100 protein-coding genes and 1 pseudogene (2 of these 101 only partly in view) are annotated in these 114123 nt (G+C 61.4%); 47 read left to right on the top strand and 54 right to left on the bottom strand.

The genetic code is table 11. The features are described 5' to 3' along the window. From ACNAZA_RS00990 to ACNAZA_RS00980, 3 genes are all read left to right on the top strand, one after another. Positions 1 to 941 carry the 3' portion of a short-chain fatty acid transporter gene (locus tag ACNAZA_RS00990; protein ID WP_415794537.1) on the top strand. Its footprint begins 400 nt before the window's first position, so only the last 941 of its 1341 coding nucleotides appear in the window; its start codon lies off the left edge, out of view; the stop codon is at positions 939 to 941. Positions 942 to 988: 47 nt separating this feature from the next. Continuing rightward, positions 989 to 1273, top strand: coding sequence for a muconolactone Delta-isomerase (catC, locus tag ACNAZA_RS00985; protein ID WP_415794536.1), 285 nt, complete (start codon positions 989 to 991; stop codon positions 1271 to 1273). 164 nt (positions 1274 to 1437) lie between these two features. Continuing rightward, positions 1438 to 2439: a Bug family tripartite tricarboxylate transporter substrate binding protein gene (locus ACNAZA_RS00980; RefSeq protein WP_415794535.1), complete on the top strand. Its 1002-nt coding sequence runs from the start codon at positions 1438 to 1440 to the stop codon at positions 2437 to 2439. Between the two features lie 147 nt (positions 2440 to 2586). On the opposite strand, the gene ACNAZA_RS00975 is transcribed toward ACNAZA_RS00980, so the two are convergent. The 10 genes from ACNAZA_RS00975 to ACNAZA_RS00930 all read right to left on the bottom strand — a co-directional run bounded on the left by ACNAZA_RS00975 (position 2587) and on the right by ACNAZA_RS00930 (position 12397). Continuing rightward, positions 2587 to 3534, bottom strand: coding sequence for a class I SAM-dependent methyltransferase (locus tag ACNAZA_RS00975; protein ID WP_415794534.1), 948 nt, complete (start codon positions 3532 to 3534; stop codon positions 2587 to 2589). Then, positions 3534 to 4154 carry a DUF1415 domain-containing protein gene (locus ACNAZA_RS00970; RefSeq protein ID WP_120966320.1) on the bottom strand — a complete coding sequence of 207 codons (621 nt, stop codon included), beginning with the start codon at positions 4152 to 4154 and terminating at the stop codon, positions 3534 to 3536. The genes ACNAZA_RS00975 and ACNAZA_RS00970 overlap by 1 nt, the downstream gene beginning before the upstream one ends. Positions 4155 to 4306: 152 nt before the next feature. Further along, positions 4307 to 5482, bottom strand: coding sequence for a deoxyguanosinetriphosphate triphosphohydrolase (locus tag ACNAZA_RS00965; protein WP_415794533.1), 1176 nt, complete (start codon positions 5480 to 5482; stop codon positions 4307 to 4309). 80 nt (positions 5483 to 5562) lie between these two features. Continuing rightward, a complete protein-coding gene (gene aroB / locus ACNAZA_RS00960; protein ID WP_415794906.1) occupies positions 5563 to 6660 on the bottom strand; it encodes a 3-dehydroquinate synthase in 1098 nt (365 codons plus the stop codon). A gap of 73 nt (positions 6661 to 6733) precedes the next feature. Beyond that, a complete protein-coding gene (locus ACNAZA_RS00955; protein WP_415794532.1) occupies positions 6734 to 7270 on the bottom strand; it encodes a shikimate kinase in 537 nt (178 codons plus the stop codon). Between the two features lie 124 nt (positions 7271 to 7394). After that, positions 7395 to 9494, bottom strand: coding sequence for a type IV pilus secretin PilQ (pilQ, locus tag ACNAZA_RS00950; RefSeq protein ID WP_415794531.1), 2100 nt, complete (start codon positions 9492 to 9494; stop codon positions 7395 to 7397). Further along, entirely contained in the window at positions 9491 to 10030 is a 540-nt protein-coding gene (locus ACNAZA_RS00945) for a pilus assembly protein PilP (RefSeq protein ID WP_415794530.1), read from the bottom strand. The genes pilQ and ACNAZA_RS00945 overlap by 4 nt, the downstream gene beginning before the upstream one ends. Continuing rightward, positions 10027 to 10707, bottom strand: a complete 681-nt coding sequence (locus tag ACNAZA_RS00940; RefSeq protein WP_415794528.1) for a type IV pilus inner membrane component PilO — start codon at positions 10705 to 10707, stop codon at positions 10027 to 10029. The genes ACNAZA_RS00945 and ACNAZA_RS00940 overlap by 4 nt, the downstream gene beginning before the upstream one ends. Then, complete coding sequence (locus ACNAZA_RS00935) at positions 10707 to 11318, bottom strand: PilN domain-containing protein (protein WP_415794527.1); 612 nt, start codon at positions 11316 to 11318, stop codon at positions 10707 to 10709. The genes ACNAZA_RS00940 and ACNAZA_RS00935 overlap by 1 nt, the downstream gene beginning before the upstream one ends. Further along, positions 11315 to 12397, bottom strand: coding sequence for a pilus assembly protein PilM (locus ACNAZA_RS00930; RefSeq protein ID WP_415794526.1), 1083 nt, complete (start codon positions 12395 to 12397; stop codon positions 11315 to 11317). The genes ACNAZA_RS00935 and ACNAZA_RS00930 overlap by 4 nt, the downstream gene beginning before the upstream one ends. Positions 12398 to 12756: 359 nt before the next feature. Between ACNAZA_RS00930 and ACNAZA_RS00925 the strand changes: the two genes are divergently transcribed. After that, complete coding sequence (locus ACNAZA_RS00925; RefSeq protein WP_415794524.1) at positions 12757 to 15087, top strand: penicillin-binding protein 1A; 2331 nt, start codon at positions 12757 to 12759, stop codon at positions 15085 to 15087. A gap of 402 nt (positions 15088 to 15489) precedes the next feature. Here the strand turns inward: ACNAZA_RS00925 and groL are convergent, their stop codons facing one another. Then, a complete protein-coding gene (gene groL, locus ACNAZA_RS00920) occupies positions 15490 to 17133 on the bottom strand; it encodes a chaperonin GroEL (RefSeq protein ID WP_120966311.1) in 1644 nt (547 codons plus the stop codon). 94 nt (positions 17134 to 17227) lie between these two features. After that, positions 17228 to 17518, bottom strand: a complete 291-nt coding sequence (gene groES, locus ACNAZA_RS00915; RefSeq protein WP_120966310.1) for a co-chaperone GroES — start codon at positions 17516 to 17518, stop codon at positions 17228 to 17230. Positions 17519 to 17921: 403 nt separating this feature from the next. Here groES and ACNAZA_RS00910 point away from each other — a divergent pair, with 403 nt between their 5' ends. Further along, positions 17922 to 18854, top strand: a complete 933-nt coding sequence (locus tag ACNAZA_RS00910; RefSeq protein WP_415794523.1) for a peptidylprolyl isomerase — start codon at positions 17922 to 17924, stop codon at positions 18852 to 18854. A gap of 90 nt (positions 18855 to 18944) precedes the next feature. Here the strand turns inward: ACNAZA_RS00910 and ACNAZA_RS00905 are convergent, their stop codons facing one another. Further along, complete coding sequence (locus tag ACNAZA_RS00905; protein ID WP_415794521.1) at positions 18945 to 19700, bottom strand: SapC family protein; 756 nt, start codon at positions 19698 to 19700, stop codon at positions 18945 to 18947. Between the two features lie 557 nt (positions 19701 to 20257). On the opposite strand from ACNAZA_RS00905, the gene ACNAZA_RS00900 reads away from it, so the two are divergent. After that, on the top strand, positions 20258 to 22837 hold the full coding sequence (locus ACNAZA_RS00900; protein ID WP_415794520.1) for a chemotaxis protein CheW: 2580 nt from the start codon (positions 20258 to 20260) through the stop codon (positions 22835 to 22837). A 52-nt stretch (positions 22838 to 22889) separates the two neighbouring features. On the opposite strand, the gene ACNAZA_RS00895 is transcribed toward ACNAZA_RS00900, so the two are convergent. From ACNAZA_RS00895 to ACNAZA_RS00870, 6 genes are all read right to left on the bottom strand, one after another. After that, entirely contained in the window at positions 22890 to 23177 is a 288-nt protein-coding gene (locus tag ACNAZA_RS00895; RefSeq protein ID WP_415794519.1) for an H-NS histone family protein, read from the bottom strand. Positions 23178 to 23351: 174 nt separating this feature from the next. Then, on the bottom strand, positions 23352 to 23852 hold the full coding sequence (locus ACNAZA_RS00890) for a GNAT family N-acetyltransferase (RefSeq protein WP_415794518.1): 501 nt from the start codon (positions 23850 to 23852) through the stop codon (positions 23352 to 23354). A 65-nt stretch (positions 23853 to 23917) separates the two neighbouring features. Further along, positions 23918 to 25081 carry a bifunctional nicotinamide-nucleotide adenylyltransferase/Nudix hydroxylase gene (locus tag ACNAZA_RS00885; protein ID WP_415794517.1) on the bottom strand — a complete coding sequence of 388 codons (1164 nt, stop codon included), beginning with the start codon at positions 25079 to 25081 and terminating at the stop codon, positions 23918 to 23920. A 171-nt stretch (positions 25082 to 25252) separates the two neighbouring features. Further along, the gene (locus ACNAZA_RS00880) at positions 25253 to 26956 is read right to left on the bottom strand and encodes an NAD+ synthase (protein WP_415794516.1); all 1704 of its coding nucleotides are present in this window, start codon (positions 26954 to 26956) and stop codon (positions 25253 to 25255) included. Positions 26957 to 26973: 17 nt separating this feature from the next. Then, on the bottom strand, positions 26974 to 28212 hold the full coding sequence (pncB, locus tag ACNAZA_RS00875; protein WP_415794515.1) for a nicotinate phosphoribosyltransferase: 1239 nt from the start codon (positions 28210 to 28212) through the stop codon (positions 26974 to 26976). A 66-nt stretch (positions 28213 to 28278) separates the two neighbouring features. Then, the gene (locus ACNAZA_RS00870; RefSeq protein WP_415794514.1) at positions 28279 to 29133 is read right to left on the bottom strand and encodes a cysteine hydrolase family protein; all 855 of its coding nucleotides are present in this window, start codon (positions 29131 to 29133) and stop codon (positions 28279 to 28281) included. A 123-nt stretch (positions 29134 to 29256) separates the two neighbouring features. Here ACNAZA_RS00870 and ACNAZA_RS00865 point away from each other — a divergent pair, with 123 nt between their 5' ends. After that, the gene (locus ACNAZA_RS00865) at positions 29257 to 29940 is read left to right on the top strand and encodes an NUDIX hydrolase (protein ID WP_415794513.1); all 684 of its coding nucleotides are present in this window, start codon (positions 29257 to 29259) and stop codon (positions 29938 to 29940) included. A gap of 48 nt (positions 29941 to 29988) precedes the next feature. On the opposite strand, the gene ACNAZA_RS00860 is transcribed toward ACNAZA_RS00865, so the two are convergent. Beyond that, positions 29989 to 30162 carry a DUF1328 family protein gene (locus ACNAZA_RS00860; RefSeq protein WP_120966299.1) on the bottom strand — a complete coding sequence of 58 codons (174 nt, stop codon included), beginning with the start codon at positions 30160 to 30162 and terminating at the stop codon, positions 29989 to 29991. A 184-nt stretch (positions 30163 to 30346) separates the two neighbouring features. Then, positions 30347 to 31534, bottom strand: coding sequence for a methionine adenosyltransferase (gene metK, locus ACNAZA_RS00855; protein WP_120966298.1), 1188 nt, complete (start codon positions 31532 to 31534; stop codon positions 30347 to 30349). Between the two features lie 126 nt (positions 31535 to 31660). Here metK and ACNAZA_RS00850 point away from each other — a divergent pair, with 126 nt between their 5' ends. Together ACNAZA_RS00850 and ACNAZA_RS00845 are read left to right on the top strand one after the other, a co-directional pair. Further along, positions 31661 to 32518 carry a lysophospholipid acyltransferase family protein gene (locus ACNAZA_RS00850; RefSeq protein ID WP_415794512.1) on the top strand — a complete coding sequence of 286 codons (858 nt, stop codon included), beginning with the start codon at positions 31661 to 31663 and terminating at the stop codon, positions 32516 to 32518. Further along, positions 32515 to 33393, top strand: coding sequence for a lysophospholipid acyltransferase family protein (locus tag ACNAZA_RS00845; RefSeq protein WP_415794511.1), 879 nt, complete (start codon positions 32515 to 32517; stop codon positions 33391 to 33393). The genes ACNAZA_RS00850 and ACNAZA_RS00845 overlap by 4 nt, the downstream gene beginning before the upstream one ends. 44 nt (positions 33394 to 33437) lie before the next feature. On the opposite strand, the gene ACNAZA_RS00840 is transcribed toward ACNAZA_RS00845, so the two are convergent. Both ACNAZA_RS00840 and yihA read right to left on the bottom strand, forming a co-directional pair. Next, a complete protein-coding gene (locus tag ACNAZA_RS00840) occupies positions 33438 to 34355 on the bottom strand; it encodes an alpha/beta fold hydrolase (protein ID WP_415794510.1) in 918 nt (305 codons plus the stop codon). 50 nt (positions 34356 to 34405) lie between these two features. Beyond that, a complete protein-coding gene (gene yihA, locus ACNAZA_RS00835) occupies positions 34406 to 35152 on the bottom strand; it encodes a ribosome biogenesis GTP-binding protein YihA/YsxC (protein WP_162989480.1) in 747 nt (248 codons plus the stop codon). 77 nt (positions 35153 to 35229) lie between these two features. On the opposite strand from yihA, the gene ACNAZA_RS00830 reads away from it, so the two are divergent. From ACNAZA_RS00830 to ACNAZA_RS00810, 5 genes are all read left to right on the top strand, one after another. Continuing rightward, positions 35230 to 35859, top strand: coding sequence for a c-type cytochrome (locus ACNAZA_RS00830; protein WP_415794509.1), 630 nt, complete (start codon positions 35230 to 35232; stop codon positions 35857 to 35859). A 135-nt stretch (positions 35860 to 35994) separates the two neighbouring features. Further along, a complete protein-coding gene (locus ACNAZA_RS00825) occupies positions 35995 to 38169 on the top strand; it encodes a cytochrome c biogenesis protein ResB (RefSeq protein ID WP_415794508.1) in 2175 nt (724 codons plus the stop codon). Beyond that, positions 38166 to 39500, top strand: a complete 1335-nt coding sequence (gene ccsB, locus ACNAZA_RS00820; protein ID WP_415794507.1) for a c-type cytochrome biogenesis protein CcsB — start codon at positions 38166 to 38168, stop codon at positions 39498 to 39500. Before ACNAZA_RS00825 ends, ccsB begins: the two co-directional genes overlap by 4 nt. A gap of 211 nt (positions 39501 to 39711) precedes the next feature. Continuing rightward, complete coding sequence (gene msrP, locus ACNAZA_RS00815) at positions 39712 to 40707, top strand: protein-methionine-sulfoxide reductase catalytic subunit MsrP (protein ID WP_415794506.1); 996 nt, start codon at positions 39712 to 39714, stop codon at positions 40705 to 40707. A gap of 80 nt (positions 40708 to 40787) precedes the next feature. Then, positions 40788 to 41384 (top strand): protein-methionine-sulfoxide reductase heme-binding subunit MsrQ, encoded by a 597-nt coding sequence (locus ACNAZA_RS00810; RefSeq protein ID WP_415794905.1) that lies wholly within the window; start codon positions 40788 to 40790, stop codon positions 41382 to 41384. A gap of 6 nt (positions 41385 to 41390) precedes the next feature. Here ACNAZA_RS00810 and ACNAZA_RS00805 read toward each other — a convergent pair whose 3' ends face one another. Together ACNAZA_RS00805 and lptM are read right to left on the bottom strand one after the other, a co-directional pair. Beyond that, the gene (locus tag ACNAZA_RS00805) at positions 41391 to 42221 is read right to left on the bottom strand and encodes an oxygen-binding di-iron domain-containing protein (RefSeq protein WP_415794904.1); all 831 of its coding nucleotides are present in this window, start codon (positions 42219 to 42221) and stop codon (positions 41391 to 41393) included. A 68-nt stretch (positions 42222 to 42289) separates the two neighbouring features. Then, on the bottom strand, positions 42290 to 42568 hold the full coding sequence (gene lptM / locus ACNAZA_RS00800) for an LPS translocon maturation chaperone LptM (RefSeq protein ID WP_415794505.1): 279 nt from the start codon (positions 42566 to 42568) through the stop codon (positions 42290 to 42292). Between the two features lie 12 nt (positions 42569 to 42580). Here lptM and cyaY point away from each other — a divergent pair, with 12 nt between their 5' ends. Continuing rightward, positions 42581 to 42919, top strand: a complete 339-nt coding sequence (gene cyaY, locus ACNAZA_RS00795; protein ID WP_415794504.1) for an iron donor protein CyaY — start codon at positions 42581 to 42583, stop codon at positions 42917 to 42919. A 22-nt stretch (positions 42920 to 42941) separates the two neighbouring features. Here cyaY and pgi read toward each other — a convergent pair whose 3' ends face one another. Further along, positions 42942 to 44549, bottom strand: a complete 1608-nt coding sequence (pgi, locus tag ACNAZA_RS00790) for a glucose-6-phosphate isomerase (RefSeq protein WP_415794503.1) — start codon at positions 44547 to 44549, stop codon at positions 42942 to 42944. An 11-nt stretch (positions 44550 to 44560) separates the two neighbouring features. Next, positions 44561 to 45529, bottom strand: a complete 969-nt coding sequence (tal, locus tag ACNAZA_RS00785) for a transaldolase (protein WP_415794502.1) — start codon at positions 45527 to 45529, stop codon at positions 44561 to 44563. A gap of 278 nt (positions 45530 to 45807) precedes the next feature. On the opposite strand from tal, the gene ACNAZA_RS00780 reads away from it, so the two are divergent. After that, a complete protein-coding gene (locus tag ACNAZA_RS00780) occupies positions 45808 to 46653 on the top strand; it encodes a MurR/RpiR family transcriptional regulator (RefSeq protein WP_415794501.1) in 846 nt (281 codons plus the stop codon). A 53-nt stretch (positions 46654 to 46706) separates the two neighbouring features. Here the strand turns inward: ACNAZA_RS00780 and ACNAZA_RS00775 are convergent, their stop codons facing one another. Next, positions 46707 to 47858, bottom strand: a complete 1152-nt coding sequence (locus tag ACNAZA_RS00775) for a porin (protein ID WP_415794500.1) — start codon at positions 47856 to 47858, stop codon at positions 46707 to 46709. Positions 47859 to 48079: 221 nt separating this feature from the next. Next, entirely contained in the window at positions 48080 to 49135 is a 1056-nt protein-coding gene (locus tag ACNAZA_RS00770) for a porin (protein WP_415794499.1), read from the bottom strand. Positions 49136 to 49478: 343 nt separating this feature from the next. Between ACNAZA_RS00770 and coq7 the strand changes: the two genes are divergently transcribed. Next, positions 49479 to 50096 (top strand): 2-polyprenyl-3-methyl-6-methoxy-1,4-benzoquinone monooxygenase, encoded by a 618-nt coding sequence (coq7, locus tag ACNAZA_RS00765; protein ID WP_415794498.1) that lies wholly within the window; start codon positions 49479 to 49481, stop codon positions 50094 to 50096. Between the two features lie 67 nt (positions 50097 to 50163). Here the strand turns inward: coq7 and ACNAZA_RS00760 are convergent, their stop codons facing one another. Beyond that, positions 50164 to 50616, bottom strand: a complete 453-nt coding sequence (locus ACNAZA_RS00760; protein ID WP_415794497.1) for an OsmC family protein — start codon at positions 50614 to 50616, stop codon at positions 50164 to 50166. A 378-nt stretch (positions 50617 to 50994) separates the two neighbouring features. Between ACNAZA_RS00760 and ilvA the strand changes: the two genes are divergently transcribed. From ilvA to ACNAZA_RS00745, 3 genes are read left to right on the top strand one after another with little or no spacing between them, the layout of a single operon-like run. Continuing rightward, complete coding sequence (gene ilvA, locus ACNAZA_RS00755) at positions 50995 to 52548, top strand: threonine ammonia-lyase, biosynthetic (protein WP_415794496.1); 1554 nt, start codon at positions 50995 to 50997, stop codon at positions 52546 to 52548. Between the two features lie 55 nt (positions 52549 to 52603). After that, complete coding sequence (locus tag ACNAZA_RS00750; RefSeq protein ID WP_415794495.1) at positions 52604 to 53431, top strand: adenosylcobinamide-GDP ribazoletransferase; 828 nt, start codon at positions 52604 to 52606, stop codon at positions 53429 to 53431. Beyond that, on the top strand, positions 53428 to 53988 hold the full coding sequence (locus ACNAZA_RS00745; protein ID WP_415794493.1) for a histidine phosphatase family protein: 561 nt from the start codon (positions 53428 to 53430) through the stop codon (positions 53986 to 53988). Before ACNAZA_RS00750 ends, ACNAZA_RS00745 begins: the two co-directional genes overlap by 4 nt. A 7-nt stretch (positions 53989 to 53995) precedes the next feature. Here ACNAZA_RS00745 and ACNAZA_RS00740 read toward each other — a convergent pair whose 3' ends face one another. After that, entirely contained in the window at positions 53996 to 54469 is a 474-nt protein-coding gene (locus ACNAZA_RS00740) for a type II secretion system protein N (RefSeq protein WP_415794491.1), read from the bottom strand. Between the two features lie 46 nt (positions 54470 to 54515). On the opposite strand from ACNAZA_RS00740, the gene gspG reads away from it, so the two are divergent. From gspG to ACNAZA_RS00690, 10 genes are all read left to right on the top strand, one after another. Beyond that, positions 54516 to 54968 carry a type II secretion system major pseudopilin GspG gene (gspG, locus tag ACNAZA_RS00735; RefSeq protein WP_120966280.1) on the top strand — a complete coding sequence of 151 codons (453 nt, stop codon included), beginning with the start codon at positions 54516 to 54518 and terminating at the stop codon, positions 54966 to 54968. A gap of 205 nt (positions 54969 to 55173) precedes the next feature. Next, positions 55174 to 55602 (top strand): GspH/FimT family pseudopilin, encoded by a 429-nt coding sequence (locus ACNAZA_RS00730; protein ID WP_415794490.1) that lies wholly within the window; start codon positions 55174 to 55176, stop codon positions 55600 to 55602. Continuing rightward, positions 55599 to 55982 (top strand): type II secretion system minor pseudopilin GspI, encoded by a 384-nt coding sequence (gene gspI, locus ACNAZA_RS00725; protein ID WP_415794488.1) that lies wholly within the window; start codon positions 55599 to 55601, stop codon positions 55980 to 55982. The genes ACNAZA_RS00730 and gspI overlap by 4 nt, the downstream gene beginning before the upstream one ends. Then, complete coding sequence (locus ACNAZA_RS00720; RefSeq protein ID WP_415794487.1) at positions 55983 to 56675, top strand: PulJ/GspJ family protein; 693 nt, start codon at positions 55983 to 55985, stop codon at positions 56673 to 56675. After that, a complete protein-coding gene (gspK, locus tag ACNAZA_RS00715; RefSeq protein ID WP_415794902.1) occupies positions 56675 to 57676 on the top strand; it encodes a type II secretion system minor pseudopilin GspK in 1002 nt (333 codons plus the stop codon). Before ACNAZA_RS00720 ends, gspK begins: the two co-directional genes overlap by 1 nt. 43 nt (positions 57677 to 57719) lie before the next feature. After that, positions 57720 to 58949: a type II secretion system protein GspL gene (gene gspL / locus ACNAZA_RS00710; protein ID WP_415794485.1), complete on the top strand. Its 1230-nt coding sequence runs from the start codon at positions 57720 to 57722 to the stop codon at positions 58947 to 58949. Next, positions 58946 to 59491, top strand: coding sequence for a type II secretion system protein GspM (gene gspM, locus ACNAZA_RS00705; protein WP_415794484.1), 546 nt, complete (start codon positions 58946 to 58948; stop codon positions 59489 to 59491). The genes gspL and gspM overlap by 4 nt, the downstream gene beginning before the upstream one ends. Before the next feature lie 15 nt (positions 59492 to 59506). Beyond that, positions 59507 to 60331 carry a type II secretion system protein N gene (gene gspN / locus ACNAZA_RS00700; protein ID WP_415794483.1) on the top strand — a complete coding sequence of 275 codons (825 nt, stop codon included), beginning with the start codon at positions 59507 to 59509 and terminating at the stop codon, positions 60329 to 60331. A gap of 3 nt (positions 60332 to 60334) precedes the next feature. Continuing rightward, positions 60335 to 62683: a type II secretion system secretin GspD gene (gspD, locus tag ACNAZA_RS00695; protein WP_415794482.1), complete on the top strand. Its 2349-nt coding sequence runs from the start codon at positions 60335 to 60337 to the stop codon at positions 62681 to 62683. Positions 62684 to 62695: 12 nt separating this feature from the next. Continuing rightward, entirely contained in the window at positions 62696 to 64057 is a 1362-nt protein-coding gene (locus tag ACNAZA_RS00690; protein ID WP_415794481.1) for a GspE/PulE family protein, read from the top strand. Here the strand turns inward: ACNAZA_RS00690 and ACNAZA_RS00685 are convergent. Further along, a complete protein-coding gene (locus tag ACNAZA_RS00685) occupies positions 64044 to 64610 on the bottom strand; it encodes a helix-turn-helix transcriptional regulator (protein WP_415794480.1) in 567 nt (188 codons plus the stop codon). The two genes, ACNAZA_RS00690 and ACNAZA_RS00685, sit on opposite strands and share 14 nt — an antisense overlap. Continuing rightward, positions 64594 to 65253 carry a hypothetical protein gene (locus ACNAZA_RS00680; protein WP_415794479.1) on the bottom strand — a complete coding sequence of 220 codons (660 nt, stop codon included), beginning with the start codon at positions 65251 to 65253 and terminating at the stop codon, positions 64594 to 64596. Before ACNAZA_RS00680 ends, ACNAZA_RS00685 begins: the two co-directional genes overlap by 17 nt. A gap of 206 nt (positions 65254 to 65459) precedes the next feature. Here ACNAZA_RS00680 and ACNAZA_RS00675 point away from each other — a divergent pair, with 206 nt between their 5' ends. From ACNAZA_RS00675 to ACNAZA_RS00635, 9 genes are all read left to right on the top strand, one after another. Continuing rightward, positions 65460 to 67448: a hypothetical protein gene (locus ACNAZA_RS00675; protein WP_415794478.1), complete on the top strand. Its 1989-nt coding sequence runs from the start codon at positions 65460 to 65462 to the stop codon at positions 67446 to 67448. Between the two features lie 103 nt (positions 67449 to 67551). Then, a complete protein-coding gene (locus ACNAZA_RS00670; protein ID WP_415794477.1) occupies positions 67552 to 67836 on the top strand; it encodes a hypothetical protein in 285 nt (94 codons plus the stop codon). A gap of 45 nt (positions 67837 to 67881) precedes the next feature. After that, entirely contained in the window at positions 67882 to 68880 is a 999-nt protein-coding gene (locus tag ACNAZA_RS00665) for an LLM class flavin-dependent oxidoreductase (RefSeq protein ID WP_415794476.1), read from the top strand. 10 nt (positions 68881 to 68890) lie between these two features. Next, positions 68891 to 69580 (top strand): helix-turn-helix transcriptional regulator, encoded by a 690-nt coding sequence (locus ACNAZA_RS00660; protein ID WP_415794475.1) that lies wholly within the window; start codon positions 68891 to 68893, stop codon positions 69578 to 69580. Positions 69581 to 69667: 87 nt separating this feature from the next. Continuing rightward, on the top strand, positions 69668 to 70309 hold the full coding sequence (locus tag ACNAZA_RS00655) for a glutathione S-transferase family protein (protein WP_415794474.1): 642 nt from the start codon (positions 69668 to 69670) through the stop codon (positions 70307 to 70309). Between the two features lie 67 nt (positions 70310 to 70376). Beyond that, positions 70377 to 71597, top strand: a complete 1221-nt coding sequence (gene gspF, locus ACNAZA_RS00650) for a type II secretion system inner membrane protein GspF (protein WP_415794472.1) — start codon at positions 70377 to 70379, stop codon at positions 71595 to 71597. Between the two features lie 138 nt (positions 71598 to 71735). After that, positions 71736 to 72938 carry an ammonium transporter gene (locus ACNAZA_RS00645; RefSeq protein WP_120966265.1) on the top strand — a complete coding sequence of 401 codons (1203 nt, stop codon included), beginning with the start codon at positions 71736 to 71738 and terminating at the stop codon, positions 72936 to 72938. Positions 72939 to 73008: 70 nt separating this feature from the next. Then, a complete protein-coding gene (locus tag ACNAZA_RS00640) occupies positions 73009 to 73914 on the top strand; it encodes a 5'-nucleotidase (protein ID WP_415794471.1) in 906 nt (301 codons plus the stop codon). A 118-nt stretch (positions 73915 to 74032) separates the two neighbouring features. Next, a complete protein-coding gene (locus tag ACNAZA_RS00635; protein ID WP_415794470.1) occupies positions 74033 to 74542 on the top strand; it encodes an EF-hand domain-containing protein in 510 nt (169 codons plus the stop codon). 70 nt (positions 74543 to 74612) lie between these two features. Here the strand turns inward: ACNAZA_RS00635 and ACNAZA_RS00630 are convergent, their stop codons facing one another. From ACNAZA_RS00630 to ACNAZA_RS00620, 3 genes are all read right to left on the bottom strand, one after another. Next, positions 74613 to 75053, bottom strand: coding sequence for a hypothetical protein (locus ACNAZA_RS00630; RefSeq protein WP_415794469.1), 441 nt, complete (start codon positions 75051 to 75053; stop codon positions 74613 to 74615). 216 nt (positions 75054 to 75269) lie between these two features. Further along, the gene (locus ACNAZA_RS00625) at positions 75270 to 75761 is read right to left on the bottom strand and encodes a cyanophycin metabolism-associated DUF1854 family protein (RefSeq protein ID WP_415794468.1); all 492 of its coding nucleotides are present in this window, start codon (positions 75759 to 75761) and stop codon (positions 75270 to 75272) included. Positions 75762 to 75764: 3 nt separating this feature from the next. Further along, positions 75765 to 78068 (bottom strand): cyanophycin metabolism-associated ABC transporter, encoded by a 2304-nt coding sequence (locus ACNAZA_RS00620; protein ID WP_415794467.1) that lies wholly within the window; start codon positions 78066 to 78068, stop codon positions 75765 to 75767. Positions 78069 to 78289: 221 nt separating this feature from the next. Here ACNAZA_RS00620 and ACNAZA_RS00615 point away from each other — a divergent pair, with 221 nt between their 5' ends. Continuing rightward, entirely contained in the window at positions 78290 to 80470 is a 2181-nt protein-coding gene (locus ACNAZA_RS00615; RefSeq protein WP_415794466.1) for a cyanophycin synthetase, read from the top strand. An 81-nt stretch (positions 80471 to 80551) separates the two neighbouring features. Further along, positions 80552 to 83137 carry a cyanophycin synthetase gene (gene cphA / locus ACNAZA_RS00610; RefSeq protein ID WP_415794465.1) on the top strand — a complete coding sequence of 862 codons (2586 nt, stop codon included), beginning with the start codon at positions 80552 to 80554 and terminating at the stop codon, positions 83135 to 83137. Positions 83138 to 83254: 117 nt separating this feature from the next. On the opposite strand, the gene ACNAZA_RS00605 is transcribed toward cphA, so the two are convergent. Continuing rightward, positions 83255 to 84463 carry an MFS transporter gene (locus ACNAZA_RS00605; RefSeq protein ID WP_415794464.1) on the bottom strand — a complete coding sequence of 403 codons (1209 nt, stop codon included), beginning with the start codon at positions 84461 to 84463 and terminating at the stop codon, positions 83255 to 83257. A gap of 356 nt (positions 84464 to 84819) precedes the next feature. Here ACNAZA_RS00605 and ACNAZA_RS00600 point away from each other — a divergent pair, with 356 nt between their 5' ends. Continuing rightward, positions 84820 to 85311 (top strand): CreA family protein, encoded by a 492-nt coding sequence (locus tag ACNAZA_RS00600; protein WP_462936549.1) that lies wholly within the window; start codon positions 84820 to 84822, stop codon positions 85309 to 85311. Positions 85312 to 85412: 101 nt separating this feature from the next. Here the strand turns inward: ACNAZA_RS00600 and ACNAZA_RS00595 are convergent, their stop codons facing one another. Both ACNAZA_RS00595 and ACNAZA_RS00590 read right to left on the bottom strand, forming a co-directional pair. Beyond that, positions 85413 to 85634: a hypothetical protein gene (locus tag ACNAZA_RS00595; protein ID WP_415794463.1), complete on the bottom strand. Its 222-nt coding sequence runs from the start codon at positions 85632 to 85634 to the stop codon at positions 85413 to 85415. Positions 85635 to 85792: 158 nt separating this feature from the next. Next, positions 85793 to 86707 carry a LysR family transcriptional regulator gene (locus tag ACNAZA_RS00590; protein ID WP_415794462.1) on the bottom strand — a complete coding sequence of 305 codons (915 nt, stop codon included), beginning with the start codon at positions 86705 to 86707 and terminating at the stop codon, positions 85793 to 85795. Between the two features lie 237 nt (positions 86708 to 86944). On the opposite strand from ACNAZA_RS00590, the gene ACNAZA_RS00585 reads away from it, so the two are divergent. The 3 genes from ACNAZA_RS00585 to ACNAZA_RS00575 all read left to right on the top strand — a co-directional run bounded on the left by ACNAZA_RS00585 (position 86945) and on the right by ACNAZA_RS00575 (position 90683). Next, positions 86945 to 88036: a YeiH family protein gene (locus ACNAZA_RS00585; protein WP_415794461.1), complete on the top strand. Its 1092-nt coding sequence runs from the start codon at positions 86945 to 86947 to the stop codon at positions 88034 to 88036. A gap of 158 nt (positions 88037 to 88194) precedes the next feature. After that, entirely contained in the window at positions 88195 to 88692 is a 498-nt protein-coding gene (locus tag ACNAZA_RS00580; RefSeq protein WP_415794460.1) for a MarR family winged helix-turn-helix transcriptional regulator, read from the top strand. Beyond that, the gene (locus ACNAZA_RS00575) at positions 88689 to 90683 is read left to right on the top strand and encodes an FUSC family protein (RefSeq protein WP_415794458.1); all 1995 of its coding nucleotides are present in this window, start codon (positions 88689 to 88691) and stop codon (positions 90681 to 90683) included. The genes ACNAZA_RS00580 and ACNAZA_RS00575 overlap by 4 nt, the downstream gene beginning before the upstream one ends. Positions 90684 to 90862: 179 nt before the next feature. On the opposite strand, the gene ACNAZA_RS00570 is transcribed toward ACNAZA_RS00575, so the two are convergent. The 9 genes and pseudogenes from ACNAZA_RS00570 to ACNAZA_RS00530 form a co-directional block, all read right to left on the bottom strand. Then, positions 90863 to 92305, bottom strand: coding sequence for an NAD-dependent succinate-semialdehyde dehydrogenase (locus ACNAZA_RS00570; RefSeq protein ID WP_415794456.1), 1443 nt, complete (start codon positions 92303 to 92305; stop codon positions 90863 to 90865). A 258-nt stretch (positions 92306 to 92563) separates the two neighbouring features. Next, positions 92564 to 93037 (bottom strand): annotated as a pseudogene (locus ACNAZA_RS00565) (uroporphyrinogen-III C-methyltransferase); the annotation flags it as partial. A gap of 23 nt (positions 93038 to 93060) precedes the next feature. Beyond that, the gene (locus tag ACNAZA_RS00560) at positions 93061 to 95898 is read right to left on the bottom strand and encodes a nitrate reductase (RefSeq protein ID WP_415794455.1); all 2838 of its coding nucleotides are present in this window, start codon (positions 95896 to 95898) and stop codon (positions 93061 to 93063) included. Positions 95899 to 95977: 79 nt separating this feature from the next. Next, entirely contained in the window at positions 95978 to 96376 is a 399-nt protein-coding gene (gene nirD, locus ACNAZA_RS00555) for a nitrite reductase small subunit NirD (RefSeq protein ID WP_120966248.1), read from the bottom strand. A gap of 22 nt (positions 96377 to 96398) precedes the next feature. Continuing rightward, entirely contained in the window at positions 96399 to 98873 is a 2475-nt protein-coding gene (gene nirB, locus ACNAZA_RS00550; protein ID WP_415794454.1) for a nitrite reductase large subunit NirB, read from the bottom strand. A 348-nt stretch (positions 98874 to 99221) separates the two neighbouring features. Then, the gene (locus ACNAZA_RS00545; RefSeq protein WP_415794453.1) at positions 99222 to 100046 is read right to left on the bottom strand and encodes an ABC transporter ATP-binding protein; all 825 of its coding nucleotides are present in this window, start codon (positions 100044 to 100046) and stop codon (positions 99222 to 99224) included. Continuing rightward, a complete protein-coding gene (ntrB, locus tag ACNAZA_RS00540; protein WP_415794452.1) occupies positions 100043 to 100999 on the bottom strand; it encodes a nitrate ABC transporter permease in 957 nt (318 codons plus the stop codon). The genes ACNAZA_RS00545 and ntrB overlap by 4 nt, the downstream gene beginning before the upstream one ends. A gap of 32 nt (positions 101000 to 101031) precedes the next feature. Next, positions 101032 to 102315 carry a CmpA/NrtA family ABC transporter substrate-binding protein gene (locus tag ACNAZA_RS00535; protein WP_415794450.1) on the bottom strand — a complete coding sequence of 428 codons (1284 nt, stop codon included), beginning with the start codon at positions 102313 to 102315 and terminating at the stop codon, positions 101032 to 101034. Positions 102316 to 102585: 270 nt separating this feature from the next. Continuing rightward, positions 102586 to 103878, bottom strand: a complete 1293-nt coding sequence (locus ACNAZA_RS00530) for a nitrate- and nitrite sensing domain-containing protein (RefSeq protein ID WP_415794449.1) — start codon at positions 103876 to 103878, stop codon at positions 102586 to 102588. A gap of 205 nt (positions 103879 to 104083) precedes the next feature. On the opposite strand from ACNAZA_RS00530, the gene ACNAZA_RS00525 reads away from it, so the two are divergent. Next, on the top strand, positions 104084 to 104701 hold the full coding sequence (locus tag ACNAZA_RS00525; protein WP_415794448.1) for a glutathione S-transferase family protein: 618 nt from the start codon (positions 104084 to 104086) through the stop codon (positions 104699 to 104701). A 164-nt stretch (positions 104702 to 104865) separates the two neighbouring features. Here ACNAZA_RS00525 and ACNAZA_RS00520 read toward each other — a convergent pair whose 3' ends face one another. The 6 genes from ACNAZA_RS00520 to ACNAZA_RS00495 form a co-directional block, all read right to left on the bottom strand. Then, positions 104866 to 105243, bottom strand: coding sequence for a PH domain-containing protein (locus ACNAZA_RS00520; protein WP_415794447.1), 378 nt, complete (start codon positions 105241 to 105243; stop codon positions 104866 to 104868). Positions 105244 to 105330: 87 nt separating this feature from the next. Next, positions 105331 to 105744, bottom strand: a complete 414-nt coding sequence (locus ACNAZA_RS00515) for a ribosomal maturation YjgA family protein (RefSeq protein WP_415794445.1) — start codon at positions 105742 to 105744, stop codon at positions 105331 to 105333. A 37-nt stretch (positions 105745 to 105781) separates the two neighbouring features. After that, positions 105782 to 106363 carry a hypothetical protein gene (locus ACNAZA_RS00510; RefSeq protein ID WP_415794443.1) on the bottom strand — a complete coding sequence of 194 codons (582 nt, stop codon included), beginning with the start codon at positions 106361 to 106363 and terminating at the stop codon, positions 105782 to 105784. 50 nt (positions 106364 to 106413) lie between these two features. Then, positions 106414 to 109281 (bottom strand): Hsp70 family protein, encoded by a 2868-nt coding sequence (locus ACNAZA_RS00505; RefSeq protein ID WP_415794442.1) that lies wholly within the window; start codon positions 109279 to 109281, stop codon positions 106414 to 106416. An 868-nt stretch (positions 109282 to 110149) separates the two neighbouring features. After that, positions 110150 to 112132 carry an Hsp70 family protein gene (locus tag ACNAZA_RS00500; protein ID WP_415794441.1) on the bottom strand — a complete coding sequence of 661 codons (1983 nt, stop codon included), beginning with the start codon at positions 112130 to 112132 and terminating at the stop codon, positions 110150 to 110152. A 2-nt stretch (positions 112133 to 112134) separates the two neighbouring features. Continuing rightward, on the bottom strand, positions 112135 to 112800 hold the full coding sequence (locus tag ACNAZA_RS00495) for a DUF2760 domain-containing protein (protein ID WP_415794440.1): 666 nt from the start codon (positions 112798 to 112800) through the stop codon (positions 112135 to 112137). A 474-nt stretch (positions 112801 to 113274) separates the two neighbouring features. Between ACNAZA_RS00495 and ACNAZA_RS00490 the strand changes: the two genes are divergently transcribed. Next, a protein-coding gene (locus ACNAZA_RS00490) for a transporter substrate-binding domain-containing protein (RefSeq protein WP_415794439.1) crosses the window boundary here: on the top strand, positions 113275 to 114123 show its 5' portion. The gene runs 54 nt beyond the window's last position; only the first 849 of its 903 coding nucleotides appear in the window; the start codon lies at positions 113275 to 113277; its stop codon lies beyond the right edge, outside the window.

Here is a 114123-nt window from a genome sequence, read left to right as displayed (position 1 = left end):
ACTACCCCTTGATCATCGCCTCGGCCTATACCGGCTTCACGATGTACAGCCTGGGTTTCTCGGCCACCATCCCGGTGTTGATTTCCACCAAGGGCCATGCCTTCGAGAGCAGCATGGGGCTGATTCCCCTGACGCAAACCATCTTCTCGGCCCCCATCCTGATCACCAGCCTGGTGGTGTTGATTGCCCTGCCTTTGCTCAATGCGGCCATGCACCCCAAGCAAGGTGAAAAAGTAGTGGAACTGGACCCCGTGGTGGTGGCACAAGACAGCAAGCCTGCGGCAGGTGCCGGTGAGCTGCTGGGTGACGAAAAAACCCTGGCCTCGCGCCTGAACAACAGCCGTGCGCTGAGCCTGCTGATTGGTTTGTGCGGCATGGGCTATGTGGGTCTGCACTTTTACAAGGGCGGCAACCTGGATCTGAACATGATCAACTTCTTCATCCTGTTCCTGGGTGTGCTGCTGCTCAAGACGCCCATGGCGTATGTGGAAAAGGTCAACGAAGGCGTCAAGACCATAGGCGGCATCATTTTGCAGTTCCCGTTCTACGCCGGCATCATGGCCATCATGCATGGCTCCGGTCTGGTGGAGTCCATCGCCCATGTTTTCGTCAGCATCTCCAGCGCGGACACCTTGCCGCTGTGGGGTCTGGTCAGCTCCTTCGTCATCAACTTCTTCGCCCCGTCCGGTGGCGGCCACTGGGTGCTGCAAGGCCCGTTCATGATCGATGCGGCCATCAAGCTGGGCGCATCGCAGGCGCAAACCGCCATGTCCGTCATGTTGGGCAACGGCTGGAACGACCTGGTCCAGCCCTTCTGGATCCTGCCTGCTCTGGCGCTGTCCAAGCTCAAGCTCAAAGACATCATGGGCTACACCGTGGTCTCCATGCTGCTGGTCGGCGCCATCTACGCCAGCACCATGCTCATCTGGCCCCATCTTTGAAGCCCGGCTTTCTCTGCCTCATCTTTTCCCCACAGGAGTAACAAAACATGTTGTACATGGTTGAAATGATTGTCCAGATTCCCCAGTCGCTGGACCCCGAACTGGCAGCAAAAATCAAGCTGGACGAAAAAGAGTATTCGCAAAAGCTGCAGCGCCAAGGCCAATGGCGCCACCTGTGGCGCGTAGTCGGCGAGTACGCCAACGTCAGCATCTTCGACGCCTCCAGCAACGACGAGCTGCACACCCTGCTCAGCGGCCTGCCTCTGTTTCCCTATATGCAGATCAAGGTCACGCCGCTGGCCAATCACCCTTCTTCCATCGTTCAGGAATAAGTGGTTCCTGCCCGCCAGCAGTCACTGATTGTCGGCGGACAGATCCCGGATAGACCTGTACGCCTTGTGGATGAGCACGCCATGCATGCCTGCTCACCCAAGACCCGGGGCTCACGGCCGCAAGCCTTGCCCCTTTCGCGCAACGTATTACTCAGGAGACATTGATGTTCAAGCCTTCCCAAATCATTTCCCGCCGTGCCGGCCTGAAGTCCCTGGCCGCTGCCGCTCTGCTGGGCGCCGTCGGCATGGCCCCCGTAGCAGCTCAGGATGTATTCCCCAGCAAGCCTCTGACCATCGTCGTGCCCTTTGCCGCCGGTGGAACGACCGACATCCTGGCCCGCATCGTCAGTCAGGCTCTGCAGCAAGAGCTGGGCCAGACCGTGATCGTTGACAACAAGCCCGGCGCGGGCGGCAACATCGGTGCCGCAGCGGCAGCACGCGCTGCGGCCGATGGCTACACGCTGTTCATGGGAACCGTGGGAACGCACGCCATCAATGCCTCGCTCTACCAAAAACCCGGCTTCGATCCCATCAAGGACTTTGCGCCGCTGACACGCGTGGCCACCGTGCCCAATTTGCTGGTCGCCAACCCCAAGCAGCCTTTCAAGACGGTCAAGGAAATGATCGCCTACGCCAAGGCCAACCCCGGCAAGCTCAACTACGGTTCCTCGGGCAGCGGCAGCTCGATTCACCTGTCTGGCGAGCTGTTTCGCTCGATGACGGGCCTGGATATGGTGCATGTGCCTTACAAGGGCAGCGCCCCGGCCATCACCGACTTGCTGGGCAACCAGATCGCCGTGATGTTCGACAACATGCCTTCGGCCATCCAGCATGTGCGCTCCGGCAAGCTGCGCCCGATTGTCGTGACCACGGCCAAGCGCTCGCCCGAACTGCCTGACGTGCCCACCGTCGCCGAAGCCGGCGTACCCGGCTACGAAGCCACGTCGTGGTTCGGCCTGTGGACCCAAGCCAAAACTCCAGCGCCCGTGCAGCAACGCCTGCATGCCGCGATTGCCAAGGTGCTCAAGGACCCGGCCGTGATCAAGAAGATCAATGACCAGGGCGGCGACATCGTGATCGATACGCCAGCCGAATTTGCCGCCTACATCAAGGCCGAATCAGCCAAGTGGGGCAAGGTGGTCAAGGATTCCGGCGCTCAGGTGTAAACACTGTTTTGGTAGCATTCAGCGCTGACTATTAAACAACTTCAAGTGGTTTAATGCCAAACAAAAAAGGAGCTACCAGCGCTGGCAGCTCCTTTTTTCATATCAACCTGCTACGCCTGGCCTTTCAGAGCGCGCGCCGGTTTTACCTCACGCTTCCAGTACGGCGGCTTCAGCGCCTTGCTCGGTGGACGGCGTTTCAGCAGGCAGATGTGGATAACGCAAGGCGGCTAGACCCGAGAGACCAAATTCCGCCAGCAACTGGCGCAGACGCTCTGCCGAGGCACGTTTTTTGTGACCGGTATAACGGGCCACGATCAGCTCGTTCTTCATGCTGTGCTCCCAGCCCACCAGCTCCGTCACCGTGACCTGGTAGCCGCAGGCTTCCAGATACAGGCAGCGCAGCACATTGGTGATCTGGCTGCCCATTTCGCGGGTATGAATGGGGTGGCGCCACAGCTCGGCCAGAGGCGTGCGCGTCAGCGACAAGGCCTTGGTCTGGCGCAGGCAGGCTGCCACTTCGGCCTGGCAGCAGGGCACCAGCACCATGGCCTTGGCCTTCTTTTCAATACCGAAGGCAATCGCGTCATCGGTTGCCGTGTCGCAGGCATGCAAGGCCGTGACCACATCGAAGCGCTCGGGCATGAAGTCGGCACGGGTGGACTCGGCCACCGACATGTTGAGAAACTCCATGCGGTCGAAGTGGAGCTCGGCGGCCAGCTTCTGCGAAGTCTCGACCAGGGGCGCACGCGTCTCGATACCGTAGATCTTGCCGCGACCCAGGGCCTTGAAATACAGGTCGTAGAGGATGAAGCCCAGATAGGACTTGCCCGCGCCGTGATCGGCCAGCGTGACGGCCTGCTCGTTCTTGGACAGCTCGCCCAGCAGCGGCTCTATGAACTGATAGAGGTGGTAGACCTGCTTGAGCTTGCGGCGCGAGTCCTGATTGAGCTTGCCTTCGCGCGTGAGTATGTGCAGCGCCTTGAGCAGCTCAATGCTTTGGCCGGGCTTGAGCTCCAGCTGTGCCGCCACATCCTGCGCTGCAGGCTTTTTGTTCGCTGGCTTGCCTTCCTGGGGCTTTTTATCCATCTTGGCCATTATTCGTCTGCCTTCGCTGCGCCATGACCGGTGACAGGGCAACGTGCGCCCACACCCATGTCCAGCCAGCCTTCAAGGCCGATTTTCTCCAGCGTTTCCATATTGCGTTCGTAAATCGACTCGGCCTCGGGGAAGACTTCCACGGCCTTGTCTATGCTGTCTTCGCGCAGCAGATGCAGGATGGGATAAGGCGCGCGGTTGGTGCAGTTGGTCACGTCATCCACTTCCGTGCCTTCGAACTGGAATTGGGGGTGGAAGGAAGCCACCTGCAAAATGCCGCCCAGATCCAGCTCGTCGACCATGGAGTCGGCCACTTCGAGGAAATCGTTGAAGTCCAGAAAATCCTGCAGCGCCAGCGGCAGGATCAGCAGCGTGGTGTCGCGCTTTTCTGCATTGGCCTCCGCCAGGGCCTCCAGCTCCAGGTACAGATCCCCGGCAACGCCCTCTGCATCGGTGGCATTGCTGACCACGTAGTGAATCTGGCCCTTGACATGCACACCCTTGGCAAACGGGCAGAGGTTCAGGCCGATGACGGCTTTTTCCAGCCAGCGCACCGTGTCCTCGATCACGACATCGGGCGGAAAGCCCTGGTCAGCAGCAGTCATCACGGGTTCAGTCATGGCAAGGCCCTCCAAAATGCAAATGGGGGCTCAGCCCCCAGAGACAGCGCACTGGGCGGGAGATATTCCGGCTCTGGCACACAGGGCACGTATTTTAGCGATCCGGCAGCCGCACTGCTTGCGCCGCCAGGCTAAACCCCGAAGGCCACCAGCTACGCTCCCAGCAGTTTGAGCCCGGTAATACGTTCATGCTCGCGCGCCGCATAGCGATCCGTCATGCCGGCGATGAAGTCAGACACCACCCGGGCGCGACCGCTGAGCGAATCCTCCCCCAGCGAGCGCTGTACAAAGCGCGGCTTCATGCGCTCAGGCTCCACCATATAGGCGGCGAACAGATCGCGCACCACTTGCTGGGCACTGTCCATGGTCTGCATGACCTGGGGGTGACGGTATAGCTGGCGCAACAAAAACTGCTTGAGCTGCTGAGACTCGGCCTTCATGGCATCGCTGAAGCTGATCAGCAAGCGGCCTGCAGCCCTCACATCCTGTACCGATTGCACGCCAGACTGCGCCAGGCACAGGCGTGAGGTGTCTATGACGTCATACACCTGATCACTGAGCATGCGCCGAATGCTCTCGTACAGCAGGCGCCTATCCGCCAGAGGCAGGCCCAGCTCGGGATGCTGAGCCAGCGTCGCCTCGTGGTAGCGCCCAAACAGAGGCACGGCATCGCACAGCTGGCTCATGGTGATCAGACCGGAGCGCACGCCGTCATCCACATCATGGGCGTTGTAGGCAATGGCATCGGCCAGATTGCACAGCTGGGCCTCCAGCGAAGGCTGGGTCCCCGCCAGAAAACGCTGCGCCACACCGCCGGGCTCGCGCGCTTCGATCAGCTCGGCGTTGCTGCGCGAGCAGTGCTTCAAAATGCCTTCGCGCGTCTCGAAGCTCAGATTCAGGCCATCGAACTGCGGGTAACGCTCTTCCAGGCGATCCACCACGCGCAGGCTTTGCAGATTGTGCTCAAAGCCGCCATGCGTGCGCATGCATTCATTGAGCGCATCCTGCCCCGCATGGCCGAACGGTGTGTGTCCCAGATCGTGAGCCAGGCAGATGGCTTCCACCAGGTCTTCATCCAGCCCCAGGGAGCGGGCAATCGATCGTCCCAGCTGCGCCACCTCCAGCGAATGGGTGAGCCGCGTGCGAAACAGATCGCCCTCGTGATTCACAAACACCTGGGTCTTGTAAACCAGGCGCCTGAAAGCCGAGGAATGGACGATGCGATCGCGATCACGCTGAAAGTCGCTGCGCGTAGGCGCTGCAGGCTCTGTGAAACGGCGGCCCCGGCTTTGCGCTGGGTCGCAGGCATAAACTGCCAAGGTCTGCATGGTTCACCCCATCTTGCGATGGAGTCACTCTAGCAGCTTGCGTTGAACTTCAGCGAAACCGGGCCGCAGCCCGCTCGCAATCAGACACAGCAGGCGTCAATCACTTCGCGCACCAGCGCATCGGGCGCCGATCGCATCACCGCCTTGCCCGGACCATCGATCAGCACAAAGCGAATCTCGCCCGCCTCGGACTTCTTGTCCACACGCATCAGCTCCAGATAGCGGCCCGCATTGTCTTGCGCATCAATCACCGCGCCGCGCACAGGCAGACCGGCTCGCTCTATCAAGCTGCGCAGACGCTGCACAAAGGCTTCGTCCACCAGGCCCAGTCGCTTGGAAAGCTCTGCCGCCATCACCATGCCTGCGGCCACGCCCTCACCATGCAGCCAGTTGCCGTAGCCCATGCCGGCTTCCATGGCATGGCCGAAGGTGTGACCGAAATTGAGAATGGCGCGCAGTCCGGATTCCTTCTCGTCCTGCCCCACCACCCAGGCCTTGATCTCCACGCTGCGCCTGACGGCATGAACCAGCGCCGCAGATTCCTGCGCGCGCAGAGCATCCACATGGCTCTCCAGCCAGCTGAAAAATTCCATATCGGCAATCGGGCCGTACTTGATGACTTCCGCCAGCCCTGCGCTCAGCTCGCGCGCAGGCAAAGTTGCCAGCGTTGCCAGGTCGCAAACCACCAGCTGCGGCTGATAGAACGCACCGATCATGTTCTTGCCCTGCGGGTGGTTGATGGCCGTCTTGCCCCCTACCGAAGAATCGACTTGCGACAGCAGCGTGGTCGGCACCTGCACAAAAGGCACGCCTCGCATATAGCTTGCCGCAGCAAAACCCGTCATATCGCCAACCACGCCACCACCCAGGGCAAACAGCACGGTCTTGCGATCGCAGCCGTTGGCAAGCAAGCCGTCAAAGATCAGGTTCAGCGTCTGCCAGTCCTTGTGCTCCTCGCCATCGGGCAATATGACTTCGTGCACCTGTGGGTACTGGGTTTGCAGCGCCGCCTTGAGCGATGCCAGGTACAGCGGGGCCACCACATCATTGGTCACGATCAAGGCCGCAGCCGCCTTGGGCAGCTTTTGCCAGGTAGCACTTTGCGGCACCACACCTTGATCAATCACGATGGAGTAGCTGCGTTCGCCCAAATCAATCTGCACGGTTTCCACTTCGATTTCCTATCTGCATTTCTTGCCGAGGCTGCGTGCCTCCGAATATTCAAGCCGGCGCCCGGGGCGCCCAAAGCGCTCAGCCGGGAGTTCCCAGCTCGACCTGCATGGCCACGCGTTGCGCCACTTGCGTTGCCGACAGGCCGCCGCCTGCCACCACGAAATCAGCCACTTCCTTGTACAAGGGGTCACGCACCGCCAGCAGGTCCATCAGCCGCTGCAGCGGGTTATCCACCTGCAACAGCGGGCGCTGGGTATCGCGCTGCAAGCGACGAGCGATTTCATGGGGCGAGGCACTCAGATACACCACCTTGGAATGCGCTTTCAGCTGCATGCGATTTTCAGGCCTCAGCACGGCACCGCCACCGGTGGCAATCACCATGGGTGCGGACCGGGACAGCAGCTGCGCCAGAACATCGCGCTCCACGTCGCGAAAGCAGGCTTCCCCCTCTTTCGCAAAGAAATCGCGAATAGAGCATTGAATCTGCTCCTCGATTGCCACATCCACATCCACAAAAGGCATGGACCAGCGCTTGGACAAATAACGGCCAATAGTGGATTTGCCACTCCCGGGCAAACCTACCAAAGCAATATGTGATGCTGTCAACAAACTCATGGAATCCGCCAGACTGTCCGTGCAATTGAGAGGAGCCCGATTGTCGCAGCGTCCAGGCTTTCGCCCATAAAAAAGGCCTGCAGTCTCGCGATGCAGGCCTTGGCACAGTAAGAAACGCCGCCCGTTACTTGTTTGAGTTACGCACCTGACTGAGCATTTTGGGAGTGATGAAGACCAGCATTTCACGCTTGGTCGAGGCCTTGGTTCTGGTCTTGAACAAATTGCCAAGCCCTGGGATATCGCCCAGCAAAGGTACTTTGGTGACCTGATTGGTTTCTTCCATCTCGAAGATGCCGCCGATCACCACCGTGCCGCCGTTCTCCACCAGCACCTGCGTCTTGATGTGCTTGGTATCGATGGCCACGCCCTGGGTCGTGGTCTCACCACGGCTGTCCTTGTTCACGTCCAGATCCAGAATGATGTCGCCTTCCGGCGTGATCTGGGGCGTGACTTCCAGCTTCAGCACCGCTTTCTTGAACGAGATGGTGGTGGCGCCATTGGGAGCCGTCACCGAATACGGGTACTCCGTACCTTGTTCGATCAAGGCCTTGTTCTGATCTGCCGTCACCAGGCGAGGGTTGGAGATGATCTTGCCATCGCCCTCGGCCTCCAGCGCGGACAGCTCCAGCGACAGAAAGCGCGACATGGAGCTGTTGAACACCGAAAACGCAATCTGCCCAACGGTGTTGATGCCCGAAATACTGGCGGGAAGGTTCACGAAATTCCCACTGGGAAAGGTCGCTGCCGTTCCGCCAGAGGTATTTGGCAAAAACTGGGAGGACGTCATGGCTGCATTGCTGCCCACGGCTCCGCCACCAAATCTCACGCCCAAAGAGCGCCCAAAGGTGTCACGGGCCTCCACGATGCGCGCTTCGATCATGACTTGCCGCACCGGCACATCCAGAGTAGCCAAAAGCGTTTTGAACTCTTCCAGCTTGGAAGGGGTATCGGTAACAAACAGCTGATTGGTGCGAGGCTCAGAGATTGCCGAACCACGGATCGACAGAAAGCGCGTGCTTTGACCAACGCCACCACCACCGCCTGTAGACGTCGTGATCTGCTGCAAGATATCGGCAGCCTTGGCGTAATTGAGCTGGAAGCCCTGAGTGCGCAACGGCTCTAGCTTCTGGATTTCCATCGCCGCTTCATAGTCGCGCTTGGTGCGGGCATCGATTTCGTCCTTGGGCGCAATCCACAGCACCGAGCCGGACTTGCGCATGCCAAGACCCTTGGCATCCATGATGATCTGCAAAGCCTGATCCCAGGGAACATCCTTGAGCCGCAAGGTCAGAGCGCCCGTGACCGTGTCCGAAGTGACGATGTTGAAGTTGGTGAAATCAGCGATCACCTGCAGCAGCGAGCGCACTTCGATATTCTGGAAATTCAACGACAGCTTTTCGCCGCTGTAACCCGGACCCTGGGTCAGCTTGCTGGTATCTATCTTCTTCTGGCGAATCTCCAGCACAAACTGGTTGTCACTTTGGTAGGCGCTGTGCTCCCATTCGCCCAAGGCATCCACACGCATGCGCACCCGATCGCCCTGTGCCACCGTCGAAATGGTTTGCACCGGCGTACCAAAATCACCCACATCCAGCTTGCGGCGCAAATTCTCCGGCAAGGAAGTACGCAGGAAGTCAATGACCAGACCCTTGCCCTCCTGACGCAAATCCACACCCACCTGGTTGCTGCCCAAGCCCACCACAATGCGGCCGGAGCCATCGGGGCCACGGCGGAAATCCACATCGCGAATCGGGGGCACATCGCTGACAGCCGTCTTGTTCTCGAACACACGCGATACGGCAGGCGCTGCAGCTTGCGCAGCGCTGGCGGGATCGAGCACGATCAGCAAAGCCTTGCCCTGGCGTTGCAGCTTGTAGGTGGTCGCAGCCTTCAGATTCAGCACCAGACGAGAGCGTCCGGAAGCCTCCACGATATTGGCTGAGCGCAAATTGCCTTGATTGAAATCCACCAGAGACTTGCCTGTGGCGTTGGTGACACCAGGGAAATCCAGGGCAATGCGCGCGGGCGACTGGATCACAAAGCCTGTGGGATCAGCCGTCAATGGCTCGGACAGTTCCACACGAATCACTTCCGTGCCGGATTGCAATACGCCTGTGACCGATTCAATACGTGCCTGAGCCCATGCCAAGGAGCTGACCAACAATCCGCCGAGAGTCAATCCCCAACGGGCTTTTGCCAAAACGCTGTGGTGCTTGCCCATCATTTTCTCCCCTCCTGCAACTCCAAAGTACTCGTCTTCTCAATCCAGTCCCCGCCACCGTCTTGGACGATTTCACGCAGTTGAATGGAGTTCTCCGTTATTTGGGTAATTTTTCCGTAGTTCTGGCCCAGGTAGTTTCCGACCCGCACTTGGTACAACAGGCTGCCCACCTTGACCAAGGCCGTAGGCACGTTTTTCTTGTCCAGGCTGCCTACCATGGTCATGGTGTCCAGCGGCTCCGACTCCAACGGTTCCTTGCGGCGATTGAGCTCTGGCGCAATCAGGCTGGCGTTGGCATTGGACTGTGCCGATTCCCGGCGCAGCACCTGAATCAGCTTCATGGGATTGAATGGCTCCATGCCCTGCCCAGCGTCATAGGCCTGGGGTTTAAACGGTTTGGGCTCTTCCAGTGGTGTGATTCTGGGCTTGGCATTCGCCCTCTCCTGCGCCATCCACTCGCGCAACTGGTCCTCATCCGAGGACATGCAGCCCGAAAGTGCAAGCGCCAAGACAAATATGCCGGCTATGGCCTTGTTCATTTCTTCCCCTTGGATGCATCGCGCTGAGCCTTGACTTCTTCCGAATCGAGATAGCGGAAGGTACGGGCTGTCGCATCCATGATCAATATGTCCGAGCCCTTATCCGGACTCGCAGGCGCAATGGACAGGTTGTTCAAGGTCACGATGCGGGACAGAAATGCAATATCGGAAGCAAAAGAGCCTATGTCATGGTAGCGACCCGCCACCTTCAAGCTAATGGGCAGCTCTGCGTAGTACTCCTTGGTCACCATCGCGCCGGGTCTGAACATTTCAAACTCCAGGCTTCGACCCAGGCCTGCCTGATTGATATCCGAGAGCAAGGCCGCCATTTCGGCTTTGCTGGGCAACTGCTTTTCCAGTTGCGTCACATACTGCTCCACCTGTTCGCGCTGCTTTTTCAAGGCATCCAGGCTCACAGCCTTGCTGAGCTTGCTCTGGTAATCCTGACGCAAGGTCTGCTCGGTCGTGCGTTCCTGCTCCAGTTCCGCCTCGTAGTCCTTGAGCAGCACAAACCACAGCAAAGCGGTGACAGCGACCGCGACCGCCGCATACAGCAGGGCTTTTGGCAGTACCGGCCACACCGAAGGGTCGTTGGGATCCAGATTGCGAAACTGGCGCTGAACCCTGTCCTGCAGCGCCGCAAAATCGATGTCCAGCGACTTTTTCTTCTTGGCCATCACTTTGCCCCCACCGGTTGATTGGCCGCCGCCATGCTTTTTTCTGCATCGCTCACACGCGTCAGATTGAAGCGCAACGTGAATGCAGCGGCCCGGCGCTTCTCCTTGGGAGTCACATCCACCGTCTTGGCCACGATTTCCTGCAGTTCAGGCTTGGAGAACCAGGGTGTTCCCTCGGACAAATTGCGCAGCATCTCCGAAATGCGTTCATTGGACTGGGCCGTCCCCTGCATGGTGACCATCAGCCCTTCTTGCTTGATACTGGTGATGTACACACCGTCCGGCAGTTGCCTGACCAGTTCATTGAGCATGTGCACGGGCAAATTTCGGTCCGACTGCAGATCTTCCACCGCCTTCTGGCGCGCACGCAAAGCGGTAATTTCACCCTCCAGGCCGGCAATCTCCTTGATCTGAGCCTCAAGCATCGTGATCTCCGAGCGCAGCAGATTGTTCTTGTTCTGCTGATTCTCGATCATCGCCTGGAAGGCCCAGTAGATAAGCCCTGCGACCAGCAAGCCCGCCAGTGCAGCCAGCACCATATTGACCTGAAAAGCCTCTTTGCGACGCTTTTTGGCCGCCTCTCGATGCGGCAGTAAATTGATCAAGATCACGCGACAAACCTCCGCAAGGCCAGACCGCAGGAGGTGAGATATGAGGGAGCCTCTCTGGCCATACGTTTGAGACGCACACCGCTGCCAATCTCCATGCCGTCAAAAGGATTGACCAAACCACAGGCAAAGCCGGTCTGCTGACTTACCGCCTCGGCAAGACCTGGCAGCGAAGCTGAACCGCCGGCCAACAAGATGTGATCTACGCGGTTGTAGGGCGTGCTGGTAAAGAAGAACTGCAAGGCACGCGCCACCTCTTGCGTCAGGCTTTGCACAAAAGGCTTGAGCACCGCAGTGTTGTAGTCGTCGGGCAGATCACCGCTGCGTTTTTTCGCTTCGGCCTCTTCGGGGGAAAAACCATACTGGCGCGCAATCAGCTGGGTCAGCTGGGCGCCGCCAAACGCCTGATCGCGCTCATACAGCACGTCCTCATCACGCAGCACCTGCATGCTGGTGGTCATGGCACCGACTTCAAACAGTGCCACCACCGCTCCGCTGCCTTCATTGGGCAAGAGGGACATCAAGCGCGCTGCCGCCATGCGGGCCGCGTTAGATTCGATATCGATGATCACGGGTTTGAGCCCGGCGGCTTCTGCCAGACCTTGGCGATCCTGCACTTTTTCCTTGCGCGAAGCGGCGATCAGCACGTCCACGTCCCCATGCGATACGGCAGACGGCCCCATCACACAAAAGTCCAGGCTCACCTCATCCAGAGAAAAAGGGATGTACTGGTTGGCTTCAGACTCTACCTGCAGCTCCAGTTCCTGCTCGCTCATGCCGGCAGGAAGCGTGATTTTCTTGGTAATGACGGCAGAGGCGGGCAAGGCCATGGCCACATTCTTGGTCCGCGTGCCACTTTTCTTGACCAGACGACGCAGGGCATCTGCAACTTCTTCGAATTTTTCGATGTTGCCGTCCGTGATCCAGCCCTTTTCCAGCGGCTCGATGGCGCAGCGCTCCAGCTGCAACTCACCCGACTTGCTTTGGGACAACTCCACCAGCTTCACACTGGATGAGCTGATATCAATGCCAAGCAGAGGTGCAGGCTGACGACTGAATAAGGAACTCAGAGCAATCAACATGTCCCCTTTAATATGTAATAACCGAAACAAATGCCCAGACTAATGCTGGATGCTATCAGCATGCGAGCAGCGGCAAGCGCTACTCATACAAGGTTCTCCCTTATATCGTGGCCAAAAAAATACATTTTTGTGCCCCATCAAATGCAACAGCACAATCTCCACGCAAACACTACGCTCAGGCAGCTGGCATAGGATGCTTGTTTGCCTGACGGCCAAACGCCTCGCTTTCCCAAGAGCGTCAAGCCGACAGAGGGCATTTCTATAATGCCTCGATCCATTGGACATACAGCGAAATGCCGCCATCAGATAACTCTGCTTCACAGACTCCCCGGTCTGCTCCCAACTCTCCCAAGCGCCGCATGCACTGGCTCCCCCGTTCCATCCTCTGGCTGTTTGGCCTAGCGGTGGCTGGCGTACTGGCCGCAGCCCTGGCCGTCGCCGTCGCGTTGGCCATGGCCTACCCGAACCTGCCCGACGTCTCTGAACTAGCAGACTATCGTCCCAAGCTGCCGCTGCGCGTGTATTCCAGCGAAGGCGCCTTGCTGGGCGAATTCGGTGAGGAACGCCGCACCCTGACGCCCATCCAGGAGATTCCCAAAGTCATGACCAACGCAGTGCTGGCCATTGAAGACACCCGTTTCTTCGAGCACGGCGGCGTGGACTACAAAGGCATGTTGCGCGCAGCGCTGGCCAACCTGGGCAAGGTCAAGAGCCAGGGTGCATCCACCATCACCATGCAGGTGGCGCGCAATGTCTATCTTTCTTCCGAGAAGACCTTTACCCGCAAGATCTACGAAATCCTGCTCACCTTCAAGCTTGAGCATCTGCTGACCAAAAACCAGATCCTCGAGATCTACATGAACCAGATTTATCTGGGCAACCGCGCTTACGGCTTTGCAGCTGCCAGCGAGGCTTATTTCGGCAAGCCGCTCAAGGACATCACCGTCGCAGAGGCTGCCATGCTTGCGGGCCTGCCCAAGGCACCTTCGGCTTACAACCCCATCAGCAACCCCAAGCGCGCCAAGATCCGCCAGCAGTACATCATTGACCGCATGGAGGAAAACGGTTTCATCACTGCCGACCAGGCCAAAGAGGCCCGCGAAGAGCAGCTCAAGATCCGCACGGCCAGCAACTCCACCCGTGTTCATGCCGAATATGTGGCGGAAATGGCCAGACAGCTCATCTTTGCCCAATACGGCAGCGAAGCCTATACCCGCGGCCTCAATGTCTACACCACGCTGAATGCTGGCGAGCAGGAAGCGGCTTACAAGGCGCTGCGTGAAGGCATCATGAACTACGAGCGCCGCCAGAAATACCGCGGCCCGGAGAAGTTCATCGCCATGCCCGGCAACGCCCAGGAACTGGAAGATGCCATTGACGACGCCCTGGCCAACCACCCCGACAACGGCGACGTGATTGCTGCCGTGGTACTGGAAGCCGGGCCGCGCAAGATTGTGGCTGCCCGCGCAGACGGCGAGCACTTCGAGATCACCGGCGACGGCTTGAAGCCCGTGGAATCGGGATTGAGCCCCAAGGCACCACCCAATATCAAGATTCGTCCCGGCGCCGTGATTCGTGCCGTCAAGACACCCAAGGGCAGTTGGGAAGCCACGCAACTGCCCGAGGTGGAAGGCGCTTTTGTCGCAGTGGTGCCCCAGACGGGTGCCATCCGCGCCCTGGTCGGCGGTTTTGACTTCGAAAAGAACAAGTTCAACCATGTGACGCAGGCCTGGCGCCAGCCTGGCTCCAGCTTCAAGCCGGTGATCTACTCGGCAGCGCTGGAGAAAGGCTTCTCGCCTGCCACCATGATCAACGATGCGCCGATTTTCTTTGGCTCCTCCGTCACCGGCGGCCAGCCCTGGGAACCCAAGAACTACGATGGCCGCTACGATGGCCCCATGACCATGCGCACGGGCTTGAACAAGTCCAAGAACATGATTTCCATCCGCCTGCTGCAGGCCGTGGGCCCCAAGCAAGGCCAGGAATGGGCGACCCGTTTTGGCTTCGAAGCCGCCAAGCAACCCGCGTATTTGACACTGGCCCTGGGTGCAGGCTCGGTGACGCCTTTGCAGATGGCTGCGGCCTACTCGGTCTTTGCCAACGGCGGCCACCGCGCCAACCCCTGGCTGATTGCCAAAGTGACGGATCACAAGGGCCGCGTACTGTCCGAGTTCACGCCGCCTCCGGTCACTGATCTGCCCCAGGCCATTCCCGCCCGCAACGCCTTTGTCATGAGCACCATGCTCAACGACGTGGCTCGCGTGGGTACGGCAGCCCGGGCCCAGGCCACGCTCAAGCGCCCTGACCTGTATGGCAAGACCGGCACCACCAATGACTCGGTCGATGCCTGGTTTACCGGCTTTCAGCCCACCATGGCAGCGGTCTCGTGGATTGGCTATGACACGCCACGCAATCTGGGCTCGCGCGAAACCGGTGGCGGTCTGAGCCTGCCCATCTGGATCAGCTTCATGCAGCACGCGCTCAAGGGCGTACCTGTGGCCGAAATGCCCGTGCCTCCAGGCGTGGTCAACATGGGTGGCGACTGGTACTACGAAGAGAACGTCCGTGGCGGCGGCGTGAGCAACCTGGGCATGGACGGCAGCGATGCCAACACCGGCTCGGCTGGCGGCTCCACGCCTGCGCCTGCAACCGAAGAGCGCAGCCGCATTCTGGACTTGTTCCGCAACTGATCAGAATCAAGCCAGGCATCAGCGAATGACGTTCATTCGCTGAAAGCCAAGGCCACAACCCAAACGCCCGGCGCGCAAGCTCCGGGCGTTTTTTATGGCGGTCGGCCATTGCTCACATTACTCATCTACGCGGTGGGGCCGCATGCCGGCAGATGTGCAGCAAATTTCAGCTTGGCGCACCACGGAATCAGGAACTGCAATGCTCCCAGGCACAAGCCTCCTGCACGAGACCGGGTAATGCCGCTCGCATCGAGAATTTAAAAACATGAGCAACTAGCGCAATAAGGCAAAGGGCTAGATGCTAGTTTGATTCATAAAAGGCAATAAAAAAGGCCGCAATGAATGCGGCCTTTTCGGAGCTGGTTGAATGGCCTTGCGGCCATTCGGTCAGCAGCTTGGCAATTACATGCCCATGCCGCCCATGCCACCCATGCCACCCATGTCGGGCATGGCAGGGCCGCCGTCAGCCTTGGGGGCTTCAGCGATCATGCACTCGGTGGTCAGCAGCAGCGAAGCCACGGAAGCAGCGTTTTGCAGTGCAGTGCGAGTCACCTTGGTGGGATCCAGAATACCCATTTCCAGCATGTCGCCATAGGTGTCGTTGGCAGCGTTGAAGCCGAAGTTGCCTTGGCCCTTCAACACAGCGTCCACCACCACCGAAGGCTCGCCACCGGCGTTGGCCACGATTTCGCGCAGAGGAGCTTCCACCGCCTTGAGCACCAGCTTGATACCGGCGTCTTGCTCGGCATTGCCAGTGGACAGAGTGCCCACAGCTTGCTTGGCGCGCAGCAGAGCCACGCCGCCGCCGGCCACGATGCCTTCTTCCACAGCAGCGCGGGTAGCGTGCAGGGCGTCTTCAACGCGGGCCTTCTTTTCCTTCATTTCGACTTCGGTGGCAGCGCCAACCTTGATCACGGCAACACCGCCGGCCAGCTTGGCCACGCGCTCTTGCAGCTTTTCACGGTCGTAGTCGCTGGACGCTTCTTCGATCTGAGCGCGGATTTGCTTGACGCGGGCTTCGATTTCAACAGCTTGGCCAGCACCGTCGATGATGGTGGTGTTTTCCTTGCCGATTTCGACACGCTGAGCTTGGCCCAGGTCTTCCAGAGTCACCTTGTCCAGGGTCAGGCCCACTTCTTCAGCGATAACCTTGCCGCCAGTCAGGATGGCAATGTCTTCCAGCATGGCCTTGCGGCGGTCGCCGAAGCCAGGAGCCTTCACAGCCACAACCTTCAGGATGCCGCGGATGGTGTTCACCACCAGAGTTGCCAGGGCTTCGCCTTCGACATCTTCAGCAATGATCAGCAGGGGACGGCCAGCCTTGGCAACTTGCTCCAGTGTGGGCAGCAGGTCGCGGATGTTGCTGATCTTCTTGTCGAACAGCAGCACGAAGGGGTTGTCCAGAATCGCGGCTTGCTTTTCGGGGTTGTTGATGAAGTAGGGCGACAGGTAGCCACGGTCGAATTGCATGCCTTCCACGACATCCAGTTCGTTGGCCAGGCTCTTGCCTTCTTCAACGGTGATCACGCCTTCCTTGCCAACCTTGTCCATGGCTTCAGCAATGATGCTGCCCACGGATTCGTCGGAGTTGGCGGAGATGGAACCGACTTGAGCGATTTCCTTGGAAGTGGTCGTGGCCTTGGATTGCTTCTTCAGCTCTTCCACCAGGGCGATCACAGCCTTGTCGATACCGCGCTTCAGGTCCATGGGGTTCAGACCAGCGGCCACGTACTTGGAGCCTTCACGCACGATGGCTTGGGCCAGCACGGTAGCAGTCGTGGTGCCGTCACCGGCGATGTCGTTGGTCTTGGAGGCCACTTCCTTCACGAGCTGAGCGCCCATGTTTTGCAGCTTGTCCTTGAGTTCGATTTCCTTGGCCACGGACACACCGTCCTTGGTCACGGTGGGGGCGCCGAACGAGCGCTCCAGCACCACATTGCGGCCCTTGGGGCCCAGGGTCACTTTGACTGCGTTAGCCAGAATGTTCACGCCTTCAACCATGCGTGCACGTGCTTCACCGCCGAAAACTACGTCTTTTGCTGCCATTTTTGGCTCCTACAAAATTTGGATCAATTTGGCTGTCAACGCTTATCAATGAAGCGCCAACAGCTATGAATTTATGAGTTTCTTGGAGAAGAACTTACTTCTCGACGACTGCGAACAGGTCGTCTTCCTTCATCACCAGCAGCTCGTCGCCGTCGACCTTCACGGTCTGGCCCGAGTACTTGCCGAACAGAACGCGGTCACCGACCTTGACGTTCAGGGCCACTTGTTCGCCCTTGTCGTTGCGCTTGCCGGGACCCACTGCCAGCACTTCACCTTGGTCAGGCTTCTCGGCGGCGTTGTCGGGGATAAAGATGCCCGAAGCCGTCTTGGTTTCGTTTTCGAGGCGCTTGACGATCACGCGATCGTGCAGGGGACGCAGGTTCATACCAACTCCTAAATACATCAACAAAGTTGAAACAAGACTTGCTGGCAACAACTGCCAGCATTCGGAAAAGTGTGAGGTCCAGAGCTTATTAGCACTCGACCCCATTGAGTGCTAATAATAAGGCAATTTTTCTGAGTTTCAAGAGCTTGTACAAATCTGCACTCAGTCATAGGCCCACTCGCAGCAAATCCACTGCGCCATCCGCAAACCGAACTGCACTACTTGGTACAGCGCCCCAGCGCGGCCTTTGGCTACGGCCAGATGTTTTTCGCAGACATTCATCTGAGCATGACCGGCCTCCGGTAGAGTTTGAGACGCTACATTCCGTGAGGCTTGCTGCCAGCCAGGAAAAGCTGGCCGATTCCGTCGGCGCTTTCAGCGCGCAATAAGAAAGTGATAGTCAATGAAATTTCTGTCCCGCCACAACGTACCTAGTGCAATGAGCTTGGCTCTGATCGTTCTCATGAGCAGCAGCGCCATGGCGCAGACCCCGACGAAGACATCAGACGCTGCGGTTGCCAAGCTGGGCACCATCCACATCTCTTCAGCGGAAGTCCAGCAGCTATTGCGCGCCATGCCCGACAACGAGCGTGCCAAAGTCAAAAGCGACCGCGCAGGTCTGGATAACTGGCTGCGCCAACGTTTGGCGAGCGAAGCCCTGCTGCGCGAAGCCCAGCAAAAAAAGTGGGCAGAACGCCCGGAGGTCAAGGCCCGCATCGATACCGCCATCAAGGACGTCACGGCCCGTATCGTCAGCAGCAGCTACCTGGAGTCAATTGCGCGCTTGCCGGCTGACTTCCCAAGCGATGCCGACGTCAATGCCGCCTACGAGCGAGCCAAGCCCCAACTCCATATTGCGGCAACCTATCGGGTCGCACAGATATTCCTGCCCGTTGCCGCCGATGCGGATGCCGCAACGATTGCCGCCGTACGCAAAAAGGCCGACGAGTTGGCCAAGCAATCACGCGAAGGGGACTTTGCAGCGCTGGCCAAAGCCCACTCGCAAGACACGCCCAGTGCGGCAAAAGGCGGAGAAGTCGGAAATTTACCTCTGGCACAGTTATTGCCAGAGACCCGTGATGTCGTCGCCAGCATGCAACTCAACCAAGTCAGTGAACCCGTGCGGTCCGCTTCTGGCTTCCATGTGCTCAAGCTGCTGGCAACTCAACCATCGCGCCTCGCCACTCTGGAAGAGGTCAAGCCCGCACTGCAAACCGCTTTGCGAGAGCAACGTCAGCGGGAGCTTGCCAATGAGTACCTAAGCAAGCTCGCACCGCCTGCTGACGTGAAAATCGACAACGCGGCCCTGGAAGCCGCGCTGCAAAAAATCAACTGATAGCCCAGAGGTGGAGAAGAAAAACCTCAATGCTTCACCTCTCCACCACTTCAGTGCAAGGCAAACAGCGCAAAGCTGCTGTGACAGAGCTTACGCTTCGGCTGTTTCGGCTTCTGCCACAGCGGATTCTTGCACTTGGTTGATCAAGCTAGGCCAGGTATTGATCGACAACAAGTGGCAATAGACCAAGGCCAGCCAACCATTCGCGCGCCAGCGCAGGAATTCATCGTCCGGCAGTTTGTTGAAGCGCGCTTCGTCGATCACCTTGAAGCCAGACATCGCCAGGCGCTGGCCATTGGCCAAAGTGATATCGGCACGGTTCTCGACCAGCAAATCGGCCTCGACCACTGCCCGCGCAAACTCCATCGTGTAGGAGTGCTGATTTTGGTAATCGCGGCAGAACGCCAGCGCGCTGCGCGCCAGGTCCGTAGGCTCACCCGCTTCATCAAAAAGCGGATTGTCACGACCATCCACTACCGAAGCAGCCTTCTCGTCGATACAAAGTGTGAACTGGCTGCGCTCGTCATTTTCCATGAAGATGAAGGGATAGCGGCGCACATAGGCCGGCACATAGGTGTCGGCACGCCATTGGCCGTCGGCATCGACGAACAGGTTTTCCTCGCCACGCACACCCAGTACAGCAACCGGCGCGGGCTCATCGCCTGAAAAGACGATAGGGAAATAGCGGCATGCGGTTGGCAGCTCAGTTGCCACCAGCGGCACGGCGTTGGTCTTGGCCGCGTAGGCATAGTCCGTGTTACCGGTGAACGACAGGTTCGCGTGCTCACCAGAAGACAGCGGGCGAGGTTGCTCGTAAAACAAAGGAAACAAAGTCTGTGAAGTCATGGTGTCGAAGCAGAGTGTGCGAGTTGAGGTATCTGTCTCTGATGGCAGGTCGTTAGAAGACCGGATGTTTTCTGTCGTGAAAGATTAGGATTGCGTAACGCTTTCGTCATAAGGCAGGTTCAACAACAAGCCACTGGAAGCCATATTCAGCACCTGCGGCACGGCGTAAGTTCCAAGTACGTCAGGACCAAAGCCTTCTGCTCGAACCGTACCACGGAAGAGGGAATCGGCGGCCGGGGTTATGGGGATTACTGCGGCGGCACCACAACAGATATCAGGCGGCTGGCACTCCCTGTCGCCCCCACGGAGTTTCGTTCAGGTGCGTTAGCGGGGCTGGACTGCTGGGAGCTGCTCATCGTCCACGCCTACCTGCTGCTAAGCACTGATTCATGCAGCAACGCCCCTCGAAAGGGGGCCGCTTTCTGAACGAAACTTCAATGAGGCAGTCCGGGTAAGCACTTATGCCAGCCGATAAGCTGACGTCGGCACAGAAGCAAAGTTCAACTATTGCTTACAAGTAGGCCTGACTCTTGCAGTGCATGCGCATGCACCCTGAGATGACAACGCCCCCGGACGCGAGCCGTGACCACTCGCTGCAGATCAACGCTTTCATTCCCTATATGCGCCATGTCACCCAGTGCGAAAGCTCGCTGCGTGAACTGAACCTGATGTGGCGGCTAATTGAAGCCAGCGCCAAGATGAACTGCCCGCAGGAGGCCCGTGCCCTGCTGCCCATGATGGCCGCCACGCGGCAGGGCTTCGAAAAGCTGGAGCTCGATCTTGTGCAGTCCATGGTGGATCAATCGGTCGCAGGCGTCATGGCCGGCCTGGCCACGCGCGCTCGCCATGTAATTGATACGCTGGTGCGCAATCTCTACGAGCGCACCGCAGATGTGGGCTTTCTGGCCACCGATGAAGAGTTGTGCCACTTTGTGGCCGGGCTCTCCGGTCCGGATGCAGATTCTGTACGCGCAAGACTGCAGGCCTATCGCAGCAAATACACGGTGTATAACGCAATTTTTCTACTCGACCCGCAGGGCCTGGTGCTGGCGCAAACCGATGAGGACAGCCCCGTCACCCACAGCCGCAACCCGCTCATTGCCCGCACGCTGCAACGCAAATCTCATGTGGAAAGCTTTGGGATCACCGACCTGCGCCCCGGCCATGGGCAGACGTTGACCTACTCCCACCCCATGCTTCACCCGGTCACCGGTGAAGTGACCGCTGTGCTGTGCCTGGTGTTTGACTTTGAGGGCGAGATGCGAGGCATCTTCCAGCCCCGCAGCGCGCAGGCCGCCGCCCAGATTGCCTTGCTGACGAATGCTGATGGAATAGTGTTGGCCAGCAGCGATACGCACTGGATTGGCCTGGGGCAGCATTTGCCGCTGCACCAAGGTGGCGCGTTCAGCACCTTTCTTCACGCAGGACGCACCTATCTGGTGCAAACCGCAGCATCCCAAGGCTATCAGGGCTATCCGGGGCCTGAAGGCTGGCAAGCCCTTGTCATGACGCCAGTGGAGCAGGCTTTTTCCGGCCGTGATGCCTTGCAACGCCACACCTCACCGCAGGTGGCCCATGGGCTGCTGACGCACGCCCGCCGCTTCTGTCCGCCGCTGCATGCCATCGCCACAGCAGCAGACACGATTCGCCGCGTGGTATGGAATGGCCAGGTCATGACGGCGGGCAAGCAAAAAGACAGCGACCGTTTGCAAGCCGTGCTGGAGCAGATTGGCGAAACCGGCAGCCGCACCAACGAGGTATTTTCCCAATCCATCAGCACGCTGTACCACACGGTGATCGCCACGGCCTTGCATGACAACATGCTGCTGAGCCAGTTGCTGGTGGACTTGCTGGATCGTAATCTTTATGAACGCGCCAATGACTGCCGCTGGTGGGCACTGGCCCCGCAATGGCCGCAGTTGCTGGCAGCCGCCAGCAACCGTGCAGAAACAGCCCTGCAGGTGCAGCAGGCCAACCGCACGCTGACGCATATCCACCAGCTCTATACCGTTTACAGCCAGATTTTTGTGTACGACGCCTCGGGCCGCATCCTTGCCTGCAGCCAGTGGGGGGCGAATGTCGAGGAGAGCAAGCATCCATTGCTTGGCATGCAGATCGAGGCCCAAACACTGGCCCAGGTGCAGTTGCTCCCCAACCCTCAGGCTTACTACGTGACGCCCTGGGCCTGCTGCACTCAGGATCTGAACAGCGACGGCCTGCCCAGCTATGCCTATCATGCGGCCATACGCGCCCCCCAGGGGCAGGTGCTGGGCGGCATAGGCCTGGTGTTTCATGCCCAGCGCGAGCTGCACGCCATGCTTTATGGCGCGGCGCCCGTCCAGCACAGCCTGCCCACCCGCGTGCTGTACCTGAACCGTTCCGGCCGGGTCATGGCCTCCACCGATCCAGCCTATGCCGTGAACAGCCACATGGACTTGCCTCCGGAGCTTTTGAAGCTGGCCTGCGGCCAAAGCTGGGCCGGCGCCACGGAGCATGCGGGCCATTACTGCATCATGGCCGCCACTGCAGGCACGGGCTACCGGGAGTTCAAGCGCAGCGACGGCTACCGCGAAGACATTCTGGCCATCGCCATACAGTCTTTTGGGGCCGTGCAGCCAGACGCTTCGGCCGCCGTGCTGCGGCGCACTCTGACGCTGGCATCCTCAGAGCACAAGCAGGGCGCGCAGGAAATGGCCACCTTCTTTGTCGAGGCCGACCTGATGGCACTGGACGCCGCTTGCGTACTCGAAGCCCTGCCGGCCTCCACCATCGCTCCGGTTTCTGCCAATCGTCTGCCGTTTTGCGTGGGCACATTGGCGCGGCACAGCCAGGGGGCGGTAGCCGGCTATGTCTGGGTGTTCGATCTTTGCGCCCTGCTCAAAGCTCGCCCCAGCCGCATCACCGCACAAAGCCAAGTGATCGTGATGGAGCATGCCGGGCGCAAGCTGGGTTTGCTGGTCGGCGATTTGCAAGGCGTGACATGTTTTGCGCCCGAACAAATCATCGACCCGCCCGCCATGGCAGGCGCGGGCATGCTGGTAGACAAGCTGGTGAAGGCTAACCAGGGTCAGTTGCTGGTGCAGCGCCTCAACGCCGCCAACTTGCTGCAGGTTTTGCAGAAAACCGTCAGCGCCTAAAACAAAAAGGACGGGGGTCACCCGTCCTTTTTTTGCATGTACGCCACTGAAATCAAGCCGTAGCCTGGATTTCGTACTCGCTGCGGTCCTTGCCGTCTATCCACTTGGGCGCCTTGCCGCGCCCGGTCCAGACTGCACCGCTTTCAGGGTCGTAATACTTGGCCTGAACCTTTTTCTTTTCCTCAGGCTTCCAGGGAAATACCTGCTGAGCCGTGAAACCAAAGGTGTCGATCAGTTGCTTGATCGTGGCCAGGGCCTCTTTGGATTCGCTGTTGCGCGCCTGCTCGATGCGCTTGTCCAGTTCGTTCTTTTGAGCAATCAGCTCTTGATAGCTTGGCATCCGGTCTACCCTCAAGGAGTCAGTTTTGTAACAGCCACCTCGGGGTGACGGTTAATTTGTGTCAAAACTCATCATTGTGGCCCACGCAGGCCCAAGCTCCACTGTTGAAGCTGCGTATTTACATTTTGGCCGCAATGTATACAAGCAAGCACGAACCTGTCGCACCCTGCCCGGTCAGGCCGGCAGCTTTTGTGCGCCAGCGGCCAGGGCCTGCAACGCATCGCCTGTCATGCGATAGCGAATCCATTCGTTCTGCGGCAATGCACCCAGGCTGTCGTAGAACTCGATGGACGGCGTATTCCAGTCCAGCACGCTCCACTCAAAGCGCCCGCAATCCTTGTCCATGGCAATCTGCGCCAGATGTTGCAACAGCGCCTTGCCGGCCCCATGACCGCGGGCGTCCGGCGTGACATAAAGGTCTTCCAGATACAGGCCATGGCGCCCCTGCCAGGTCGAATAGTTGAAGAAGTACACGGCAAAGCCAATCGCCTTGGCATCCACCTCGCAGATCAGACCAAAGACGGCAGGGTTCGCACCAAACAGGGTATTGCGCACATGATCGGGCGTCGCCAGCACCTCATGCTCGGCTTTTTCATAAATGGCCAGCTCCCGCACAAACTGCAGGATGAGGTCTATGTCCCGCTCGGTGGCAGGGCGAATCTTCAAAGCGCTCATTATTTCAATAAAAAAGGCCTCAAGCCCATATTCATCATGCGCTTGAAGCTATGTTTTCAGGAGTTTCAGGCCACCCGTTGGGCTGGTGAATCCGTGTTCGCCAGCGTGATGGGCAGAAACTGGCACAGGATCTGGAAGTGGTCCTCGAAGAACTCGTCCTCCATCTGCGCCAGATCAGCCACCGGAACCCAGCGGGCCTGGGCGGCATCATCAGCACCCTGCACCGGCGGCAGGCTGGGCTGCATGCCTAGATTCAGGTAGTGCACATGGGTAATGGTACGCCCGCGCAGGCTGCGATCAGGATGATCAAACACTTGCACGGCTTGCAGTGCTGCCAGCAGATCGGCCTCACTCACGGTGGCACAGGTCTCCTCACGCAGCTCGCGCACGCAAGATTGCCAGAGGCTGTCGCGCTGCTCCAGAAAACCGCCGGGCAAAGCCCATAGGCCCAGGCCGGGCGCATGGCCGCGCTGAATCAGCAGTACCTGGTCCTGCCCCCTGGCATGGCAGCGCAGCAAGGCGTCCACGGTCACAAACACCGGCGCATATGGAGCCTTGGACCAGGCCTCTTTATAGGCCTGCAACATCTGCCACTCTTTTTGCATGCGTGCATACAGCGACGTGTGGGCCCAGCGGCGCAAAAAAGCCAGCGTGCTTTCGGGTATCTGGTCGGCAAGCTTGGCCAGGGCCGCGTCCATGGCCTGAGGCGATGAACCGCCCTCGCCCAGATAAATCTCGCGCAGCGGCGTGGCATCAAACTGGCCCAGGCGCGGCAGGCTGATCAGCTCCCAACCCGGAAAGCGGGCCAGATAGCTGCTGCTGGCATCCTTGAAGTGTCCCACCAGCGCCACACTGGCACCTTCGGGCACCAGCGCACCCACGGCATCACGCACGGCATGCACCCATAGCGGCTCGTTGTAATAGTCACGCACAGGCACGCAGTGCACGCGATCGGCCTGCTCTTTGGAGAGCGAAGCACGCAGCATCTGCGCGCGCTCCTGCCAGCTGAAAGGGTTCTTGGGGCTGGGGGCCTGCCAGGCACTGCCCAACACCACCACCACCTGGCGCGCACGCTCTAGCGCCGCATGCAGCAGCGCCATATGGCCGTTGTGCAGAGGCTGAAAGCGGCCAATCAGCACAGCGGTGTGCAGCGGCAGCGAGGTGGGCAACGTCTCGGGAGCTGCGGAGAGAACGCGCTTGCTGGAAATGTGAGAACTGGCTTGAGGCATGAGAGCGAAACCCGTACAGAAATCAGCGCCCGTGAGGGCATATCAGAAAGTGAGGTATTGAGTGGTGCAGAAAGCTCGGCGTAGCGATCCAGGCTAGTTGCTCAATCGCAGGCAGCCCCACAGGGACGACAAGATTGGGCCGCAACGCCAGCAGAGCTTTATCCACCACTCCTATTCGTAGTGTGCAGCAATTGGCATTTGCCGGCCCGTACCAAATGCCCTCGGCCGCACACGCAGCATGGGCGGAGCCTGACGGCGCTTGTATTCGCTGCGAAACACCATCTTTTGCACGCGTGCAATCAGTTCAGGGCCGCCGGCCTGGGTTTTGAGCTGAGCCACAAATTGCGCAGCATGTTCATATTCGCTGCTGGACAAGTGATGACCCTCGATCTGCCACTTGAGGATTTCATCCAGCACCGCATAAGGCGGCAGGCTGTCCTCGTCCTTCTGTCCCGGCGCCAGTTCGGCCGAGGGCGGCTTGTCAATGATGGCCTGCGGAATCAGCTCGCGACCCGCGCGCGCATTGATATGGCGCGAGAGCTCGAAGACCTCGGTCTTGTACAGATCTCCCAGCAAGCCCAGGCCGCCGTTGGTGTCGCCGTACAGCGTGCAATAGCCCACCGAGACTTCGGATTTGTTGCCCGTGGTCAGCAGCAAATGGCCGCAAGCATTGGAGAACTCCATCAGCGTGGTGCCGCGCGCACGCGCCTGCAGATTCTCCAGTGCCAGCCCTTTGAGCGGCTCGCCAAAACTGGCCTCGAACTGGCGCGCATAGGTATCGACCAGATCCTTGATCGGATGTTCATAAAGCTGGATGCCCAGATTGCGGCACAGCTCCACCGAGTCATCGACCGAGCCCGCCGAGGAATAGCGCGAAGGCATGGTGATGCCCACCACGTTCTCGGCCCCCAGCGCATCGACGGCCAGCGCCAGCGTGAGTGCGGAATCAATACCGCCCGAGCTGCCCACCACCACCTGCTTGAAACCGCAGCGGCGCGCGTAATCGCGCAGGCCCAGCACGATTTGCTGGCGGTAGAACTCCATGGTGGGCAGCCCCTGCACGGGCACGGCTTCCAATGGCTGGCCGCCGGCCTGCACAAAGCGGCCGTCGTCGCCTAACTCCAGCGTGCACAGATCCTCGGCAAAGCGCTTGGCCTCAAACACCACGCCACGACCGGGCTCCACCACAAACGAGGCGCCGTCGAAGACGATCTGATCCTGGCCGCCCACCTGGTTCACATAGAGGATGGAGAGCTTGTGGCGCTCGGCCGCCTGCTTGAACACCTCATGACGCTGCTCGCGCTTGCCCAGATGGCTGGGGCTGGCGTTGATGCTGACCACCATATCAGGCGCAGCATCGCCCATACGCGAGAAAGGATTGGTGGCGTAGTCCGCACCCTGGTCGTTCCAGCCATCTTCACAGACCAGAAAGCCCACCTGGCAGTTGCCCACTCGCAGCACCTTGGCCGTATCGGCACCGGGCTCGAAGTGGCGGCGTTCGTCAAAGATGTTGTAGGTGGGCAGCAGCTGCTTGTCGTAGCGCAGGCGTACCGCGCCATCCTTCAAGACCAGCAGGCTGTTGTGCAGCGGCTTGCCCGGCCCTTGCGAGCGGGTGGGCGCGCCCACCACCCAGTGCAGCTCGGGAAACTGGCGCGTGGCCGTCAGCAACTGCTGCAATCCCTCATCGAGCCGCTGCAAAAAGCTGGGTTCATCAAGCATGTCGCCGGGGTAGTAGCCGCACAACGACAGCTCGGAGAACACCAGCAGATCAGCCTGCTCCTGGGCCGCCTGCTGGGCCGCCTCGGTCATGCGCCGGATATTGCCGGCAATGTCTCCCACCATATAGTTCAGTTGGGCAAGGGTGATGCGCAGCATGGTGTGCTCCTGATCCATTAAAAGACGCCGCTGGCGGCCAGCTTGAGCGCAACCGCAGGCAGAGGTACCGGGTCGGCAATGCTGAAGACCTGGCGCAGATAGGCCAGATAGGTTTCATCCGTGCACAGCGTCTTGCCCGGAGAGTCCGAAATCTTGGCCACGGGCTGGCCGTTGGCATGGGTGAGCTTCATCACGATGTTGATGGTGGTCAGGCCCATGTCATTGGTCAGGCGCGTGCCTATGCCAAAGCCGCACTGGATACGGTCGGCAAAGCGGTGGTACAGGGCCAGGGCCATGTCCAGATCCAGCCCGTCCGAGAACACCAGGCGCTTGTTCTGCGGATCTATGCGCAGCTTGGCGTAATGAGCCAGCGCTTTTTCGCCCCACTCGAAGGGGTCACCCGAGTCGTGGCGCAGCCCGTCGAACAGCTTGGCAAAGTACATATCGAAATCGGCCAGAAAAGCATTCATGCCCACGGTATCGGTCAGGGCGATGCCCAGATCGCCCCGGTATTCCTGCACCCAGTCTTCCAGCGCCGCGATCTGGAAATCGCGCAGGCGCACGCCCAGCGCCTGATAGCTTTGCATGTACTCATGGGCCATGGTGCCAATCGGCACGATGTTGAGATCGCGTGCCAGCAGCACATTGGAAGTGCCTTTGAACCATTGCGCCGTCTCGGTGGCAAAAGCCTGCACCACCTCGCGCTGCCATGGGCCCGAGAAACGACGGCGTACGCCGAAGTCAAACAACTCGAAAGGGTTGTGCAGCTTGGCTTCCACCGCCAGGTGTTTGAGCTGATCGAGCTTGTGTGCCAAACGCTTGCGGCCTTCAACGATGGCGGCATCGGCATCAAAGCGACGGAAATACAGCTCGTTGACGATGGCCAGCACATAGATCTCGAACCCCATCACATGCACTTGCGGGCCGCGCGCCACGATATGCAGCCTGTCGCCCTCGGCCCAGGCACTGATAAAGGCGCGTTGGAACTGGAAGATGCGCAAAAAATCGATGAAATCGCTCTTCATGAAACGCAGGCCCGCCAGATAGGCCAGCTCATCGGACGCAAAACGCAGCGAGCACAAGGCATCGAGCTCGCGGTTGACCTCGGGCAGCAACTCGGCCAAAGGAAATGCCGTAGGCGTGCGGCAGACGAATTCGTACTCGGCCTCGGTCTGAGGGTGGCGGTGCAGCATGGCCTGCCACATGGTGAACTTGTACAGGTCCGTATCCAGCAGGCTGGTGATGATGGGTGTCATACCGTTATCTTTGCAAAAATGTGAGCTACTGACGCAATATCAGAAAGGGCTATCACTCAATTTATCTTATATGTTGAAGCTGGTGCTGGTTTCGCAGCGTACTCCGCTGGCACGCATGCGCTGCACAAAGTCCACATGGGCTTGCTCGAAACCGCTGACCGGGCTCATGCAGTCGGTCAGCAGCACCAGGCGCGACAAATCACCCTGCCAGTGTTCCACCAGATGCTCGGTGGTGGCACGCACGCAGTGGCTGCTGGCCTCGCCGGCAATTACCACCAACTCGCTGGCGTGCAAGCAGGCCAGCAAGCCCTCATTCACATCGGTTGCGGGGTCTTGCACATCCGGCACCTCGGCGCGGATGGCGCTGTAGTGTTCGGTCCAGGGATTCATGCCCTTGAACACCGTGCGCACCGCCCGGTGCTGCCGCTCCTGCCACTGGCGACAGGCAGCCAGTACATCGGCATGCACGCCATGACCCCAGCTGCCGATCTCGCAATGCAAGGGCCAGACCATAAGCTTGTAACGGCCCTGGGCCTCCAACGCATCCAGGTACTGCAGACAGTGCGGCAGCTGCTGCGCATCGCGGGGGGCGTACTCGCCACTGCGCAGCTGCGTCGCCGTGATCTGGGTAAAGGGTGCCACTGCTCCGCCATCGGCCTGTTGCCAGAACGCGGGGTGGGCAATGTCATAGGCCTGGTGAGAGTCCAGGGTAACGGTGATCTGCTCCAAGCTCTGCCCCTGGGCGGACATCCACAGCGCCAGCCGCTGCATGTCGGCATGGGCTCCCGGCACGGGCAGCGCCGGCGCGGTCACTGAACCATCGAGGGGCGACAACGGCCACCAATCCCTGGGCAGATCACAAAAGTCGTTTTGCGGATCAATGATGAGCAGCTGCGCGAGCGGTCTGGAGTTGCCTGTCATGTCGTTCACCTTCCATGCATTGTGCGATGGAGGCCAGTTTAGATTAGTTAAATCATTTATGCAACTAAGTGAATTTCAAAGCATATGAAATAATCAAACAAACAAAAGTCACTTGGTAAAAAAATGAATCAAAGCCATGAGTCACGAACGCCACCCATCGTCAGCGTGGATGTGGTGCTGCTCACCTTGGTGGAGCAGGTATTGCACGCCGTGCTGCTGCGCCGTGCCCAAGCGCCTTTCGCCGGGGTCTGGGCCTTGCCGGGTGGCTATATCCACACCAACGAAGATGCCGATGCACAGGCCAGCGCGGCCCGCGTGCTGCGCGAAAAAGTAGGTATCGCAGGCGCCTATCTGGAGCAGTTGGCCACCTTCAGCGGCCCGGCCCGCGACCCCCGTGGCTGGTCGGTGGCCATTGCCTATTGCGCGCTGCTGCCGGTGCAGCAATTGCCCGCAGAGCACGCGGATATCAGCGTCATCCCCGTCACCGCCCTGCCCCAGCTGCCGTTTGATCACCGCGCCATCGTGGATGCGGCACTGGAGCGCGTGCGCAACAAAAGCCTTTATTCCTCTTTACCCGTGCATCTGTGCGGCGAGCGCTTTACCCTGCCCCAGTTGCAGCAGGTGTACGAAAGCATTCTGGGCGAGCCGCTCAACAAGGTCAGTTTCAGGCGCAAGATGGATGAAATGGAGCTGCTCCAAGCCGTGCCCGGCGCCATGCACAGCGGCGGTGCCCACAGGCCGGCACAGCTGTACCGCGTCAAACCGGCATTTCGCCAGACTCTGGCCCTCGCGCCGCGCGGGCTGTAAAAAAGCCTGCAGGCACAAGCATGCAGGCTGTTGAGACTATGAAAAGCGTCAGCTGACGGCGCCAATCCCCAGCAGGGCCAGCACCACAAAAATGACGGCAATGGCGATGAAGATAAAGAAAAATATCTTGGCAATTCCTGCAGCGCCCGCAGCCACACCGGTAAAGCCGAACACCCCTGCGACCAGCGAGATGACGGCAAAAATAATGGCCCACTTGAGCATGAGAACTCCTGTTCAGTGATGGAGAGTTCAAGCCTAGCGGCCTCAATCACTAATCCAAGTGGGCACGCGCAACCTATGCAGGTAGGTCTGTACCGGCAATGCAACGCCGCCATGCCTGCGCAAAAAAACCGCCAGACCTTGCGGTTGGCGGCTTTCATGACCAGCAGGGCCAAAGCCCTGGCTTTCAGCCCTTGAGGCCAGCGGCGGCGCGCAGTTCGGCCGCCTTGTCGGTACGCTCCCAAGTGAACTCGGGCTCTTCGCGACCGAAGTGGCCATAGGCGGCAGTCTTGCTGTAAATAGGACGCAGCAGATCCAGCATCTGGATGATGCCCTTGGGGCGCAGGTCAAATTGCGCAGCCACCAGCTTGGCGATCTCGCTGTCAGGAATCACGCCGGTACCTTCGGTGTACACGGTGATGTTCATGGGACGAGCCACGCCGATGGCATAAGCCACCTGCACCTGGCACTGGCGCGCCAGACCGGCAGCCACCACGTTCTTGGCCACATAGCGGGCGGCGTAGGCTGCCGAGCGATCCACCTTGGTTGGATCCTTGCCGGAGAAAGCGCCGCCGCCATGGGGGCAAGCACCGCCATAGGTGTCCACAATGATCTTGCGGCCGGTCAGGCCGCAGTCGCCTTGCGGGCCGCCGACCACAAAGCGGCCGGTGGGGTTGATCAGGTACTTGGTGTCCTGCAGCCACTCGCTGGGCAGCACGGGCTTGATGATTTCTTCAATGATGGCTTCGGTGAACGAGGCCTTCATCTTGGTCGCCGTCTCCGACTGGTCGGGGCTGTGCTGGGTGGACAGCACCACGGTGTCGATGCTGTGGGGCTTGCCGTCCACATAGCGCAGAGTCACCTGGCTCTTTGCATCGGGACGAAGGAAAGGCAGACGGCCGTCCTTGCGCAGCTGTGCCTGACGCTCCATCAGGCGATGGGCGTAGTAGATGGGCGCGGGCATCAGCTCCGGCGTCTCATCGCAGGCGTAACCAAACATCAGGCCCTGATCGCCAGCGCCGGTGTTCAGCTCGTCATCGCTGGCCTTGTCCACGCCCTGGGCAATGTCCTGGCTTTGCTTGTCATAAGCCACGAGCACGGCACAACCTTTGTAGTCGATGCCGTAATCGGTGTTGTCGTAGCCAATGCGCTTGATGGTATCGCGGGCCACCTGGATGTAATCCACGTTGGCACCGGTGGTGATCTCGCCAGCCAATACCACCAGACCGGTGTTGGTCAGTGTCTCGGCCGCCACGCGGGAATGCGGGTCTTGGGTGAAAATAGCGTCCAGAATCGCGTCAGAGATCTGGTCAGCCACCTTGTCGGGGTGACCTTCAGAAACCGATTCCGAGGTGAACAGAAAATCGCTCGCCATTGATTTAACTCCTTCTAACTTGGGCAATTGCGTTGCACTAGCCCGGGAGCCTGGCGAACGCTTTAGCAGTTTTGTTTTAACGTCGCCCTGCAAGTTGCTCTTTAACTCAGCGACCTATCTATTCTAATGCCTTCCCTGTTTCGACTGTTTGCAGCACTGCCTTTGTGGCTATTGCATGGCGTGGGCGCAGCCATGGGTTGGCTGACCTGGGCGCTATCCCCCACCTATCGGCGGCGATTTGCAGCCAATGCGGCCCAGGCAGGTTATGACTTCGCCCAGGTGCGCGCCGCCGTGGGCCATGCCGGCCGAATGGTGTTCGAGATGCCGCGCATCTGGCTGGGCCAGTTGCCTCAATGCCGCATCGTCAACGGAGAAAGTGCCGAGAAGGCCTATGCGCAGGGCAAGGGGATTGTGTTTCTCACCCCGCATCTGGGCTGCTTTGAAATGTCGGTACAGGCCGCAGCACGCCGCTGGTCGGCTCAGCATGGCGACATCACCGTCCTTTACCGCCCGGCACGCCAGAGCTGGCTGGCCGAAATTCTGGAAACCGCCCGCAACAGACCCGGCGTACAGGCCGTACCCACCAATCTGTCGGGCGTACGCCAGATGATCAAGGCCTTGCGCAAGGGCGAGGCCGTGGGCCTGCTGCCGGATCAGGTTCCTCCCGAAGGGCAAGGCATCTGGTCGCCATTTTTCGGCCGCGATGCCTATACCATGACGCTGGCAGCCCGCCTGGTGCTGCAAACCGGCGCGGCCGTCGTCGTGGCCCGGTGCGAGCGCCTCTCCTGGGGGCGGGGCTTTGCACTGTACCTGGAGGAATTGCCCGTGCCTGCCTCTCAAAGCCTGGAAGCCACCGTGCAGCAAATCAATGCCGCCATGGAAGCCACCATCCGCCAATGTCCTCAGCAGTATCTCTGGGGCTATGGCCGCTACAAACAGCCACGCACTGAAAACATGAACCCCTCTCAGGAACACAAGGCATGAGCGCCAGCAAGATCGCCATAGGCTGCATGCATGTGCTGGCCAAGCTTCCCTTGCCCGTGTTGCGCGGCCTGGGCAAGTGCATTGGCCGAGTCCTCTATATGGTGGCCGGTCAGCGCCGCCGCATTGCACTTCGCAATCTGGAGCTATGCTTCCCCGAAGTCCCTGAAGCCCAGCGCAAAGCCTGGGCCAAGGAGACTTTTGAGGTCTTTTGCCAGACTTTTCTCGACAGAAGCTGGCTTTGGTTCGGTTCTGAAGCGTTGGTGCGCAGCCGCGTCAAGTTGGTGGGCGCCACGCATGAGCTGGAAGGCGATCAATCCACCATTGTTTTCGCGCCCCACTTCTACAGCATGGATGCCGGCGGCCTGGCCCTGCCGCTGAACACCGCGCGCGAGTTCACTTCAATTTACGCCACCAACCCCGACCCGGCACTGGACGCCTGGTTCATGGCCGGCCGCCAGCGCTTTGGCCGCGTGAAGATGCTCAACCGCGCCGATGGCGTCAAGCCCATCATCCAGTGTTTGCGCAAGGGCGGCCTGCTGTATTTGCTGCCCGATATGGATTACGGCAAGAACGACTCGGAGTTCGTGCCCTTTTTTGCGGTGCAGAACACGGCCACCATCCCCTCGCTGTCACGCTTTGCGCGCCTGGGCAAGTCCAAGGTCATCGCTCTGTACAACCGAATGACGCCCGAAGGCTATGTGGCGGAGCTGACCCCCGCCTGGGAAAACTTTCCTACCGACGACCATGTGGCCGACACGGCCCGCATGAACCGCGAACTGGAAGCCGCGATACGCACCATGGTGCCGCAGTATTACTGGGTTCACAAACGCTTCAAGACACGCCCGGATGGCGAAGCATCGCTGTACCAGAAATAACAGTGAAACATACTGCCAGCCGTCACAAATAAAGCGCTATAAGCTCACTTTTTCATAGTCTCCTGCAGAAACTCCGCCAAGTTTGAGCGTACCGCTTCGGCCGCCTCATGCAGCACCCAGTGGCTGACTCCTGGCAGTTTTTGCACCTGCAACTGAGGAACCCACGCCTGCAATCCCTCAAGCAAGGACGGTTGCAGCGCCGGGTCGCTATCTCCCCAAAGCACGCGCGTGGGCACGGAAATGTTCAGCATCTCCGCAGGCAAGCTGATGCCGCGAATATCGTGTAAATCATCGGCAGATGCGCCGGGCTTTGGCGGCGCCAGCGGACTGGCCGCATAAAACAGGCAGGCGCCGTGCACGCCCAGATTCCAGTGATCACGGTACTGCTGTTGCTTGGCCTCGGTCAGCCAGGGCGGCAACTGGCCATCGGCCTTGGCAAAAAAGCCCAACATGCGTGCCCAGTTGTTCTCGGCCAGACGCTCGGGGGCATCGGGCCGGCGCAGAAAATGCATGTATTGGCTGGCCGCCTGCTGTACGGGATTTGACTGCAGTTCACGTAAGAACGCGCCAGGATGAGGAGCGTTGAGAATCATCAAGCGCCGCATCAGATCGGAGTGCCGATTGGCCAGTCCCCAGGCCAGGGCTCCGCCCCAGTCATGGGCGATCACGCAAGCCGCTGGCTGACCCGGACTTTCCAGAACAATCAGCGCTGCCAGATCATCGACCAGCAATTTGGCGCGATAGTCGCCCACCTCGGCAGGCTGGCTGGAGCGGCCATAGCCGCGCAGATTGGGCGCCACGCAGCGATAGTGCTGGCCAAAGTGGCTCAGCAAGTCATCCCAGATGAAGTTGCCTTCGGGGAAGCCATGCAGAAACAGCAGCAGCGCCTGGCCCGGTTGGCCGCTCACGCGGCACTCCAGCTGAATGCCCTGGGGCAGCTCGTGTATGCAGGTGCTCACCATTACGCTCTCCTTTCGGTAGCTTATGGCGCTTGCAACACGGGCGCCTGTGGCTATTCTTGTTCCGAATCCGGTTCGGCAGGTGTCGCGGGCGCGGCAGACTCCACAGCGCCGGCAGCTGGCTGCAGACCTTCGGGATGGCACCAGTGCCACAGCAGCTGAGCCACATCATCCACACCCTGCTTTTTGAGGGCAGAGAACATGCGCACCTCGCCGCCACCGGCGTTGAGCTTGGTGATGGACAGCACCTTGGCCTGTTCGGCGCGGGTCAGCTTGTCAGCCTTGGTCAGCAGCACCAGGAACTTCAGACCTTGCTCCACGCGGGGGCGCAAGGCCTCCAGCAGCGCTTCGTCCAGTTCGGTCAGTCCCAGGCGTGGATCGCACAGCAAGACCACGGCCGTGAGGCTTTCGCGGCTCATCAGGTAGTTGAGCATCACGCGCTGCCAGCGCTGCTTGTCATCGCGCGAGACGGCTGCGTAGCCATAGCCTGGCAAGTCGGCCAGCACAGCATCCATCACACCCTGTCTACCCAGGGCAAACAAGTTGATGTGCTGGGTGCGGCCGGGCTTCTTGGAAGCGAAAGCCAGCTGCTTTTGCTGCGTCAGCGTATTGATGGACGTGGACTTGCCCGCATTGGAGCGGCCCACGAAGGCGATCTCGGGCACATCCACGACGGGAAGCTGGTGCAACTGGGCGGCGGTGGTAAAAAACCGCGCCGTATGCATCCAGCCCATCGCGAGCTTGCTGTCGATCAAAGAATCTGTTTTTCCGGGGGCTGTATCCGGGGAAGCATGGGTCATGACGGTCACTATTTCAAGGAGGCCCATTGTAGAATCGGCCGGATTCGCGCTCTCAACATAAGACTTAGCCCTCCGATATGAAGTTGCTTGCCTCTTTGCTGACGGCTGCCATTTTCGCAGCACCTGCCTTCCCTGTTCTTGCAGCAGGAGAAACGCCCCCAACCGCCAAGGTCGATGCAACCAAAGGACAAGCCAGCTATGGTGCTATTTGCGCATCCTGCCACGCGGCCGACGGAAACTCCACCGTGGCCCTGCAACCCAAACTGGCCGGCCAGCATCCAGAGTACCTCATCAAGCAATTGCGTGAGTTCAAGGACGGCAAGCGCAACGATCCGGTCATGAAGGGTTTTGCCGCCTCGCTCAGCGAAGGTGATATGCAAAACATCTCGGCCTGGCTGCACACGCAAAAGCCCAAGGATGGCTTTGCCAAGGAAAAAGACCTGATCGCCCTGGGTGAGCGCATTTACCGCGGCGGCATTCAGGACCGCAGCATTGCGGCCTGCGCCAGCTGCCACAGCCCCAATGGCGCCGGCATGCCGGCCCAGTACCCGCGCCTGGCAGGCCAGCATGCGGACTACACGGTGAAAACGCTGACGGCCTTCCGCGACGGCGTCCGCAGCAATAGCATTCCCATGACTCAGGTTGCTGCCAAGCTCAACGATCGTGAAATCAAGGCCGTGGCAGACTATATAGCTGGCTTGCGTTAAGCAAAAAAGCATTCCGCTGCGCCGCTCAAGGGTAATCCCCGGGAACTTTTCAGCACCGCACACCCCAAATGTCAGGCGGGCCCATCGTTATCTGGTGGTCCCGCCTTTTTTCGTCCGGGTATTTTTCCGTCATCCATGTCAGACCTTCCAACTAGCGACCGCGACTCCTCCCGCTCGACTGCCTTGCGCTCGAGCCTGGAGTTGCTGGCGTCCATGCGCTTTGCCATCTCCCTGCTGACGGTGATTTGCATTGCTTCGGTGATTGGCACAGTCCTCAAGCAGCACGAGCCCCTGGTCAACTACGTCAACCAGTTCGGCCCCTTCTGGTCCCAGCTGTTTCTGGCGCTCAAGCTCAATGCGGTCTATAGCGCCTGGTGGTTTTTGCTGATCCTGGCGTTTCTGGTCGTCAGCACCTCGCTGTGCGTGGCCCGCCATGCGCCCAAGAATCTGGCCGATATCCGCAATTTCAAGGAAAACATCCGCGAGCAAAGCCTCAAGGCCTTTGGCCACCGTGCCGAAGGCTATGTGCCAGGCTCCACCGAGGAAGCCGCCAAACGCATGGGCCAGCAACTGGTTGCGGCCGGTTGGAAAGTCAAGCTGCAGCAGCGCGATACCGCTGCCGGCCCCGGCACGGGCTGGATGCTGGCGGCCAAGGCCGGCGCCGCCAACAAGCTGGGCTATATAGCCGCCCACAGCGCCATCGTGCTGATCTGTCTGGGCGGACTGTTTGACGGCGATCTGGTGGTGCGCGCCCAGATGCTGCTGGGCGGAAAAACACCTTATACCGGAGGCGGCCTAATCTCCGAAGTGGCGCCCGAGCACAGGCTCTCGCCCAAAAATCCCACTTTCCGCGGCAATCTGATGGTGTCTGAAGGCACTCAATCGGGCACCGCCATCCTGAACCAATCGGACGGCATCCTGCTGCAAGAGCTGCCTTTTTCGGTGGAACTCAAGAAATTCATCGTGGAGTACTACTCCACCGGCATGCCCAAGCTGTTTGCCAGCGAGATCGTGATTCACGACCGTGCCACTGGCGAGAAGCTGGAAAAACGGGTGGAAGTCAACCATCCGGCCAGCTACAAAGGCATAGAGATTTACCAATCGAGCTTCGATGACGGCGGCTCCAGCGTCAAGCTGCATGCCGTGCCCATGGACGGCAGCACCCAGCCCTTCGACGTGGAAGGCGTGATCGGCAATTCCACCGAATTTGCGCGCAAGACGGCCGACGGCAAGGAAGAGAAAGTGGTGCTGGAGTACACGGCGCTGCGCACCATCAATGTGGAAAACTTCGGCGGGCAGAACAAGACTGCAGGCACCGATGTGCGCAAGGTGGACTTGAAGCAGGCCATTGACGAGCGCCTGGGTGCTGCCCACAAGACCACGGACAAAAAGGATTTGCGCAATATCGGCCCCAGCGTGGGCTACAAGCTGCGCGATGCCTCGGGCCAGGCGCGCGAGTTCCAGAACTATATGCTGCCGGTGGATACCGGTGACGGCCAGCCGGTGTTCCTGCTGGGCGTGCGCGAAAGCCAGGCCGATCAGCTGCGCTATCTGCGCGTTCCCGCCGACCCCGAAGGCTCGATGGACACCTTCATCCGCCTGCGCCAGGCCATGCAAAACTCCGTGCTGGGCGAGAAAGCTGCCCGAGCCTATGTGCAAAAAGCCGTGGATGTGTCCAAGCCCGAGCTGGCCCAACCCCTGACCCAGTCCGCCATGAAGGCGCTGGATCTGTTTGCCGGCAAGTCCGACAAGCTGGGCCCGAACGGCAAGCCTCTGGGCGGCCTGCAGGCCATCTCCGACTTCATGGACAGCAATGTGCCCGAGGCCGAGCGCGAACGCGCTGGCGAAGTGCTGGTGCGCATTTTGAACGGCGTGCTGTTCGAGCTGGCACAGCAAGTGCGCCAACAGGCCGGCCAAAAGCCGCTGGAGGCCAATGAGAAGACACAGGCCTTTATGACCCAGGCGGTTTTCTCGCTCAGCGACGCCCAGTTCTACCCGGCCCCCATGATCTTCATGCTGCAGGATTTCAAGCAGGTCCAGGCCAGCGTTTTCCAGGTCGCTAGTGCGCCAGGCAAAAAAGTGGTTTACCTGGGATGCGCCTTGTTGATCCTCGGCGTTTTTGCCATGCTCTATGTGCGTGACCGCCGCATCTGGATCTGGCTGACGCCAGGCAATGGCAGCAGCCATGCCAATATGGCCCTGTCCACCAACCGCAAGACCATGGACGGAGACCGCGAATTTGCCGTGCTGGCCCGAAAGCTGATTGCGGCCGACCCCATACAAAAGAAGACTTCCGGAGGTTCACGATGAACACCGCAACGACGACACTGAGTTTGAACGAAGGCTACTTCGCCCGCCGCAACTGGTTTGACTGGTTGTTTGCCGCCCTGGTAGTGGTCGGCCTGGGCTTTGCCCTGCAGCGCTACGCCGCCTATATGGATGTGTACGAAAAAGGCATTTTGCTGGGCACCATTCCTGCCATGATCTGGCTGGGCTGGTTCTGGCGCCCCTTGAGCGTGCTGATGCTGACCGTCGCCGCAGCCGCTCTCATGGCCATAGGCCTGTACCAGGGCGTGGATGGCGGCGATCTGGCGCGTTCCGAGACCGTCTTCGGCCTCAAATACTTTCTCTCCAGCCAGTCCGCCATCCTGTGGATGAGCATGGTGTTCTTTATCAGCACCGCGTTCTACTGGCTAGGCATGTTCGCTCGAAGCGAGCGCTCGGCCCTGTCCCTGCTGGGCTCGCGACTGGCCTGGCTGGCCGTGGCCATGGCGCTGATAGGCACCATGGTGCGCTGGTATGAAAGCTATCTGCTGGGCACGGACATCGGCCACATCCCGGTCAGCAATCTCTACGAAGTGTTCGTGATGTTCTGCTGGATGACGGCGCTGTTCTATCTGTACTACGAACAGCACTACGATACCCGCGCCCTGGGCGGCTTTGTGATGCTGGTAGTCAGCGCTGCCGTGGGTTTTTTGCTCTGGTACACCCTGGTGCGCCAGGCCCATGAGATTCAGCCTCTGGTGCCGGCCCTCAAGAGCTGGTGGATGAAGCTGCACGTGCCTGCCAACTTCATTGGCTATGGCACGTTCGCGCTCTCGGCCATGGTGGCATTTGCCTATCTGATCAAGCAGCAGGCCACCGAGACCAAGTGGTACAAGCTGGCCCCTCTGTGGCTGCTGGGCGTGGTGCTGTGCTTTGAGCCCATCGTCTTTCGCAAAGGCGCAACCGACAACGGCGGCGCTTACTGGATGGTGTACTTCGGCATCTCCGCCCTGATCGTGGCCGGCATCCTGCTGGGCCGCAAACGCATTGCCCAGCGCCTGCCCTCGTTTGAAGTGCTGGACGACGTGATGTACAAGGCGATTGCCGTGGGCTTTGCCTTCTTCACCATCGCCACCGTGCTGGGCGCCCTGTGGGCGGCCGAAGCCTGGGGCGGCTACTGGAGCTGGGACCCTAAGGAAACCTGGGCGCTGATCGTCTGGCTCAACTACGCCGCCTGGTTGCACATGCGATTGATGAAGGGCCTGCGCGGCACCGTCTCCGCCTGGTGGGCGCTGGTGGGCCTGGCCGTCACCACCTTCGCCTTTCTGGGCGTGAACATGTTCCTCTCGGGTCTGCACAGCTACGGCGAGCTGTAAAAGCGCTCACCTCAAGCGGCAGAGAACTCCTATAAAAGGAGCTCCTTGCGCATTCATCGATTGAGTCTTAGGCAAGAAATGGCCTGAGACCAAGATATGACAGGCGCAAGCAGCTCCTTTTTTCTTGTGTACAGCGCCAACCAGGAACTTCGCTGACGGCGCTCACTCTGATTACCAAGTACCTTCCAGTCAGGTTACCGGAGACACCGCCATGCTGATACGCCATTCACAACAAGGCTTTGAGCCGCCGAAAAGCAGCGAAATCACATCGCAAGCGGCCTATATGCAACGCCGTGCGCTCATGCAGACGCTGGCCGGCGGCGTCGCCGGCGCGGCCCTGGCCAGCTGGGCCGGACGCGATGCATTTGCGGCCGTGGAACGCCCGGGCAAGCTGGCCGCCCTGCCCGCCAGTCCCAGCAAGCTGGCTGGCGCCATGAGCATGGAGCGCAACACCAGCTATGCCGATGCCAGCAGCTACAACAACTTCTACGAATTCGGGCTGGAGAAAAGCGACCCGGCCCGCAACGCCCATACCTTGAAGACCCGACCCTGGACGGTACGCATCGAAGGCCTGGTGCAAAACCCGCAGACGCTGGATCTGGACAGCTTGCTCAAGATCGCCCCCATGGAGGAACGTATTTACCGCCTGCGCTGCGTGGAAGGCTGGTCCATGGTGATTCCCTGGGTGGGCTATTCCCTGGCCGAGCTGCTCAAGAAAGCCCAGCCGCTGAGCAGTGCCAAGTACGTGGAATTCATCACGCTGGCCGACAAAAAACAGATGCCCGGGCTGGACAGCCGCGTACTGGACTGGCCTTACACCGAAGGCCTGCGCCTGGACGAGGCCATGCACCCGCTGACGCTTTTGGCATTTGGCATGTATGGCGAGGTGCTGCCCAACCAGAATGGCGCGCCGCTGCGCCTGGTCGTGCCGTGGAAATACGGTTTCAAAAGCGCCAAGAGCATTGTCGCCATCCGCTTGAGCGACAAGGAGCCGGGCACGGCCTGGAACAAGGCTGCACGCAATGAGTACGGCTTTTATTCCAATGTGAACCCCGACGTTCCCCACCCGCGCTGGAGCCAGGCCAGCGAGCGGCGGATTGGCGAGGACGGTCTGTTTGCCAAGAAACGCAAGACGCTGCTGTTCAACGGCTATGCCGATCAGGTTGCCTCGCTCTACGCAGGCATGGATTTGAAGAAGTTTTACTGATGGCCAAGGCCAACGCTTCTGCGGTCACCGCCACGGCCCCGGCTGCGGCCCAGTCAGCGCCTGCCTCATGGCGCGCGGCGGTGCAGCGCAACTTGCTTCGCAGCTGGGTAAAGCCGCTGCTGTTTGCGCTGTGTCTGCTGCCGTTTGCCTGGCTGCTGTATGGCGCCATCGCCAATACCTTGGGCGCCAATCCTGCCGAAGCGCTGCTGCGCTCCACCGGCAGCTGGACGCTGCGCTTTCTGTGCATCGTGCTGGCGGTCACTCCTTTGCGCCAATCGCTGAAGCTGCCGGTTCTCGCCCGCTTCAGGCGCATGCTGGGTCTGTATGTGTTCTTCTACGCCTGCCTGCACCTGCTGTGCTACGCCTGGTTTGACATGGGGCTGGACTGGAGCGACATCGTGGCCGACATTCCAAAACGCCCCTTCATCCTCGTTGGCTTTACGAGCTGGCTGCTGCTCACCCTGCTGGCAGCCACCTCTCCCAAATTCGCACTCAAGACCCTGGGCGGCAAGCGATGGCAGTGGCTGCATCGCACAATCTATCTGATCGCCCCCCTGGTCTTGCTGCATTTTTTCTGGATGCGCGCCGGCAAGAACAATTTTGCCGATGTGGCAGTCTATGCCACCATTCTCGGTTTTCTCCTGCTGTATCGAGTGTTTAAAGCTATCAAAAAATGATGTAGCTCAGGCTCCGGCCACAGCGCGCAGCGGCGGACGCACCTGGCGGCTGACGGGATCGATCTCGGCCGTTGGCAACTGGTAGGCGCGCTGATCGAACAGATCGATACCGCACTGCAGCCCTTCCAACCAGTTGAACAGATCGCCAATCGCCTGCTTGCCCATGATGGGTGCGCCATGTTGGGGCACGATCATGTCGATTTGCAGCTGACGCGCCATCTGCACCCACAGGCGCAAGATCTTGTTGGAGACCATGTAGCGGCGGTGAAAACCCTCCATGCGCGCTATATGCGGCAGCAGATCGGTAATCGGCCGCTGCGCCTCGGCACCCGTCGTCAGCGACACCCCCAGATCACCGGTAAACAGGATCTTGCTCACCGGGTCGTAGAAGTGGAAGTTGCCTTCGGCATGCAGAAAGTGGGCCGGCAGCAGAATCAATTCGCTATTGCCCAGAGGCAGACGCCCTCCGCCATCGGGCACGCCGATCACACGGTTCTCCGTCTTGCCCACCTTGGTGAAGTGCGGTGCAAAACGTTCCCAGATGCGGGAAATGACCAGTTGGGCGCGCGTGGAGGTCATCCAGCGATCCAGCGAGGCAATGATGTCCGGATCCGCATGCGAGGCAATCAGGTAAGCCAGCTTTTGTGGCGGGAAATAACGCGACATGCCCATGAACAGCTCATTGAACGCCAGATTGCCGCCGGGATCGAGAATGGCGCCGGTGCCGCTGTCCACAATCAGGAACTGATTGGCCTGTATGGCCTGACCGTCCTCTTCGATGAGGTCTGAGAACATCAGGCAGGCGTGGTTTTTGTCGCGATAAAGCTCTATGGGCATGGCAAATTTGTCAGAAGACAAGATGCCGCCACTTTAGGCATCAAGTCATTTCGCCATGTTGATATGCATCAAGGCTGATTGGGCTTGCCGACAGGGGCTTCCATATTGTCTGTCGCTTGCGAATCCGCATCGGCGGGCTGCTTCACGGCTGGCGCCTGCGCAGCCGAGTTGCCTGCGGGGCGGCTAGAAATGCCCAGCGTCTGCGGCAAGGTGGCACGACCCTGCGCTGCCGCATCCGTAGGCAGGAACAACGGACCTCTCTGTCCGCAGGCAGCCATCGATACCAGGGACGCCGCACAAGCCACAAGGGCAATGCTCCTGACTAAAATTTGAGGTGCTTTCAACATGGGCAAATTGTAATGACTGACATTGAATATCTGGACCGCGCCGACCAACTGCTTTTGGCCGTGGAGCAATGCTGCGACCGAATCAACGACGAGACCGATGCCGATATCGACGCCCAGCGCACAGGCGGTCTGGTGACCCTGGTCTTCGCCAACCGCAGCCAGATTGTGATCAATCAGCAAAAGCCTTTGCATGAAATCTGGCTGGCTGCCAAGGCCGGCGGCTTTCACTACCGCTTTGACGAAGCCCAGAATGCCTGGATGGACACCAAGGGCGCCGGCGAGTTCTTCGCCAACCTCAGCGCCTACGCCTGTGAGCAATCGGGCCTGAAGCTGATATTCAAAGCCTTGTAAGGCCTTCTGCCTGGCACTCAGGCTAGCCCGCTGCTTGTGCCAGGCGTTGCATCAGACTGAGAGTGGAAGCATCTACCCCCTCCCAATCATTGCTTTGCTGGCGCGCATGCAACTGCGTGGCCAGCTTTTTGCCCAGCTCCACACCCCATTGATCAAAGCTGTTGATGCCCCAGACAGCGCCCGAGACAAAGATGCGATGCTCATACAGCGCGATCAAGGCACCCAACGAGGCAGGATCGAGCTGCTGCAATAGCAAAAACGTGCTGGGACGGTTTCCCGGGCAGTCTTTGGCTGCACCTTCATCGCTGCGCCCCAGCATCAAGGCCTGAGCCTGGGCAATGGCGTTGATCACCAGGCTCTGATGGTGTGCTCCCAGATACTTGCCACCATCGCTCAAGGCGATGAACTCCACCGGAATCACATCCTGGCCCTGGTGCAGCATCTGAAAAAAAGCATGCTGACCATTGGTCCCCGGCTCACCCCAGATCACGGGAGCGGTTCGCACGGCAAGCACCTGCCCATCACGGGTCACGCTTTTGCCATTGCTCTCCATCTCAAGTTGCTGCAAATAAGCCGTCAATCGCCGCAGGCCATGGCTGTAAGGTGCGATGCAGCGGCTGGAAAAATGGCAGAAATCCCGGTACCAGACATCCAGCAAACCAAGACGCATGGGCAGATTCTGTGCCGCAGGTGCTGTAAAAAAGTGAGCATCCATGGCATGTGCACCGTCGAGCATGCTACGAAACTGCGGGGCACCAATGGCTATGGCAATCGGCAAGCCAATCGCCGACCACAGCGAAAAGCGACCGCCGACCCAGTCCCAAAAGCCCAGGGTGCGCCCAATACCAAAATCCGCAGCCGCCTTCACATTGGTGGTAAGCGCCACAAAGTGCTTATCAATGGAGAGTTCATCCTGCGGATTCTCACTGCCGCCTTGCTCCAAAAACCATTGCCGCGCGGAACGTGCATTCAGCATGGTTTCTGCCGTGGTGAACGATTTCGAAGCAATCAGGAACAAGGTACTTTGCGGCCTGACCTTGCGCAGCACATGTCCCAACTCATGGCCGTCCACATTGGAGACGAAGTGGAAATTCTTTCCCGTATCTACCCAGTCTTCCAAAGCGTTGACCACCACCTCGGGACCCAGGTGCGAACCACCAATACCGATATTCACGATATCGGTGATGCCTTCGTCCTGGCGCACCTGCTCGGCCAGCTCCAACATGGCATCCAGGGTCTCATGAACCTGTGCCAGAGCCGCTCGCGTCGCCCCACTCCAGCCCTGCACGACGGGGCTCTGCTGCAATGCCCCTCCTTGCACCGGAGTTCTGAGCAGCCAATGCATGACTGCCCTGTCCTCGGTGCAATTGATGGCCTCGCCCAACAACATGGCATTGCGCTGGGCAACAACATGGGTTTGCTCGGCCAGTTCCTGCAACAAGCCCTCGGTATCGGTGCTCAGCAGATTCTTGGATAAGTCGGCAAAGACATGAGGCGCGTTGATGCTCAGCGCTTGCAGGCGGGCCGGATCAGCCTTGAAAGCCTGGCGCAAATCCATGGTGCGGATCTGCGCATCATGGTGTGCTTGCAAGGCCTGCCATGCAGGCAGTTGGTGGCACAAAGAATTCAAAATTATCCCAATCAATCAGCAGCTTGCTGCATCAGCACTTCAAGCTTGCGCGTGTCCACCGTGAAGGCTCGAATACCTTCCGCCAGCTTTTCGGTCGCCATGGCGTCCTCATTGAGCGCAAAACGAAAGCTCGCTTCATCCAGGCTCCAGCGCGTCAGCGGCATGGCCTTGGCCTTGGCCTGCTGTGCATCCAGCGCTCTGCCGAGCGGGGCAAGCGCATCGTCTGCTTCTCCCAGCTGCGCCAGCAACTCTGGAGCAATCGTCAGCAAGTCACAACCCGCCAGAGCCAGGATCTGGCCCGTGTTGCGAAAGCTGGCCCCCATCACTTCGGTGCCAATGCCAAAGTGCTTGTAATACTCATAAATCTTGCGCACTGACTGCACGCCCGGGTCATTGCTGCCGGCCATGGCAGCCTCATCCCAGCTGGCTCCAGCCTGCTTTTTGTACCAATCGTAAATGCGGCCCACAAAAGGCGAGATCAGCTGCACCTTGGCCTGACCGCAGGCTACAGCCTGACTGAACGAGAACAACAGGGTCAGATTGGTATGAATACCGCGCTGCTCCAGCCGGCGGGCGGCTTCGATGCCTTCCCAGGTAGCAGCGATCTTGATCAGCACTCTGTCAGTGTGCACACCTGCGGCCTGATACAGCTCGATCAGGCGTTCGGCACGTGTCACCGTGGCCTGGGTGTCAAACGACAGGCGCGCGTCAACCTCTGTGGAAACGCGGCCAGGAATGGTCTCCAGTATTTCACAGCCAAAACGCACCAGCATGCGATCCATGACTTCATCCAGTCCGCGCCCTTTCCACTGCGCTACCATCGCGCGCATCAACGGTGCATACTGCGGCTTTTGTACTGCCTTCAAAATCAGCGAAGGGTTGGTTGTTGCGTCCTGAGGCTGAAACTGTGCCAGTTGGTGAAAATCACCGGTATCTGCCACCACGGTTGTGAACTGTCTTAGCGCATCCAACTGATTCATACACATTCCTCAATCAAGAAACTCAGGGTAGATCATCCAAAATCTTTGCAAAGCTTCTGAGTGTATGGCGATAGCCGCTTCATAACACCAAGACTGCGCAACTCATTGCAAGCCACGTCACACAATTGGAATCACGACCGACTCGGCACATGCAAAATGCAAGCTTGAATCTGGCAGTGGCGAAACACTCCCCCAATTGCAACTGCGCAACCATCCGAGCCATCCACGCCCGATTGGCGGCTTGATTTTTACCTCACGACCTGAAACCACAGCAACACATGCTCGACCGCATTACCGCCTCACTCCCATCGCTTGCCCCCGCCGAACAACGGGTCGCGCGCCTGGTACTGGCGGATGCCAGGGCTTTTGCCCACCTCCCCGTCAGAGAGCTGGCCGCAAGAGCCCACGTCAGCAAACCAACGGTGGTGCGCTTTTGTCGCAGCATGGGCTATGACGGTCTGGCCGACTTCAAACTCAAATTGGCAGGCAGCGTCAGCGAAGGCGTGCCGTTCATTCACCGCAGCGTGGATAGCGATGACAAGACCAGCGACGTGATGGTCAAGGTCGTGGACAACGCAGTGGCAGCGTTCCTGCAATACCGCAACGCTGCCAGTACCAGCGCCATCGAACAAGCCGCCGGAGCCATTGCCGCTACTTGGCAAACCGGCAAACGCATTGAGTTCTATGGTGCGGGGAATTCGGGCATTGTGGCTCTGGATGCGCAGCACAAGTTCTTTCGGCTGGGCATCACCAGCCTCGCCACCAGCGACGGCCATATGCAGGTCATGAGTGCCACCTTGCTGGGCAAAGGCGACTGCATCGTCATCATCTCCAACTCCGGCCGTACCCGCGACTTGATGGATGCCGCAGATATCGCACGAAAAAATGGAGCCACAACGATTGCCATTACCGCCAGCGGCTCACCTCTGGCATCGGCCTGTCAAATCCATTTGGCCGCAGATCACCCAGAAGGATACGATCGCTATAGCCCTATGGTGTCTCGTCTTTTGCATTTATTGATCATTGATGTGCTGGCCACCTGTGTGGCTTTGCGCATTGGCCCAGCGCTACAACCAGCACTGGAGCAGATGAAAAACAATTTGAGAGCCAAACGCTACACTTGATATTAATATATTTACAAAAAAGCCTCCAAACGGAGGCTTTTTAAATTCAAAAATCAGAAACGATGGCGTAAGCCAATGGTAATACCGGTCCGCTTGGTTGCCCCATTGGAGTCAAGCACCACATTAGCTCCACCGCTTACCTTGGTATGATCCACGCCAAAATAGGCGTCGGTTCTCTTAGAGAAGGCATAGTCCACTACCGCCACCATAAAATCGGCCTTCCCATTAAAAGCGCCCCCTACAGATCCGGATTGCTTGGCATGGAAATAGTGCATTCCAGCATTAATTTGCGGAGTTATTTGATAACCAAATCCGATTTTATACATTTGTCGCTTATCTGCATTACCCGCCATAAATCCACCATTGGATGATCCTTGCCAATAGAGGCTGAGCAAGGTCGAGTCAACAGCAGCATTGAATGGATTGGCCGAATAAGCATCCTTGCGTTTGTTGAGCCCATATCCCACATTGAAATACAAGGGCCCTGTGCGATAAGAGCCACCCAATGTCCATGCATCAACATCCGTTCCAGCAGGCAGCGTTGTTCTCAGGAAGCCGCCGCCAACTGAAAGTCCTTTATCCGAGTAGCGCAAATAACCCCCAGCTGTTTTGGTAGCACCACCGACAGCGGTAGGAACCTGGGCTGCAGAGGTGAATGGACCTTTATTCCCTTCATCAAAAGAATACTGCAACGCGCCACGCACAGGCCCAAACTCGGCCACATACTTCAGCATATTATTGGCACGGGCCCCCATAGACATCCCGATTTCAGGCTTGTATGCCTCCATATAGGGAGAATATGGAAAGGATGAATAGGTACTCGTTACAACATCAAAAAGCATGTTGTATTGACGACCCATGGTAATTTGACCAAAACTCTTGCTGCGCAAACCTACCCAGGATTGCTGAAAAAAATTAGTACTGGCAGAAACACCAGAATCTGTCAAAAAGCGTGCTTCCAGATTGGCAATGGCTGACAATCCGCCACCCAGATCCTCTGTCACATTGATGCCCCAACGGCTTTGAGACATACCTCCACCAATCATCTCCGTGAGGCCACTTTTGTTCACACCTTGGTTGGTCGTATGACGAACAGCGGCATCCACAATACCGTAGAGTTGTACGCTGCTTTGTGCAAACGCCAAAGGAGCGGTAACACCCAAAACCGCCAATGCAACAGCCTTTTTCACGAATGAAGAATTCATTGTTTTGTCTCTCTCGTAACAATCAGTTGGTGGAAAATTCATTCTAGAAATGCTTTTCCATCGCAAGCAATCGTTTGCGCAAGTGCAACACAGGCCTTTCCCGCTCAGATTCAACCCGACCCGCAATTACCCTATAGAAACAAACCCGAGAAATAAAAAAGGCCTGTCTTTCGACAGGCCTTTGGGCTTTTAAGCAGTTACTGGCTTACACCAGCAATTGATTAGAAAGCGTGGCGGATACCAACTTGCACGCCAGCTTGGTTCAGGCCGGTAACGCCGTCAGCCTTCATGCCAACGGAAGTGCTCACACCCTTGGCATTCAGAGCCATGGCAGAACCTTCCTTGTTCTTCAGGTAAGCAACCGTGCCGTACACAGCAGTGCGCTTGGACAGGTTGTGCACATAACCCAGGGACAGTTGGTGAGCCTTGGTGTCAGCAGCCTTCTGATCGTACATAGCGTACTGCAGCTTCACTTCGCCCACGCCACCCACGGGAGCGGACACGCCCAGCAGGTAGTTGTTGAACTTTTCGTTAGGAGCGCCGTTAGGCTTGTACTTGATTTGCTGAGCGTTACCAGCAATCTTGGCCACGCCAAAGTTGTAAGAAGCGCCGATGGACATTTCGTCACGGTCACCAGCTGGGCCGTAGCTCAGAGTGCCGTAAGCAGCAGTCACGCTCAGAGGACCGTTGTCGTAGCCAACGTTACCGCCGGCGTAACGACCAGCCTTAGTACCAGCAATAGCCTTTTCGTCGAAAGCGTAGCTGATGTTAGCAGTCACGCCGCCGAAGTTAGGCGAAGAGTACGACACCATGTTGTTCTTACGAATGGTGTTGCCGTCAGCAATGCCCGAACCAGCCCAGTCAGCGTAGCCCATGTTCTGGCCGATACCGGTGGCGCCGAACAGGTCATACTTCAGACCAGCACGGAAAGTGGGAGTTGTTTCGCGACCCAGGCGAACTTCACCGAAGTTGCCGGACAGACGCACTGTGGATTCGCGCTTGAAGTCAAAGCCAGCAGAGTTGCCGACGTCGCCGAAGATTTCGCCTTCCAGCCAGAAGCCGGCCTTCAGACCACCACCCAGATCTTCAGTGCCGCGCAGGCCCAGACGGCTGGTAGCGTTGCCGCTAGTGCCCACGCCGTACTTGGCGTCCTTGCCGTCAGCGTTGTCCACGTAGGAAACGCCAGTGTCAACGATACCGAACAGGGTCACGGAAGATTGAGCCATTGCGGCGCCGGAAGCGGCCAGCACTGCCAGGGCAATCAGGGATTTTTTCATTACGAGTTACTCCAAGGTTTAGAAGGGCGCCGGTCTATGGGAGAGAGACTTGAGCCTCGAGCTCCACCGGTTTCCCGCGCCAACCTCCTGGTGGGGAAGTTGGGTCCTATTGCACCAGACCCCCGGCAGCAGCGCAAAGCAATTCACCCAAAAACGGCTGTTTTGGCCGGTTTTCGTTGCACTGCCGCAACAAAAACACTGCCCTGCAGCATGGGGTGCTCCCCTAGGGGTTGTGACCTATCTTTCAACCCCGGCATTGCCCTGGCTCAAGCCATGGCTGCAGGTCCTTGGTGTACCTTACGCGCCACTGCGCCGCTGTGTGCGCCGGACCACATTCAACGCCATGGACTCTTTTTTGACGGCTGCCGATGCAGCGCTTCGCACCTTGTTTGCCGACCCTGTTTCGGCAGAACGCTCGCCTGCCGCAGGCATACCGGAAGCAGCGATGTCGCCAGAGGAGCGCAAGCTCTCTGGCGCCTTGATGCGCGTCAACCATGTGGGCGAGGTCTGCGCCCAGGCCCTCTATAACGCTCAAGCCATGGTGACCCAGGACATGGTGTTGCGCGAGCATCTGCTGCTGGCGGCGCGTGAAGAAATGGACCACCTGGCCTGGACCCGCGAGCGCCTGCACGCCTTGGGCGATCGCCCTTCCCTGCTGAATCCGCTGTGGTTCGCCGGCGCGTTTGCCATCGGCACCGTGGCAGCCAAGTTCAGCGATGCAGTCAGCCTGGGCTTTGTGGTGGAGACGGAAAATCAGGTGGCCGCCCACCTGGAGAGCCATCTGGGACGCCTGCCCGAGCAGGATGAGGCATCCCTGGCCGTGGTTGCCCGTATGAAGGATGACGAGGAGCGCCATGCAGCAGCCGCCATTGACGAGGGTGCCATGCAGTTGCCGCCAGCGGCTCAGGGGCTGATGCGTCTGGCCGCCAAGGTGATGACGACCGTCGCACACAAGATCTGAGACTTGTGCACACTCAATGAAAAAGCGGACATCTGTCCGCTTTTTCATTGGGGAGGCTCAATCCGGCTCAGGCTTCGACGATGTCAAAGCCTGTGGTGATCTCGGCCGTCTTGCCCAGCATGATGGTGGCCGAGCAGTATTTGTCATGGCTCATGGCAATCGCCCGCTCCACAGCGCCGGCAGGCAGATTCTTGCCGCTGACGGTGAACTGCATATGAATCTTGGTGAAGACCTTGGGCTCGGTCTCTGCGCGCTCCGACGTGAGTTGCACGCTGCAGCCCTTCACGTCATGGCGACCTCGCTTGAGGATGAGCACCACGTCATAGGCGGTGCAGCCACCGGCGCCTGCCAGCAACAACTCCATGGGGCGGGGCGCCTGATTGCGCCCCCCATTGGCCGGCGTCTTCTCATCGGGAGCGCCATCCATGGTGACAACATGACCGCTGCCGGTCTCCGCCACAAAGCCCATGCCAGAGCGCGTACCCGTGGTCGCGCCAGTCCAACTTACCGTGCATTCCATTACTGCATCCTCTCAAAAGCTGTTGCAATTTTGCATCAAATACATGGAAACCCGAATTTTGTTGCATTGCAAAAAACAAAGTGGCTACAATACAACCCAAGCGTTACCTGCTGGGTTTAACCCTCAGATGGACCACAGATTGCTCTGTATCGCACCTTTTGTCTCCTCCACCTCCTCTAATGGTGGATTCAGCCCCTAGCCTTATAGCTGGGGGCTTTTTTTTGCCCATGCGATTCCTGGCTCGCAAGCCAACAGGGCTACCCTCTTGAGCGGCTACTGCAGCGCAACAAGCAAGCGCCTATGATGGCCGGATTGATCCGCGCCAGGAAAGCCATGCCACTGTGCCACGCCTGAGCGCCTCTGCTGTTGCTTCGCACAATGACCCAAGCCCTGACCCCCTTTGATTATCTGACCCGCATTCTCAACGCCCGCGTCTATGACGTGGCCGTGGAGTCAGACCTGGAACCTGCCAAGAATCTCAGCCGCCGCCTGCACAACAAAGTGCTTTTGAAGCGCGAGGACCAGCAACCCGTCTTCAGCTTCAAGCTGCGCGGTGCTTACAACAAGATGGCCAACCTGTCGGCCGAGCAGCTGCAAAAAGGCGTGATCTGCGCCAGCGCCGGCAACCACGCCCAGGGCACGGCCCTGAGCGCCAAGAAGCTGGGCTGCCGCGCCGTCATCGTGATGCCCACCACCACGCCGCAGGTGAAAGTGGATGCCGTGGCCGCTCTGGGCGGCGAAGTGGTGCTGGCCGGCGACAGCTATTCCGACGCCTACAAGCACGCCGTCAAGCTGCAAAAAACCGAAGGTCTGACCTTTGTCCACCCGTTTGACGATCCCGATGTGATTGCCGGCCAGGGCACGATTGCCATGGAGATGCTGCGCCAGCTGCAAAAACTGGGCAGTCAGCGCCTGGATGCCATCTTTGTACCGATTGGCGGCGGCGGCCTGATTGCCGGCATTGCCAACTACGTCAAGGCCGTGCGCCCCGATGTGAAGGTGATCGGTGTGCACACCAAAGACTCCAACGCCATGATGCAGTCCGTGCAAGCCGGCGAGCGCGTGGAGCTGGCCGATGTGGGCCTGTTTGCCGACGGCACGGCCGTCAAGCTGGTGGGCGAGGAAACCTTTCGCGTCACCCAGGGCCTGGTGGACGATTATGTGACCGTGGACACCGACGCCGTCTGCGCCGCCATCAAGGACATCTTTACCGATACCCGCTCCATCGTCGAACCTTCGGGCGCACTGGGCGTGGCCGCCATCAAGCAGTACGTAGCCAAGCACAAGACCAAGGGCGAGACCTACGCCGCCATCCTGAGCGGCGCCAACATGAACTTCGACCGCCTGCGCTTTGTGGCCGAGCGCGCCGAAGTGGGCGAGGAGCGCGAAGCCCTGCTGGCTGTCACCATTCCCGAAGAGCGCGGCAGCTTCAAGCATTTCTGCGAAGTGGTGGGCAAGCTGCCCGGCGGCCCGCGCAACGTGACCGAGTTCAACTACCGCATCAGCCACGAAAGCCGCGCCCATGTGTTTGTGGGCCTGACCACGCCGACCAAAGGCGAGAGCGAGAAGATCTGCAAGAACTTCCAGAAAAACGGCTTTGACGCCATTGACCTGACCTTTGACGAAATGGCCAAGGAGCATTTGCGCCATATGGTGGGTGGACATTCGCCTCTAGCCCAAGAAGAACGCTTGCTGCGCTTTGTCTTCCCCGAGCGCCCCGGCGCGCTGTTCAAGTTCCTGAGCCTGATGGCCCCCACCTGGAACATCTCGCTGTTCCACTACCGCAACCAGGGCGCGGACTACGGCCGCATTCTGGTGGGTATGCAGGTGCCGGCCAAGGACAGCAAGAAGTTCGACGCCTTCCTCAAGAACCTGGGCTACCCCTGGGTGGAGGAAACCAACAATCCGGCATACCAGCTTTTTTTGAAATAAAAAATGCCTCCAGCGCTTTGCTCATAAGCGCTAGAAGCTCACTTTTTTGATATTGATGCAAGCCCTGCGCCACTTTTTGCTGGCCCTGCAGTTCTTCAGCCGGATACCTGTGACGGGCAGACTGGCCGCCTGGATGGGCTGGAGTCCCGAAATGCAGCGCGCCAGCGCCGCGCATCTGCCGGGCGTGGGCTGGCTGGTGGGGCTGTGGGCTGCGTTGCTGCTGGGCCTGATGAGCTGGCTGCTACCCGACACCGGCTTGACGCCCTTGCTGGCCGCCATCCTCAGTACCGCTGGCACGCTATGGCTCACCGGCGGCTTTCACGAAGACGGTCTGGCCGACGTGGCCGATGGCCTGGGCGGATTTGTGCCGCCCGAGCGGGCGCTGGAGATCATGAAGGACTCGCGCATAGGCGCTTACGGCGTGATGGCGCTGGTCATGGCCTTGCTGACCAAGGTGGTGCTGATTGCCGTGCTGCTGACCGCCATGCAGCAGTTCTGGGGGCCGGTCCCCATCATGGTGCTGATCTGCTGCATTCACGTGCTTTCGCGCTTTGCGCCCCTGGTACTTATGCACACCCTGCCCCATGTGGGCCTGGCCGCCACCAGCAAGACCTTGCATGTTGCAGGCCGGCAACTGGGCTGGAAGGGCCTGCTGACCGCTGCGCTCTGGTGTCTGCCCTGCTTTGGCCTGCTGCTGTGGCTGGGCATTTACAGCTTTGTGCTTTGCCTGCTGGGTGCCATGTCGCTCACCACCTGGTTGCTGCAGCGCTGGTTTCGCCAGCGCCTGGGCGGCATGACAGGCGACTGCCTGGGTGCCTGTCAGCAGCTCAATGAGCTGGCCATGCTGCTGGCCAGCGCACTTTATCTGGGACATTTGCTGTGACAACGCTATGGCTGGTACGCCATGCGCGCCCTCTGATCGATACCGAGCGCTGCTACGGCCGCCTCGATATCCAGGCCGATGCCGAGGCCACGCAAAGCGCGGCCCTGAGACTGCAACAGGCTTTGCTGCCGCATCGTGGGCACTGTCGCATCTTTCACTCACCGCTTCAAAGATGTGAGCAACTGGCGCAAGCCTTGATTGAACTGCAGCCTGATTTCATCTCGGATGCCGACAAGCGCCTGCTGGAGGTGGACTTTGGCCACTGGGAAGGCCAGCGCTGGGATGCGATTGGCGAGGCTGCTATTTCGGCCTGGGCCCGGAATCTGGCAGAGCATGCGCCGGGCGACGGAGAAAGCCTGGTCCATATGCTGGGCCGCGTCGGCAGCGCGCTGCAAGACGCCAAAGCGCTGGATGCAGAGCATGTGGTCTGGATCAGCCACGCAGGCGTTGCGCGCTGCGCCCAGTGGCTGCTGCAACATGGTTCTCTCCTGCCGCAAAGCCACGAGTGGACGCTACCTGCCCCGGCTTACGGGCAGTTCATGCAACTGAGTCTTTGAAAACCCATTAATTGAAAGCCGCAATCGCGGGCTTTGGCAGCTCCAGCACCGCCGTGGCCGGGCCGCTCATGCTGCTGCCCAGGCGGGCTTCACGGGGGCTCAGAGACTGCAGCAGCACCCCTTCTTCCAATGCCTCCCCGACCTTGAAGGCCTTGGCCGGGTTGCTGCCCACGGCAATCACCGCAGCGCCGGCACCCGAGTCATGGCCTGCCAGCACCCCTGTCAGCACATAGCGCTGGACCACCGGAGCAGCTGCCACAGGCGCCGCAGCAGCGACCGCCCCCAGCGCCTTGGCCATGGCCTGCGCATTGGCTTGCACGGCTGCCACCGGTGCAGGCACGGGCTCCTGTCCTGCGGGTCCGCCCAGCCAGCGCAGCCACCAGAACACCACCACGCCAGCAGCCAGGGCCGACAGCAACAAGGTGGTGAGCTTTACCGACAGAGGAATACCGGGGCCGGAGTTGAAAGAAATTGTTCGCATTGAGAGATTATCATCGTGACTTTCAGTGCTATTTAAACAGGGCCTCATGACGCTTCAACGCCGCCACCCGTTTTCCGCCATCCGCCACGGTTTTGCACGTGGCTTCACGCTGATCGAATTGATGGTGGTTCTGGTCATCATTGGCGTGCTGGCCGCCCTTATCGTTCCCAATGTGCTGGACCGCGCCGATGACGCCCGAGTCACCGCCGCCAAGACCGATATTGCCAACCTCAACCAGGCTTTGAAGCTCTACCGTCTGGACAACCAGCGCTACCCCACCTCCGAGCAAGGCCTGCAGGCCCTGGTCACCAAGCCCACCTCCGGCCCCGCGCCCACCAACTGGAAGCCCTATCTGGAAAAGCTGCCCAATGACCCCTGGAGCAACCCCTACCAGTACCTGAACCCCGGCGTCAAAGGCCCCATCGACATCATGTCGTTCGGTGCCGATGGCAAGGCCGGCGGCGAAGGCAAGGATGCAGATATCGGCAGCTGGCAGTAGCAATGAGCCCCCACGCTCTCTCACTGCGTGTGGTCGCTGCCCCCCGAAGGGGCCCTGACCGGCTAGCGCCGGGGTTTGCCTTGGGGCGGCCCGGCGGCAACCCCGCATGCATCAAATGCCTGTAAAGCTGGCGCGCTCTGTCACTGGGACAGCCAACAAGGGCCGCCCCACAGCACAGGCTGTCGTCCCCCGGGAGGGAAGGAGTATGCAGGGGGGATTCACACTATTGGAGTTGCTGGTGGTGATCTCCATCATGGCGCTGGCAACGGCAGGCGTGAGCTTGGCCATGCGCGATGGCGGCGAGCAGCAGCTGGAGCGCGAAGCCCAGCGTCTGGCCACCTTGCTGGAATCGGCCCGCGCCCAGGCGCGCACCAATGGCACGCTAGTCACCTGGCAGCCCATGCCCCAGGGTTTCAGATTTGACGGACTGGCCCCGGGCGTGAAAATGCCCGGCAACTGGCTGCAAGCCGGTGTTCAGGTGCAACAACCCACCCCCATCATCCTCGGCCCCGAGCCCCTGATTCCGCGCCAGAGCATCACGCTGACCCTGCCTCAGACATCAGCTGCACCGCTGCGACTGGTGACCGACGGGCTGCGCCCTTTCAGCGTGCAAAACATCCAGACCTCGCCATGAAGCCACTGCAGCCACGGCCCCGCCCGCGCCAGCAAGCCGGCTTTACCTTGATCGAGGTGCTGGTAGCCGTCGGCATTGTGGGCGTGGCGCTGTTGGCCGGGCTGCAGGCCAGCAGTGCTCTGGCGCGCAATGCCCAACGCCAGCAGGACGTGATCCTCGCCCAGCAATGCGCGCAAAACGAGCTGGTGCGCATGCGTCTGATCAACCAGATGCCGGCCGTGGGCGACTCCACCGTGAACTGCGATCAGCTCAACCGCCAGTTGCAGGTGCGGCTGACCGTGAGCCCCACGCCCAACCCCAGCTTCAGGCGGGTCGACGCCCAGGTTTTCTCCGACAACCTACCGGTGCTGCGCGTTTCAACCATTGTGGGGCGCTACTAGATGAATAGCTTCAAGCGCAATATACGCAAGCGCTACAGCGGCTTTACACTGGTGGAACTGCTGGTCGCACTGGCTGCCATGGCCTTGCTGTCCATCATGAGCTGGCGCGGCATCGACGGCATGCTGCGCGCCCAGGAAAGCACGCGCGAACAAGGCGAGCAAGCCGCCGTGCTGCAAACCGTGCTGGCCCAGTGGAATGCCGACCTAGCCGCCCTGATGCCGCTGGAGAAAATGCAGGCCCTGGACTGGGATGGGCAGGTGCTGCGCATGACCCGCAAAAGCAGCGCACCCGTGGATCTGGGAGCCATCGTCGTGGCCTGGAGCCGCCGCAGCGTGCAAGGCCAGATGCAGTGGTTGCGCTGGCAGTCCCCACCCTTGCGCACGGCCATGGAATGGAACGAGGCCTGGACCCAGGCCAGCCTCTGGGGTCGCAACCCCTCCACCGCACAAATGGCCAGCGAAACCGTGCTGCTGCCACTGGACCAATGGCGAGTCTATTACTACCGTGGCAATGCCTGGACCAACCCCCAGTCCAGCGAGCAGAGCAATTCAGGCAATGCGGCCGCCGCCACCGGCCTGCCCGCACTGCCCGATGGCGTGCGCATAGAGCTGAGCCTGCCGCAAGGCCGCTCCATGAATGGTCGCCTCACGGTGGACTGGGTCAACCCCTTGCGCTCCAACTCCCGTTCATGATGCTGCAGCGCAATCTCTTTCCGACGAAACATCAGCGCGGCGCGGCCTTGCTGGCGGCCATGCTGACCGTCACCCTGGTCGCCAGCCTGGCGGCGGCGGCGCTGTGGCAGCAGTGGCGCGATGTGGAGATCGAAACCGCCGAGCGCAACCGCGTACAGGCCAGCTGGCTGCTGCTGGGCGCTCTGGACTGGTCGCGCGTCGTGATTCAGGAAGACTCCCGGGCCAACCGCAAATCACCGGTAGACCATCTGGGCGAGCCCTGGGCCGTGCCACTACAGGAAGCGCGTCTGTCCACTTTTCTCAATGCCAAGAACAACGTCAGCAATGTGGATGACGACCAGGCCGATGTGCAGGCGGCGTTTCTCTCGGGCGAAATCATTGACCTGCAATCGCGGCTGAACCTGCGCAGCCTGATGATCGACCCGGACAAGCCGCTGGACGCGGACAGGCTCAAGCCTTTTGTACGCCTGTTCGAGCGCCTGGGCCTGCCCAGCAGTCACGTGCTGCAGATGGCCAACGCCTTGCGCAACGCTGCCGGCACGAGCGCGGGCAAAAGCGCGACCAGCAATACCCCGCTGATGCCGCGCACCTTGCGCCAGCTGGGCTGGCTGGGTCTGGACCCGCGCCTGATCGCCCGCATGGAGCCTTTTCTCACCCTGCTGCCCGAAGTCACCAAGATCAATATCAACACCGCCAGCCCCGAGGTGATCTGGGCCGTCGAAGAGAACCTGGACTGGTCTGCCGCCAATCAGCTGGTGCAGCTGCGCTCCAGCAATCCGTTCAAGTCCACCGGCGATGCGGCCAAAGCCCTGGGCCGCAGCAATCTCTTTGCCAGCGGCTTTGGTACCACCACCGAATATTTCGAAGCGCGGGGCCGTCTGCGCATGGGTGACAACATGCTCAGCCAGCGCTCCATTCTTCAACGCAAGGACATGACGGTCACCACGCTGTGGCAGGAACGAGGTGACTGGGGTTTACCCGCAACCACCCAAGTTCCGTAAACCTGTCGTCATATTGCTTACCTAGAATGCCCCAAACTCTCTCATGAGCACCTTGCTTCTTCTCCTGCCTGCGGACCATGCCAGCGCAGCCAGTGAATACCAGTTCGTCAAAAGCAGAGATGGCCGGGAAGCCCAGAGCACCGGCCAGTCTGTGGCATCGCTTTTGCCTGCTACCAGCCGGGTAGAGCAGGTCACGGCCGTCATCAGCCACCAGCAGCTGTCCTGGCATCAAATCACACTTCCACCCGGGCTGAACCTGGGCAGCAGCCGCCAGCAGACACGGGTGCGGGCGGTGCTCGAAGGCTTGCTGGAAGAAAAGTTGCTGACCGACCCGGGCCAGACCCATCTGGCCCTGCCTGCCAAGGCGGTCTCCGGCGAAACTTGCTGGGTTGCGGTCTGCGACAAGCCCTGGCTGCAGGCCCATCTGAAAGCACTGGAGGCTGCGGGCTATGCCGTCAGCCGCATTCTTCCCGAGCTGGCCCCGTCATCGACCGCCGGACTCTGGGCCGTGGGCGAGGCCGACCGCCCCTGGCTTGTCGCCACCGGGCTGAACGACAACACCCAGCTGGCCAGTCTTCCGCTACAGGCAGACGCCAGCCTGGTGCAATCGCTGCTGGGCCGCTTGCCCGCCGATGTCCCTGTGCTGGCCGAGCCGCAACTGGCCCGCATGGCCGAGAATCTGCAGCGCCCGGTCCAGCTACAGACCCAGACCCAGCGTCTGCTCGAGGCCCATGCCGGCAGCTGGGATATGGCGCAGTTCGATCTGGACCTGGGCAGCAGCACCCGCATGCGCCGCCGTCTGCTCGATGCCTGGCAAAGCCTGGCCAAAAGCCCGCAATGGCGTGCTGCCCGCTGGGCTGCAGCCGTGGCCGTGGTGGCCCAGCTCATAGGGCTCAACGCCTGGGCTTTCAAGGAAAACCAGGCCATTGCCCAGCGCCAGCAGCAGGCCAAGCAGGTGCTGCAGACCACCTTTCCGCGCGTGCCGGTGATTGTGGATGCACCCGTGCAAATGCAGCGCGAGCTGGATTTGCTGCGCAGCCAGACCGGCGCACTCTCGTCCAGCGATATGGAAGCGCTGCTGGCGGCCAGCAGCCAGATCAAAGGCATTGAAACCGCCACCACCTTGCACTATCAAGACAAGCAATTGCGCATACAGGGGCTGAAGCTGGATGCCGAAGCTCTGAGCGATGCCCAACAAAGCCTGGCCGGCAGCAGCTACCGCCTGCAACGCGAAGGCGCTGAGTTGATACTGACGGCAGAAACACAACCATGAAGCGCAGCGTCAACACACTCCATCTGAGCCAGAGCCTGGCTCCACTGCGGCAACGCTGGCAGGGCTTGGCCGCCCGTGAACAAAACCTGCTGCTGCTGGCTGGCAGCCTGGTGCTGCTGGCTCTGGTCTGGTGGCTGGCACTGGCCCCGGCGCTGAGCAGTCTGCGCACGGCCCCCGCCCGCCATGCCCAGGCCGATCGCGAGCTGCAGCTCATGCTGCGCCTGCAGGCCCAGGCCGAGCAACTGCGCCAGCAGCCGGCCGGTGTCATGGGCGATGCGCAAGCGCTGTTGCAGCAATCGCTGACGGCCGAGCTGGGCACCACAGCCCAGCTGCAATGGCTGGGCCAGCGGGCGCAAGTCACGCTGACCGGCGCGCCCGCTCCCGCTCTGGCCCGCTGGCTGTCCAAGCTGCGTGACGACACCCGGGCCACCACTGCCGAGATGAAGCTCAGCCGCGCTCCCGCCGGCCAGAACGTCGATGCCGCCGTGCGCTGGAATGGCAGCCTGCTGCTGGACTTCCCCGACAGCCAGGGCCAGCGGTAAGCAGCGATGCCCTTGATGCGCAAGAACCGCTCCCCTGCCGCAGCACACCCGCGCCCGGCTGACGTCAACAACTGGCGTTCGCCGCGTGCCTGGGCGTTTTCCGGCGCCCTGCTGGGCCTGCTCATCAGCGCAACGGTGTTCGCGCCTGCCAGCTGGCTCGCCCGTCTGGTGTACCAGGCCAGCAACGGCCAGGTCCAGTTGCAGCAAGCCCGTGGCACGCTATGGAACGGCTCGGCCCAGCTGGTATTGACCGGCGGCTCGGACAGCCACGACGTGACCAGCCTGCCCACCCGCCTGAACTGGACGCTACGCCCTGACTGGCTGGGCGCTCAGCTGACCCTGCAAAGCGATTGCTGCACCGCCGCCCCGGTTCTGGCACGGCTGACGCTGGGCTTGAACAGCGCCAGCCTGCAGGTCAGCGACAGCCAGATCGATCTGCCGGCCAACCTGCTGAGCGGGCTGGGCACGCCGTGGAACACCGTTGCCCTGCAAGGACAGCTGCGCATGAGCACGGTCGGACTCAAGCTGCAGTACCGGGCCGGGCGTATGCTCAACCAGGGCCTCACACGGCTGGAGGCGCTTGCCGTTTCCTCGCGGCTGTCGCCGCTCAAACCGCTGGGCAGCTACCGGCTGGACATCGACGGCGGCGAAAGCACCCGCCTGAGCCTGTCCACACTTCAGGGCGATCTGCAACTCAGCGGCCAGGGCCAATGGGTAGGCTCGCGCCTGCACTTCAGTGGCGAAGCCTGGTCCAGCCCGGAGCGCGAAGCCGCTCTTTCCAATTTGCTCAATATATTGGGGCGCCGCCAAGGTGCGCGCTCCATCATCACCTTCGGTTGATCCATGACTCAGCACACGCACTCCGTCTGGCGAGATACTCTCACTTCCATAGCAGCTGCCGCAATGCTGTTGTGCGCCAGCAGCTCAATTCATGCCCAGACTGCCGGCAGCACGCCCAGTCTGCGCCCCGGCGAGCCGGTGACGCTGAACTTCACCAATGCCGATATCGAAGCCGTCTCGCGCGCCATGGCGGCCATCACCAACCGCAACGTGGTGGTGGACCCGCGCGTCAAAGGCCAGATCACGCTGCTGACCGACAAGGCCGTCTCGCCGGCCACGGCCTACCAGCAATACCTGGCCGCGCTGCGCATGCAGGGCTTTACCGTCGCCGAGTCTGCTGGTCTGTTCAAGGTCATCCCTGAAGCCGATGCCAAGCTGCAGGCCAATGAAGTGGCCGTGGGCCGGGGCGGCCAGCATGGCGGCGGTCAGGTCGTCACGCAGATCTTCAAGCTCAACTTCGAGAACGCGGCCAATATGGTGCCGGTGCTGCGTCCCTTGATCAGCCCCAACAACACCATCAACGTCAACCCGGGCAATAACTCGCTGGTCATCACCGACTATGCGGACAATCTGCAGCGCATCTCGCGCATCATCGCCAGCACCGACGTCTCCAACGCCACCGAGGTGGAAGTGATTGCGCTGCGCCACGCGCTGGCCGCCGATATGGTGGCCCTGGTCAACCGGCTGGTGGAAGGTGGCTCCGGCGGTCCGGGCGGAGCGGCGGCCATGGGCGCCGCCAATACCGCCGGCCAGGCCGACAACAGTTTCCGTAGCTCCATCCTGGCAGAACCCCGCAGCAACTCCGTGCTGGTGCGCGCAGCCAATCCGGCACGCCTGTCGCAGATTCGCTCGCTGATTGCCAGGCTGGATCAGCCCGCCATGAGCGGCGGCAGCGACGAGGGCAACATCCAGGTGGTCTACCTCAAGCATGCCGAAGCCGCCTCCCTGGCCGCCACGCTGCGCGCAGCCATCAGCGCCCAGGCCACTGCAGCCAGCAACCAGGCAGGTGTGGCAGGTGCCGTCTCCACAACGAACAGCGCCAGCGCCGGCAGCCAGCAGGCCATGATCTCCCGCGGCACGGATGGCAGCGCCACCATGGGTCTGGGTGCGGGCAATACCGGCCCCAGCTCCCGCTTCGGCACGGCGCAGCAGCCTTCGACCGGCGGCATGATTCAGGCCGACCCCAGCACCAACTCCCTGATCATCACCGCCCCGCCGCCGCTGTATCGCCAGCTGCGCGCCGTGATCGACAAGCTCGACAGCCGCCGCGCCCAGGTGATGATCGAAGCACTGATCGTGGAAGTGGCCACCGACAAGCTGGCCCAGTTCGGCGTGCAATGGAATTCCATCATCCGCGACGGGGGCCAGGTGGCCGGCGTCATAGGCAATGCCTCATCCGTGGCTGGCGGCAGCATTCTGAGTCTGATGGGGGCCTTCAATTCGCTGGCCAACGGCACCGATCTCAGCGATACCGATGCCAAGGCGGCTGCGGGCCTCAAAGGCATGAACATTGGACTGACCCAGCGCGTCAACGGCAAGACCTCGCTGGGCGTGCTGGCCAACTTCCTGCAGGGCAATGGCGACACCAATGTGCTGTCCACTCCCAATCTGATGACGCTGGACAACGAGGAAGCCAGCATCATGGTGGGCGAAAACGTTCCCTTCCCGACCACCACCACCCAGGGCAACACCATCAGCGGCCCGTTCACCACCTATGAACGCAAGGACGTGGGCACTTTGCTGCGCATACGCCCGCAGATCAATGAAAACGGCACCATCAAGCTGGCCGTCTACCAGGAAAACTCGGCAGTCAAGGTCGGCACGGGCACCAGCGCCAGCGGAGCCACCACCACCAAGCGCTCCATAGAATCCAACGTGCTGGTCGAGGACGGCGGCGTGGTGGTGCTGGGCGGTCTGATTGGCGACGAATACTCGCAAAGCGAAGAGCAGGTGCCGCTGCTGGGCGACATCCCGGTGCTGGGCAATCTGTTTCGCAACACCAATCGCACGCGCAAAAAAACCAACCTCATGGTCTTTCTGCGCCCCGTGGTGCTGCGCGATGCCAACGCCACCATGCAGTTCTCTCAGGATCGCTACGAGGCCATTCGCGCCACGCAGCAGCAAATCCAGCCGGATAGCGCTCTGATGCTGCGCAACGTCAACGGTGCAGCCCTGTTGCCCGCCAACCCTGAAGCCGCTCCTGCGCGATCGCCCCTGGTCAGCCCCGGCGCCATGGTAAACACGCCAGCCCGCCAACCCCAGCTGGTGGACTTCACCCAGACCGGCCAGCCCGCGACCGGTACCCCAGCCACGCCCACCGAGCCCCACCGTCTGTCGCCCGGCAGCATGTAAGCAGAGCCGCCCATGCGTTACCCACTGCCCTATGCTTTTGCGCGCAGCAGCCAGCTGCTGATCGAAGACGACGGCCAGACGCCCATGCTCTGGCACGGCCCCGCGCCGGACTGGTCGGCCATCAGCGAAGTCCAGCGCCTGCACGGCGTGCAGCGCTGGCAGATGCTAGACGCCACGGCGCTGTCGCATCGCATCAGCAGCGCCTATGCGCAAAGCGACTCCAGCGCGGCCATGGTGGTCAGCGAAGTCGAGTCCGACGCCGACCTCTCGCGCATGATGCAGGACCTTCCCGCCGTGGAAGACCTGCTGGAAACCGCCGACGATGCGCCCATCATCCGCATGCTCAACGCCTTGCTCACCCAGGCCGCGCGCGATGGCGCCTCCGACATTCATATCGAGCCCTATGAGCGCCACTCCAGCGTGCGCTTTCGCGTCGACGGCGATCTGCGCGAAGTGGTACAGCCCAACCGCGCCCTGCACGCGGCGTTAATCAGTCGCCTGAAGATCATGGCGGATCTGGATATTGCCGAAAAACGCCTGCCCCAGGACGGCCGCATCAGCCTGCGCCTAGGCACGCGCGCCATCGACGTGCGTGTCTCCACCCTGCCCAGTGCCCATGGCGAGCGTGCCGTGCTGCGTCTGCTGGACAAGAGCGAGAGCAAGCTCAGCCTGGAAGCCGTGGGCATGCAGGGCGAGACGCTCAGGCGCTTTACCCATATGACGGCCCAGCCCCACGGCATCGTGCTGGTCACCGGCCCCACGGGCTCGGGCAAGACCACCACGCTGTATGCGGCCCTGCAGCGCATGGACGCCAGCCACAACAACATCATGACGGTGGAAGACCCCATCGAATACGAGCTGGGCGGCGTGGGCCAGACCCAGGTCAACAGCAAGATCGATCTGACTTTTGCCAAGGCCTTGCGCGCCATACTGCGCCAGGACCCGGACGTGATCATGATTGGCGAAATCCGCGACTTCGAAACCGCACAGATCGCCATTCAGGCTTCGCTGACCGGCCACCTGGTGCTGGCCACGCTGCACACCAACGATGCGCCCAGCGCCGTTACTCGTCTGATAGACATGGGCGTGGAGCCTTTTCTGCTGTCCTCATCGCTGCTGGGCGTGCTGGCACAGCGGCTGGTCAGAAAAGTCGATAGCACGGAGCCCAGTGGTTACAAGGGCCGAACCGGTATTTTCGAGATGCTGGTGGTGGACGACACCATTCGCGCCCAGATTCACCGCGGCGCCAGCGAAGCCGAAATCCGCACCACCGCGCAGGCCGCAGGCATGCAGCTCATGCGCGATGACGGCGAACGCCTGGTGCGCGAAGGCATCACCACACCCGAGGAAGTGCTGCGCGTCACGCGTGACTGAGGGCACCCGGATCGGCTTGGTGCCCCCAGCGCATCAAGGCCGGCCCCGTGAGCAGCACGCGCACAAAATCGGCCTGCCGCCCCACACCCACCTTGCTGGCAGCCGCCTTGTACTGCGAGCGCACGGTGTGAATCGACAGCCCCTGGCGCTCGGCAAACTCCTGCAGCGTCCAGCCGTTGACCAGGGCCTGAGCCAGCTGGGCCTCGGCCAGCGTCAACCGGTACAGCCCCTGCAGCAGCGCCTGTAGCGAAGGAATGGTGAGCCCCGGATCGCTGAGCAAGACCATGGCCGCGCAGTGCACGCCATAGGGGCTGACCTGGCGCGGCAGCGGCGACACCATGACCTGCAGTTGCTGACCCGCCAGCCCTCTGAAACGGCTGGCCCGGCCCACATGCGCGGCCTTGCCCAGACCGGTGGCCACGCATTCGTGCATGGCTTTTTGCAGCCAGCGGTCATCTGCCGCATTGCTGGCGCGCAGCCCCTCGCCACCGGTGCGCATCAGCAGCTGGCTGCGCTCCATCAGCCCTGTAGCGCGCCTATTGGCATGCAGCATGCCTGGCATGCTCATCCACCAGCAACACGCCCAGCGGCAAATCCTCGAGCACGGCCAGCGAAGCATGCACCAGAGCCTGTGATTTGTAGAGACGACGGTGAATCGCAAACGCCGTCTGCAGATGCGGCATCAGCTGCTGCATCAGCTGCAGCTCCTGAGGTTCGTAAGCGCCGGCGGCACGCGGGCGCACCATGGTCACATTGAAGGAGCGCTCCTGCTGGTTCTCCACCACTGCGGCGCAGGAATAAAACAGGCCCTGGGGCTGCAGCCAGTCGCCAAACCATTCGGTGGACGTCAGTCGCTGATCGGGGAAAAGCTGGGATGAATTGACCACGCTTCCCGGGCTGTGCAAGCTGGGATCCTGCAGCCAGACATTGCACTGGCAGTAGTGCAGGGCAAAGCTCGCCAGCTCGGCCGCGCCAAACCCGCAGCTGGCGCCAAAGCTGCCGAAGCCTCCGTCCATGTCCACGGTTTTCTGGGCAAAGTCATTGGCCCAGATCAAGCTTGCGGGCGAACGCAGCGTCGTGCCCAATTTCTGCAGCACGCTATGCCACCGCACCGGCTCCAGCGCAGCCTCGTAAATCGAGGCAATCAGATCGGGTACCAGCTCTTGCAAAGCCATAGGAATATGAGCAGCAGCCATATGCGCTCCTGAGTGCTCTGTTTGATTTTGAAGGTCAACGCGTCTTGCAAGGTTACATGGAACACGGTTTGCAATGTCTGAAAAACAAGCAAATACATGGTCATGGGAAAACCCTTCACTTATTTTGGGGATGAATTCCATCCAACAAATACTTACAAACCCCAGAGAGATTCCCACACCCAAAAGCCCTGTTTTGAAAGGCTTTCATGACGCAGCGCCCTGTCCATTCATCCATGCAACCCAGCATTCCTGCTCCAGCCCCTTTTCTGCGCCCCACCCGGGCGCTGGCCACCGTCGCTCTGATGGCCGGTCTGACCGCCTGTGGCGGAGGTGGCAGTGACAGTGCCGTCCCTGCGCCACCACCGCCGCCTCCCGCCCCTGCCACCACGGCGCTGAAAACCACCGTGGTCGATGGAGCCTTGGAAAAAGCCGTGGTCTGCCTGGACAAGAATAGCAACGGCCTGTGCGATGCGGGCGAGCCCACGGCAACCACCGATGCCGCCGGCAATGCCACCCTCAACGTGCCCAATGAGGATCTGGGCAAATACGCGGTTCTGGCCATGGTGGGCACGGATGCCATCGATGCGGACACCGGCCCCGTCAAGACGGCCTTTACCCTCAAGGCTCCGGCCGATACCACAGCTCTGGTCAGCCCTCTGACCACGCTGGTCGAGACCCAGAGAGCCAACACCGGCAGCAGCACGACCGATGCTGCAGCAGCCGTGCAGGCCCAGTTGGGTCTCAGTGGTTCGCCCATGGCCGATTTCACCCAGGACAGCTCGGCCGACGGCAAGCTGGCGGCCACGCTGGCCCGCCTGATTGTGGTGACCACCCAGGTCCAGCGCAACGACACCAGCGGCGCCCTGGGCGTGGATGGCAAGCCGCTGACTACGGGCCAGATCGACAGCGTCATCAACATCCGTCTACTCCAGCAGTTGCAGACCCTGGCCACGGCGGTGCAGGACAATCCCAGCCTGGCCGACCCCAACACCTCCATGGCGGACAAACAGGCCTCCATGGAAACTACCGCACGCCAGGTGGCCGATGCCTCGGGGCTGACCGCCGCCAATGTGGGCGTGGTCGCCGCCGCGCAAGCCCAGACCACAACCCCTGAAGCCACAACCCCCACCGAAACCAGCAGCCTGCGCTGGTTCAGCTTCACCAACGCCAGCAATTTCTATATCCGCGCCTTTGAGGCCAGTGCCGCACAGAACACGCCAGATGCCAACGGCAAGCGGCACTTCACCGAGTACCGCGAGCGCGTGGTCAACGACGTGGAGTCTCCCTGGATGCGCCCTCAGGTGTACTGGACCGGCAGCGCCTGGTTCAGCTGCCCCACCGACTTTGTGCATGAGGTCAGCAATATCGGCAGCACGGGCGAAACCGAGTCCCTGTATTGCAATGCCATGCGCAGCCGCGCCAAGCAAAGCGTGCGTGATATCTCGGGCTTGAAAATGGCAGATATCGTGAGCGAAATCCGCTCCAGCCCGCTGCTGGATTCGGCAGACGGCTCGTTTGCGGACTGGGGCCCACAGCCCTCGCAACTGCCCGCCAACGCCACCTGGCCCAGCGGCTCCACCCTGGCCTACCGCACGGTGACGGATCTGGGCGGCACCGAGTACTACCTGGGCAACAACGCCAATCGCGCCACCATTCCACCCGCCAACGATCCCAACAACCCCGATGGCAATGTCTGGCACAGCGCCAGCCTGGCGGAGTTTGTGGCCTGGAATGCCGGCGACTTTGCCAGCAACGTCAGCACGGCCCAGGTTCATGGCAACAACGCCCGCGTGCTGGTCACGCGCCGTGACTATCTCAAGCCCGACGGCAGTAGTGCCTACAAGCGCTATATGGTGGGCTTTGAGCCCGGCGGCGAACTGCGGGCACGCTTTTACGAATGCGAAGGCGATACCTCGCAAAACCGCAACGCCACCTTGTTCATCAACGGCGTCTCCACCTGCAAGGTAATCCTGGTGAGCAACTACAGCATCAGCGCTGTGGGCGACGCCAAGGTGCTCCGCTTCAGCGCCGAACCCACCCAGTTGAACGTCAGCAACTTCCAGAACTACCGCCTGTTTGTGGAGCGCGGCGGCATCACCTATCTGGGCTATCGCGACAAGCAGATGGTCAGCTACCAGCAACGCCTGAACAAGGTCGCGGCTGAAGCACTGCTGGCCTCTCTGGGTCTGAACTGATACCTTTTTGTTTCGTGCGCTTGGCCCGCCTTTTGGCGGGCCTTTTTTCACATCCAAGGCCCCACCGCACCCCGGAAATGCCTGCTTTGCCACAATCATCGGCATGCTTGAAAACCTTCGTTCTTTCGCCCAACCCTATGGCGGCGACCTGATTTTGCCGCTGATCCTGCTGGCCGTCGTCAGCCTGGCGGTACTGTGGCAATTCAAGAGCCGCATGGATGTGGCCCAACTGCGACGCATGATCCGCGTCGCGGCGCTGGTGGCGCTGCTAGGCTCGGTTTTTGCCATGCAACTGGGCGCTGCCTATTACGCGCTGGCCATCGTGCTGCTGGTCTGGGGTGTGGTGGTTGGCATTGTTTTTGGCAGAGAAATAGGCCGGAAGCGCTGATCGATAAAGCGCATACCGCTATCAAAAACATTTGTCAGAGGCCCTATGAAATCACTAGACAAGATCAAGCTCTCCATGCTGGATCTGGTGGCTGTGCGCGAAGGCGGCACGGTTGCCGATGCGCTCAAGATTGCCGTACGCACTGCCCAGCAGGCGGAAAGACTGGGCTTTAGCCGCTACTGGCTGGCCGAGCACCACAACATGCCCGGCATTGCCAGCTCGGCCACGGCCGTGCTGATAGGCCATATTGCAGGCGCCACGCAAAAGATTCGTGTGGGCTCGGGCGGCATCATGCTGCCCAACCACGCACCGCTGGTGGTGGCTGAGGCTTTCGGCACGCTGGCCGAGCTCTACCCCGACCGCATCGACCTGGGCCTGGGCCGCGCGCCCGGCACGGACGGCCCCACCATGCGCGCCCTGCGCCGCGACCGCGTGGAGACCGAGGAAGACTTTCCGCGCGATGTCCAGGAACTGCAGCGCCTGTTGGGCCCTGCGCAAGAGGGCCAGCGCATCATCGCCATGCCCGGTGCCGGCACCCAGGTACCGATCTGGCTGCTGGGCTCCAGCCTGTTCTCGGCCCAGTTGGCCGCGCACATGGGTCTGCCCTACGCTTTTGCCTCGCACTTCGCGCCGCGCATGCTGCACCAGGCGCTGGCTGTCTACCGCCAGATGTTCAAGCCCTCGGCCACGCTGGCCAAGCCTTACGCCATTGTCGGCGTGCCTGTGATTGCCGCCCCCACGGATGAAGAAGCGCAGTTTCTGGCCAGCAGCACCTACCAGCGGGTCCTGGGCATTCTGACGGGCAACCGCTCGCGCCTGCAGCCTCCGGTGCCGGGCTTCTGGGAACAGCTCGATGCCCGCGCCCAGGCCGCCATCTCCGACTTTCTGGCCGTGGGCGTGGTCGGCGGACCGGACGCCGTGCATCAGGGCCTGCAAAAGCTGGCCGAGGAAACCCAGGCCGACGAGTTCATGCTGGTCAGCGACGTGTTCGATGCCGAGCTGCGCCTGCGCAGCCTGGAGATCACCGCCCAGGCCATGCAGTGACCGTTCTGCCATGAGCCGCTCGGCCCGTCTGCTGCAGCTGCTGGACAGCCTGCGCCGCGCCCGCCAGCCGCAAACCGGGCCGCAGCTGGCCCAGTCACTGGGCATCAGCCTGCGCACGCTGTACCGCGACATCGCCACCTTGCGCACCCAGGGCGCAGATATTTTGGGCGACCCCGGCATAGGTTTCGAGATGCGGCCCGGCTTTCTGCTGCCGCCCCTGATGTTCAATGCCGACGAGCTGGAAGCCCTGCTGCTGGGCGCCCGCTGGGCCAGCTTGCAGGCCGACCCGCAACTGGCACAGGCCGCCACGGCCGCCATGGACCGCATTCGCGCGGCACTGCCACTGGATCTGCGCATTGCCGTCGATACCAGCGGCCTACTGGTTCCCAATATGCAAGACGACCCTCCCGCCGAACCCTGGCAGGCCGCACTGCGCCGCGCCATCCGTGCCGAACACAAGGTCGTGCTGCACTACCGGGACCAGCATGGCGTGCTGAGTCAGCGCAAGATCTGGCCATTTGCCATGGCCTACTTCGAGCGCAGCCGTGTGGTCTCGGCCTGGTGCGAACTCCGTCAGGCCTTTCGCCACTTTCGCGCCGACCGCGTGGACTCGCTGGAGGATCTGGGAGAACGCTACCCACAGCGACGTCAGGCCTTGATACAGCGCTGGCTGGACGAAACCGGCTGCACCCTGGACTGAGTGCCGTGCTCTGCTGACAGAAACTGTCAGCTTCTCTTCCTACATTGCACCCATGGCGCGTTTGCCATGCCAACAGGAAGAACTGCAATGTCCCCAACCTCTGCCCCCAAGCTGCGCTTCTACAGCAACCCCATGTCCCGCGCTCGCATGGTGCACTGGATGCTGCAGGAGTGCGATGCCGAGTACGAAACCATCACGCTGGACTACGGCCCGCCCATGAAGTCTGCGCAGTATCTGGCCATCAACCCCATGGGCAAGGTTCCGGCGCTGCAGCATGGCGACACCGTCATCACCGAAACCGGGGCCATACTCGCCTATCTGGCCGAGCTTTATCCCGAAAAACAGCTGGCTCCGGCCATGGGAAGCCCCGAGCGCGGCAGCTATCTGCGCTGGCTGTTCTTCGTTGCCGGGCCGGTGGAGGCGGTCTCCACCGCCAAGACTGAAGGCTGGTTGAACGGGCAAACGCCCCAGCAGGCGGTGGCTGCAGGTTTTGGGCGCTTTGAAGATGTAGTCGCCACCTTGCTGCACGCCGTGCGCGGCAAGCAATATGTCTGCGGCACGCACTTCACGGCGGCAGACCTCTACCTTGCCAGCTATCTGGGCTGGAGCATGCAGCAGGGCACGCTGCCCGCGCTGCCGGAGTTCAGCGCCTATGCGCTGCCGCTGCTGGCACGCCCGGCCTCCGCCCGCGCCGATGCACTCGACGGCCCGCTGGAGCAACTGGTCTGAGTGTCACAGGCTTCGGGCACAATCATCGGCTTGTGGCCTAAGGCCGCTGTATTCACGCCATTGACTGATGCCCGCCTTCACCTTTGAAGCCCTGGATGCCCAGGGCCAGACCCGCAAGGGCACTCTGGAAGCCGACAATACCCGCGCAGCGCGCAACCAGTTGCGTACCCAGGCACTGATTCCGCTGCTGGTGGAGCCCGTGGGCTCGGGCAATGCACAAGGCCCATCGACCTCGAACTGGTTCAGCCGTCCCGTACTCAACTCCACCTCGCTGGCGGTCTGGACTCGGCAGCTCTCGGGTCTGGTCAGCTCCGGCCTGCCCATAGAGCGTGCGCTGGCGGCCTTGACGGAAGAGGCTGACGACAAGCGACTGCACCAGTTGATGGCCTCGCTGCGGGCCGAAGTCAATGCAGGCTCCACTTTTGCGCGGGCGCTGGGTCAGCATCCGCGCGAGTTCTCCGATATTTTCTGCGCCGTGATCGGCGCGGGCGAGGCCAGCGGCAGCCTGGGTACGGTACTGGAAAGCCTGGCCGACGATCTGGAATCGCGCCAGGCGCTGCAGTCCAAGCTGATCGGCGCATCGCTGTATCCGGCCATCGTCACCCTGGTGGCCATCGTCATCGTGCTGTTTCTAGTCAGCTATGTGGTACCCCAGGTGGCCAGCGTTTTCGCCGGCACCAAGCGGGCATTGCCGTTTCTCACCGTGGTCATGCTTTCCTTGAGCAGCTTTGTGCGCAGCTATGGCTGGGCCATGCTGACGCTGCTGGTGCTGGCGGGCATAGGCTTTCGCATCGCGCTCAGGAACGAGGTATTTCGCGAACGATTTGATGCCCAGTGGCTGCATATCCCGCTGATAGGCCGCCTTGCGCGCAGCTATAACGCCGCCCGCTTTGCCGGCACGCTGGCCATGCTAGCCAAGGCGGGCGTGCCGATTCTCAAGGCCTTGCAGGCCGCAGCCGAAACCCTGAACAACCGCGCCCTGCGCGCCGATGCGCTCGATGCGCTGGCCATGGTGCGCGAAGGTGCGCCCCTGGCCTCTGCTCTGGCGCAGAAAAAGCGCTTTCCCGGGCTGGTGGCCATGTTTGCACGCCTGGGCGAGCAGACCGGCCAGTTGCCGCTGATGCTGCAGCGCGCGGCCACCCAGCTCTCCACGGAAGTACAGCGCCGGGCCATGCATCTGGCCACCATACTGGAGCCCCTGCTCATCGTGGCCATGGGCCTGATCGTCATGCTCATCGTGCTGGCCGTGCTGATGCCCATCATTCAGCTCAACCAGTTTGTGAAATAAGCGCCCCAGAGTGGCGCGCGCACCATTCAGAGCTACCACTCACTTCAGCATGGCGCGATTTTTGCTTTTTTTGGTGCATTGCGTTTTTTCCACGCAATGCTGCACCAATAACTAGCAAACTTCAGCTGGAGCGTTTTCATGGAAGCACTAAAACAGGGCGCTGATGCCCTGTTCATTTTGATGGGCGCAGTCATGGTCCTGGCCATGCACGCGGGTTTCGCATTTCTGGAGCTCGGCACCGTGCGGCGCAAGAACCAGGTCAATGCACTGGTCAAGATCCTGGTGGACTTCTCGGTCTCCACCGTGGTCTATTTCATGGTCGGCTACGGCGTGGCTTATGGCACGCACTTTTTCGTGGGCGCCGAGCAGCTGGCGGCGTTCAACGGCTATGCACTGGTCAAATTCTTCTTTCTGCTGACTTTTGCCGCCGCCATACCGGCCATCATCTCGGGCGGCATTGCCGAGCGCGCCAAATTCTGGCCGCAGCTGATCGCCACCGCCGTCATCGTCGGCCTGATCTACCCCTTCTTCGAAGGCATTGTCTGGAATCAGCATTTCGGCGTACAGGCCTGGATCAAGGCGCTGACCGGTGCCGAGTTTCACGATTTCGCCGGCAGCGTGGTCGTCCATGCCGTGGGCGGCTGGATTGCCCTGGGCGCTGTGTTGCTGCTGGGCCCGCGCAGCAACCGCTACCGCCGCGATGGGGCCATTGCCGCCACCCCGCCATCGAGCATTCCGTTTCTGGCTCTGGGCGCCTGGATTCTGACCGTAGGCTGGTTCGGCTTCAACGTCATGAGCGCCCAGACCCTGGACAAGATTTCGGGCCTGGTCGCCGTCAATTCGCTGATGGCCATGGTCGGCGGCACGCTGGCGGCCTTGGCCGTGGGCAAGAACGACCCGGGCTTTGTGCACAACGGCCCGCTGGCCGGCCTGGTCGCCGTCTGCGCCGGCTCGGATCTGATGCACCCGCTGGGCGCACTGACCGTGGGCGCGGCCGCCGGCGCCATCTTCGTGATCATGTTCACGCTGACGCAAAACCGCTGGAAGATCGACGACGTGTTGGGCGTGTGGCCGCTGCACGGCCTGTGCGGCGCCTGGGGCGGCATTGCGGCCGGCATCTTCGGCAGCAAGGCCCTGGGCGGACTGGGCGGCGTGCACCTTGGCGCCCAGCTCATAGGCACGCTGATGGGCGTGGCCTGGGCCACGGCGGGCGGCTTTCTGGTTTACGGCCTGCTCAAGACCACGCTGGGCCTGCGTCTGAACCAGGAGCAGGAATTCGACGGCGCCGATCTCTCCATACACCGCATCAGCGCCACGCCGGAGCGCGAAGCCAACTGGTGAGACAGAGAAGGCGGGAGCAGGCTGCGTATCATCTGAAGCTGTCTGCCCACCTACCGGAAGCTGTACCACCATGGCCCTGACCCTGGACGAGAAGATCGTCGTCGCCATCTCCTCGCGCGCGCTGTTTGACTTCGAGGAAGAAAACCGCCTGTTCGAGAACAGCAACCCCGCCACCTATCTGAAGCTACAGCGCGAGCGCCTCGATGTGCCTGCCGCGCCCGGCGTGGCCTTCTCCCTGGTCAAGAAGCTGCTGGCATTCAACACCGAGGCCCAGCAGCGCGTGGAAGTAGTGCTGCTGTCGCGCAATGATCCCATCAGTGGCATGCGGGTGTTTCGCTCGGCCAAGGCCCACGGCCTGCAATCCATACAGCGCGGCGTCTTCACCCAGGGCCGCGACCCCTTCAGCTATCTGCGCCCGCTGGGCGCGCAGCTGTTTCTGTCGGCCAATGCCGAAGACGTGACTCAGGCCCTGCAACTGGGCTACCCCGCCGCTCATGTCTACACCGATTCCATGCGCGCCAGCGGCCGTCACCCGCAGGAGCTGCGCATCGCTTTTGACGGCGACGCCGTGCTGTTCTCGGACGAGGCCGAGCGCATCTACCAAAGCCAGGGCTTGGCAGCCTTTCAAAAACACGAGGCAGATAAAGCCAGCCAGCCTCTGCCCGAAGGCCCGTTCAAGCCCTTGCTGGCGGCTTTGCACCGGCTGCAGCAGGTGGATGAACCCGGCATGCAGATCCGCACGGCCCTGGTCACCGCCCGCAGCGCACCGGCCCATGAACGGGCGCTGAACACGCTGATGGACTGGAAAATCGATGTGGACGAGGCCATGTTTCTGGGCGGCCTGCCCAAGGGCGGATTTTTGCGCGAGTTTGAACCCGACTTCTTTTTTGACGACCAGACCGGTCATGTGCGCAACGCGGCCAGCCATGTGCCATCAGGCCATGTGCGCAGCGGCGTGGCGCATGAGAAGGCTTGAAGCACAGGCTCCGGATACATCCGTAAAGTTGCGCAAAGCCTGGCAAGCGATTGCAAAAGCCTGACCGCTGGTGCGGACTGCAGTTGAGAATCCAGCCATCGCCCCCAACTGGAGTTCCATGTCGAAAGTTTTCCCTCACTCTGCCGCCCCGATTTCCCGCACCGCTTCCACCCGTCTTGCCGCCCGCTCATCGACCATGATGAAAGCCGCCATGACGGTGCTGCTGACCAGCGCCTTTGTGCTGCTACCCACGGCGCGTGCCGATGATGCGGATGCCGACAAGGCCCAGGGCGCCCAGTTGTCCAAGGGCGAGATCAAGGCCCAGCAGCAATTCAAGATGCTGGACTTCAACCATGACGGCAAGCTCAGCCGCAAGGAAGTGGCCATCATTCCCAAGCTGGCTGCAGCCTTTGACGAGACCGACACCAACAAGGACGGTTTCGTGACCTATGAGGAAGTGCGCGCCTTTGCCGTCAAATACCGCGCTGCACGGGAAACGGCCAAGGCTGCCGAAGTGGCAAAGAGCTCGACAGCCAAGAGCGCCAAGACCCCGCCGGAGCACCAAGCTCCCGCTTCCGCACCCACTCCTGATTCGCAAGCAGACGGCGATGACACTGCAAAGAACTAAGCGGTATTGAGCTTCAAACTGCTTGAACAGCGTACGCATCACGCTCTGAAATACAGAGCAACTTTGTATTTCAGCTCTTGTCGCCGCCCGTGCGCTTGACCTTGGGCTCCGAGTAAGTCAGCGGTTCGTTGCGAGTCATCAGCTTGTTGTTCAACACATCCTCGGCCTTGCTGCTGTCCTGCGCCTGCTCCACGGCCTGGGCGCTGGCCCGCCACATGGACTGAATGAACTCGATCAGCTGCTTGGAGATGGGCTCTTTAGGCGGCTCCTCCACCTCCTGCTTTTGCTTGACCTCCTCCGCAAGCGTCCAGTCGCGGTTTTCCGCGTCTGGAGCGGAGGGTTTCTCGGGCTCGCGCAGCGTGCGGCCTTCGCCCAACTTGTCCACAGACTCGGCCGCATTCACCGCATTGACGGGCCGCACCGGCACGGCGCCGGAAGCACCGGTGGAATACAAATCGGCACCCTGAGTTCGCCACGGGGTGCTGGAGCGGTCAACAGGTGGTATTTGCATGACGAGCCTCTCTTGGGGTTGGCGGGATTGCAGGCGGAAAAACAGCTTTCTCGCCGTGTTATCGACCTATCTTGAGAAAACTAAAGAACTTTTTCATTCTTTATTTGATAGCACGTAGCGATTACCCAATAAGGGCTTGAGTCTGTTTTTATTCAAAAACCATGAAAAAAGGCCTTGCTGCGCCGCAGCAAGGCCTTTGTACTGTGTAGGGCGTGATTACAGAAAGCGCTCCAGCAGCTTGCGCGAAGCTCTGTCGAGCTGGTGGGTATCGGGAATGCGGAACTGCACGCCATCCTGGCCGGTGATCTGCAGCTTGGTGCGGCCTGCCAGCTTGCGTATGTCTTCCTCGGCCTTGAGCACCATTTGCGTGACACCACGGTCGGTCTGCAAGTCCCAGGTGCTGGGAGTGGAGAAGCTGGAGACCTTGAGAATGCGCTCGACCGTGGGCACAAATTCGCGCGCGGCCAGGTCTTCCTCGATCAGTTGACGATGGGCAGGCTGCAGATCATCCATGCGGGCCACCCACAGCGCTTCCTTGCCGTCGGCGGCGATCAGCGACAGCCCTTCGGTAGGCGCGGCAATGGGAAAGGCCCGCACGGGCACCACGGCCGTGTACACCGTGCCGTCGCCCAGCGTCAGCACCAGGCGGCCATGGGGATTGCGCACCAGCTGCATGCCGGCCAGGTCGGAGTGGGGAGTGTTGATCATCACTTATTCCTTTGTCACCAGGGCCGGGGTCTGCAGCGTCAGGCCTGCGGCTTGCGCATCTTCTTCGGCGCGGCGGGCCTGGGCTTCGTACAGACGCCAGTAAGCGCCTTTTTTCTCCATCAGCTCGTCGTGCGGGCCGACTTCCACAATCTCGCCGCGGTCCATGACCACCAGCCTATCGGCCTTGCGCAGCGTGGACAGGCGGTGGGCAATGGCAATCGTGGTGCGGCCTTGCACCAGATTGTCCAGCGCCTTCTGGATTTCCTTTTCGGTCTCGGTATCCACGGCCGAAGTGGCTTCATCCAGGATCAGGATGCGCGGATCGATCAACAGCGCGCGGGCAATCGAGATGCGCTGGCGCTCGCCGCCCGACAGGCCCTGGCCGCGCTCGCCCACCAGCGAGTCATAGCCATGGGGCAGGCGCAAGATGAACTCGTGCGCATGGGCGGCACGGGCGGCGGCCACGATTTCCTCGCGGCTGGCAGCGGGCTTGCCATAGGCAATGTTCTCGGCAATGGTGCCAAAGAACAGAAAGGGCTCCTGCAGCACCAGGCCGATGTTGCTGCGGTAATCCGACACCGACATGCGGCGCACATCCACGCCATCGAGCTGGATCGAGCCTTCGGACACGTCGTAGAAGCGGCAGATCAGGTTGACCAGCGTGCTCTTGCCCGAGCCGCTGTGGCCCACCAGACCAATCATCTCGCCGGGCTGAATCTGCAGATCCAGATTCTTGATGACAGAGCGGCTGCCATAGCGAAAGCCCAGGTTTTCCATGGTGATGGCGCCCTTGACCTTGGGCAGCTTCACGGGATTGGCAGGTTCTGGCACGTTGCTGACATGGTCCAGGATGTCGAAAATGCGCTTGGCCCCGGCCGCAGCCTTCTGGGTGACCGAGACGATGCGACTCATGGAATCCAGACGGGTGTAGAAACGGCCGATATAGGCAATGAAGGCCGTCAGCACACCGACGGTGATGGAGCCGCCAGCGACCAGATAGATACCAAAGCCCCAAACGATCAGGATCCCGATCTCGGTCAGCAGCGTAACGGTGGGCGTGAAGAGCGACCAGGTCTTGTTGACCTTGTCATTGGCTTCCAGATTGACCTGGTTGGCATCGGCAAAGCGGTCGGCTTCGCGCTTTTCCTGGGCAAAAGCCTTGACCACGCGAATGCCGGGAATGGTATCGGCCAGCACATTGGTCACTTCGGACCAGACGCGGTCGATCTTCTCGAAGCCGGTACGCAGGCGATCGCGCACGGTGTGGATCATCCAGGCGATGAAGGGCAAGGGCACCAGAGTGACCAGAGCCAGCCAGGGGTTGATGGAGAACAAGATGGCCGAAGTCATCACGATCATCAGCACATCGGTGGCGAAATCCAGGGCGTTGAGCGACAGGAACAGGTTGATGCGGTCGGTTTCGGCCCCGATACGCGCCATCAGATCGCCCGTGCGCTTGCTGCCGTAAAAATCCACCGACAGGTTCAGCAAGTGCTTGTAGGTGGTGGTGCGCAGATTGGAGCCTATGCGCTCGGACACCTTGGCCAACACAAAGGTACGCGCCCAGCCCAGGGCCCAGGCCAGCAAGGCAGAAACCAGCAAGGCGCCCAGGTAGAAGGTGACCAGGCTGGGATCGATCTTCTCGCCGTTCTGAAACGGGATCAGTATCTTGTCCATCAGCGGAATGGTCAGATACGGCGCCACCAGTTGGGCCGCCGTGGTGCCAAGCGTCAGCAGAAAGCCCAGCAGCAACTGCCCCTGATAAGGCTTGGCAAAGCGCCACAGGCGCAGCAGCACCCAGGTCGAGGTCTGCGGAGCTTGCTGACGCGCGCAGGCCGGGCATTCGTCGGTATCGGGCGGCAGAGCCGCGTGGCAGACCGGGCAGCGGGCTGCCTCCTCGTCGGTCACGGCGCTATAGCTTTCCTGGCGGGCAATGCGCTCGCGCTGGCGATCGAACTGCTGCATCAGCAGCAAGATGGCCGTCTGGTGCTTGAGGGTGATGTACCACCTGGACAGGCGCGCATCATGGTCGTGCAGCTCAAGATTCCCCACGCCGCCATGATCCTGCAGACGCAAACTTTGACCCACAGTAAGTTTCCACTCACTCCACTGCTGAGTCTTGGGATCACAGGCCAGCAGCCTGTCGGGCGTCAAGGCCAGCAGGCCGTTGCCAAACTGCAAATCTGCGCTCAGGTCAACCGGGACGATGGCCAGCACGTTTTCATGAGGAGCGAGCTTGGCTCGCAATTCGTCCCCCAAGGGTCCGGCAAAGACTGCCGAGGCGTCCACAGTATGGTGATGTTGCATCTTGAATTATTTTTCTCCGCCCCTGGCGGCTCCGATATTCGTGCGGGAAACCGCATTGGCAGGCTAAACGCGGCAGAGCCGGGCGCTCAATACCCCTCTATCAACGCGCGAACCTGCAATTAGGCTGACATCCCGCTATACGTCTATTCTGGGCGCACAATGCCAACCCATATTTGGCAGAGTTTACAAATCCTGTTCCTCCTTATTACTGCTGACAGAACATGGCGAAATTCAACGACATCCAACTCTTACGCACAACTTTTCTGCGTGGCCCCAGTGTCTGGACCTACCGCCCGGTTCTGGAGGTGTGGCTGGATTTGGGAGAGCTGGAAGACTATCCGTCCAACAAGATTCCCGGCCTCAACGAGCGTCTGACCGCCTGGTTGCCCGATCTGATCGAGCACACCTGCGGCGTGGGCGAGCGCGGCGGCTTCATCCAGCGCCTGGAAGGCGGCACCTGGATGGGCCATGTGCTGGAGCACGTGATCATCGAGCTGCTGAACCTGGCCGGCATGCCGGCCGAATTCGGCCAAACGCGCGAGATCTCCAAGCGCGGCGTGTACCGCATGGTGTTCCGCTGCCCCGAAGAGGCCGTGGCCCGCGTGGCGCTCGAGTACGGTCACCAGTTGCTGATGGCGGCCATCAACGACGAAGCGTTTGAGCTCAAGCCCGCCATTCACGCCATCAAGACGGCCATCAACGACCGCTATCTCGGTCCCTCCACCGGCTGCATCGTCGATGCCGCCGGCGAGCGCCGCATTCCCCATATCCGCCTGAATGACGGCAATCTGGTGCAGCTCGGCTATGGCGCCGCGCAACGCCGCATCTGGACGGCCGAGTCCGATCAGACCAGCGCCATTGCCGAAGGCATTGCGCAAGACAAGGATTTCACCAAGCGCCTGCTGACCGCCTGCGGCGTGCCCGTGCCCGAAGGCCAGATCGTGGCCAGCCCTGAAGAGGCCTGGGAAGTGGCGCAGGACATCGGTTTCCCCGTCACCGTCAAGCCCTCGGACGGCAACCATGCCCGCGGCGTGACGCTGGAGCTGTCCAAGGAGGCCGACATCAAGGCTGCCTTCGCCCTGGCCCAGCCCGAAGGCTCGGACGTGATCGTTGAAAAATTCATCGACGGCGTGGAGCACCGCCTGCTGGTGGTGGGCGGCAAGGTTGTCGCCGCCACCAAGGGCGAGACCGTCAGCGTGCACGGCAACGGCATCGCCACACTGGCCGAGCTGGTGGCCGTGCTCAACCAGGATCCACGCCGCGGCCCCGAGCAGGAATACCCGCTGGACTGGATCAATCTGGAAGCCGGCGCCGTCAAGCTTGAACTCAACCGCCAGCATCTGACGCCCGACAGCGTCATCCCTCAAGGACAAGCCGTGCTGCTGCAGCGCAACGGCAATATGGCCATTGATTGCACCGACGACGTGCATCCCGACGTGGCCTATTACGCCACGCTGGCTGCCAAGATCGTGGGTCTGGATATCGCCGGCATGGACATGATCCTCAAGGATGTCTCCCAGCCCTTGAAGGGCCAGGGCGCCATCCTGGAAGTCAATGCCGGCCCCGGCCTGCTGATGCACCTCAAGCCCACCAGCGGCGCGCCCCGCCCCGTGGGCATGGCGATTGCCGATCACCTCTTCCCCCGCGAAGATGGCGCCGGTGCCGGCCGCATCCCCGTGGTGGGCATTGTGGGCACGCGCAACAACGCTTTCATCGCCCGCCTGGTGGGCTGGCTGTTGCAGCTGTCCGGCAAGCTCACCGGCGTGGCCAGCAGCGAGGGCATGTTCCTGGCCAACCGCCAGACGCAAAAGACCAATACGGCCAACTGGGCTGGTGCGCACCGCCTGCTGACCAACCGCTTGGCCGAAGCGGCCGTGATTCAAACCACCTCGCGTTCGATTCTGGAAGAAGGCCTGTCCTACGACCGCTGCCTGGTCGGCGTGGTCACCGATATGGACGGCTTTGAGACCCTGGCCGACCACGACGTGCAGGAAGCGGCCAATATGCGCCGCGTCATGCGCACCCAGATCGACGTGGTGCTGGACGAAGGCGCCGGCGTGCTCAACGCCGACCTGCCCGAAGTGGCGGATCTGGCCGAGCTCTGCGATGGCGAAGTGATTCTGTACAGCGCCGATGCCGGCAATGCCGTGGTGGCTGCCCACCGCGCCGACACCGAGCAGCAGCATGAAGGCGGCCGCGCCGTGCTGATCAAGGGCAATACCGTGGTGCTGGCCACAGGCACGCAAGAGCGCGTACTGGGCACGCTGGAAGCCCTGTCCCTGCCCGGGGGCAAGCGCCCCGACACGCCGGCCCTGCTGGCAGCGATCGCCACGGCCTGGGCTCTGGATATCACGCCCGAGCTGATCGGCGCCGGTATCAAGACCTTCGAATACACCGCCTGATTTCACGCAACCAAAGAAAAAATGCAAACAGCCCGGCGGCATACAGATGCTGACCGGTCTGCCATCTGAAAGAACCCACTTATGCAGATCACCCGCATCCGAGCCTTGCGTGGCCCCAATCTCTGGACTCGCAGCACCGCCCTCGAGTCCATCGTGCAGTGCGAAGACAACGAGCAGCGCTACACCGCCATGGCCGGCTTCGAAGAAAAGCTGCGCGCGCGCTTTCCCACCATAGGCACGCTGCAACCGCATGGCGCCAACCAGCATCTGTCGCTGGCCCATGTGCTGGAAGTCGCGGCCCTGTCGCTGCAGGCCCAGGCAGGCTGCCCGGTCACCTTCAGCCGCACCCACGAAACCGTGGAAGCCGGCACCTACCAGGTCATCGTCGAATACTCCGAAGAATCCGTGGGCAAGCTGGCCATGGAACAGGCCGAAGCCCTGATCCAGGCGGCGCTCAACGACACGCCTTTTGACAGCGAAAAAGTCATTGCCCAGTTGCGTGATCTGGACGAAGACGACCGTATCGGTCCTTCGACCGGCGCCATTCTGGATGCGGCCATCGCCCGTGGCATTCCCTATCGTCGCCTGACCACCGGCTCCCTGGTGCAACTGGGCTGGGGCTCCAAGGCCCGCCGCTTTCAGGCGGCAGAGCTCGACTCCACCAGCGCCGTGGCCGAATCGATTGCCCAGGACAAGGACCTGACCAAACGCCTGCTGCATGCCGCCGGCGTGCCCGTGCCGCTGGGCCGCCCCGTGGCGGACGTGGAAGACGCCTGGGTTGTAGCCCAGGAAGTGGGCCTGCCCGTGGTGGTCAAGCCCCAGGACGGCAACCAGGGCAAGGGCGTGGTGGTCAACATCACCACCCGCGAAGGGCTGGAAGCAGCCTTCAAGGTTGCCAGCGAGTTCGGCGACGAAATCATGGTCGAGCGCTTCTTGCCCGGCCACGACTTTCGCCTGCTGGTGGTTGGCGGCCAACTGGTGGCTGCCGCCCGCCGCGAGCCGCCCCAGGTGCTGGGCGACGGCTCACACACGATTGCCGAGCTGGTCAACATCGTCAACCAGGACCCGCGCCGCGGCTCGGGTCACGGCACGGCCCTGACCAAGATTCGCCTGGACGATATCGCCATTGCCCGCATTGCTTCCGAAGGCCTGACGCCCGACTCCGTGCCCGCCCAGGGCCAGCGCGTGGTGCTGCGCAACAACGCCAATCTGTCCACCGGCGGCAGCGCCACCGATGTGACCGACGACGTGCACCCCGAAATCGCGGCCCGCGCCATTGAAGCGGCCCAGACCATTGGCCTGCACATCTGCGGCGTGGACGTGGTCTGCGAGACCATGCTCAAGCCCCTGGAAGAGCAAAGCGGCGGCGTGGTCGAAGTCAATGCCGCTCCCGGCCTGCGCATGCACCTGGCCCCCTCCTTCGGCAAGCCCCGCAACGTGGGCGTGCCCATGGTGGACGAGCTGTTTGCCGCCGGCAATGACGGCCGCATTCCGCTGGTGGCCGTCACCGGCACCAATGGCAAGACCACGACCACCCGCGTGCTTGCGCATTTGTTCACCTCCCACGGCTGGCGCACCGCCATGACCAACACCGATGGCGTGTATGTAAACGGCCGCCAGATCGACAGCGGCGATTGCTCCGGCCCCAAGAGTGCCCGCAATGCCCTGGCCCACCCCGAGACCGATGCGGCCGTGCTCGAATGCGCACGCGGCGGCATCTTGCGCGAAGGCCTGGGTTTCGACCGCTGCCAGGTGGCCGTGGTCACCAATGTGGGCGAAGGCGATCACCTGGGTCTGAACTTCATCACCACCAAGGAAGATGTGGGCGTCCTGAAGCGCGTCATCGTGCAGAACGTGGCCACCGACGGCTACGCCGTGCTGAACGCCGCCGATCCGCTGGTCGCCAATATGGCGACAACCTGCCCCGGCAAGGTCATCTTCTTTGCCGCCGACCGTCACCACCCCGTCATGGCCACGCACCGTGCCCAAGGCAGCCGCGTGGTCTATGTGGATGGCGATGCCATCGTGGCCGCTGAAGGCTCGTGGCGCGAATCCATCCTGCTGCGCGAGATTCCCCTGACCCGCAACGGCACCATCACCTTCCAGGTGGAAAACGTCATGGCCTCGATTGGCGCCGCCTGGGCTGTCGGCCTGCCCTGGCAAACCATTCGCCGCGGTCTGGCAGGCTTTTTGAACGACAGCGACAACGCCCCCGCACGCTTTAACGTGATGGATTACAAGGGCGCGACCGTGATTGCCGACTACGGCCACAACCCCGATGCCATCCGCGCCCTATCGCAAGCCGTGGGCGCCATGCCCGCCAACAAGCGCAGCGTGGTGATCAGCGGTGCTGGCGACCGCCGCGACCAGGACATCGTCGAGCAGACGCAAATCCTGGGCAAGGTGTTCGACGACGTGATCCTCTACCAGGATGCCTGCCAGCGCGGTCGCGCCGACGGCGAGGTGCTAGGCCTGCTCAAGCAAGGCCTGGAAGGCGCTCCGCGCACCAGCTACAGCACCGAGATCCATGGTGAATTCCTGGCCATCGACCACGCTCTGGAACGCCTGCAGCCTGGCGATCTGTGCCTGGTACTGGTCGATCAGGTGGAAGAGGCGCTGGAGCATTTGCGCAAGCATGTCGCCGGTCAGTCCCAGCCTGCAGCCTGATAGGACTGCTCAGCCCCCAAAAAAAGCCCGAGACGCCTATCTCGGGCTTTTTTCATAGCAGCTAACGCTTTGAATAAATGGGCTTGAGCCCATTTTCACTGAAACTCTTGAAGCACTTTATGCAGCTGCAGCCAGCGCTGCATGGCTGCGCCGCATGCTGAACGTGCCCATAGCCGCCAGCACGGCCAGCAGCAGGCCCAGCGTGCATGCGCCCTGCCAGCCATTGATGCGCCAGGCCAGCGTGCCCAGGGCCGAGCCCAGTGCTGCGCCCAGAAAGTAGCCCGTCATGTACACGGCATTCATGCGCCCGCGCGCTGCGGGCAGCAGCTGGGCCACCGTGGCCTGATTGGTGATATTCAGGCACTGCAGACCCAGATCGATCACGATCAGACCCAGCACAAACCAACCCAGATGCGCACCGCCCCACCACAGCATGGGCCAGGACAGCAGCAGCGCCAGCGCGCCAATCGCGCAGCTCACACGGCCCAGGCCTTTGTCCACCAGCCGTCCGGCCTGGGTCGCCACCAGGGCACCGGCGGCACCGGCCAGACCGATCATGCCGATCTGCCCATCCCCCAGACCCAAGGGCCCGCTGGACAGCTGCAGCGCCATGGTGGAGAACAGCACGCTGACCGAAGCAAAGGCCAGCGCGCTGACCAGGGTACGCTGGCGCAGCGCCTGCTGGCCGCGCAGCAGCTGCCACATGCTGGCCAGCACCTGGCCGTAGCTCACCGGCAAGCTGCTGCGTGATGCAGGCAGCATCTTCCACAACCACAGCGCCACCACGGCCATCACCACGGCGGCGCCCTGGTAGACCGCCTGCCAGCCCCAGGCTTCGGACACCATGCCCGCCACGCTGCGCGCCAGCAAAATGCCCAGCAGCAAGCCACTCATCACCCAGCCCACGGCACGCCCGCTCTGGCCTGGCATGGCCAGGGCGGCAGCCATGGGAACCAGTACCTGGGCAGCCACGGAAAACAGGCCGGCCACCACGGTGCCGGCCATGAAGGCCTGAACGCTGGGCGCAAAACCGCAGATCGCCTGACCCACGGCCGCCAGCAGCATCAAACTCACAGCCAGGCCCCGTCGCTGCAGCTTGTCGGCCAGCGGGGCCAGCAGCAGCAAGCCGCTGGCATAGGCCACATGGGCCAGCGTCACGCTGACGGCGGCGGTCGCTTGCGCCACCTCGAAATGCTCGGCGATCGAGTGCAGCAGCGGCTGATTGAAGTAATTGCCGCCGGCACACAGACCACAGGCCAGAGCCATCAACAGCAAAGAAGAAGCACCCAGACCTTGCGGTGCGGGCGCGGCAGAGTTCACAGACATGCCTATCGCTTTTCCGAAAATGCGGCCTGCACCGCAGGCCCTGGGCGTGGAGCAAGCCAACGCCATGCGGCAGCCGTTCGCCGAAACCGGCTTGCAGCGGCCAAAGAGAGGATTCTTGAAATCGGTCAACAAGCCATACAGGCTTGCAGGTGGACGGGCTTCAGAGAGCCAGCCGAGAGGCGCTGTGCTGCAGCAGCAACACAGGCGGGAACAAGAGGCGTCCATTGTCGCCACCGACCTGCCAGCCGGCTTGGGCGCCAGGCAATGCCCCGGGTGATATCAAGGGTTAACCCTTGATTTAGTACCAACCACAGCGCCTGCAGCGGCCGTCATCAAACGGCCTTATGCTCTGGCGCATGAAACGTCATTCAGTTTTTCTGGCGGCTGTGGCCGCCGTCGCAGCCAGCCTCTCCTTCATGGGCCTGGGCCATGCCGAGCAGATTGGCGCGGTGGATACCGTGTTCAAACTCATAGGGCCTGACCACAAAATCGTGGTCGATGCCTATGACGATCCCAAGGTGCAAGGCGTGACCTGCTATGTCTCGCGTGCCAAGACGGGCGGCATCAAGGGCGGGCTGGGTCTGGCCGAAGACCGATCCGAAGCCTCCATCGTCTGCCAGGCCACGGCTGCCATCCAGATTCCCGCCCCCATCAAACAGCAGGAAGAAGTGTTTACCGAGCGCACCTCGCTGCTCTTCAAGCGCCTGCGCGTGGTGCGCATGGTCGATGAAAAGCGCAACTCCCTGGTCTATATGACGTATTCGGACCGCGTCATCGAAGGCTCGCCCCAAAACAGCGTGACGGCCGTGGCCGTGCCGGCCAGCACGCCGATTCCGCTGAAAAAATAAAAAACAGAGCAGGCTGCGCAATTACGGCCTGCCTTTGATCTGGTTTTTATGGGTATTTTTGAGTCACGAAAGGCCAGGCGTTCACCTGTGCCGTGCGCTTTTTATTGACTGAACGTCATGCCGCCCGCATCCAGCGCCGGCGGCCGCTGCAAATCCTCGTTCACGCCCATGGCCTGGCTGGCGCGTTCCACAGCCTGCCACAGCGGAGCGGGCATTTGCAAAATGGCTTCGGGGCTGATCGCTTCGTCGATCCAGTTGCTGATCTGCAGATGCTGTTCTTGGGTGAGCAGGTCCAGGTGCAGCATTTCGTCTATGGTTTTCATGGTGTTCCTCCCTGCTTGTGGTGCCCGGCGCTGCACTGACTGCGCCGGTCTTGTCTATCCAATATAGGGGCAAAAACAGCAGCTACAAGCAAAGTGGCTACTGAATAAAACCATAGCTTGCTGCGCTTACGCATCAATCACCAAAGCCTCTTCAAGCCTCAATCCGCCAGCGGCTGCTCGCTGGCCAGACAGGCTTGGACAAAGGCTTCCAGTGCCGGCGAGCGGCGCTTGCCCGCGCGTTGCACCAGGGAGAAGTGCCGCCACATGCGCGGCAGCGTGGTGGGCAGCACCTGCAGCGCATGGGACTGCACCAGCGCCTGCACCAACACGCGCGACAGGCAGCTGATGCCCAGGCCCTGGGCCACGCAGCGCGCAATCGCCTCCGAGCTGCCCAGCGTGGCAGACGCGGGCAGCTGGTGCAGATGGGGCAAAAGCGCATGCTCCACCATTTCACGGGTGCCCGAGCCTGCCTCGCGCAACAGCCAAGCGGCCTGCCGCAGCGCGGCCACGCCCAGCGGCTTGTGCCTGGCCTGCTCGCACAGCGCATCTTCCGGCGAGGCCACGATGACCAGCTCGTCGCGCAGCCAGGGCTGCACCTCCAGCCCCGGCCAATGGCTGGTGCCTTCGATCAGCCCCAGATCCACCTCCAACGCCTGCACGGCCTCGCCCACTTCGAGCGTGTTGGCAATCTGCAGATCCACGCGCACCAGCGGATGGGTTTGCGCCAGCCGCGCCAGCACCTGGGGCAAGGCGTAAGTGCCTATCGTGGTGCTGGCCGCCACCCGCAGCCGCACCGGCATGTGGGCGGCCTTGGCCGAGAAAGCCATCTCCATGCCGCGAGCCTGCTCCAGCAGGCTCAGGGCCTGAGGCAGCATGGCCCGGCCGGCATCGTTGAGCACCAGGCGCTTGCCCACGCGCTCAAACAGCTGCACGCTCAAACCCTGCTCCAGTTGCTGCAGGGCCGCGCTGGTGGCGGACTGGGACAGCGCTATGGCATCAGCCGCAGCCACGGTGGTGCCGGCTTGCGCCACGGCACAGAAAATTTCGAGTTGGCGCAAGGTGAGATGCAGCATGGCTTACCTGTTTTTCCCATCAATCGCGGCCTGAACACCGCGCCTGGCGACTATAAGCGCGAGCCGGTTTGATCTCGGACTTGCCGGATCTTTGGGGCCATCAGAGAACAATCTACCTGTTTTATCGATTGATCTTACAAAAACTATTCGTTATACAAATATAACGAACAAATCTAAAGTGAACCCAACGCTGAAGCCAGATCACGTCCGATACAGCGCTTCGGCAGGAGATTCACCTTGAACACCACGACTTTGTCCCACTCAAGCCAGCCCCAGGGCTGGATGCAGAAAACCACTGCCATGCTGCCTGGCCTGTTGCTGGCGGGCGTTATTGCGGCCGTGGCCACCTGGGCCGCCCAGTTCCCCGTCATCAAGAACAATGGCCTGAGCGCACTGACGCTGGCCATCATCATCGGCCTGGTCATAGGCAACACCGTCTATCCCGCCATCGCCAGCCAGTGCCATAGCGGCATCGCCTTTACCAAGGCACGCCTGCTGCGCGCCGGCATCGTGCTGTACGGCCTGCGCCTGACATTTCAGGACATCGGCCATGTCGGCATGGCCGGCGTGGTGATTGATGCCCTGGTGCTCTCCAGCACCTTCCTGCTGGCGCAATGGATTGGTCAGAAGCTGCTGGGCATGGACAAGCGCACCACCTTGCTGGTGGGCGCCGGTGCCTCCATCTGCGGTGCTGCTGCCGTGCTGGCCACCGAGCCCGTGGCCAAGGGCCGCGCCGAAGATGTGGCCGTGGCCGTGGCCACCGTGGTGGTGTTCGGCACCATAGGCACCTTCCTCTACCCTGCCCTGTTTCACTGGAATGCCGAGTTCGGCTGGCTCAATGTGGATGCGCAGCAATACGGCATCTTCGTCGGCTCCACCGTGCACGAAGTAGCTCAGGTCGTAGCCGCTGGCGAAGCCATCGGCAGCCAGGCCGCCGACACCGCCGTGATCACCAAGATGGTGCGCGTGATGATGCTGGCTCCGTTCCTGCTGATTCTGTCCATGTGGCTGTCGCGCAGCGAGCGCAAGCAAGGTGTGAGCAACGGCAGCGCCACAAGCAACAAGATCACCATTCCTTGGTTTGCTCTGGGCTTTGTCGTCATGGCCGGTATCAATTCGCTGGGCGTGTTGCCCAAGGAGCTGGTCAGCGTCGGTGTGCAGCTGGATAACGCCTTGCTGGCGATTGCCATGGCAGCCCTGGGCCTGACCACCCATATCCGCGCCGTGCGTGCTGCGGGCACCAAGCCGTTGATCCTGGCCGCCCTGCTGTTTGCATGGTTGCTGGTGGCCGGTCTGCTGCTGAACCTGTGGATTCCCACCCTGTTCTAAAAAATCAGTCAAACAAGCTTCAACCCCTTTAACAGAGAGCGCTATGCGCTCTCTTTTTTATTTCTCGCTTCAAAAGCCCAAGACAATGCCCCTGACATAAGTGATTCCTCAATTAGTTTGAAATGCAAATTAATTGAATAACAAATAAAATCAGCGGCATGTCTTTTGCTGATGCACCTTCCCGCGACCGTCTGGGCTTTCTCATGGTCACCCTCACCCGCCAATGGCGCCGCCTGGTGGAAGAACAGTTGGCCGCCAGCGGCCTGACCGACGCCACCTGGACGCCGCTGATCCATTTGCGCGCCTGGGGCGATGGCGTGACCCAGAAGGAACTGGCCGAGCGCGTAGGCCTGGACGGCTCCAGTCTGGTGCGTCTGCTGGACATTCTGGAAGGCCATGCCTGGGTGGAGCGCCGGGCCGATGCCGCCGACCGCCGCAGCAAACGCATTTTTCTGACCGCCGAAGGCCATGCTGCCGTGGATCGGATACGCGCCACCATGCTGCAGGCGGAGCTGGCCATGTTGCAGGACCTGAGCGAGACCGAAGTCGAAGCCATGTTGGGCGGGGTCAACAAGATCCGTGCACGCATAGAGCAGATGCACGCGCAGCGTTGCAACACGCCACACCCCGAGGATGCACTCGAGGCGCGCCCATGAGCACAGGCTTCTACGACCGCTTTCTGGAGCGCGCCGCCGGCTGGGGCTTTGACAGCCCGCGCCTGCGCCAGCATCTGCGCACCGCGTTTGCCGCCTGTCTGGCCGTCTTCGCCGCCTGGGCCCTGGGGCTGCAACACCCGCAATGGGCAGGCATGACGGTCTGGGCCGCCTCTCAGCCCCTGCGCGGCCAAATGCTGGAGAAAAGCTTTTTCCGTATCACCGGCACCATCATCGGCATCGCGGGCGGCGTAGGCCTAGTGCTGCTGGCACAAGGTCATCTGCTGTATCTGATCACGGGCCTGGCCCTCTGGATGGGGCTGTGCGCCGGCCTTGGCAATCTGCAGCGTGGCTTTGCGTCTTACGGCACCATGCTGGCAGGCTACTCCGCAGCCATGGTAGCCCTGCTCGATTCCGGCAACCCCGCCCATGTGTACGCGCTGGGCTGGGACCGATTGCTGACCGCACTCACCGGCGTGGTGGCTGCGCTCATCGTGGGCTGGCTGTTCATTCCTGCGGACGCCGAGATTCCGGGCAACGGCCAGGTGCGCCGCCTGTGTGCCCGTTTGCTGCGCGATATGGCTGCGGCCGCCAGACAGGTAATGCCGGGCCAGAGCGCCTTGAGCCCCAAAGAACTGGCCGAGCGACTTTCGGCCCTGGCCTTGATCGAGGAAGGGCTGGAGCCGCATGCCGCCGGCTCGCAGCGCTCGCGCCGCGCCGTGCGTGCCCTGCGCCGGCTGATGAATACGCAAATCTCTGCGCTGCTGTGGCTGCGTGACAGCACGGGCAAGACCATCACCGCCGATTTCAGCAGCACCCATGCACTGACCATGGCCGAAGCGCTGGAGCAGGCCGCCAAGCTGCTGGAAACCCAGCCCGCTCCGCATGCAGCCATAGATGCCATCGCCAGGGCCCGCGATGCCGCTGCCGGCTGGGGCCACGCCCAGGAAATCATTGGCAACATCGGCCTGGCCCTGCAGGCCCATCTGGTGGCCGCCAGCGATCTGCCACTGCCCAGCCAGCATCGCGCCCGCCAGCTGCCCGTGGTGCTGCACAGCGACTGGGTCAGCGCCCGCCGCGCCATGCTGCGCGCTTTCAGCTCCATCTTTCTGGTGGGCCTGATCTGGGTCATCTCCGGCTGGAGCGGTGGTGCCTACATGCTGCTGGGCCTGTCGGTGATGATCACCGTGTTCTCCTCCTTCGAGAACCCAGCCTTCACCATGCGCTATGTGATTCTCGGCCAGGCCATGGGGGCCGCCGTGGCCCTGGCCTGCCAGTGGCTGGTCTGGCCGCTGGCCGGCAGCCAGTTGCAGATGGTCCTGTGGATGATGCCCTTCATCTTCATAGGCGCCCTGCTGTTCAGCCACCGCCGAACCATGCTCTCGGGCTATGACTGCAATATGGTGCTGCTGCTGGCACTGTCGCCGCAGTTTCCCTACACCCTGGATTACGGCCATTCGCTGGCCATGGCGGTGGCCATCATCACCGGTCCCCTGGCCGGCTGGCTGGCTTACCGCTTCATACTCCCGATCACGGTGCAAGGCAGGTTGCAAGGCCTGCGCGCCATGATGGTCCATGAGCTGCAGGACATGGCCGCAGCCCCCATGCACACCAAGGATGTGCGCATATGGCGCGCCCGCCTGTTCCACCGCCTGCTGCGCCTGGTTCGTGCCAGCGAGAAAGCCGGCCCCGCTGAAGTGCAGCAAGCCGCCAGCTGCGGACTGGCCGCCCTGCGCGTGGGCAAGACCATCCACGTGCTGCACGGCCTGAGCGACGATGTGCTGCAGTCCGAAAGCACGGCACGCAGCGTGCGCAGCGCCCTGCTGCGCCTGCAAAACCTGCAGGCGGCACCTGCCAAAGCCGCGCCCTTGCTACGCGCGGTTGCCAAACGCATACAACATCGGCAGCCCGAGCAGGCCTTGCAGCTGCAGCTGGCCGCGCAGGACATAGCCGAGCATCGGCAATTCTTTGCCAGCACCGCCCAAATTGCCTGAGCACCATCACCCATAAAAGCAAAAAGCCGCTGCAAAACACAGCGGCTTTTTTATAGCCTGCGCCTTAAAAACCGGCGCCCTCCAACAAAGGGGCAGCAAGCAAGGGCCGCCCCGCAGCGATGCTGTCGTCCCCCTTCCGCGAAGCGAGAAAGGGGGAAGGCGCGCAGCGCCTCAGGGGGTTACACACAGGTAATAGCCACGGCCTTGGACACCAGATACGACTCCAGCGCTTCGGGGCCGCCTTCGGAACCGTAGCCGGAATCCTTGACACCGCCAAACGGCAGCTCGGCCGAGGGCAGCGCAGGCTGGTTCACCCACAGCATGCCCGTCTCCACATCCTGCGACAGCTGATGCGCCGTCTTGAGCGAGCGAGTGAAGGCATAGGCCGCCAGACCGTAAGAGAGGCGGTTGGCCTCTTGAATCGCATCTTCCAGCTTGTCGAAACCGCGAATGGCGGCCACGGGGCCGAAAGGCTCGTTGTTGAAGATGTCTGCAGACAGCGGCACATCGGCCAGCACCGTGGGTGCAAAGAAGTTGCCAGCATCGCCAAAGGCGTTGCCGCCGGCCAGCAGCTTGGCGCCGTGCTTTTCGGCATCCTGCACCATTTGCGTCAGCGCGGTCACGCGGCGCGGATTGGCCAGCGGCCCCATCTGCACGCCTTTTTCCAGGCCGTTGCCCACGCTCAGCGCCTGGGCATGGGCCACCATCGCGCGGGTGAATTCCTCGCGTACGCTGTTGTGCACCAGAAAGCGTGTGGGCGAGATGCAGACTTGGCCCGCGTTGCGGAACTTGGCCGCACCGGCCGCCTTCACAGCCAGCTCCACATCGGCATCCTCGGCAACGATGACGGGGGCGTGACCGCCGAGTTCCATGGTGGAGCGCTTCATGTGCTGACCGGCCAGCGCCGCCAGCTGCTTGCCTACGGCGGTGGAGCCGGTGAAGGTGACCTTGCGGATCACGGGGCTGGCAATCAGGTAGGACGAAATCTGGGCCGGATCGCCATAGACCAAACCCACCACGCCAGCGGGAATGCCGGCGTCCACAAAGCATTTGAGCAGCGCGGCAGGCGAAGCTGGAGTTTCTTCAGGTGCTTTGCACAGGAAGGAGCAGCCCGAAGCCAGCGCCGCACCAATCTTGCGCACGATCTGGTTGACGGGGAAGTTCCAGGGCGTGAAAGCCGCCACCGGGCCCACGGGCTCCTTGATGACCAGTTGCTGGATCTCGGGCTTGCGCGAAGGCACGATGCGGCCGTAAATGCGCAGCGACTCGTCGGCAAACCATTCAATGATGCCGGCGCCGGCAATGATTTCCACCTTGGCTTCGGCCAGCGGCTTGCCCTGTTCCTGGGTCAGCAGCGCAGCAATTTCGTCGGCGCGCTCCTTGAGCAAGGCTGCCGCACGGCGCATGATGGCGCCGCGCTCGTGTGCCGAGACCTTGCGCCAGACTTGGAAACCTTTGTCTGCCGCGGCCAGAGCGCGGTCCAGATCAGTGATATCGGCATGGGCCACGCGGCCAATCACCTCGCCTGTCGCGGGGTTGCGCACATCAATCTTCTTGCCACTGGCGGCGTCCTGCCACTGGCCTTCAATCAAAAGCTGGGTATCTGGGTATGCAATGCTCATCACGGCTCTCGGATGTGCCAGCCCTCATCCCCCTTGCGATGTACAAGGTCTGGCATGGTGAATGACCAAGGGGAAGCCCGAAAGCCAAGGTTCCGGGCCCAGCCAAATTCTAGTCATGCTTTGCATCACCCTGAGACCATTGGGTGACAAATCAGCGTTTGAGCCGGAGTGCCGTCAGGCAAACCCGGCACAGCGCGTTTCAATTTCACCCGGCGCGCCCCTATAGGCCACCAGGCCCGGCCTCGTCTGGCTGGGCGTCGCATCCCTGGGCCGTACCTTGCCGGCTATGAAGATCGCGCTATGCGCGTGATGGCGGTGCATGAGCGGCGCTGCACTCACCCGCTCCGATGTGATGCCGCTGACCACGTGTACCGGCACGCCAGCCGCCTTCAAACGCTCTGCCTCTTCACCATCGCGGTCAAAGGTAACGGGTTCGCCGCCGCCCTTGAGCCACACCACCACTTCGCCCTGGCCTGCGGCCATGACCATCAGCTTTTCAATGAAGGCCTGCGAGCTGCTCTCGCGCCCGCCGCGCTTGCCCACCTGGATGACACGCGCCGCCGGGCTGGCCAGGGCTACGATTTCGGGCGACACCAGATCATCCACCAGCAGCAAGGTGGCCGCCTGTATGAGCGTCAAGGCTTTGACAGTCAGCAGCTCGGGGCCGCCGGGCCCGGCACCGACCAGATAGCAGCAGCCTGGCGATGGCAGAGGTGTCTCGGGAGAGTTCATACCGACCTTTCGCTTTAAAAAGCTTATGCAACGACAGCAACGCTTTGCACCAGCTGCTTGATCTGCGGAATGCAGGAGCCGCAGCGCGTGCCGCAACCCAGCTGGCTTTTCAAACTCGCCAGACGTTCCTGCGCCGTGCCGCTGCATTGCTGCAGCTGCTGGGTAATGCCGGCCTCATCCACATTCATGCAGGCACAGACCTGACGGGATCTGGCCGGCATGGCCGTTGGCGGCATTTTTCCGGAGGCCAGCAACAGGCGACCGAAGCTCTGGGTTGCCTGCTCATCACGCAAGATCGGTGCCAGCCACTGACCGGCACTGGCATCGCCGCAGAGCAGAAAGCTGTCGAGCAAGGTCTGCCCCTCGTGCTTGCGCAGCGCCATGGCGCGGCTGCACTGGCGACGCGCATCCACATAGCGCAGAGCATCGGCCCCGCCCAGCTGCAGCAGCTCATGCAGCCGCGCCAGCACGGCGGCAGAAGGCGCTTCATAGGCGGCGGCGCGAAACTGCACGCCACTGCGCCCCTGCGCAGCCTGCTCCAGCGGCACGGCACGGCCAAACAGCACGCTGCTGGCAAAGTCGAATTCCTGCATCAAAGCGGCCAAGGCCTGGCGCACCCGCTGCACCTGGGATTCATCCAGCCATGCCATACCCAGGCAGGTCCAGGCCATCTCGGCCTTGAGCACCTTGACCGCCACATGTTTGAGCTCGGGCTGGCGCGAACGCGGGCAGCGTTGGTCCGTGGTCAGCGCATTCACGCCGGCCAGCCTCAGCCCTTTGGAGCTTTTACCGCTCAGAAACATGCTGCCCCAGTGCATGGGCAGATACACCTGGGCCGGCTGCAAGCCCGCATCGGCCACCACCGGCAGAGCAATCGCGCCCAGGGGGTTGGAGACATGGACCAGATCGCCAGACTGCAGCTGCAAGCGCTGCATGTCCTGCGCATGCATTTGCAGCTGAGGCTCGCTGACATGGGAGAAGAGTCGGCCCAGCTGCCCGGTGCGCGTCATGCCATGCCACTGGTCTCTGAGCCTGCCGGTATTGAGGCTGAAGGGATGGCGGGCGTCGCGCCGCACGGCCACGGCTTTCCAGGGCTGAACATCGAAGGTGGCACGGCCGTCGGCCGTGGCAAAGCGCCCGTCCGCATACAGGCGTTTGACTCCGGAATCCGCGCCACTAGGCATGGGCCATTGCTGCGGACCTTGCTGCTCAAGCACGCTCCAGCTCAGACCGGTGATATCCAGATCGCGGCCCCGCGTACTTTCCCGGTGCTCGTTCCAGATGGCCTCGGCACCGGCCTCGGCCTGAGCCGTGTCATAGGCAAACAGGCTGGGCAGCCCGTGGCGCAAGCGCCGTTCCAGCCGCTGTGCCAGCTGCACGCCGATCTGCCAGTCATGCTGCGCCAGCCCCGGAGCGGCCACGGCAGAGCGTACGCGGGAGATGCGCCGCTCGCTATTGGTGACCGTACCCAGCTTCTCGCCCCAGGTGGTGGCCGGCAGCAGCACATCGGCATAGGCCGTGGTTTCGGTGGCGGCAAACGCTTCCTGCACCACGACCAGCTCGGCACGCTCCAACGCCCTGCGCACCATGGCCTGATTGGGCATGCTCTGCGCCGGATTGGTGCAGGCAATCCACAAGGCCTTGATCTGCCCGTCGGCGGCGGCCTCGAACATCTCCAGTGCCGCCTTGCCCGGTTGCGCGGGAACAGCGTCCACGCCCCACAACCGAGCGACTTCGGCACGGTGCTCGGGGTTCGCCAGATCCCGGTGGGCGCTGAGCAGGTTGGACAGACCGCCCACCTCACGCCCGCCCATGGCATTGGGCTGACCGGTCAGCGACAACGGCCCTGCTCCCGGCCTGCCGATCTGGCCAGTGGCCAGATGCAGATTGATCAGCGCCGCGTTATTGGCCGTGCCGCTGCGGCTCTGATTCAGGCCCTGGCAATACAGGCTGAGCGTGGGCTGGCGCTGGCCGTCCAGAGCTTCGGCTCCGCCCAGCGCCATCCAGCGCGCGGCCTGGTAAAGATCAGCTACGGGCAGGCCGCAGACGCGGGAAACCTGCTCCGGCGTCGCCTCGCGCACCAGCTGCTTGAGTTCGGCAAAGCCGCTGGTATGCCGCGCGATATAGGCGCTGTCCGTCCAGCCCTCCCAGAGCATGATGTGCAGCAGGCCGTGAAACAGCATCACATCGCTGCCCGGCTGCAAAGGCAGATACAGATCCGCCAGCTCCGCCGTCTCCGTCTTGCGCGGATCGGCCACGATGATCTTGAGCTGGGAGTTGCGCGCCCTGGCCTCTTCCACCCGTCTGAACAGAATCGGGTGGGCCCAGGCCATATTGCTGCCGGTGATGAACAGGCAGCCGGCCAAGTCGATATCTTCGTAGCAGGCTGGCGGCGCATCGGCCCCCAGCGTGGCCTTGTAGCCGGCCACGGCACTGCTCATGCACAGGCGCGAATTGGTATCGAGGTTGTTGGTGCCCAGCAGCCCTTTGACCAGCTTGTTGAAGACGTAATAGTCCTCGGTCAGCAACTGACCGCTGAGGTAAAAACCCAGCGCATCGGGCCCATGGTCGGCATGGATGTTGGCAATGCGCGCGGCCACGTCGTCCAGGGCTGCATCCCAGCTCACCGCCTCCGGCGCAGCGCTGCGCTGCAGCCTGCGCATGGGCTGCAGCAAGCGGGCCTGCTGCGCCAGCTCCGGTGCTGCGGTCAGATGCAGACTGCTGCCCTTGCTGCACAAACGCCCCTGGTTGGCAGGATGGTCCTGGTCGCCGCGCACGCCGACAATGCTGCGCCCTTCGGACTCGATAACCACGCCGCAGCCGACGCCGCAGTAGGGACAGGTGGACTTGGTCTCACGCATGGCAGACTTTCAGTGAAATCGTGCTGTAGCGCATTCCAAAAAAGCGCATGCAGCTATTCAATTCATAGCAATCAAAACACTAGGCCGTGGCGCAGCCAGACTTGCCAGCGCAATGTGCGGGCCCTGCATGCGGCCGCGTCTGCTCCAGCGCACGGCTGGCCAGTTCTTCGGCGCACAGCTGCACCTCGCCGTCCTGCACACGCACGCTGAAATAAGGCGTGCAGCCTTCATCGGGCGCAGCCGCCTGGCCGGTGCTCAAGGCAATCGTCCAGTTGTGCAGCGGGCAGGCCACGCTGCGGCCAAACACAATGCCTTGCGACAAAGGCCCGCCCTTGTGCGGACAGCTGTCCAGCAGCGCAAACACCTCGTCTTCGCTATTGCGAAACACGGCAACATCCAGGCCTTTGGCCCGCGCCACACGGCGTGCGCCCAGCACGGGGATGTCGTCAATCGTGCAGATAGAAATCCATTCGCTCATTTCTGGCTCCTCGGTGCTTTGATCAGGCGCTGACGCCAGTGCTTTGGGTTTGCATCGCAGGCAGGGCCTGGAACTGGCGCGTATCCACGGCCGCCTTGTCGGTTTCGAACCAGGGGTCGGGCTCGCCTTGCAGCGCAAACTGCAGCTGCTCCCACAGCGCCTTGCGGCCTGGCTCATCTTCAAGAATGCGGCGCTTCACATGGTCTAGCCCGACACGGTTGACGTAATGCACGGTGCGCTCCAGATACCAGCCTTCCAGGCGGTACAGCTGCATGAAGGCGCCCGTGTACTCCAGCACTTCCTCTGCGGTCTTGAGCTTGGTGAAGAAATGCGCCACCTCGGTCTTGATGCCGCCGTTGCCGGCGATATACATCTCCCAGCCCGAGTCCACGCCTATGATTCCCACGTCCTTGATGCCGGACTCCGCACAGTTGCGCGGGCAGCCGCTGACGGCGAACTTCACCTTGTGCGGCGCATACATGCGCCACATGGCCCGTTCCAGATCCTTGCCCATCTGCGTGCTGTCCTGCGTGCCCATGCGGCACCATTCGCTGCCCACACAGGTCTTGACCGTGCGCAAGGCCTTGGCGTAGGCGTGGCCGCAGGGCATGCCTATGTCGTTCCACACGCCTTGCAGGTCTTCCTTCTTCACGCCCAGCAGGTCGATGCGCTGGCCGCCCGTCACCTTGACGGTGGGGATCTGGTACTTGTCCACCACATCGGCAATGCGGCGCAGCTCGGAGGCCGTGGTCTCACCGCCCCACATACGCGGGATCACGCTGTAGGTGCCGTCTTTCTGGATGTTGGCGTGGCTGCGCTCGTTGATGAAGCGGCTTTGCGGATCGTCCTTGGCCTCCTTGGGCCAGGTGCTGACCAGGTAGTAGTTGACGGCCGGACGGCAGGAAGCGCAGCCATTGGGCGTGCGCCACTCCATGAAGTGGAACACGGCATCGGTGCTCAACAGCTTGTGCTCGCGGATCGCATCGCGCACGGCCTGGTGGCCGTGGTCGGTACAGCCGCACATGGCCTTGGTCTTGGGCGAAGCCGAGTAATCGCCGCCGGCCGTGAACATGATGATCTGCTCCACCAGCCCGGTGCAGGAGCCACAGCTGGCGCTGGCCTTGGTGTGCTTTCGCACATCGTCGAGCGTGAACAAGCCCTTGTCCTTGATGGCCTTGCAGATGGCGCCCTTGGTCACGCCGTTGCAGCCGCAGACCTCGTCGCCATCGGCCAGAGCCGCCGCCTTGTTCTGTCCCTGATGGCCGGCGTCGCCGAGATTGGACTCGCCAAACATCAGCTTGTCGCGGATATCGGCCACGCTGCGGCCTTCGCGCAGCAGCTTGAAATACCAGCTGCCGTCCACCGTGTCGCCGTAGAGGCAGGCTCCGACCAGCTTGTCCTCCTTGATGACCAGCTTTTTGTAGACCCCGGCATAGGGGTCGCTCATCAGAATCTCTTCGGTATCGCCGCCGCCCTGGAAGTCGCCGGCCGAGAACAGATCGATGCCGGTGACCTTGAGTTTGGTCGAAGTCAGCGAGCCCAGATAGCGGCCGATGCCGAACTCGGCCAGATGGTTGGCCAGCACCTTGCCCTGCTCGAACAGCGGTGCCACCAGTCCGTAGGCAACACCACGGTGCGCCGCACATTCGCCCACGGCATAGATGCGCGGATCGGTCACGGTCTGCAAGGTGTCGCTGACCACGATGCCGCGATTCACATGCAGATGCATGGACTCGGCCAGACCGGTATTTGGACGTATGCCCACGGCCATCACCACCAGCTCGGCCGGGATCTCGCTGCCGTCCTTGAAGCGCACGGCGCTCACGAGGCCGCTGGCGTCACCCAGCAGCTCCTGCGTTTGCGCCTGCATGCAAAACTGCATGCCGCGCTCGGCCAGAGAAGTCTGCAGCATGCGGCCGGCCTGCTCGTCGAGCTGGCGCTCCATCAGCCAGTCGCCCACATGCACCACCGTCACCTGCATGCCGCGCTTCATCAGGCCGTTGGCGGCCTCCAGCCCCAGCAGGCCGCCGCCGATCACCACCGCATGTTTGAGCGTCTTGGCCGCTTCGATCATGGCCTCGGTGTCGGCAATGTCGCGGTAGGCCAGCACGCCCTTCAGGTCCTTGCCGGGGATGGGCAGGATGAAGGGCTTGGAGCCCGTCGCCATGATCAGGCGGTCGTACTCGGCACTGACCGTCTCGCCGCCGGCATTGACCGCATGCACCACGCGGCGGGCTCTGTCCACGGCCATCACCGTGTAGCCGGCGTGCAGCAGGATATGGTTGTCCTGATACCAGGCCCAGTCGTTGAGCACGATATCGCTTAGCGTCTGCTCCCCAGCCAGTACCGGCGACAGTAGGATGCGGTTGTAGTTGGGGTGCGGCTCGGCGCCAAACACCGTGATGTCGTACAAATCGGGGGCAATGGTCAGCAGCTCTTCCAGAGCGCGAACGCCTGCCATTCCGTTGCCAATCATGACCAATTTGGATTTTTTCATCTGAGTCCCCGTGGGTTTGCGAGAAAGGGCCCCCCACGCCTGCCCACTGCGTGTGGCAGCAGCCCCCAAGAGGGCGCTGGCCCGGCAACAAAAAAAGACGTCTGCGCGTTGCATGAATTGCATGAACGCGTAGACGTCTTTGTCTTTGGACTCTGGCACAGCCTTGCACCTTCGCCCTGTGGCCCACTTTGGCCACGCTGAACAATATGCAATTGCCATGCCAGCTTTTTTCAGCCTGCAGGCCGCATGCCTCTCGCCCTGCATGCACTGCTTTTGTGCAAGCCCGCTTTATTGCTGTGCAAAAAACATGGCGCCACCAGGCGCCATGCAACGTGAGAAGCCGAGGGTTCAGGCCGCTTTTTCCACATGCCCTTGGCGGGTGTAGAGAAAGTCGATCACGGCCTTGCGGTATAGCTGGTAGTTCGCGTCCTCGGCCAGCTCCACCCGGCTTCTGGGGCGCGGCAGCGCCACCTGCAGCACTTCGCCAATCGTGGCGGCGGGCCCGTTGGTCAGCATCACGATCTTGTCGGACAGCAGCACCGCCTCATCCACATCGTGCGTGACCATGACCACGGTACTGTGCGTGCGGGCCACGATCTCCAGCAACTCGTCCTGCAGCTTGGCACGCGTCAGCGCATCGAGCGCCCCAAACGGTTCGTCCATCAGCAAGACCTGGGGCTCCATGGACAGCGCCCGGGCAATGCCCACGCGCTGCTTCATGCCGCCAGAGATTTCGCCGGGCCGTTTCTGGGCCGCATGGCTGAGCCCCACCAGCGCCAGCGCGGCGGCCGTACGCTCGGCCAGCTGGGCCTTGTTCTCGCTCTTGCCAAACACGCGCTCCACCGCCAGGTACACATTGCCGTAGCAGGTGAGCCAGGGCAGCAGCGAATGGTTTTGAAACACCACGGCACGCTCAGGCCCCGGGCCTTTGATCTCCTTGTTGGCGCACAGCAGCACGCCTTGCGTGGGGGTGGTCAGTCCGGCAATCAGATTGAGCAAGGTGGACTTGCCGCAGCCCGAGTGACCGATCAGGCTCACGAACTCCCCCTGGGCAATGCTCAGATTGACGTTCTGCAAGGCCAGAAACACTCCTTTGGCGGTCTTGAAGCTTTGCTCCACATTCTGCACATCGATGAAGCGGGCCGCAGTCTGTTTGGATGGATGGGAATTCATGCCTTGACCTCCTCGAATGTGAATGCCGAAGCCAGCTTGACCAGTGCCCACTCCAGCACCAGGCCCACCAGGCCGATCACGAAAATCGCAATGATGATGTTCTTGACGTTGAGGTTGTTCCACTCGTCCCAGACCCAGAAGCCAATGCCCACGCCACCGGTCAGCATTTCAGCCGCCACGATCACCAGCCAGGCCGTGCCCACGGCCAGGCGCACGCCGGTCAGCATATAAGGCAGCACGGCCGGAAACAGAATGGTGGTGGCAATCTTCCATTCGCTGAGTTTGAGCACCCGCGCCACGTTCATATAGTCCTGGGGCACGCGCTGCACGCCCACCGCGGTGTTGATGACCATGGGCCAGATGGAGCAGATGAAAATCGTCCAGATGGCAGCAGGGTTGGCGCCCTTGAACAGCAGCAGACCAATCGGCAGCCAGGCCAGGGGCGACACCGGACGCAGCAGACTGATCAGCGGGTTGAACATGCGCGAGAGAAAGTCAAAGCGGCCGATGGCAAAACCCAGTGGAATGCCGACCAGCGCCGCCAGACCAAAGCCCACGCTCACGCGCTGCAGCGAGGCCAGAATGTTCCAGCCCACGCCCTGGTCGTTGGGGCCGTTGCGATAAAAGGGATCGCTGAAGACCTCCAGCGCCTGCTTCCAGGTATCGACTGGCGTGGGAATGCTGCCGCCGCTGCTGCTGGCGGCGATAGACCACAGCACCACCAGCAGCCCCAGGCCCATGGCCGGTGGCAGCAACCAGTTGAGCGCCGCGCTCAAATACTGGTTCAGGGAGATCCTGACCTTGGCCGCTTGTGCCGCAGGCGGCGGTGCTGGCGTGGATGGTGGCACTTGCACGGCAGTGGCGGGCACAGCGGCCGCTGCCGTCGCTGCATTGGCTGGTTCGGGCTGGTCGGCGCTGCGGGCAGGGGTCGATTCGATCAGTGCGCTCATCATGGCTCACTCCTTTCAGAACAGGGGTCGGTGCATCAGGCCTTGACAGCAAAGCTATCGGCGTAGCGCGCAGGATCGGCACCGCTCCAGCTGCTGCCGTCGATCAGCTTGCTGGTGCGCAGATCCGATTTGGGCAGGCTGACCTTCAGCTGCGAGGCCGCTTGCTTGAACAGCTCGGTCTTGTTGATCTTCTTGGCCACGGCCAGGTAGTCCGGATGGCTTTTGAGCAAGCCCCAGCGCTTGTGCTGGGTGAGAAACCACATGCCGTCCGACAGATAGGGATAGTTCACATCGCCATCGGCAAAGAACTTCATGTGATTGGGATCGTCCCAGGTCTTGCCCAGACCGTTTTGATAGCGCCCCAGAATGCGCTGGTTGATCGCATCCACGCTGGTGTTCACATAAGACTTGGCGGCAATGGTCTCCGCCATCTTCAGCTTGTTTTGCATGCTGGCATCAATCCAGCGCCCGGCCTCCATCACGGCCATCATCACGGCGCGTGCGGTATTGGGGTTCTTGTTGGCAAAGTCGCCGGTACAGCCCAGCACTTTTTCGGGGTGATCGCGCCAGATGTCCTGCGAGGTGACGGCCGTGATACCTATGCCATCCATGATGGCGCGGTGGCCCCAGGGCTCGCCTACGCAATAGCCGTCCATATTGCCCACGCGCATATTGGCCACCATCTGCGGCGGCGGCACGGTGATGACCTTGGCATCCTTGATTGGATTGATGCCAGCACTGGCCAGCCAGTAGTACAACCACATGGCATGGGTGCCCGTAGGAAAGGTCTGGGCAAAGGTGTATTCGCGCTTTTCTGCGGCCATCAGTTTGGCCAGGGAAGCTGCATCCACCGCACCTTTTTCCGCCAGTTTTTTGGACAGCGTGATGGCCTGCCCGTTGCGGTTGAGCGTCATCAGCACGGCCATGTCTTTTTGCGGTCCGCCCACGCCCAGATGCATGCCGTAAACCATGCCGTAGAGCACATGGGCAAAGTCCAGATCGCCATTGACCAGCTTGTCGCGCACGCCGGCCCAGCTGGCCTCCTTGGTGGGCGTGATCTTGACGCCGTATTTCTGATCCAGCCCCAGTACCGAGGCCATGACCACGCTGGCGCAATCGGTCAGCGGGATAAAGCCTATCTTCACTTCCTTGATTTCAGGGGCATCCGAGCCGGCAGCCCAGGCGCCATGGTGGCCCAGAGCGCCATAGAGAAAAGCGCCCGATGCCGCGCCTGCACTGAGGCGCAAGAAGTCGCGGCGCCCCGTGGCCGTGGGTCTCGCGCAGGGGGTAAAAGCGGGTGACGATTGGCGCTTGCTCATGAGAAAACTCCATCAAGAATCGTGGTGAAAACCTGGACCTCAAAACAAAACGGCGTCCTTGCCTCCCCGGTTCGGAGAAGAAAGGGACGCCGTTGTCCTGAGCTACTTGTAATAACGCTAAAGCCCGACCGCCTTTGGCCTGCTTGATGTAGAAGACAAAGCAGAATTCATGCCAGCTTTTTCCCATCGCAGCCAAAAGGGAGAGCCCTGGGCCGACCTCCTCGCCAGCCCTTCTTTGGTGCGGTGCAGCAGAGAATCTGCACCATCGAGCTACGCTTTGGTGCCAACTCCCGCAGGCAGCAACTCCACCGTCGCCAATACGGCCTCGGCCACGTCCAGCATGCGTCGGTTCTGGTTCATGGCGGTCTGGCGTATGAGCTTGTAGGCATCGCTCTCGCTCATCTGCCGGTAGCTCATCAGCACGCCCTTGGCCTGCTCAATCGTCTTGCGCTCCTTCAAGGAGGTTCTCGCCTTGTCGATTTCCGTCTGCATCAGCTGCAGGCGCTGCGCCTGCTCCTGCACCAGAGACAAAATGGAACGCCCCAGCTGCGGCCCGCAGCCCAGGTCCATGGGCCAGGGCATGCCAGGCGCAGGCTCGTTGAAAAACTGCATGCCATCCGCAGACTGGCCTGGAGCCGGGTCTGGCATACCGTCTGGCAACTGCAAGCGCTGCAACTGCTGAGACAGACTGGTACGGGCAAGCGCCAGCTTTTGATCGCACAGGCTCTCCAGCTCCTGCGCCAGCAGGGCTTCAATTTGGTGCATGGCATCCAGCCTCAGCGAGCAGGCTTCAAACCAGACGCTGTTGAGCGCCCAGTCCAGCGTGCTGCCCGGCGGGCTGGTGCAGGCAATACGGCGCAAACGTTCGATCACCGCCATATCCGCGCAGGACTGGTTTTGCGTTTGCCAGCAGGCCGCCACTGCCGGCGATGCAAAATCCGCAAATACCTGAAAGCACTTGTCCTGAGACTCAATCAGATGCAGCCAGTGGTGCTGGCGTGCCGCGCTGCACACCCCGCTGGCAAAGGCGGCCGCACCGGCGGCACGCTCCTGGCCCGTAAGCTCCTTGCCCTGCATGAAGTGAAACATGGCTACCAGGGTGCGGGAGATATCGGGATCGCAAGCGCTATCGGCCGCCTCGAATACCACGGTCAGGCAGCCGGCAACCAGGCGCATATAGGCCTGCGTGCTTTCCTCGGGCGTCAGCCGCTGTCCATCCCGGTGGGCCCGCAGCAGCGGCAAGGCCTCAACCCCTTGCAGCGCATAGGCAATCGCACTGAAAAGCCGCGCCCCATGCGCGCCGGACAGGCCTAGGCTGAAGGCCTCCAGCGTTGCACTGAGCTCGGTGATCGCCTGCTGCACCCAAGGCTGGTGCTGATCCAGTTCCTCCCGGCCCTGCGAGCCCTCGCTGGCCAGAAAGATATTGGACAGGCCCCGCTCTTTTTGCAGAGCATGTATCAGCTGCGACATGCGACTGACCAGGGCGCAAGCGCTGCCGAGCTGCTCCAGCTCGGCAATTTCGTTTTGCCTTGCCGCAACCAGGTAGTGCAGAGGGGTTTTCATGGGGTAATGCTTGTTGTCATGCTGATACCTGAAACGAACAGCACATTTCATGCCACCTCAGGCCAGCGAACGACCTTGTTACACCAATGCAGGGCGACTGCCAATCGGCAAGCAGGATGAACGCTCACCTTCAGGGAATTCAGGCCGCGGCTGCAGACCGGCGCGCGCCCTACACTGGCAGGCACCTCATTTCTGGAGACCGACCTTGGCAACCCCACTCACGCTGTACTATGCTGCCGGCACCTGCGCTCAGGTCGTGCTGATTGCGCTCTACGAAGCCGACGCGCAGTTCACGCTCAAGACGCTGAGCTTTTCCGACCATGAGCAGCGCAGCCCCGAATACCTGACCCTCAATCCCAAGGGCCGCGTGCCTGCGCTGGTCACCGAAAGAGGCGTGCTGACCGAGGTTCCTGCGCTGCTTCTGTATGTGGCGCAGACCTATCCGCAAGCCGCTCTGGCACCGCTGGACGATGCCTTCGCGTTGGCTCAGATGCAGGATTTCAATGCCTATCTGGCCTCCACCGTGCATGTTGCCCACGCCCACCGCATGCGGGCATCGCGCTGGGCCGACGATGAAGCCGCTCAGGCCGCCATGCGCGCCAAGGTGCAGCAGAATATGTACGAATGCTTTTCCGTAATCGAGAAGCACTACCTGGGCGACAAGCCCTGGGTGATGGGCGAGCAATTCACCGTGGCCGATGGCTATCTGTACATCTTGGCCAGTTGGCTTAAAGGTGATGGCGTGGACATTGCCGACTTCCCCCGCGTGGCAGCCCATTCCGAGCGTATGCGCGCCAGGGCTTCGGTGCAGAAGCTGCCGTGAAAAGGCGTGGCGCTCTCCATCCGCACTGAACCGGACTTCCCCTGACCCCAGACAGGGCAGGGTGCGGTAACGGGGTTTGAACTGCCGGGCTGACTCATCCCCCTAAGCCAACCAGCGGCAAAGGCTTGTTGCCCCAGACATGCACGGCGATCAACTCTGTCAACTCACTTCAGCACATAGCTGGCCAGAATCGACTGCACTTCGTAAATGCTCAGTTTCTTGTTGAATTGCTTTTGCACAGGCGTCGCCATGCCGGAAATCCAGATCTTCAGTTCGGCATCCAGATCGAAGGTTCCGCCGGTCTCCACGCTGAAGTGGGTAATGCTTTTGTAGGGCACGGAGTGGTAATCCACCTTGCTGCCGGTGATGCCCTGCTTGTCCACCAGCACCAGGCGCTTGTCGGTAAAGACGAAGTAGTCGCGGATCAGTTGGTACGCATGCTCCACCCTCTCGCCCGGCGCCAGAATCTGCGCAAACTCCGCTTGAATCTTGCCCGCATCCATCTTGGATGCGTTACCCAACATACCGTCCAGCAATCCCATGGCAGTTACCTCAATCCCTGTGTTGTATGACAGGCCGATTCTAAACAGCGTACGCAGCAGCCCCGCAGCGCATCACGCCCACGCGGCTCAAGCGTTCAAGTCTTGCGCTTGTGCCACACGGCGCCAGGGCCAGCAGGCATCCACCAGCGCGCCCCAGCCTATGCCGACCACATAGGCCGCCAAGTCCAGCGGATCAAAGCCATTGCCCAGCACCAGATACGCCAGCTTGTTGGCGCGCAGCGCCTGCATCCAGGGCGCCTGATAGAGCTGCAGAAACTCGATGGCAAAAGCGATCAGCAGAGAGAGGCCGACCAAACGCCACCGCGTCATGGATGGCTTGACCCAGGCCACGCACAGGAACACGACCCAGGCCCACAGCGCATCGCCCGGGTAGTTGCCCAGCACCGCCGGGAACGGCAGCCAGCCCCGACGAGAGGCAAGTCCGATGGCGATAACCAGCGCCGCTAGAAAGCTCAAAGCAAATCGACTACGTCTACTCATGGACAACTCGAAAACCACATAAACGCGCCGTCAATCTTCAATTGAATTTCTTTCTGGGAAGCTTGGCTTCAGCAACCTCTTGATACAGCACAGGCTCTATATCAATTCGTCCATCGTGAATGGCATGACAGTGAACGGCTGCCTGACGTCCATGTATTTGCAAATACGTATGAGCTACACGATGCGCTTGAAGAAAAAGCCTTTCAACCTCATCCGCCTCACCGGCATTAACCACTGCGCGGATGACTACCCAAACATTTATGTCTTCTAGGTAGATCACATTCTGGATCTCAACTGCTTTCCCATCAGCACGCGATAGCAAACGATCTAGAAAAATACCAACGGGCCTTTTAGCAGTCCTCTCGTATAGCTCATCAAATATCTTCTTCGCAAAGCACGAAGCAACAAATATGGAAAAAGCACCTGCAATTTCGCCCAAATATTGCGCATAAAAACGGGGCTCGTCAGGTACAACCAACAGAGAGCGGAAGTAGCTTGGATTGCTCGTCCACCCCTCCTCCTCATGAAAATCCTCAAACTCGCCCTCGATGGCAGCAGCAACAGAACGATAGAACTCGGCATTCCCTTCGCACAGGTATGTAAAGGCAATCGGACTCATAGTCTTTTCAAGCTCCAAAAGTTCACAAGAAACCCAACATTAGGCCACTTTTACAGCAGCACCAGCCCCGGCGGCAGGCTGTCGCCCAGGCTGCGTTTGTGGTCCTCGGCCTCCATCTGCACCACCTGCTCCACCAGCTCTATCCAGCGCTGCGGCGCGCCGCTGGAGCGCATTTTTTCCAGCACCTGCTCCCGCACGGCATCGGGCAGATCGCGGGCGCGGTCGCCGGTCATGCGGGCCATTTGCACGGCGGCGAACATGGCGGTTTCGTTCTTGCGCCAGTCCTGGGCCAGCGTGGCGTCCAGAAACTCCTGTGCGGCTTCGGGCGGCATCACCAGATGTGCATTGGCAGCCAGCGACTGGCGCACGGCCAGACGGCCAATCGCCCACCAGGTCTGCACGGTTTCGCCTTCGCGCTCGAGGCGCTGCAGCATCCACTGCCCCATCTCCTGGCGGTACTGCCAGGGCACGGCTTCCATGGCGGCAAACAGGCGCAGCATGTCGTCATAGCTGCCGTGGCTTGATTTGCCGCCGGCGCGGGTGGTTTGCTGCACGGTTTTTTGCATCTGGCCGGCCACGGCTTCCAGCACCTGCATTTGCTGCTCTTCGTTAAGACCGGCCGCCACGCGGCGCCAGAAGACCCACCATTCCGTCCAGTTGGCCGCTTCCTTACCATGGCCCAGGCCCTGGGGATACAAGGCCCAGACCTGCGCCATGCGCCAGCCATCGAGCTCGGCGCCCACGCCGGGGCGCAGGCACCAGCCGGCAAGGTTCAGCCACACGCGTTCATGCTCGGCCGTGCGGCGGCGGCGCTTGGCGCGGGCCAGCAACGCATCAAACAGGGCGCGCAGCAGGCCCACCTCCCAGCCCTCGCGCGGGCCCAACACCTTCTCCAGCGATTGGCGCAGCTGGCGTACTTCCTTGGCCGTCACCTCCTGCGCCTGGGTGCCAAAAATGCGCTCGATCAGCGCCAAGGCTTCGGGCAGCCTGGTGGCCTGAGAATTCAAGCCTTTTGGTTCTTCAGCGCTTGATGCATCTGCGCTGGCAGCTATGTTTTCTGCAGCAACCGCACCGCGCACGGCAAAGGGCAGCAGCCAGGACTGGGCGGCATCCTGCACGGCCACGCAGCGCACCTCCAGCGTGCCGACCTCGCTCATGCTGGCCTGCAGCTGCACCTCCACCTGCGCAGCGGCCAGGCCTTCGGGCACGGGCAGCACGGTGGCCAACGGGGGCAGCTCCACCCAGCCGTCGCCCGTCAAAGGCGCTATCTGTCCGGCCTGCACGGGGACGCTGCTCTGGCTATTGGCCAACAGATTGAAGCGCACGGCCTGGCCCAGCTTGAGCGCAAAGCGCCGGCCCGAGAGCACGATGCGCACGCCCTCTTCCGTGCCGCGCGGCAGCAGGCACAGGCCTTGGGGAGCTTGGCCTTTTTTTCCCGGCAGCAGCAGCCAGTAGCTGCGCGCCGCACCGCCGCCAATCCGGGGAATCATGGTTTTGATAGCTGCCAGCGCTTGCTGTGCTTGCACCGCAGGCCGATTGACCTCTGATTTTTCTTGCAACTCGGCCTGCACCCGTGCCAGCCCATAGGCCGCCGCGCCACGCGCCACGGCCCAGTCCGGATGCGGGTTGTGCAGCACGCGCACCGCTTTGCCGCGCCACTGGCCAAGCAAGTCAGTCAGCCGCTGCACCAGCGCATGGGCATGGAACACGCCGCCGTTGAGCAGCACGGTATCTGGCAAAGCACCGCCTGCGTGCAGACTCAGAAACTGCGCCAGATGGCGGCTGATGGCCGCATCGGCCGGATATGGCAGACCAAAACCGCGCAGCGCGCCCTGGCGCTTGGCCGGCACATCGCTTATCTGCGCGGGCGGCAGAAAGCCTTCGACCACGCGGCTCTGCACCTGCGTGCGCGTCAACGTGGCGGTCTGGGTTTGCGCCAGCAAACGGCTACCGCCACCCAGCAAGGTAATGCTGAGCTGCTCGGGCGCATCTTGTGCCAGCAACTGTTCCTTGGCCACGCGGCAGCGCTGCACCAGCTGGGCAAAACGCTGGGCCGGCAGCTTGTTACCCTCATCTGCAAAAGCCGGTTCGAGCTGATGTGCCAGCGCCAAATCCATGTTGTCGCCGCCCAGCATCAAATGCTCGCCCACGGCGGTGCGGGTCAGCGTGGGTAGGCCGCCTTCGGGGTCGGCCTCCACGCGGATCAGCGTCAAATCGGTGGTGCCTCCGCCCACGTCCACCACCAGCACCAGGCGGCTGTCGGCCAGTTGGGCCGCCAGCTGCTCGCCTTGCAGCAGCAGCCAGTCATGAAACGCGGCCTTGGGCTCTTCCAGCAGTTGCACACCGGGCAAACCGGCCAGTTGCGCTGCCTCCAGCGTCAACGCACGCGCGCCTTCGTCAAACGAGGCGGGCACGGTCAGCACCACGGTTTGCGCCTGCAGCGGCGCTTCAGGGTGAGCCTTATCCCAGGCCGCTTTGACATGGGCCAGATACGAGCTTGATGCCGCCAGCGGCGAGACCTTGACCACCTCCTCGTCAGCGCCCCAGGGCAGTATGGGCGCCGTGCGATCCACGCCGGTATGCGAGAGCCAGCTTTTGGCACTGGCCACCAGTCGGCCAGGCACGGCCGTGCCCAGGTCTCGAGCCCAGCGGCCGATGACGGCGGGCGCGGCCTCATCTGCGCCCTGCGGAGGCCAGGGCTGCTGCCAGCTATCACCCAGCTCGCCAGGTGCCGCCTGATAGCGCACCGAAGGCAGCAGGGGCAGGGCCACGACTTCGCCTGCGGCGCTGCGCTGGGGAATATCCAGCAACGCAATATCGCCCGCCGCACCGGTCAGCGAAACGCTTGCGACGACCGTGTGGCTGGTGCCGAGATCGATGCCGACTATATAAGCGGGCTGAGTGGAATTGACAGTCATGAAGCCAGGGACGATACGCTACGGAGGTGGCTGATCGTAACAATTGGCAGCAAGGACTGTGGAGTGCAGTTCTTTTCGCCTGTGGCCGTGTTTGGGAGATTCACCAATCTCCGTCCTCCCTCCAGATTCACAGGGCATACAGCTGCATTGACTGAGGTTCAGGACAGAGGACGGGTCTCGGCCCGCCTGCCGACTTACTTTCTTGCTTGTGCAAGAAAGTAAGCAAAGAACACAGCCCCAACTGCCCCCGTCCCTCCGGCTTCGCCTGCGGGCAACCTGCGCCGTCAACCTCTTGTTGCTGTGCGGCCCAACTCACTTCGCGGCAAGCCGCTCCGTTTAGACAAACGGCCGCAAGTTAGAAATTGATGCGTCTGCACTCTGCGGTGCAGCCGCCCGCCACAAGAGGCCGCCGCCGCAGGCGGGGCACAAGGGGCAAGACCGAATGCGAGATAGCTTCTTTATCAAAAGAGATAGCTGCTACAGTAAATGGAATAAGAACTAAAAGCCAATTTCGTCACAAACCGGCAGGCCGTCCGCACCCTCCCGTGTGTCTACGCCTGCGGCACGTGGTTCAGGCTGCGGGCATTGGCACCGCAGACTGGATTGCGTGACGCAGGTTTGCCCGTAGCGAAGCGCAGGGACGCAGACAGTCGGGTTGCGCTCTTTGCTTACTTTCTGGCGACAGAAAGTGAGTCGCCCGCCGGGGCGAAATCCCGGCCTAAGGCAACATCGCCACAGCAAAATCCAATCAAGACTCATAGCTCCTAGCGCTTTCTGCATCAGCGCTAGAGGCTTAAAACAGCCAAAAACAACAAAGCCCGCCAACCATCCGGTCAGCGGGCTTTCTCAATCAAGCAACTAAGCGGCTTTACTCGGCAACTTCCGCCGAAGTCTCGGCCCGCACATCAAACTCCACCTTCCAGCGGTCGGTGCCACCCACGGGCACGGCATTGAGTTCCAGTGTGCCGATATCGGTCACACGCGCTTCCAGGGTCACAGGCACGACCTCGCCGGCGGCACGGCCGGCAGCAGGCAGGTTCAGCTCGATCTCCTGCAGCTCCACCAGCTCTTCGGGGCCCCAGAAATCCAGCATGGTGCCGACCTGATCGGTGCGGCGCACGGAGGAGCCGAAGAAGCGCAGGCGCACGGGCTCGCCGACGACCAGACCCAGTTCCAGATCGGTCAAGGCCACTTCCGTGCCCTCTTCCATGCCGAACGGTGCCAGGCACAAGGCTGACATGGGCGGCTCCATGCCGGGGATGGCCGGCATATTGCTTTCCACGCCCACGTAGTAGGACTGGGCGGTGCCGCCGCGGATGCGCACGCCGCGGCCGCTGGTGGCAATATGGCCGTAGTAGGCCGCGCCACGGGCGACGGCCAGGTCGAGATTGGCGCCATCCAGCAGGCGGGCGGGTTCGGACGCTTCTTCGTCCAGCCAGCCGTTGATGACTTCCAGAATGCGCTGTTCGATCTGCGGAGCCTTGAGCACGCCGCCGTTGAACAGAATGGCCGTGGGGTGCAGGAAGGTGGAACCATCCACCTGCTCGGCGTTCAGACCATCGATCTCGGCCAGTGCATTGACCTGGCGGGTCAGGAAGGCGGCCAGATGGCGGGTAACGGCTGCGTCTTGTGCGTAAGGCAGGCCCAGTTGCGTGAGCGCAGCACGGGCGCGGGTCTGGGGCTTGGCGCTGACAGCAACCTTGGGGAAGAAACCTTCGACCAACATGGCCAACACTTCGCTGCGCGTGACTTCGGTGCGGATACTGCCGCCGATGAGCTTGCTGCCACGGCTGGGCACAACCACGGGCACGGCTTGCAGGTTTTCGTCGGCCAGCAGCTGCTCCTTGGCAGCGCGGCAGCCGTGGGCCAGGGCGCGGGTTTGCCAGGCGTCTAGCTGCTTGCCCTCGGCCGCCAGCTTGCGGGCCACGCCATAGGCCAGGGCCAGGTCCATATTGTCGCCACCGAGCAAGATGTGCTCGCCCACGGCAATGCGTTGCAGCTCCAGATTGCCTTCGCGTTCGCGCACGGCGATCAGCGAGAGGTCGGTGGTGCCGCCGCCCACGTCCACGACCAGAATCACGTCACCGTTGTTGACCTGCTTGCGCCAGTCGCCTCCGCTGGCCTGAATCCAGCTGTAAAGCGCGGCCTGGGGTTCTTCCAGCAGCGTGAGCTTGTTGAAACCGGCAGCCTTGCAGGCCTCGGCCGTCAGCTCGCGCGCGGCGGGGTCGAAGGAGGCGGGAATGGTGACGGTGATGTCTTGCTGGGCAAACGGAGCCTCGGGGTGGGCTTGTTCCCAGGCCCAGCGCAGATGCTCGAGATAACGGATAGACGCCGTCAGCGGCGAGATGCGGCTGACTTCTTCAGGTGCATCGGCTGGCAGCAAGGGCGAGCGGCGATCGACACCAGGGTGGCAGAGCCAGCTTTTGGCGCTGCTGACCAGACGAATCGGTGTGGCCGCGCCACGGCTGCGGGCGAATTCACCGACGATGAAATCCTGCGCTGCCGCGCCGGGCAAGTTGCGCTCGGCCTCGCTCAGCTCGCTTTCATGCGGCAGGTAGAGAAAGGACGGCAGCAGAGGCTGGGCCTCGACGCTGGCCGGAGCCGAAAGCTGGGGAATGTCCAGCACGCCTTGGACGATCTTCTCGCCGTCGCTGGCGGTCTTGTCCACATAGGACAGCGCGCAATGCGTGGTGCCCAGGTCGATACCGATGCTGAACTGCGCCGCAGATTCAGAGCGATTTTGGCCTGTAGCACTGGCTGTTTGTGCGTTGGCAGCTACGGTATTTGCAGCATCCACGGCAGGGGTCTGCGCAGCATGGCCGGAGGCAGCAATCGAAGAGAACATATTCATGCTTACAGCTCCACTTCGGCTTGGGCGATAACTTTGGCAGCCTGGATGTCGGTCAGCTGGGGCAGCTTGACGTCGGTGACTTGCCAGCCACGGTGGGACAGCGTGCCGGTGAACGGGGCCTGGCCGACCACATTGCCGGTCAGGCGTACGGCGGAGGCGTCAAAGCCGGCCTGCAGCGTGAGACGGGAGCCTTCGGCCTCGGAGCGCACGGGAGCAATGGTGAAATGCTCGCGCAGCACCTTGCGGCAGCCTTCATGCACCACACGGGCGGCAGCGCCGATTTCGGCATCGGTATAGGGCGCCACGTCTTCCTGGACGAAATCCACAAAGCGTGCTTCGCGCTGCATCAGGCCCAGCAGTTGCAGGGCTGCGGTATCGGTGGGCACTTCCACGGTCTTTTCGACCAGTCGCTCCACCGGCACTTCGACGCGCTTTTCCACTGTTTTTTCCACGATCTTCTCGACCGGGATTTCCACGCGGACTTCGACGATTTTCTCCACGGGCACTTCGACGCGCACTTCCTTGGGCGCCACATCGGCGGCAAAGGCTTCACCGGCGCGTACGCGGTTCACATCGGCGGCCAGGCGGCCGTTGCCTAGGATGGCAAAAAAGCTGCCGATCGCAATGGCGATGCGGCTGAGGAATGAGGGGGGTGTGTTGGCAGTCATGGAATCTGTCTCAAAACAGGTTCACGCATGCCAGGATTCTTCCGTGGCGCCCTTGCGGGCCTGCGCTGCGCGAACCGAAAATAGAGCCCGGGCCCGGCAGCTTCTGCACGGCCCGGCCCTGGCGGCACCAGGCAGGACACGCCGGACATATGTGCGCGCGGGCCTGTGCAATAGGCGCAGATGTTACCCAAAAGCACAATCTGCCGCCTCATGACGGCCTTGCGGCCTGCAGGTCATACGCCGCAAGCATGACCTTCTTCCGTTTCATCGTTATGACGGCAGCCGCAATTGCCGGATAGTTGATGCAGGCACTTGACGGATGCTTGCAGGCTGCTCAGAGAAGGCTCTGACCCGCTACGCAGCCGTTGGTTGATGCCTGCTTCATGGGCTGCAGGCAATGCGTAGCACCATGGAGGACTGAAAAACAACCGCATTGCGCTTTTGCTTTCACCTATATCCCGAGGAGACACCCCCATGCGCTTGATGACCGCGAACATAACGCTGGCATGTACCGCCCTTCTGGCCGCTTTTGGCGCCCAGGCACAGACTGCGCCCGGCGGAACGCTGGACAAGGTTCAGAAATCCGGCAAGGTCGTCATCGGCGTGCGCGAAAGCTCGGCACCCATGGCCTACGCCATAGGCGCCAATCACCGCTTCGCCGGCTACCACGTGGAGCTTTGCGAGAAGGTGCTGGCCCAGGTCGCTCCCAGCGCCAAGATTGAGTACATGGCCATCACGGCCCAGAACACCATGCCCCTGGTGCAGAACGGCACGGTAGACCTGGGCTGCGGCCCCACGACCAACAACCTGAGCCGCCAGAAGCTGGTGTCCTTCGCCGTCACCACCTATGTCAGCCAGGTGCGCATGGCCGTGCGTGCGGACTCGCCCGTCACCTCGTTCAAGCAGCTGGACGGCAAGACCGTGGCGGCATCGACCGGCACCACCGCCGTGCAGTTGCTGCGCAAATTCGGCCACGAAAACAATGTGAAGCTGCCGACCCAGCTGGGCAAGGACCACTTCGAAAGCTTTCTGATGCTGGAGTCCGGCCGCGCCGATGCCTTTGTGCTGGACGACAATCTGCTGGCCGGCGTGCTGGCCAACTCCAAGGACCCCAAGGGCTACAAGATCGTGGGCGAGGTGCTGGGGTCCGAACCCATCGCCCTGCTGATGCGCAAGGACGACCCCACGTTCAAGAAGGCCGTGGACGACGCGCTGATGCGCATGATGAAGAGCGGCGAAGTGGCCAAGGTCTACGACAAGTGGTTTATGCAGCCCATTCCGCCCAAGGAAATGCCGCTGAACCTGCCCATGAGCGACACCCTC

Source organism: Comamonas aquatilis (genome assembly GCF_965139575.1).
GTDB classification, from domain to species: Bacteria; Pseudomonadota; Gammaproteobacteria; order Burkholderiales; family Burkholderiaceae_C; genus Comamonas; species Comamonas aquatilis.
This window is presented reverse-complemented; position numbering and strand designations above follow the sequence as displayed.

Bases quoted from the DNA above. Each gene is read 5' to 3' on its own strand.
- catC (WP_415794536.1), top strand. From the start codon at position 989: ATGTTGTACATGGTTGAAATGATTGTCCAGATTCCCCAGTCGCTGGAC.
- ACNAZA_RS00980 (WP_415794535.1), top strand. From the start codon at position 1,438: ATGTTCAAGCCTTCCCAAATCATTTCCCGCCGTGCCGGCCTGAAGTCC.
- ACNAZA_RS00975 (WP_415794534.1), bottom strand. From the start codon at position 3,534: ATGGCCAAGATGGATAAAAAGCCCCAGGAAGGCAAGCCAGCGAACAAA.
- ACNAZA_RS00970 (WP_120966320.1), bottom strand. From the start codon at position 4,154: ATGACTGAACCCGTGATGACTGCTGCTGACCAGGGCTTTCCGCCCGAT.
- ACNAZA_RS00965 (WP_415794533.1), bottom strand. From the start codon at position 5,482: ATGCAGACCTTGGCAGTTTATGCCTGCGACCCAGCGCAAAGCCGGGGC.
- ACNAZA_RS00955 (WP_415794532.1), bottom strand. From the start codon at position 7,270: ATGAGTTTGTTGACAGCATCACATATTGCTTTGGTAGGTTTGCCCGGG.
- pilQ (WP_415794531.1), bottom strand. From the start codon at position 9,494: ATGATGGGCAAGCACCACAGCGTTTTGGCAAAAGCCCGTTGGGGATTG.
- ACNAZA_RS00945 (WP_415794530.1), bottom strand. From the start codon at position 10,030: ATGAACAAGGCCATAGCCGGCATATTTGTCTTGGCGCTTGCACTTTCG.
- ACNAZA_RS00940 (WP_415794528.1), bottom strand. From the start codon at position 10,707: ATGGCCAAGAAGAAAAAGTCGCTGGACATCGATTTTGCGGCGCTGCAG.
- ACNAZA_RS00930 (WP_415794526.1), bottom strand. From the start codon at position 12,397: ATGTTGATTGCTCTGAGTTCCTTATTCAGTCGTCAGCCTGCACCTCTG.
- ACNAZA_RS00925 (WP_415794524.1), top strand. From the start codon at position 12,757: ATGCACTGGCTCCCCCGTTCCATCCTCTGGCTGTTTGGCCTAGCGGTG.
- groL (WP_120966311.1), bottom strand. From the start codon at position 17,133: ATGGCAGCAAAAGACGTAGTTTTCGGCGGTGAAGCACGTGCACGCATG.
- groES (WP_120966310.1), bottom strand. From the start codon at position 17,518: ATGAACCTGCGTCCCCTGCACGATCGCGTGATCGTCAAGCGCCTCGAA.
- ACNAZA_RS00910 (WP_415794523.1), top strand. From the start codon at position 17,922: ATGAAATTTCTGTCCCGCCACAACGTACCTAGTGCAATGAGCTTGGCT.
- ACNAZA_RS00905 (WP_415794521.1), bottom strand. From the start codon at position 19,700: ATGACTTCACAGACTTTGTTTCCTTTGTTTTACGAGCAACCTCGCCCG.
- ACNAZA_RS00900 (WP_415794520.1), top strand. From the start codon at position 20,258: ATGACAACGCCCCCGGACGCGAGCCGTGACCACTCGCTGCAGATCAAC.
- ACNAZA_RS00895 (WP_415794519.1), bottom strand. From the start codon at position 23,177: ATGCCAAGCTATCAAGAGCTGATTGCTCAAAAGAACGAACTGGACAAG.
- ACNAZA_RS00890 (WP_415794518.1), bottom strand. From the start codon at position 23,852: ATGAGCGCTTTGAAGATTCGCCCTGCCACCGAGCGGGACATAGACCTC.
- ACNAZA_RS00885 (WP_415794517.1), bottom strand. From the start codon at position 25,081: ATGCCTCAAGCCAGTTCTCACATTTCCAGCAAGCGCGTTCTCTCCGCA.
- ACNAZA_RS00880 (WP_415794516.1), bottom strand. From the start codon at position 26,956: ATGCTGCGCATCACCCTTGCCCAACTGAACTATATGGTGGGAGACATT.
- pncB (WP_415794515.1), bottom strand. From the start codon at position 28,212: ATGACACCCATCATCACCAGCCTGCTGGATACGGACCTGTACAAGTTC.
- ACNAZA_RS00870 (WP_415794514.1), bottom strand. From the start codon at position 29,133: ATGACAGGCAACTCCAGACCGCTCGCGCAGCTGCTCATCATTGATCCG.
- ACNAZA_RS00865 (WP_415794513.1), top strand. From the start codon at position 29,257: ATGAATCAAAGCCATGAGTCACGAACGCCACCCATCGTCAGCGTGGAT.
- ACNAZA_RS00860 (WP_120966299.1), bottom strand. From the start codon at position 30,162: ATGCTCAAGTGGGCCATTATTTTTGCCGTCATCTCGCTGGTCGCAGGG.
- metK (WP_120966298.1), bottom strand. From the start codon at position 31,534: ATGGCGAGCGATTTTCTGTTCACCTCGGAATCGGTTTCTGAAGGTCAC.
- ACNAZA_RS00850 (WP_415794512.1), top strand. From the start codon at position 31,661: ATGCCTTCCCTGTTTCGACTGTTTGCAGCACTGCCTTTGTGGCTATTG.
- ACNAZA_RS00845 (WP_415794511.1), top strand. From the start codon at position 32,515: ATGAGCGCCAGCAAGATCGCCATAGGCTGCATGCATGTGCTGGCCAAG.
- ACNAZA_RS00840 (WP_415794510.1), bottom strand. From the start codon at position 34,355: ATGGTGAGCACCTGCATACACGAGCTGCCCCAGGGCATTCAGCTGGAG.
- yihA (WP_162989480.1), bottom strand. From the start codon at position 35,152: ATGACCCATGCTTCCCCGGATACAGCCCCCGGAAAAACAGATTCTTTG.
- ACNAZA_RS00830 (WP_415794509.1), top strand. From the start codon at position 35,230: ATGAAGTTGCTTGCCTCTTTGCTGACGGCTGCCATTTTCGCAGCACCT.
- ACNAZA_RS00825 (WP_415794508.1), top strand. From the start codon at position 35,995: ATGTCAGACCTTCCAACTAGCGACCGCGACTCCTCCCGCTCGACTGCC.
- ccsB (WP_415794507.1), top strand. From the start codon at position 38,166: ATGAACACCGCAACGACGACACTGAGTTTGAACGAAGGCTACTTCGCC.
- msrP (WP_415794506.1), top strand. From the start codon at position 39,712: ATGCTGATACGCCATTCACAACAAGGCTTTGAGCCGCCGAAAAGCAGC.
- ACNAZA_RS00805 (WP_415794904.1), bottom strand. From the start codon at position 42,221: ATGCCCATAGAGCTTTATCGCGACAAAAACCACGCCTGCCTGATGTTC.
- lptM (WP_415794505.1), bottom strand. From the start codon at position 42,568: ATGTTGAAAGCACCTCAAATTTTAGTCAGGAGCATTGCCCTTGTGGCT.
- cyaY (WP_415794504.1), top strand. From the start codon at position 42,581: ATGACTGACATTGAATATCTGGACCGCGCCGACCAACTGCTTTTGGCC.
- tal (WP_415794502.1), bottom strand. From the start codon at position 45,529: ATGAATCAGTTGGATGCGCTAAGACAGTTCACAACCGTGGTGGCAGAT.
- ACNAZA_RS00780 (WP_415794501.1), top strand. From the start codon at position 45,808: ATGCTCGACCGCATTACCGCCTCACTCCCATCGCTTGCCCCCGCCGAA.
- ACNAZA_RS00775 (WP_415794500.1), bottom strand. From the start codon at position 47,858: ATGAATTCTTCATTCGTGAAAAAGGCTGTTGCATTGGCGGTTTTGGGT.
- ACNAZA_RS00770 (WP_415794499.1), bottom strand. From the start codon at position 49,135: ATGAAAAAATCCCTGATTGCCCTGGCAGTGCTGGCCGCTTCCGGCGCC.
- coq7 (WP_415794498.1), top strand. From the start codon at position 49,479: ATGGACTCTTTTTTGACGGCTGCCGATGCAGCGCTTCGCACCTTGTTT.
- ACNAZA_RS00760 (WP_415794497.1), bottom strand. From the start codon at position 50,616: ATGGAATGCACGGTAAGTTGGACTGGCGCGACCACGGGTACGCGCTCT.
- ilvA (WP_415794496.1), top strand. From the start codon at position 50,995: ATGACCCAAGCCCTGACCCCCTTTGATTATCTGACCCGCATTCTCAAC.
- ACNAZA_RS00750 (WP_415794495.1), top strand. From the start codon at position 52,604: ATGCAAGCCCTGCGCCACTTTTTGCTGGCCCTGCAGTTCTTCAGCCGG.
- ACNAZA_RS00740 (WP_415794491.1), bottom strand. From the start codon at position 54,469: ATGCGAACAATTTCTTTCAACTCCGGCCCCGGTATTCCTCTGTCGGTA.
- gspG (WP_120966280.1), top strand. From the start codon at position 54,516: ATGACGCTTCAACGCCGCCACCCGTTTTCCGCCATCCGCCACGGTTTT.
- ACNAZA_RS00730 (WP_415794490.1), top strand. From the start codon at position 55,174: ATGCAGGGGGGATTCACACTATTGGAGTTGCTGGTGGTGATCTCCATC.
- gspI (WP_415794488.1), top strand. From the start codon at position 55,599: ATGAAGCCACTGCAGCCACGGCCCCGCCCGCGCCAGCAAGCCGGCTTT.
- ACNAZA_RS00720 (WP_415794487.1), top strand. From the start codon at position 55,983: ATGAATAGCTTCAAGCGCAATATACGCAAGCGCTACAGCGGCTTTACA.
- gspK (WP_415794902.1), top strand. From the start codon at position 56,675: ATGCTGCAGCGCAATCTCTTTCCGACGAAACATCAGCGCGGCGCGGCC.
- gspL (WP_415794485.1), top strand. From the start codon at position 57,720: ATGAGCACCTTGCTTCTTCTCCTGCCTGCGGACCATGCCAGCGCAGCC.
- gspM (WP_415794484.1), top strand. From the start codon at position 58,946: ATGAAGCGCAGCGTCAACACACTCCATCTGAGCCAGAGCCTGGCTCCA.
- gspN (WP_415794483.1), top strand. From the start codon at position 59,507: ATGCGCAAGAACCGCTCCCCTGCCGCAGCACACCCGCGCCCGGCTGAC.
- gspD (WP_415794482.1), top strand. From the start codon at position 60,335: ATGACTCAGCACACGCACTCCGTCTGGCGAGATACTCTCACTTCCATA.
- ACNAZA_RS00690 (WP_415794481.1), top strand. From the start codon at position 62,696: ATGCGTTACCCACTGCCCTATGCTTTTGCGCGCAGCAGCCAGCTGCTG.
- ACNAZA_RS00685 (WP_415794480.1), bottom strand. From the start codon at position 64,610: ATGCTGCATGCCAATAGGCGCGCTACAGGGCTGATGGAGCGCAGCCAG.
- ACNAZA_RS00680 (WP_415794479.1), bottom strand. From the start codon at position 65,253: ATGGCTGCTGCTCATATTCCTATGGCTTTGCAAGAGCTGGTACCCGAT.
- ACNAZA_RS00675 (WP_415794478.1), top strand. From the start codon at position 65,460: ATGACGCAGCGCCCTGTCCATTCATCCATGCAACCCAGCATTCCTGCT.
- ACNAZA_RS00670 (WP_415794477.1), top strand. From the start codon at position 67,552: ATGCTTGAAAACCTTCGTTCTTTCGCCCAACCCTATGGCGGCGACCTG.
- ACNAZA_RS00665 (WP_415794476.1), top strand. From the start codon at position 67,882: ATGAAATCACTAGACAAGATCAAGCTCTCCATGCTGGATCTGGTGGCT.
- ACNAZA_RS00660 (WP_415794475.1), top strand. From the start codon at position 68,891: ATGAGCCGCTCGGCCCGTCTGCTGCAGCTGCTGGACAGCCTGCGCCGC.
- ACNAZA_RS00655 (WP_415794474.1), top strand. From the start codon at position 69,668: ATGTCCCCAACCTCTGCCCCCAAGCTGCGCTTCTACAGCAACCCCATG.
- gspF (WP_415794472.1), top strand. From the start codon at position 70,377: ATGCCCGCCTTCACCTTTGAAGCCCTGGATGCCCAGGGCCAGACCCGC.
- ACNAZA_RS00645 (WP_120966265.1), top strand. From the start codon at position 71,736: ATGGAAGCACTAAAACAGGGCGCTGATGCCCTGTTCATTTTGATGGGC.
- ACNAZA_RS00640 (WP_415794471.1), top strand. From the start codon at position 73,009: ATGGCCCTGACCCTGGACGAGAAGATCGTCGTCGCCATCTCCTCGCGC.
- ACNAZA_RS00635 (WP_415794470.1), top strand. From the start codon at position 74,033: ATGTCGAAAGTTTTCCCTCACTCTGCCGCCCCGATTTCCCGCACCGCT.
- ACNAZA_RS00630 (WP_415794469.1), bottom strand. From the start codon at position 75,053: ATGCAAATACCACCTGTTGACCGCTCCAGCACCCCGTGGCGAACTCAG.
- ACNAZA_RS00625 (WP_415794468.1), bottom strand. From the start codon at position 75,761: ATGATCAACACTCCCCACTCCGACCTGGCCGGCATGCAGCTGGTGCGC.
- ACNAZA_RS00620 (WP_415794467.1), bottom strand. From the start codon at position 78,068: ATGCAACATCACCATACTGTGGACGCCTCGGCAGTCTTTGCCGGACCC.
- ACNAZA_RS00615 (WP_415794466.1), top strand. From the start codon at position 78,290: ATGGCGAAATTCAACGACATCCAACTCTTACGCACAACTTTTCTGCGT.
- cphA (WP_415794465.1), top strand. From the start codon at position 80,552: ATGCAGATCACCCGCATCCGAGCCTTGCGTGGCCCCAATCTCTGGACT.
- ACNAZA_RS00605 (WP_415794464.1), bottom strand. From the start codon at position 84,463: ATGTCTGTGAACTCTGCCGCGCCCGCACCGCAAGGTCTGGGTGCTTCT.
- ACNAZA_RS00600 (WP_462936549.1), top strand. From the start codon at position 84,820: ATGAAACGTCATTCAGTTTTTCTGGCGGCTGTGGCCGCCGTCGCAGCC.
- ACNAZA_RS00595 (WP_415794463.1), bottom strand. From the start codon at position 85,634: ATGAAAACCATAGACGAAATGCTGCACCTGGACCTGCTCACCCAAGAA.
- ACNAZA_RS00590 (WP_415794462.1), bottom strand. From the start codon at position 86,707: ATGCTGCATCTCACCTTGCGCCAACTCGAAATTTTCTGTGCCGTGGCG.
- ACNAZA_RS00580 (WP_415794460.1), top strand. From the start codon at position 88,195: ATGTCTTTTGCTGATGCACCTTCCCGCGACCGTCTGGGCTTTCTCATG.
- ACNAZA_RS00575 (WP_415794458.1), top strand. From the start codon at position 88,689: ATGAGCACAGGCTTCTACGACCGCTTTCTGGAGCGCGCCGCCGGCTGG.
- ACNAZA_RS00570 (WP_415794456.1), bottom strand. From the start codon at position 92,305: ATGAGCATTGCATACCCAGATACCCAGCTTTTGATTGAAGGCCAGTGG.
- ACNAZA_RS00560 (WP_415794455.1), bottom strand. From the start codon at position 95,898: ATGCGTGAGACCAAGTCCACCTGTCCCTACTGCGGCGTCGGCTGCGGC.
- nirD (WP_120966248.1), bottom strand. From the start codon at position 96,376: ATGAGCGAATGGATTTCTATCTGCACGATTGACGACATCCCCGTGCTG.
- nirB (WP_415794454.1), bottom strand. From the start codon at position 98,873: ATGAAAAAATCCAAATTGGTCATGATTGGCAACGGAATGGCAGGCGTT.
- ACNAZA_RS00545 (WP_415794453.1), bottom strand. From the start codon at position 100,046: ATGAATTCCCATCCATCCAAACAGACTGCGGCCCGCTTCATCGATGTG.
- ntrB (WP_415794452.1), bottom strand. From the start codon at position 100,999: ATGATGAGCGCACTGATCGAATCGACCCCTGCCCGCAGCGCCGACCAG.
- ACNAZA_RS00535 (WP_415794450.1), bottom strand. From the start codon at position 102,315: ATGAGCAAGCGCCAATCGTCACCCGCTTTTACCCCCTGCGCGAGACCC.
- ACNAZA_RS00530 (WP_415794449.1), bottom strand. From the start codon at position 103,878: ATGAAAACCCCTCTGCACTACCTGGTTGCGGCAAGGCAAAACGAAATT.
- ACNAZA_RS00520 (WP_415794447.1), bottom strand. From the start codon at position 105,243: ATGGGATTGCTGGACGGTATGTTGGGTAACGCATCCAAGATGGATGCG.
- ACNAZA_RS00515 (WP_415794445.1), bottom strand. From the start codon at position 105,744: ATGAGTAGACGTAGTCGATTTGCTTTGAGCTTTCTAGCGGCGCTGGTT.
- ACNAZA_RS00510 (WP_415794443.1), bottom strand. From the start codon at position 106,363: ATGAGTCCGATTGCCTTTACATACCTGTGCGAAGGGAATGCCGAGTTC.
- ACNAZA_RS00505 (WP_415794442.1), bottom strand. From the start codon at position 109,281: ATGACTGTCAATTCCACTCAGCCCGCTTATATAGTCGGCATCGATCTC.
- ACNAZA_RS00500 (WP_415794441.1), bottom strand. From the start codon at position 112,132: ATGAATATGTTCTCTTCGATTGCTGCCTCCGGCCATGCTGCGCAGACC.
- ACNAZA_RS00495 (WP_415794440.1), bottom strand. From the start codon at position 112,800: ATGACTGCCAACACACCCCCCTCATTCCTCAGCCGCATCGCCATTGCG.